Annotated in this window: 95 protein-coding genes, 5 tRNA genes and 5 pseudogenes (1 of these 105 cut by a window edge); 77 read left to right on the top strand and 28 right to left on the bottom strand. The window is 69.8% G+C overall.

Going from position 1 to position 115,343, the window contains the following annotated elements; all coding sequences use genetic code 11:
* The 9 genes and pseudogenes from AB0I23_RS01850 to AB0I23_RS01890 form a co-directional block, all read left to right on the top strand.
* Nucleotides 1-681 carry the 3' portion of an ABC transporter permease gene (locus tag AB0I23_RS01850; protein ID WP_359105930.1) on the top strand. Its footprint begins 312 nt before the window's first position, so only the last 681 of its 993 coding nucleotides appear in the window; its start codon lies beyond the left edge, outside the window; the stop codon is at nt 679-681.
* Nucleotides 682-786: 105 nt separating this feature from the next.
* A complete protein-coding gene (locus AB0I23_RS01855; protein ID WP_359105932.1) occupies nt 787-2,550 on the top strand; it encodes an ABC transporter substrate-binding protein in 1,764 nt (587 codons plus the stop codon).
* A gap of 127 nt (nt 2,551-2,677) precedes the next feature.
* Nucleotides 2,678-3,679 carry an ABC transporter permease gene (locus tag AB0I23_RS01860; protein WP_359105934.1) on the top strand — a complete coding sequence of 334 codons (1,002 nt, stop codon included), beginning with the start codon at nt 2,678-2,680 and terminating at the stop codon, nt 3,677-3,679.
* The gene (locus AB0I23_RS01865; protein ID WP_359105936.1) at nt 3,676-4,785 is read left to right on the top strand and encodes an ABC transporter ATP-binding protein; all 1,110 of its coding nucleotides are present in this window, start codon (nt 3,676-3,678) and stop codon (nt 4,783-4,785) included. Before AB0I23_RS01860 ends, AB0I23_RS01865 begins: the two co-directional genes overlap by 4 nt.
* 44 nt (nt 4,786-4,829) lie before the next feature.
* Complete coding sequence (locus AB0I23_RS01870) at nt 4,830-6,029, top strand: ABC transporter ATP-binding protein (protein WP_359106239.1); 1,200 nt, start codon at nt 4,830-4,832, stop codon at nt 6,027-6,029.
* Nucleotides 6,030-6,047: 18 nt separating this feature from the next.
* Nucleotides 6,048-6,719: a trimeric intracellular cation channel family protein gene (locus tag AB0I23_RS01875; protein WP_359105938.1), complete on the top strand. Its 672-nt coding sequence runs from the start codon at nt 6,048-6,050 to the stop codon at nt 6,717-6,719.
* A gap of 87 nt (nt 6,720-6,806) precedes the next feature.
* The gene (locus tag AB0I23_RS01880) at nt 6,807-7,652 is read left to right on the top strand and encodes a thioesterase family protein (protein WP_359105940.1); all 846 of its coding nucleotides are present in this window, start codon (nt 6,807-6,809) and stop codon (nt 7,650-7,652) included.
* A 71-nt stretch (nt 7,653-7,723) separates the two neighbouring features.
* Nucleotides 7,724-8,678, top strand: a pseudogene (locus tag AB0I23_RS01885) (helix-turn-helix transcriptional regulator).
* Nucleotides 8,618-9,787, top strand: coding sequence for a cysteine desulfurase family protein (locus AB0I23_RS01890; RefSeq protein WP_359105942.1), 1,170 nt, complete (start codon nt 8,618-8,620; stop codon nt 9,785-9,787). Before AB0I23_RS01885 ends, AB0I23_RS01890 begins: the two are co-directional and overlap by 61 nt.
* A 69-nt stretch (nt 9,788-9,856) precedes the next feature.
* On the opposite strand, the gene AB0I23_RS01895 is transcribed toward AB0I23_RS01890, so the two are convergent.
* Nucleotides 9,857-10,570, bottom strand: a complete 714-nt coding sequence (locus AB0I23_RS01895; protein WP_359105944.1) for an N-acetylmuramoyl-L-alanine amidase — start codon at nt 10,568-10,570, stop codon at nt 9,857-9,859.
* A gap of 61 nt (nt 10,571-10,631) precedes the next feature.
* Here AB0I23_RS01895 and mnmA point away from each other — a divergent pair, with 61 nt between their 5' ends.
* From mnmA to AB0I23_RS01915, 4 genes are all read left to right on the top strand, one after another.
* Nucleotides 10,632-11,762 (top strand): tRNA 2-thiouridine(34) synthase MnmA, encoded by a 1,131-nt coding sequence (gene mnmA / locus AB0I23_RS01900; RefSeq protein ID WP_359105946.1) that lies wholly within the window; start codon nt 10,632-10,634, stop codon nt 11,760-11,762.
* A 139-nt stretch (nt 11,763-11,901) separates the two neighbouring features.
* A complete protein-coding gene (locus AB0I23_RS01905; RefSeq protein ID WP_359105947.1) occupies nt 11,902-12,525 on the top strand; it encodes an AAA family ATPase in 624 nt (207 codons plus the stop codon).
* Nucleotides 12,522-12,770: a hypothetical protein gene (locus tag AB0I23_RS01910; protein WP_359105949.1), complete on the top strand. Its 249-nt coding sequence runs from the start codon at nt 12,522-12,524 to the stop codon at nt 12,768-12,770. The genes AB0I23_RS01905 and AB0I23_RS01910 overlap by 4 nt, the downstream gene beginning before the upstream one ends.
* Before the next feature lie 217 nt (nt 12,771-12,987).
* Complete coding sequence (locus AB0I23_RS01915) at nt 12,988-13,317, top strand: hypothetical protein (protein WP_359105951.1); 330 nt, start codon at nt 12,988-12,990, stop codon at nt 13,315-13,317.
* Nucleotides 13,318-13,422: 105 nt separating this feature from the next.
* Here AB0I23_RS01915 and AB0I23_RS01920 read toward each other — a convergent pair whose 3' ends face one another.
* The 3 genes and pseudogenes from AB0I23_RS01920 to AB0I23_RS01935 all read right to left on the bottom strand — a co-directional run bounded on the left by AB0I23_RS01920 (nt 13,423) and on the right by AB0I23_RS01935 (nt 16,446).
* On the bottom strand, nt 13,423-15,225 hold the full coding sequence (locus AB0I23_RS01920) for a DUF2207 domain-containing protein (RefSeq protein WP_359105953.1): 1,803 nt from the start codon (nt 15,223-15,225) through the stop codon (nt 13,423-13,425).
* Between the two features lie 525 nt (nt 15,226-15,750).
* Nucleotides 15,751-16,020 (bottom strand): annotated as a pseudogene (locus AB0I23_RS01930) (alpha/beta fold hydrolase); the annotation flags it as partial.
* Nucleotides 16,021-16,110: 90 nt separating this feature from the next.
* Nucleotides 16,111-16,446: a DUF427 domain-containing protein gene (locus tag AB0I23_RS01935; RefSeq protein WP_359105954.1), complete on the bottom strand. Its 336-nt coding sequence runs from the start codon at nt 16,444-16,446 to the stop codon at nt 16,111-16,113.
* Nucleotides 16,447-16,523: 77 nt separating this feature from the next.
* Here AB0I23_RS01935 and AB0I23_RS01940 point away from each other — a divergent pair, with 77 nt between their 5' ends.
* The 18 genes from AB0I23_RS01940 to AB0I23_RS02025 all read left to right on the top strand — a co-directional run bounded on the left by AB0I23_RS01940 (nt 16,524) and on the right by AB0I23_RS02025 (nt 42,217).
* Nucleotides 16,524-17,063: a TIGR00730 family Rossman fold protein gene (locus AB0I23_RS01940; protein WP_359105956.1), complete on the top strand. Its 540-nt coding sequence runs from the start codon at nt 16,524-16,526 to the stop codon at nt 17,061-17,063.
* A gap of 28 nt (nt 17,064-17,091) precedes the next feature.
* Nucleotides 17,092-17,781, top strand: a complete 690-nt coding sequence (locus AB0I23_RS01945; protein WP_359105958.1) for an SDR family oxidoreductase — start codon at nt 17,092-17,094, stop codon at nt 17,779-17,781.
* A gap of 241 nt (nt 17,782-18,022) precedes the next feature.
* A complete protein-coding gene (locus AB0I23_RS01950; protein WP_359105960.1) occupies nt 18,023-20,110 on the top strand; it encodes a zinc ribbon domain-containing protein in 2,088 nt (695 codons plus the stop codon).
* Between the two features lie 22 nt (nt 20,111-20,132).
* A complete protein-coding gene (locus tag AB0I23_RS01955) occupies nt 20,133-21,158 on the top strand; it encodes a methionine synthase (protein ID WP_359105962.1) in 1,026 nt (341 codons plus the stop codon).
* 29 nt (nt 21,159-21,187) lie between these two features.
* Nucleotides 21,188-23,383 carry an NAD-dependent DNA ligase LigA gene (ligA, locus tag AB0I23_RS01960; RefSeq protein ID WP_359105964.1) on the top strand — a complete coding sequence of 732 codons (2,196 nt, stop codon included), beginning with the start codon at nt 21,188-21,190 and terminating at the stop codon, nt 23,381-23,383.
* Nucleotides 23,384-23,684: 301 nt separating this feature from the next.
* Nucleotides 23,685-25,847, top strand: a complete 2,163-nt coding sequence (locus AB0I23_RS01965; RefSeq protein ID WP_359105966.1) for a putative bifunctional diguanylate cyclase/phosphodiesterase — start codon at nt 23,685-23,687, stop codon at nt 25,845-25,847.
* Nucleotides 25,848-26,083: 236 nt separating this feature from the next.
* Nucleotides 26,084-26,380, top strand: coding sequence for an Asp-tRNA(Asn)/Glu-tRNA(Gln) amidotransferase subunit GatC (gene gatC / locus AB0I23_RS01970; protein ID WP_358862620.1), 297 nt, complete (start codon nt 26,084-26,086; stop codon nt 26,378-26,380).
* Between the two features lie 5 nt (nt 26,381-26,385).
* On the top strand, nt 26,386-27,888 hold the full coding sequence (gene gatA / locus AB0I23_RS01975) for an Asp-tRNA(Asn)/Glu-tRNA(Gln) amidotransferase subunit GatA (protein ID WP_359105968.1): 1,503 nt from the start codon (nt 26,386-26,388) through the stop codon (nt 27,886-27,888).
* Nucleotides 27,885-28,124, top strand: coding sequence for a hypothetical protein (locus AB0I23_RS01980; protein ID WP_037690052.1), 240 nt, complete (start codon nt 27,885-27,887; stop codon nt 28,122-28,124). The genes gatA and AB0I23_RS01980 overlap by 4 nt, the downstream gene beginning before the upstream one ends.
* A 16-nt stretch (nt 28,125-28,140) precedes the next feature.
* On the top strand, nt 28,141-29,649 hold the full coding sequence (gene gatB, locus AB0I23_RS01985) for an Asp-tRNA(Asn)/Glu-tRNA(Gln) amidotransferase subunit GatB (protein WP_359105970.1): 1,509 nt from the start codon (nt 28,141-28,143) through the stop codon (nt 29,647-29,649).
* 106 nt (nt 29,650-29,755) lie between these two features.
* Nucleotides 29,756-31,015, top strand: coding sequence for an SLC13 family permease (locus AB0I23_RS01990; RefSeq protein ID WP_359106241.1), 1,260 nt, complete (start codon nt 29,756-29,758; stop codon nt 31,013-31,015).
* Between the two features lie 141 nt (nt 31,016-31,156).
* Complete coding sequence (locus AB0I23_RS01995; protein WP_359105972.1) at nt 31,157-33,268, top strand: phosphocholine-specific phospholipase C; 2,112 nt, start codon at nt 31,157-31,159, stop codon at nt 33,266-33,268.
* Nucleotides 33,269-33,319: 51 nt separating this feature from the next.
* On the top strand, nt 33,320-34,846 hold the full coding sequence (locus AB0I23_RS02000) for a hypothetical protein (RefSeq protein ID WP_359105974.1): 1,527 nt from the start codon (nt 33,320-33,322) through the stop codon (nt 34,844-34,846).
* A gap of 165 nt (nt 34,847-35,011) precedes the next feature.
* Complete coding sequence (locus tag AB0I23_RS02005) at nt 35,012-37,231, top strand: MMPL family transporter (protein ID WP_359105976.1); 2,220 nt, start codon at nt 35,012-35,014, stop codon at nt 37,229-37,231.
* Between the two features lie 21 nt (nt 37,232-37,252).
* Nucleotides 37,253-37,807: a GNAT family N-acetyltransferase gene (locus AB0I23_RS02010; RefSeq protein ID WP_359105978.1), complete on the top strand. Its 555-nt coding sequence runs from the start codon at nt 37,253-37,255 to the stop codon at nt 37,805-37,807.
* An 86-nt stretch (nt 37,808-37,893) separates the two neighbouring features.
* Complete coding sequence (locus tag AB0I23_RS02015; RefSeq protein WP_359105980.1) at nt 37,894-38,574, top strand: hypothetical protein; 681 nt, start codon at nt 37,894-37,896, stop codon at nt 38,572-38,574.
* 282 nt (nt 38,575-38,856) lie between these two features.
* The gene (locus AB0I23_RS02020; RefSeq protein ID WP_359105981.1) at nt 38,857-39,030 is read left to right on the top strand and encodes a hypothetical protein; all 174 of its coding nucleotides are present in this window, start codon (nt 38,857-38,859) and stop codon (nt 39,028-39,030) included.
* 58 nt (nt 39,031-39,088) lie between these two features.
* Nucleotides 39,089-42,217, top strand: coding sequence for a helix-turn-helix transcriptional regulator (locus AB0I23_RS02025; RefSeq protein WP_359106243.1), 3,129 nt, complete (start codon nt 39,089-39,091; stop codon nt 42,215-42,217).
* A 60-nt stretch (nt 42,218-42,277) separates the two neighbouring features.
* On the opposite strand, the gene AB0I23_RS02030 is transcribed toward AB0I23_RS02025, so the two are convergent.
* The 3 genes from AB0I23_RS02030 to AB0I23_RS02040 form a co-directional block, all read right to left on the bottom strand.
* Nucleotides 42,278-42,529 carry a DUF6191 domain-containing protein gene (locus tag AB0I23_RS02030; protein WP_359105983.1) on the bottom strand — a complete coding sequence of 84 codons (252 nt, stop codon included), beginning with the start codon at nt 42,527-42,529 and terminating at the stop codon, nt 42,278-42,280.
* A gap of 30 nt (nt 42,530-42,559) precedes the next feature.
* Nucleotides 42,560-43,720 (bottom strand): PQQ-dependent sugar dehydrogenase, encoded by a 1,161-nt coding sequence (locus AB0I23_RS02035; RefSeq protein ID WP_359105985.1) that lies wholly within the window; start codon nt 43,718-43,720, stop codon nt 42,560-42,562.
* Nucleotides 43,721-43,911: 191 nt separating this feature from the next.
* Nucleotides 43,912-44,868: an aldo/keto reductase gene (locus tag AB0I23_RS02040; protein ID WP_359106245.1), complete on the bottom strand. Its 957-nt coding sequence runs from the start codon at nt 44,866-44,868 to the stop codon at nt 43,912-43,914.
* Nucleotides 44,869-45,022: 154 nt separating this feature from the next.
* Here AB0I23_RS02040 and AB0I23_RS02045 point away from each other — a divergent pair, with 154 nt between their 5' ends.
* The 6 genes from AB0I23_RS02045 (at nt 45,023) to serA (ending at nt 54,678) form a co-directional block, all read left to right on the top strand.
* Nucleotides 45,023-45,973: a 2-hydroxyacid dehydrogenase gene (locus tag AB0I23_RS02045; protein WP_359105987.1), complete on the top strand. Its 951-nt coding sequence runs from the start codon at nt 45,023-45,025 to the stop codon at nt 45,971-45,973.
* A gap of 186 nt (nt 45,974-46,159) precedes the next feature.
* A complete protein-coding gene (locus AB0I23_RS02050; protein WP_436846859.1) occupies nt 46,160-49,096 on the top strand; it encodes a putative bifunctional diguanylate cyclase/phosphodiesterase in 2,937 nt (978 codons plus the stop codon).
* 206 nt (nt 49,097-49,302) lie between these two features.
* Nucleotides 49,303-51,159, top strand: coding sequence for an acetolactate synthase large subunit (locus AB0I23_RS02055; protein ID WP_359105988.1), 1,857 nt, complete (start codon nt 49,303-49,305; stop codon nt 51,157-51,159).
* Between the two features lie 22 nt (nt 51,160-51,181).
* Nucleotides 51,182-51,709: an acetolactate synthase small subunit gene (gene ilvN / locus AB0I23_RS02060; RefSeq protein WP_266981212.1), complete on the top strand. Its 528-nt coding sequence runs from the start codon at nt 51,182-51,184 to the stop codon at nt 51,707-51,709.
* A 101-nt stretch (nt 51,710-51,810) separates the two neighbouring features.
* A complete protein-coding gene (gene ilvC / locus AB0I23_RS02065) occupies nt 51,811-52,812 on the top strand; it encodes a ketol-acid reductoisomerase (protein WP_359105990.1) in 1,002 nt (333 codons plus the stop codon).
* Nucleotides 52,813-53,085: 273 nt separating this feature from the next.
* Nucleotides 53,086-54,678: a phosphoglycerate dehydrogenase gene (gene serA, locus AB0I23_RS02070; protein WP_359105992.1), complete on the top strand. Its 1,593-nt coding sequence runs from the start codon at nt 53,086-53,088 to the stop codon at nt 54,676-54,678.
* A gap of 249 nt (nt 54,679-54,927) precedes the next feature.
* On the opposite strand, the gene AB0I23_RS02075 is transcribed toward serA, so the two are convergent.
* Together AB0I23_RS02075 and AB0I23_RS02080 are read right to left on the bottom strand one after the other, a co-directional pair.
* Entirely contained in the window at nt 54,928-55,875 is a 948-nt protein-coding gene (locus tag AB0I23_RS02075; RefSeq protein WP_359105994.1) for a helix-turn-helix domain-containing protein, read from the bottom strand.
* A 598-nt stretch (nt 55,876-56,473) separates the two neighbouring features.
* Nucleotides 56,474-57,898 (bottom strand): PLP-dependent aminotransferase family protein, encoded by a 1,425-nt coding sequence (locus AB0I23_RS02080; RefSeq protein WP_359105996.1) that lies wholly within the window; start codon nt 57,896-57,898, stop codon nt 56,474-56,476.
* A 47-nt stretch (nt 57,899-57,945) separates the two neighbouring features.
* Here AB0I23_RS02080 and AB0I23_RS02085 point away from each other — a divergent pair, with 47 nt between their 5' ends.
* Complete coding sequence (locus AB0I23_RS02085; RefSeq protein ID WP_359105998.1) at nt 57,946-58,428, top strand: carboxymuconolactone decarboxylase family protein; 483 nt, start codon at nt 57,946-57,948, stop codon at nt 58,426-58,428.
* Between the two features lie 13 nt (nt 58,429-58,441).
* On the opposite strand, the gene AB0I23_RS02090 is transcribed toward AB0I23_RS02085, so the two are convergent.
* Entirely contained in the window at nt 58,442-59,590 is a 1,149-nt protein-coding gene (locus AB0I23_RS02090) for a PucR family transcriptional regulator (protein ID WP_359106000.1), read from the bottom strand.
* Between the two features lie 182 nt (nt 59,591-59,772).
* Here AB0I23_RS02090 and AB0I23_RS02095 point away from each other — a divergent pair, with 182 nt between their 5' ends.
* The 14 genes and pseudogenes from AB0I23_RS02095 to cimA all read left to right on the top strand — a co-directional run bounded on the left by AB0I23_RS02095 (nt 59,773) and on the right by cimA (nt 75,017).
* The gene (locus AB0I23_RS02095; RefSeq protein WP_359106002.1) at nt 59,773-60,699 is read left to right on the top strand and encodes a proline dehydrogenase family protein; all 927 of its coding nucleotides are present in this window, start codon (nt 59,773-59,775) and stop codon (nt 60,697-60,699) included.
* A 51-nt stretch (nt 60,700-60,750) separates the two neighbouring features.
* Nucleotides 60,751-62,382, top strand: coding sequence for an L-glutamate gamma-semialdehyde dehydrogenase (pruA, locus tag AB0I23_RS02100; RefSeq protein ID WP_359106004.1), 1,632 nt, complete (start codon nt 60,751-60,753; stop codon nt 62,380-62,382).
* A 323-nt stretch (nt 62,383-62,705) separates the two neighbouring features.
* The gene (locus AB0I23_RS02105; protein WP_359106006.1) at nt 62,706-63,251 is read left to right on the top strand and encodes a GNAT family N-acetyltransferase; all 546 of its coding nucleotides are present in this window, start codon (nt 62,706-62,708) and stop codon (nt 63,249-63,251) included.
* A gap of 75 nt (nt 63,252-63,326) precedes the next feature.
* A pseudogene (locus AB0I23_RS02110) lies at nt 63,327-63,641 on the top strand (LysR substrate-binding domain-containing protein); the annotation flags it as partial.
* Nucleotides 63,642-63,826: 185 nt separating this feature from the next.
* Entirely contained in the window at nt 63,827-63,955 is a 129-nt protein-coding gene (locus AB0I23_RS02115) for a hypothetical protein (protein ID WP_359106007.1), read from the top strand.
* A gap of 327 nt (nt 63,956-64,282) precedes the next feature.
* A complete protein-coding gene (locus tag AB0I23_RS02120) occupies nt 64,283-65,323 on the top strand; it encodes a 3-isopropylmalate dehydrogenase (protein WP_359106009.1) in 1,041 nt (346 codons plus the stop codon).
* A 241-nt stretch (nt 65,324-65,564) separates the two neighbouring features.
* Nucleotides 65,565-66,653, top strand: coding sequence for a branched-chain amino acid aminotransferase (locus tag AB0I23_RS02125; RefSeq protein ID WP_359106011.1), 1,089 nt, complete (start codon nt 65,565-65,567; stop codon nt 66,651-66,653).
* A gap of 197 nt (nt 66,654-66,850) precedes the next feature.
* A complete protein-coding gene (ureA, locus tag AB0I23_RS02130; RefSeq protein ID WP_359106013.1) occupies nt 66,851-67,534 on the top strand; it encodes an urease subunit gamma in 684 nt (227 codons plus the stop codon).
* Nucleotides 67,534-69,216 (top strand): urease subunit alpha, encoded by a 1,683-nt coding sequence (locus tag AB0I23_RS02135; protein WP_359106015.1) that lies wholly within the window; start codon nt 67,534-67,536, stop codon nt 69,214-69,216. The genes ureA and AB0I23_RS02135 overlap by 1 nt, the downstream gene beginning before the upstream one ends.
* Nucleotides 69,217-69,419: 203 nt before the next feature.
* Nucleotides 69,420-70,439, top strand: a complete 1,020-nt coding sequence (locus AB0I23_RS02140; RefSeq protein ID WP_359106017.1) for an agmatine deiminase family protein — start codon at nt 69,420-69,422, stop codon at nt 70,437-70,439.
* Nucleotides 70,440-70,442: 3 nt separating this feature from the next.
* Nucleotides 70,443-70,994, top strand: coding sequence for a hypothetical protein (locus AB0I23_RS02145; protein WP_359106019.1), 552 nt, complete (start codon nt 70,443-70,445; stop codon nt 70,992-70,994).
* A complete protein-coding gene (locus tag AB0I23_RS02150) occupies nt 70,991-71,590 on the top strand; it encodes a TetR/AcrR family transcriptional regulator (RefSeq protein WP_359106021.1) in 600 nt (199 codons plus the stop codon). The genes AB0I23_RS02145 and AB0I23_RS02150 overlap by 4 nt, the downstream gene beginning before the upstream one ends.
* Before the next feature lie 205 nt (nt 71,591-71,795).
* Entirely contained in the window at nt 71,796-73,130 is a 1,335-nt protein-coding gene (locus AB0I23_RS02155) for an MFS transporter (protein ID WP_359106023.1), read from the top strand.
* Nucleotides 73,131-73,409: 279 nt separating this feature from the next.
* Nucleotides 73,410-75,017, top strand: a complete 1,608-nt coding sequence (cimA, locus tag AB0I23_RS02160; RefSeq protein WP_359106025.1) for a citramalate synthase — start codon at nt 73,410-73,412, stop codon at nt 75,015-75,017.
* Nucleotides 75,018-75,274: 257 nt separating this feature from the next.
* Here cimA and AB0I23_RS02165 read toward each other — a convergent pair whose 3' ends face one another.
* Together AB0I23_RS02165 and AB0I23_RS02170 are read right to left on the bottom strand one after the other, a co-directional pair.
* Complete coding sequence (locus AB0I23_RS02165) at nt 75,275-75,448, bottom strand: hypothetical protein (RefSeq protein ID WP_359106027.1); 174 nt, start codon at nt 75,446-75,448, stop codon at nt 75,275-75,277.
* A 504-nt stretch (nt 75,449-75,952) separates the two neighbouring features.
* Nucleotides 75,953-76,570: a YceI family protein gene (locus tag AB0I23_RS02170; protein WP_359106029.1), complete on the bottom strand. Its 618-nt coding sequence runs from the start codon at nt 76,568-76,570 to the stop codon at nt 75,953-75,955.
* A gap of 225 nt (nt 76,571-76,795) precedes the next feature.
* Here AB0I23_RS02170 and AB0I23_RS02175 point away from each other — a divergent pair, with 225 nt between their 5' ends.
* The 6 genes from AB0I23_RS02175 (at nt 76,796) to AB0I23_RS02200 (ending at nt 87,044) form a co-directional block, all read left to right on the top strand.
* Nucleotides 76,796-77,320, top strand: coding sequence for a hypothetical protein (locus tag AB0I23_RS02175; RefSeq protein ID WP_359106030.1), 525 nt, complete (start codon nt 76,796-76,798; stop codon nt 77,318-77,320).
* A gap of 384 nt (nt 77,321-77,704) precedes the next feature.
* Nucleotides 77,705-78,406: a hypothetical protein gene (locus tag AB0I23_RS02180; RefSeq protein WP_359106032.1), complete on the top strand. Its 702-nt coding sequence runs from the start codon at nt 77,705-77,707 to the stop codon at nt 78,404-78,406.
* Nucleotides 78,407-78,567: 161 nt separating this feature from the next.
* Nucleotides 78,568-82,440 carry an endo-alpha-N-acetylgalactosaminidase family protein gene (locus AB0I23_RS02185; protein ID WP_359106033.1) on the top strand — a complete coding sequence of 1,291 codons (3,873 nt, stop codon included), beginning with the start codon at nt 78,568-78,570 and terminating at the stop codon, nt 82,438-82,440.
* Between the two features lie 149 nt (nt 82,441-82,589).
* On the top strand, nt 82,590-84,923 hold the full coding sequence (locus AB0I23_RS02190) for a polysaccharide lyase 8 family protein (protein ID WP_436846863.1): 2,334 nt from the start codon (nt 82,590-82,592) through the stop codon (nt 84,921-84,923).
* Nucleotides 84,924-85,193: 270 nt separating this feature from the next.
* Nucleotides 85,194-86,777 carry an acyl-CoA carboxylase subunit beta gene (locus AB0I23_RS02195; protein WP_359106034.1) on the top strand — a complete coding sequence of 528 codons (1,584 nt, stop codon included), beginning with the start codon at nt 85,194-85,196 and terminating at the stop codon, nt 86,775-86,777.
* A 63-nt stretch (nt 86,778-86,840) separates the two neighbouring features.
* Nucleotides 86,841-87,044: an acyl-CoA carboxylase subunit epsilon gene (locus tag AB0I23_RS02200; protein WP_359106035.1), complete on the top strand. Its 204-nt coding sequence runs from the start codon at nt 86,841-86,843 to the stop codon at nt 87,042-87,044.
* A 163-nt stretch (nt 87,045-87,207) separates the two neighbouring features.
* Here AB0I23_RS02200 and AB0I23_RS02205 read toward each other — a convergent pair whose 3' ends face one another.
* The 8 genes from AB0I23_RS02205 to AB0I23_RS02240 form a co-directional block, all read right to left on the bottom strand.
* Nucleotides 87,208-87,789: a GTP-binding protein gene (locus tag AB0I23_RS02205; protein WP_014048542.1), complete on the bottom strand. Its 582-nt coding sequence runs from the start codon at nt 87,787-87,789 to the stop codon at nt 87,208-87,210.
* Nucleotides 87,770-88,405: a DUF742 domain-containing protein gene (locus AB0I23_RS02210; protein ID WP_359106036.1), complete on the bottom strand. Its 636-nt coding sequence runs from the start codon at nt 88,403-88,405 to the stop codon at nt 87,770-87,772. Before AB0I23_RS02210 ends, AB0I23_RS02205 begins: the two co-directional genes overlap by 20 nt.
* 89 nt (nt 88,406-88,494) lie before the next feature.
* A complete protein-coding gene (locus AB0I23_RS02215; RefSeq protein WP_006127847.1) occupies nt 88,495-88,908 on the bottom strand; it encodes a roadblock/LC7 domain-containing protein in 414 nt (137 codons plus the stop codon).
* Between the two features lie 10 nt (nt 88,909-88,918).
* Nucleotides 88,919-92,110 (bottom strand): sensor histidine kinase, encoded by a 3,192-nt coding sequence (locus tag AB0I23_RS02220; RefSeq protein WP_359106037.1) that lies wholly within the window; start codon nt 92,108-92,110, stop codon nt 88,919-88,921.
* A gap of 358 nt (nt 92,111-92,468) precedes the next feature.
* Nucleotides 92,469-93,050 carry a GTP-binding protein gene (locus tag AB0I23_RS02225; protein ID WP_359106038.1) on the bottom strand — a complete coding sequence of 194 codons (582 nt, stop codon included), beginning with the start codon at nt 93,048-93,050 and terminating at the stop codon, nt 92,469-92,471.
* Nucleotides 93,031-93,438, bottom strand: a complete 408-nt coding sequence (locus tag AB0I23_RS02230) for a DUF742 domain-containing protein (RefSeq protein WP_266981123.1) — start codon at nt 93,436-93,438, stop codon at nt 93,031-93,033. Before AB0I23_RS02230 ends, AB0I23_RS02225 begins: the two co-directional genes overlap by 20 nt.
* 133 nt (nt 93,439-93,571) lie before the next feature.
* A complete protein-coding gene (locus AB0I23_RS02235) occupies nt 93,572-93,985 on the bottom strand; it encodes a roadblock/LC7 domain-containing protein (RefSeq protein WP_037689952.1) in 414 nt (137 codons plus the stop codon).
* A gap of 9 nt (nt 93,986-93,994) precedes the next feature.
* A complete protein-coding gene (locus AB0I23_RS02240; protein WP_359106040.1) occupies nt 93,995-97,774 on the bottom strand; it encodes a sensor histidine kinase in 3,780 nt (1,259 codons plus the stop codon).
* 579 nt (nt 97,775-98,353) lie between these two features.
* Between AB0I23_RS02240 and AB0I23_RS02245 the strand changes: the two genes are divergently transcribed.
* From AB0I23_RS02245 to gltX, 3 genes are all read left to right on the top strand, one after another.
* The gene (locus AB0I23_RS02245; RefSeq protein WP_359106041.1) at nt 98,354-98,548 is read left to right on the top strand and encodes a hypothetical protein; all 195 of its coding nucleotides are present in this window, start codon (nt 98,354-98,356) and stop codon (nt 98,546-98,548) included.
* A gap of 82 nt (nt 98,549-98,630) precedes the next feature.
* Nucleotides 98,631-99,416 (top strand): fumarylacetoacetate hydrolase family protein, encoded by a 786-nt coding sequence (locus tag AB0I23_RS02250; protein ID WP_266981119.1) that lies wholly within the window; start codon nt 98,631-98,633, stop codon nt 99,414-99,416.
* The gene (gene gltX, locus AB0I23_RS02255; RefSeq protein ID WP_359106043.1) at nt 99,409-100,917 is read left to right on the top strand and encodes a glutamate--tRNA ligase; all 1,509 of its coding nucleotides are present in this window, start codon (nt 99,409-99,411) and stop codon (nt 100,915-100,917) included. Before AB0I23_RS02250 ends, gltX begins: the two co-directional genes overlap by 8 nt.
* Before the next feature lie 76 nt (nt 100,918-100,993).
* Here the strand turns inward: gltX and AB0I23_RS02260 are convergent, their stop codons facing one another.
* A complete protein-coding gene (locus AB0I23_RS02260; protein ID WP_359106045.1) occupies nt 100,994-101,494 on the bottom strand; it encodes a tetratricopeptide repeat protein in 501 nt (166 codons plus the stop codon).
* Nucleotides 101,495-101,579: 85 nt separating this feature from the next.
* On the opposite strand from AB0I23_RS02260, the gene AB0I23_RS02265 reads away from it, so the two are divergent.
* From AB0I23_RS02265 to AB0I23_RS02290, 6 genes are all read left to right on the top strand, one after another.
* A complete protein-coding gene (locus tag AB0I23_RS02265; RefSeq protein WP_359106047.1) occupies nt 101,580-102,299 on the top strand; it encodes an HAD family hydrolase in 720 nt (239 codons plus the stop codon).
* A gap of 86 nt (nt 102,300-102,385) precedes the next feature.
* A tRNA-Gln gene (locus tag AB0I23_RS02270) sits at nt 102,386-102,457 on the top strand.
* 24 nt (nt 102,458-102,481) lie between these two features.
* Nucleotides 102,482-102,554: transfer RNA gene (locus AB0I23_RS02275), tRNA-Glu, on the top strand.
* A 60-nt stretch (nt 102,555-102,614) separates the two neighbouring features.
* Nucleotides 102,615-102,687 (top strand) — tRNA-Glu (locus tag AB0I23_RS02280).
* A 12-nt stretch (nt 102,688-102,699) separates the two neighbouring features.
* A tRNA-Gln gene (locus tag AB0I23_RS02285) sits at nt 102,700-102,771 on the top strand.
* A 20-nt stretch (nt 102,772-102,791) separates the two neighbouring features.
* Nucleotides 102,792-102,864: transfer RNA gene (locus AB0I23_RS02290), tRNA-Glu, on the top strand.
* An 88-nt stretch (nt 102,865-102,952) separates the two neighbouring features.
* Here AB0I23_RS02290 and AB0I23_RS02295 read toward each other — a convergent pair.
* Nucleotides 102,953-103,132, bottom strand: a pseudogene (locus tag AB0I23_RS02295) (MerR family transcriptional regulator); the annotation flags it as partial.
* A gap of 43 nt (nt 103,133-103,175) precedes the next feature.
* Here AB0I23_RS02295 and AB0I23_RS02300 point away from each other — a divergent pair.
* Nucleotides 103,176-103,595, top strand: a pseudogene (locus AB0I23_RS02300) (DUF4188 domain-containing protein); the annotation flags it as partial.
* 126 nt (nt 103,596-103,721) lie between these two features.
* Here AB0I23_RS02300 and ndgR read toward each other — a convergent pair.
* The gene (gene ndgR / locus AB0I23_RS02305) at nt 103,722-104,438 is read right to left on the bottom strand and encodes an IclR family transcriptional regulator NdgR (protein WP_014048551.1); all 717 of its coding nucleotides are present in this window, start codon (nt 104,436-104,438) and stop codon (nt 103,722-103,724) included.
* Nucleotides 104,439-104,613: 175 nt separating this feature from the next.
* Here ndgR and leuC point away from each other — a divergent pair, with 175 nt between their 5' ends.
* The 4 genes from leuC to AB0I23_RS02325 all read left to right on the top strand — a co-directional run bounded on the left by leuC (nt 104,614) and on the right by AB0I23_RS02325 (nt 107,755).
* Nucleotides 104,614-106,038: a 3-isopropylmalate dehydratase large subunit gene (gene leuC / locus AB0I23_RS02310; RefSeq protein WP_359106049.1), complete on the top strand. Its 1,425-nt coding sequence runs from the start codon at nt 104,614-104,616 to the stop codon at nt 106,036-106,038.
* Nucleotides 106,039-106,043: 5 nt separating this feature from the next.
* The gene (gene leuD / locus AB0I23_RS02315; protein ID WP_359106051.1) at nt 106,044-106,637 is read left to right on the top strand and encodes a 3-isopropylmalate dehydratase small subunit; all 594 of its coding nucleotides are present in this window, start codon (nt 106,044-106,046) and stop codon (nt 106,635-106,637) included.
* Between the two features lie 104 nt (nt 106,638-106,741).
* A complete protein-coding gene (locus tag AB0I23_RS02320) occupies nt 106,742-106,969 on the top strand; it encodes a hypothetical protein (protein ID WP_037689934.1) in 228 nt (75 codons plus the stop codon).
* A 144-nt stretch (nt 106,970-107,113) separates the two neighbouring features.
* Entirely contained in the window at nt 107,114-107,755 is a 642-nt protein-coding gene (locus tag AB0I23_RS02325; protein ID WP_359106053.1) for an HU family DNA-binding protein, read from the top strand.
* Between the two features lie 111 nt (nt 107,756-107,866).
* Here the strand turns inward: AB0I23_RS02325 and AB0I23_RS02330 are convergent, their stop codons facing one another.
* The gene (locus tag AB0I23_RS02330; RefSeq protein WP_359106055.1) at nt 107,867-108,070 is read right to left on the bottom strand and encodes a hypothetical protein; all 204 of its coding nucleotides are present in this window, start codon (nt 108,068-108,070) and stop codon (nt 107,867-107,869) included.
* 10 nt (nt 108,071-108,080) lie between these two features.
* On the bottom strand, nt 108,081-108,746 hold the full coding sequence (gene cofC / locus AB0I23_RS02335; RefSeq protein ID WP_359106057.1) for a 2-phospho-L-lactate guanylyltransferase: 666 nt from the start codon (nt 108,744-108,746) through the stop codon (nt 108,081-108,083).
* A gap of 181 nt (nt 108,747-108,927) precedes the next feature.
* Between cofC and AB0I23_RS02340 the strand changes: the two genes are divergently transcribed.
* Genes AB0I23_RS02340 through AB0I23_RS02350 form a run of 3 tightly spaced genes read left to right on the top strand, consistent with a single transcriptional unit; the run spans nt 108,928 to nt 111,905 of the window.
* Nucleotides 108,928-109,680, top strand: a complete 753-nt coding sequence (locus AB0I23_RS02340; protein ID WP_359106058.1) for a lysophospholipid acyltransferase family protein — start codon at nt 108,928-108,930, stop codon at nt 109,678-109,680.
* Nucleotides 109,677-110,687, top strand: a complete 1,011-nt coding sequence (locus AB0I23_RS02345; protein WP_359106060.1) for an NAD(P)H-dependent glycerol-3-phosphate dehydrogenase — start codon at nt 109,677-109,679, stop codon at nt 110,685-110,687. Before AB0I23_RS02340 ends, AB0I23_RS02345 begins: the two co-directional genes overlap by 4 nt.
* Nucleotides 110,688-110,747: 60 nt before the next feature.
* Complete coding sequence (locus tag AB0I23_RS02350) at nt 110,748-111,905, top strand: D-alanine--D-alanine ligase family protein (protein ID WP_359106062.1); 1,158 nt, start codon at nt 110,748-110,750, stop codon at nt 111,903-111,905.
* A gap of 7 nt (nt 111,906-111,912) precedes the next feature.
* Here the strand turns inward: AB0I23_RS02350 and AB0I23_RS02355 are convergent, their stop codons facing one another.
* Entirely contained in the window at nt 111,913-112,389 is a 477-nt protein-coding gene (locus AB0I23_RS02355; protein ID WP_436846860.1) for a DUF3515 domain-containing protein, read from the bottom strand.
* Between the two features lie 20 nt (nt 112,390-112,409).
* Nucleotides 112,410-112,643, bottom strand: coding sequence for an Lrp/AsnC family transcriptional regulator (locus AB0I23_RS02360; protein ID WP_037689914.1), 234 nt, complete (start codon nt 112,641-112,643; stop codon nt 112,410-112,412).
* A gap of 320 nt (nt 112,644-112,963) precedes the next feature.
* Between AB0I23_RS02360 and AB0I23_RS02365 the strand changes: the two genes are divergently transcribed.
* Nucleotides 112,964-113,935 carry a thiamine-phosphate kinase gene (locus AB0I23_RS02365; protein ID WP_037689912.1) on the top strand — a complete coding sequence of 324 codons (972 nt, stop codon included), beginning with the start codon at nt 112,964-112,966 and terminating at the stop codon, nt 113,933-113,935.
* A 10-nt stretch (nt 113,936-113,945) separates the two neighbouring features.
* On the top strand, nt 113,946-114,770 hold the full coding sequence (gene thiD, locus AB0I23_RS02370) for a bifunctional hydroxymethylpyrimidine kinase/phosphomethylpyrimidine kinase (RefSeq protein ID WP_359106064.1): 825 nt from the start codon (nt 113,946-113,948) through the stop codon (nt 114,768-114,770).
* A gap of 136 nt (nt 114,771-114,906) precedes the next feature.
* Here the strand turns inward: thiD and rpmB are convergent, their stop codons facing one another.
* Nucleotides 114,907-115,092: a 50S ribosomal protein L28 gene (rpmB, locus tag AB0I23_RS02375; RefSeq protein WP_030928661.1), complete on the bottom strand. Its 186-nt coding sequence runs from the start codon at nt 115,090-115,092 to the stop codon at nt 114,907-114,909.
* Nucleotides 115,093-115,343 lie beyond the last annotated feature (251 nt).

A 115,343-nucleotide genomic window follows, 5' to 3' on the forward strand; every position in this document is an offset into this window, starting at 1 on the left:
CCCACCAACGGCCGCGATGTGTTCAGCCGTATCGTCTACGGCGCGCGCATCTCGCTCCTGGTGGCCTTCCTCGCCGCGGTGGTCTCCGTGGTCATCGGCAGCGTCCTCGGCTCGGTGGCCGGCTTCTTCGGCGGCTGGGTCGACGCACTCATCAGCCGGCTGATGGACCTGCTGCTCGCCTTCCCGCAGCTGCTGTTCACCATCGCCCTCGTCTCCGTCGTGCCCGACTCCCTCTGGGGGCTCACCGGTACGGGCGTCAGGATGGGCGTGCTGATCGTGGTGATCGGCTTCTTCGGCTGGCCCTATATCGGCCGTATCGTCCGGGGGCAGACGATGTCCCTGCGCGAGCGGGAGTACGTCGAGGCGGCACGCAGCCTGGGCGCCGGCCGTGGCTACATCCTCTTCAAGGAGCTGCTGCCCAACCTGGTGGCGCCGATCCTCGTCTACTCGACGCTGATCATTCCGACCAACATCCTCAGCGAGGCCGCGCTCAGCTTCCTGGGTGCGGGTGTGAAGCCGCCGACCGCCTCGTGGGGCAAGATGCTCTCCGACGCGATCAACACCTACCAGGCGGACCCGACATACATGGTGGTCCCCGGACTCGCGATCTTCATCACCGTTCTGGCATTCAACCTCTTCGGCGACGGGCTGCGTGACGCCCTCGACCCGAAGGGCAGCTGAGCCGACCCCACAAGGTCTCCGGCGCGAGCCGGTTGGCACTCGATCGACCGTCGGGCGCGGACTGCGTACCCACGGGCCACACCACATCACGGAGGTTGCACGACAGTGAATCGCTCACGGAAGGCAGTTGCGCTCACGGCCCTCGCGGCCGCGGTGGCGCTGACCGCAACCGCTTGTGGCGGAGGGGGCGGCGAAAACAAGTCCTCCTCGACCAAGAGTGCCGGTTACGACGCGGCCACCAAGGGCAAGGTCATCAACGCGTCCGACAAGAAGGGCGGCACGCTGAAGCTGATGTCCCCTCAGGACGTCGACTTCCTCGACCCGGCCCGTGCCTACTACGGCTTCGTCTGGAACATGCAGCGGCTGTACATCCGCCAGCTGCTCGCGTACGACTCGAAGCCCGGTGAGGCCGGCACCAAGCTGGTCCCCGACCTCGCCGAGTCGCTGCCTACGCTGAGCAACGGCGGCAAGACGTACACCTTCAAGCTGAAGGCCGGTGTCAAGTTCGAGGACGGCACGCCGATCACCTCGAAGGACATCAAGTACGGCATCGAGCGCGTCTTCGCGCAGGACGTCCTCTCCGGCGGTCCGACCTACCTGATCGACCTCCTCGACCAGGGCCAGAAGTACCCCGGCCCCTACAAGGACAAGGACCCCAACAAGCTGGGTCTGAAGTCGGTCCAGACGCCGGACGACCAGACGATCGTCTTCAACCTGGCGAAGCCGAACTCGGACTTCTCGTACCTGATGGCCATGGCCGACTCCTCGCCGGTTCCGGCGGCCAAGGACGACGGCGCGAAGTACACGAACCACCCGGTCGCGACCGGCCCGTACAAGGTCCAGTCCTTCAAGCCGGGCAAGGAGACGGTCTTCGTCCGGAACACCAACTGGGACTCGAAGACCGACCCGATCCGCAAGGGTCTGCCGGACAAGGTCACCTTCACCGTGACCTCGAACCCGGACGACATGGACGCGCGTCTGCTCTCGGGCGACGTCGACTACGCGGTCGACGGCACCGGTGTCCAGCAGGCCGCCAAGATCAAGATCCTGCAGTCGCCGAAGTACAAGGCCAACGCCGACGACCCGTTCACCGGCTACATCCGGTACTTCGCGTTCCCGCAGACGGTCGCGCCGTTCGACAACATCGAGTGCCGCAAGGCGGTCATCTACGCCGCCGACCCGAAGTCGCTGCAGACCGCCCGTGGCGGCCCGACCAGCGGTGACCTCGGCGCCAACATGCTGCCCCCGGGCATCCCGGGCTCGGACAAGTCCTACGACCCGTGGGGCCTGACCCAGGGCAAGCCGCAGGTCGACAAGGCCAAGGCGGCCCTGAAGGCCTGTGGCAAGCCGAACGGCTTCAAGACCACCATCGCGGTCCGCAACAACCGCAAGCCCGAGATCGCCACCGCCGAGTCGCTGCAGGCTTCGCTGAAGGCCGTCGGCATCGACGCCTCCATCGACCAGTACGACGGCAAGAACTCTGCTTCCGTGATCGGTGCTCCCGACAACGTGAAGAAGAAGGGCTACGGCATCGTCGTGATGGGCTGGGGCGCCGACTACAACTCGGGTGCGGGCTTCCTGCAGCCGCTGGTTGACGGCTCCTTCATCCTGAAGAACGGCAACAACAACTACACGATGCTGAACGACAAGACGGTCAACGGTCTCTTCGACCAGGCCGCCTCCGCAGCGTCGCCCGATGCCGCCGCGCCGTTCTACACCCAGATCAACAAGGCGATCATGGAGAAGGCTCTCTATCTCCCGATCAACTTCGACAAGGCGCTCGTCTACCGCAACCCGCGGCTGACCAACGTCTTCTACCAGGAGTCCATGGGCCGTCTCGACCTCGCGGTCATGGGCGTCGTCAAGTAGCAGTGGCAGTCGGACATGCGGGTCCTTCACCTCGCATGCGCTAGTTCGAAGGGCAGGTGAAGGCCGCGGGCGGGCGGTTGTCGTCCCCACAAGGGACGGCAGTCGCCCGCTGATCCGGCCGACTGCAGTGCTCGTCTACCTCCTCCGACGACTCGTCAATGTCGTCGTCATGCTGGTGATCGTCTCCATGGTCACCTTCGGCATCTTCTTCATGGTGCCGAAGATCACCGGAAGCGATCCCGCACTCCTCTATGCCGGCCGCGAGACCAACAAGACGGCCATCGAGGGCATCCGTAAGAAGATGGGCCTCGACAAGCCCGTCACCACGCAGTACGGCCTCTTCCTCAAGGGCATCGTGGCCGGCCGGGACTACGACCAGGGCTCCCAGATCACCCACTGCCCGGCGCCTTGCTTCGGCTACTCGTTCAAGAACGAGCAGCCCGTGTGGCCGGACCTGAAGCAGCGCATCCCGGTCACCCTGTCGCTGGCCGCGGGAGCTTCGGTGCTCTGGCTGATCGGTGGTGTCGCCACCGGCGTGATCTCCGCACTGCGCAGACGCACTGTGCTCGACCGGGTCACGATGATCACTGCGCTGGCGGGGGTGTCACTGCCGATCTACTTCACCGGACTGGTCTGTTCGGCCGTCTTCATCTACAGCCTGGAATGGATGGAGACGATCAACTACGCGCCGCTCGCGGATGATCCAGGGGCCTGGCTGAACAGCATGATCCTTCCCTGGATCACCCTGGCCTTCCTCTTCGCGGCCACCTACGCCCGGCTCACCCGCGCCACCATGCTGGAGATCCTGGGCGAGGACTACATCCGTACGGCCCGTGCCAAGGGCCTCAAGGAGCAGGTGGTCATCCGCAAGCACGCTCTGCGGTCCACCCTCACCCCCATCATCACGGTCTTCGGTCTGGACCTGGGCGCCCTGCTCGGCGGCGCGGTGCTGACCGAGTCGACCTTCAGTCTGCCCGGCATGGGCAAGGCCGCGGTCGACGCGATCAACTCCGGTGACCTGCCGGTCATCATGGGCGTCACGATCATCGCGGCGTTCTTCGTAGTCATGGCCAACTTGATTGTCGACCTGCTGTACGCGGTCGTCGACCCGCGTGTGAGGCTGACGTGACCGACAACACCCCCACCCAGGACGCGCAGTCGACCGGTCCGGCCGGTGTTCCCGAGCAGGGCGGCGCACGGCCCGAGGCCTTCCTCTCCGTACGCGACCTGAAGGTGCACTTCCCGACCGACGACGGCATCGTCAAGTCCGTCGACGGGCTCTCCTTCCAGCTGGAGAAGGGCAAGACCCTCGGCATCGTGGGCGAGTCCGGCTCCGGCAAGTCGGTCACCTCGCTGGCCGTCATGGGCCTGCACCGGTCCGGTCAGGCGCGCAGCCGCCCCGATATCAGCGGTGAGATCTGGCTGGACGGCGAGGAGCTGATCGGCGCCGGCGACGAGCACGTGCGCAAGCTCCGTGGCCGTCAGATGTCGATGATCTTCCAGGACCCGCTGTCGGCGATGCACCCGTACTACACGGTGGGTGCGCAGATCGTCGAGGCGTACCGCAACCACCACGACGTCACCAAGAAGGTGGCCCGTGCGCGCGCGATAGAGATGCTCGACCGGGTGGGCATCCCCGAGCCCGCCAAGCGCGTCGACGCCTATCCGCACGAGTTCTCCGGCGGTATGCGCCAGCGCGCGATGATCGCGATGTCGCTGGTCAACAACCCCGAACTGCTCATCGCCGACGAGCCGACGACCGCCCTGGACGTGACCGTCCAGGCACAGATCCTCGACCTGATCCGCGATCTGCAGAAGGAGTTCGGCTCCGCGGTCATCATGATCACCCACGACCTGGGCGTCGTCGCCGAGATGGCCGACGACATCCTGGTGATGTACGGCGGCCGCTGCGTCGAGCGCGGCACCGCCGAGCAGGTCTTCCACGCGCCCCGGCACCCGTACACCTGGGGTCTGCTCACGTCGATGCCGCGCATCGACAAGGAGGAGTCCGACCGGCTGGTCCCGGTCAAGGGTTCCCCACCGAGCCTCATCAACATCCCGTCCGGTTGCGCCTTCAACCCGCGCTGCCCGTACGCGGATGTGCCCAAGGGCGGCATCACCCGGACCACGCGCCCGGAGCTGCAGCAGGTCGACGGCGGCCACTTCGCGGCCTGCCACATGTCGCCGGAGGATCGGACCCGGATCTGGACCGAAGAGATTGCGCCGAAGCTGTGAGCGACAAGAGCGAGAAGACCGAGAAGAGCGCCGCCTCGACGGCGATCCCGACGCAGGCGACGAGCTCGCCCGAGCCGCTGCTCAAGGTCGACAACCTGGTCAAGCACTTCCCCATCAAGAAGGGGCTGCTGCAGCGTCAGGTCGCTGCGGTGAAGGCCGTCGACGGCATCTCCTTCGACGTGCGTGCGGGGGAGACCCTGGGTGTCGTCGGTGAGTCCGGCTGCGGCAAGTCGACGATGGGCCGGCTGATCACCCGGCTGCTCGAACCGACCGGTGGCAAGGTCGAGTTCGAGGGCAAGGACATCACGCACCTGGGCGTCTCGGCCATGCGGCCGATGCGCCGCGACGTGCAGATGATCTTCCAGGACCCGTACTCCTCGCTGAACCCGCGGCACACGGTCGGCACGATCGTCAGCGCGCCCTTCAAGCTCCAGGGCGTCACGCCCGAGGGCGGGGTCAAGAAGGCGGTCCAGGACCTGCTCTCGCTGGTGGGCCTCAACCCCGAGCACTACAACCGCTATCCGCACGAGTTCTCGGGCGGGCAGCGCCAGCGCATCGGCATCGCCCGCGCGCTCGCGCTCAAGCCGAAGCTGGTGGTGGCGGACGAGCCGGTCTCGGCGCTGGACGTGTCGATCCAGGCGCAGGTCGTCAACCTGCTCGACGACCTCCAGGACGAGCTGGGCCTGACGTACGTGATCATCGCCCATGACCTCTCGGTCGTCCGGCACGTCTCGGACCGGATCGCGGTCATGTACCTCGGCAGGATCGTGGAGCTGGCCGACCGTGAGTCGCTCTTCAAGGCGCCGATGCACCCCTACACCAAGGCGCTGCTGTCGGCTGTGCCGGTCCCGGACCCGAGGCGTCGGTCGGCCAAGAGCGAGCGCATTCTGCTCAACGGCGACGTGCCGTCGCCGATCTCGCCGCCGAGCGGTTGCCACTTCCACACCCGCTGCTGGAAGGCGTCGGCTGCCTGCGCGACGCTGGAGCCGCCGCTGGTCATGCTGAAGACTGGGCACCAGGTGGCCTGCCACCACCCGGAGAACGCGCCGGACCAGAGGCCGGGCGACATCGCGCTGGAATCGGCGCGGGACGCGGTGGAGATCGTGGCGCTGAAGAAGGAGCCGGAGCCTGCTGCACCGGAGACCCCGGCCAAGATCACCAAGGCCTCCCAGGAACCCGAAGCCGCGGCGGATTCGGAGGACGCGGCGGACTCCGGGGACGCGGGGGACACCCCGAAGGAGTAGCACCGGCACAATTGCCCGGTGCTCAACGAACTGTTCACGCCCTCCGTCCAGCATGCGCTCGACATCGTCGGAATCTTCGTCTTCGCGATCTCCGGCGCACTGCTCGCCGTACGCAAGAACTTCGATGTCTTCGGCATCGCGGTACTCGCCGAGGTGACAGCGCTGGGCGGGGGGCTGTTCCGAGACGTGATCATCGGAGCGGTTCCGCCCGCCGCCTTCACCGATCTCGGCTACTTCCTCACCCCACTGCTCGCCGCCGGCCTGGTCTTCTTCCTGCATCCGCACGTCGAGCGCATCCAGGTCGCCGTCAACGTCTTCGACGCGGCGGGCCTCGGGCTGTTCTGTGTCGCCGGCACCGTCAAGGCGTACGACTACGGCCTCGGTCTCACCGCATCGGCTGCCCTGGGTCTGGCCACCGCGGTCGGCGGCGGTGTGCTGCGTGATGTACTCGCCAACGAGACGCCGTCACTGCTGCGCTGGGACCGCGATCTGTACGCCGTGCCCGCGATGGTCGGCGCCGCCATGATCGTGCTGTGCATCCGTTTCGACACGCTGAACGCCTTCACCAGTGGCGCCGCCGTGATCACCGCTTTTGTTCTGCGGCTGCTGGCGATGCGCTTCCACTGGCGGGCGCCGCGCGCGTACAACCGTTCCTCGGGCACGGCGGAGGAGGGTTCCGCGGCCACCTGACGCGGACACCCCTGGTCGCGAGGGGCCGTCACATCGGCGACTCAAAAAGCTACCGCTCAGTAATGCAATCGGTGTACGGTGCGTCCCATGGCACAGGCAGCTCAGGCACTCATCGGTGACAGCGAGTTCGACAGAGACACCGCCGTCACCCTTCGCGAAGAAGGCGTCTATGACGCCGAGCTCTCCGCCGGATGGACGATCATCCACGCCGTCAACGGCGGCTATCTGCTGGCCATGCTCGGCCGCGCACTCGGCGAGGCTCTGCCGCACCCGGACCCCTTCTCGGTCTCGGCGCACTACCTCACCGCATCCGTCCCGGGCCCCGCGGTGATCCGCACCCAGACGGTCCGCACCGGCCGCACCCTCTCCACCGGCCAGGCCTCCCTCTTCCAGTACACGGAGGACGGCGCCGAGGTCGAGCGCATCCGGATCCTCGGCACCTACGGTGACCTGGACTCCCTCTCCGACGACATCCGTACGTCGGCGAAGCCGCCGGCCATGGCGCCGATCGAGCAGTGCTTCGGCCCGGACGACGGCCCGGCGCCCATTCCCGGAAGCTCCGCGATCACCGAGCGGCTCAGTATCAAACTCGACCCGTCGACCGTCGGATGGGCCATAGGCGCCCCGTCCGGCAAGGGCGAGATGCGCGGTTGGTTCGGCCTTGCGGACGGCCGTGACGCCGACCCGTACTCCTTGCTGCTCACCGTCGACGCGCTGCCGCCGACCTCGTTCGAGCTGGGGCTCAAGGGCTGGACACCGACCATCGAGCTCACCACCCACATCCGCTGCCGCCCGGCCCCCGGCCCGCTGCGTGTCTCCCTCACCACCCGCAACCTCGCGGGCGGCTTTCTGGAGGAGGACGCGGACGTCTGGGACAGCGCCGACCGGCTGGTCGCTCAGTCCCGCCAGCTGGCCCGCGCCCCGCGCAACTGACCCATGATTCGCTGGGCGGCGTCAAATCCGACCGGCTGCTCTTGATCCTGTCATTGTTTTAGACCCGTGGTTTGGTCCCCGCCACCGAGGTCGCCGAGCGCCTCGATGTCTCCGTACGCACCATCTACCGCGACATCGAGGCGCTTTCCGCCTCGGGCGTCCCCGTCTACGCGGAACGCGGCCGGCAGGGCGGGATCTCCCTGCTGCCCGGATTCCGGACGGATGTCACCGGCCCGACCGTCGACGAGGCGCGCGCCCTGTTCGTTCTCGCCGCACAGGGCGCCCATGCCGCACTCGGTCTGGACGCGGCGCTCGGCTCCGCGCTGCGCAAGGTGATGGCGGCCCTGCCCGCGCCGCACCGGCCCGCGGCCGAACCGACCAGCCGGCGGATCCTCGTCGACCTGGATGAGCGGACCGCCGGTCACCGTCGATGTCGCCGTGTTCGCCGACCGCCGAGTGCGGACGCGCCGCCGTCACAGCGGCACGGACACCGCCCGCGCCTGTGTCGGCACCCCGTACGGCCTCGTCGTGAAGGCGGGTGTGTGGTACCTGGTCGCGGACCGCGGCGGGGTGCCGCAGCTCTCACGCGCCGACCGGATCCGTCAGGTCATGACGAGCGGCGACCCGGTCGTGCGCCGGCCCGGGGTGGAGCCGGCCGAGGCCTGGGAGGAGCTGCGCCAACAGGTCGAGGAGCGGCCCGGACACCGGGAGGAAAGTGTCCGGCGGGGCGGCACCCCACGCACCCGACCCACCGCACCCAGCGGCGACGACGGCAGCAGGAACCGACCACCATCGGCACCCCCACCCGGCACCAGCCGGACGGGGCACGACTCGGGGCAGGCTTCCACCGCCATGCCCACACCATCCCCACCCGGGGACAACCGAGTCATCTCCCAGGTGATCCAGCACTACCAGGATCACAAGGAACCAAGCCAATCTGAGACGCTCGTAGAATCGAGCTCACCATGGCATACCTCGACCACGCTGCGACCACGCCGATGCTTCCGGAAGCGATCGCGGCGATGACCGCCCAGCTCGCCGTCACCGGCAACGCGTCCTCACTGCACGCCGCCGGGCGCCGGGCCCGCCGTACCGTCGAGGAGTCGAGAGAGACCCTCGCCGACGCCCTCGGCGCACGCCCCAGCGAGGTGGTCTTCACCTCCGGAGGCACCGAGGCCGACAACCTCGCCGTGAAGGGCCTCTACTGGGCCCGCCGCGACGCCGACCCCCGGCGCACCCGCGTCCTCGCCGGTCCCGTCGAGCACCACGCGGTGCTGGACGCAGTCGACTGGCTCGCCGAACACGAGGGCGCGACCGTCGAATACCTCCCCGTCGACACGTACGGGCGCGTCCACCCGGACGCGCTGCGCGAGGCGATCCTGCGCAACCCCGACGACGTCGCGCTGATCACCGTGATGTGGGCCAACAACGAGATCGGCACCATCATGCCGGTACGTGAACTTGCCGCTGTGGCCGATGAGTTCGACGTACCGATGCATGCCGACGCGGTCCAGGCCTTCGGTCAGCTGGACGTCGATTTCGCCGGCTCGGGGCTGGCCGCGATGACCGTCAGCGCGCACAAGATCGGCGGCCCGTTCGGTATCGGCGCGCTGCTGCTCGGCCGCGAATACACCCCCGTACCCGTGCTGCACGGCGGCGGCCAGGAGAGGCACGTGCGCTCCGGGACCCTCGACGTGCCCGCTGTCGCCGCCTTCGCGGTGGCCGGACGGCTCGCCGCCGACCGGCGCGAGGAGTTCGCCCGCGAGATCGGCGGACTCCGCGACGAGCTGGTCGCGGCCGTGCTGGCCGCGGTCCCCGACGCCATCCTCGGCGGCGACCCCGCCCCCGGCGGACGGCTCCCGGCCAACGCCCACTTCACCTTCCCCGGCTGCGAGGGCGACTCTCTCCTGCTGCTGCTGGACGCCCAGGGCATCGAATGCTCCACCGGCTCCGCCTGCACGGCGGGCATCGCCCAGCCCAGCCATGTGCTGCTGGCCACCGGCACCGATCCGGACCTGGCCCGCGGCACGCTGCGGTTCTCGCTCGGCCACACGTCGACCAAGCACGACGTCGAGGACGTGGCACGGGCGATCGGGCCGGCGGTCGAGCGCGCCAGGACGGCGGGGCTCAGCTGACGCCGGGAGCCCGCTCTCCATCGTGCACCAGGCCGTAAGGGCTGTCCCGCCAGGATGACGGGACAGCCCTCAGGCAGCTGTTCGACCCCCGGGGCCCTTCGTCGGGCCGGCGGCCGCGGCCCGTACCAGCGTGAGATACCGGTCCCAGTCCCAGTGCGGACCGGGATCGGTGTGGTCCGTGCCCGGCACCTCCACGTGCCCGATGATGTGCCTGCGGTCCACCGGAATCCCGTACCGTCCGCATATCGCGGCCGTCAGCCGCGCCGACGACGCGTACATCGCCGCCGTGAAGTCCTGCGGCCGGTCCACGAACCCCTCGTGCTCGATGCCGACACTGCGCTCGTTGTACGACCTGTTCCCCGCGTGGAACGCCACGTCCAGCTCGCGGATCATCTGCGCCACATGGCCGTCCTGACGCACCACGTAGTGCGCCGCGGCCCCGTGGTCCGGGTTCTGGAAGACCTTGACGGCGCCGCGGTAACTGCCCTGAATGACATGGACGACGACCCGGTCGATGCCGTAGTCGGCGGGCCGGTCCGCCCGCCGCCAGTTCGCCGGGGACGCCGCTATCCACTCCGCGAGGGCGTAATCCAGTTCACCCGGCTTCCGGGGCTTGTTCACCCCCGGCAGCCGCCACCAGGCATGCTCCAGCTTGTTCCGTGCCAGCGCCGCCGTGCCCACGGCCGTGACGGCAGCGCCGATCAGCATCCCGCGCCGGCTGATGCCGTGCTCCGGCTTCGCCCCTGCGGAGCCCTTGGCGCCCGCCGTCCCCTTGGTCCCCATGCGATCGACAACGCATATCCGCGAGCATTCGGTTCCCGGCGCCCCGTACTCTGGTGGAGCTATGAATCAGACTTCCCCGCGCCCCCTCCGGGTGCTCGCCGCCATGTCGGGCGGTGTCGACTCCGCCGTCGCCGCGGCCCGCGCCGCCGAGGCGGGCCACGACGTGACCGGTGTGCACCTCGCCCTCTCCGCGAACCCGCAGTCGTTCCGTACCGGTGCGCGCGGGTGTTGCACCATCGAGGACTCCCGCGACGCCCGCCGCGCCGCGGACGTCATCGGCATCCCGTTCTACGTCTGGGACCTGGCGGAACGCTTCCGCGAGGACGTGGTCGAGGACTTCATCGCCGAGTACGAGGCGGGCCGCACCCCCAACCCGTGCCTGCGCTGCAACGAGAAGATCAAGTTCGCGGCGCTGCTCGACAAGGCGCTCGCCCTCGGCTTCGACGCCGTCTGCACCGGCCACTACGCCACGGTCGTGCTGAACGAGGACGGCAGCCGTGAGCTCCACCGCGCCTCGGACATGGCCAAGGACCAGTCGTACGTCCTCGGCGTCCTGGACGAGAAGCAGCTCGCCCACGCCATGTTCCCGCTCGGCGACACCCTCACCACCAAGGAGGAGATCCGCGCCGAGGCGGAGGCCCGCGGCCTGGCCGTCGCGAAGAAGCCCGACAGCCACGACATCTGCTTCATCGCCGACGGCGACACCCAGGCCTTCCTGGCCGACCGCCTCGGCGGCAAGGCCGAGGGTGACATCCTCGACGAGTCCGGCAACAGGCTCGGTACCCACGAGGGCGCCTTCGGCTTCACCATCGGCCAGCGCAAGGGCCTGCGCATCGGCCACCCGGCCCCCGACGGCAAGCCGCGCTACGTCCTGGACATCTCCCCGGTGAACAACACGGTGACGGTCGGCCCGGTCGAGGCCCTCGACGTCACCGCGCTCACCGCCATCAGGCCCCGCTGGTGCGGCACCGCCCCGGTCGGCCCCGGCACCTACACCGCCCAGCTCCGCGCCCACGGAGGCGAGACCGAGGTGACCGCCGAGCTCGTGGACGACACGCTGAACGTCACCTTCACCGAGGCGGTACGGGGCGTCGCCCCGGGCCAGGCTGTCGTGCTGTATGACGGGACGCGGGTGGTCGGTTCGGCGACGATCGCGACGACGGTGCGGCGGGAGACGGCGGCGGCCGGCTGATCGCCCCCGGCCGACCGACCTTGGCTGTCTGCCGGAGCTGGCACTGCCAGGGCGGTCGTCATAGGCTGCTGCTGCGGATCGTCCGCATGCGATGTATGTACGACGGCGTCTGCCTCCCCGTCCCGCCGGGAGGCCGAGGGTGCTGCTGCGTTTCCGGGTGGTCAATCACCGCTCGATCCGTGATGAGTGCGAGCTGTCGCTCATCGGCTCGGAACCCGACGGCAACGCCCGTGCGACCGGGCTGAGCCACGACGGCCGGGACGTGACGGCTCTGCCGGTCATGGGCGTGTTCGGAGCCAACGCATCGGGCAAGAGCAACATGATCAGTGCGCTGCGTGACATGCAGGAAGCGGTGCGCACCTCGTTCGCCGACTGGACGAAGTCGCACGGTGTGCCGCGCAAGTCCTTCAAGCTGGACGCCTCAGGTGCGGAGGAGACCAGTCTCTACGAGGTAGACCTCACCCTCGGGCGCAGCCGCACCCGGTTCACGTACGGCTTCGAGCTGTCCGACGACCGCGTGGAAGCCGAGTGGCTGCACGCCTACCCGCGTGGTGAGCGCGAGACGTGGTTCGACCGTGAGGCGGGGCGCCCGGAGTCGGAGGGCGGAGAGTTCATCTTCGAGGGCGACGGCTTCACGGGCCGACGCGACGACCTGGTGGCCCTCACGCGCCCGACGCGTTGTTCGTATCCACCGGAGCCACGCTCAACGATCCCCAACTGTCCGCGCTGCACCGCTGGTTCCTGGACAAACTGTGGCTGGTGACGCCCGGTGAGGATGTGGTGCACCGGGCCAAGTGGACTCAGGACCTCATCGAGCTGAAGCCGGAGGAGGGCTACCGTGAGCGCGTCATGCACTTGTTGGCTGCCGCCGATCTCGGTGTCACCGGTATGGACATCGACCGCGAGACGGGCGCCGTCAGGCTGCGCCACCGCACCGCGGAAGGCCAGGACGTCCCGCTGGACTTCCTCACCGAGAAGATCTGCCGGCTGGTAACGCCGTGCTCTTAAACGGGGTGACGCGAGGCTCAGGCCTGGGGTGTCAGACGTCACCGATCTTCACTCCGAGCACAAGTGCCCGCAGTGCAGTTTGGCTCGTCGTCAGGATGACATCCGGGCGTTCGCTCTCCCGGATTGCGATGCCTTTCGCCCACGGCCCCGACCACGGCCACAGCCTCGCCCTGCGCCTGGCCCGCGCCCTGGGCACCTTGGTGGAGGTCACCCCGCCATGACCACCCCCATCCCCGCCACCGGGCCGGGCCCCGGGGTCCGACTGCTGGCCGAACACCTCCATCTCACCGACCCCGTGATCCAACTCACCGCCCGGCATCCGCCGGGCGAGCGGGAGCACCGTCTGGCCCGCGCACTGATTCAGACGGCCGCTGAGCTGGATACCGTGTACGAACAGGCCCAACAAGCTGGCCGTGAACTACGCATTCTGCGCGGCGAGTTGACCGCAGTGCGCTCTCCAAGTGCTGGCGGGGGTCGCGATGCCACTTCATGGGCCGGGAGCTGGAGATCTCTTTGGAGCGATGTGACCTGCTGGACACCGCCCTGATCAGGCTGCTCGGTGCCTACCAAGACCTACATCAATCCCTCCGCCTGGCAGACCCGCTGGTCCCCCTGTACACCGCGCACCATGGATCCGTAGCTGACTGGCACATCACCAGGAGCCGCCGCCGCCCCCGCCGCCTCCGTCACCGACCGAGTAGCCGCCGCTGGAGCCGGAACTCGAATCGGAACCGGAGGAACTGCTGGAGGCCGGAGGCCTGGTGGTCGAGGAGACCGCCGCGAGCACTGCAACGGCCATCAGCGAACGCTGCAGCGGAATGTGGGCGGACCGGTTGGCGGACGGGAGGGTCTGCGGCACCGTCGTCTCCGACACTGCCTGGGACCAGTGGTCGGCCACGCCGAGGGCCGTCGCCCAGATGCTGTACTGGTCCACCCTGCCCGCGTCCGCCGCTTCCTGTACGTGCTGGGCGCCGGCTCCGGCCAGGTAGCGCCGGAAGGACTCCACTTGCAGCCACAGCGCGGTGCCCTTGGCGGTGCGGATCAGTAGTTCGTCGGCCGCGGCGACCAGCGCGACGCCCGCACCCGCCACGCCCGCGCCGACCGGCAGCAGCACCGACCAGTACCCGTGCGGACTGCCCGCGGCGACACCGGCGACGATCACAGCGATCAGGCCGAACAGGGCACCGGTCAGGCCGATGACCCGGACGCCGTTGGGGTATCCGGCCCGGTCGGAATCCCACAGGTCGGCGCTGTCGCGCCACTCCCGCAGCTGATCGGCGATCTTGTGCCACGCCATGAAGAAGAGCCGGTCGTAGGAGCCGCCGAGCAGCAGCGAGTCGCGGCCGGCGAACGCCTGGTCCAACACCTTCCGGACGGCGCGGTCGGTGCGCGGGACTTGCTCCCGGGAAGGGCGGGTGAGGGTGGGGTGCGACTGGTTGTCGTCCAGGACGAGGTAGCCGTCGTCCGCGGCGCTCAGCAGCCAGGCCACCTGGTGGCGGGGCGTGATGTCCTCGGCGAGCACGACGCCGCCCTGTGCCGGGGTCAGCCCCTCGGGCGGGAACGAGGTCTCGGTCGCCAGGCCCTCGAGCCGCGTGATGTCGACGCGGCGCTCCGCACCGGCCGAGTCCGGAGCTGAACCCGGCCACGTGTCGGCTGCGATCCGTTCGCGGCCGGCCCGTCGCGTCAGCCACCCGGCCAGCAGCCCTGCGGCCAGGGCGATCCCGGCGGTGGACAGACCGACCCGCAGTGGTCCGGGCCGGTCGATGGCAAGAACCGGGCCGGATGGCTCGGCCGGCGACGCGGGTGCGGCGGCCTGCCTGCCGGCGGAGGTGGCGTGCAGCGTGGCGCCTTGGTGTGCCTTGAGGTTGTCGAAGCTGAGCGTGAGGTGTCCCGGCCGGGGCTGGCCGGCCTGGCAGGGGTGCCCGGAGCCTTGAAGGCCGCTGACGCAGTGGATGTCGCCGAAGGTGAAGGGCGCGGACACATGGATCTCGATGCGGCTGAGCGGGACTCCCCATCCGGTGCCGACCGCGTTCCAGGCAAGTGTTCCGGCGGGGGCCATGTCGGCCAGTTCGTACTGAATGCGGTAGCGGTGCCGACCGGTGATGGTGTGTTGGGCGTCGCCGATTCGGACACGCATCTCCTCGTGGGCGCCCATGTACGGCTCCATCTCGTGCGGGACCGGCTTTCCGTCCATGGTGGTACTCACTTTGGCCCCATAGGGCAGGCCGGGGACATCGCGGAAGATGCCGTGCCGGCTGTTGTGCCCGAAGTCGTAGTCGATCACCTCGGTGATACGGGCACGGCCGTCGGCGGACAGCTCTGCCCCCGTCCACAGGCGGGCGACGCGCTCGGTGCTCGACCACAGCGTGCTCAGAGCAGCGATCCCGCCCAGGACCACCGCCGCGACCAGCATGGCCACCAGGTTCCAGCGCCGCCGCCGACGTATTCTGCCCACCGTCGTGACGTCTCTGCGGCCTTTCACGGCGCTTCCCTCTTTCCCCCCACGGGGCCAAGGCCCCCATCGCGCACAGGAAGGCCGCAGCGTAGCGCGGCCGTCCCGGCGTGCGGAACGGTCAGGTAGCGCCTGATCGGGCCGCAACGTGGCGTGGCGAAGCGGGTGGACGGTGACGCGCAGGAGGAGGTCTCCCGCCGCAAGGGTCGGTGAGGTTGGCGAAGATGATGGCCGCCTCATCGGAGTGCCGGGTGCCGGCCGACGCGGAGCCTTCGTGGCGGGTTGAGGACCTCTCGTGGGCGATGCTGTCGATGATCTCCTTGATGCGGAGGTCGATCGAAGGGTTGGGCTCGTCGGGGGAAGGGCCGCTGTGCAGCTGCTCCGGGTGGGGTCAGTCCCACCAGACTCCCAGCAGTTCAAGTTGGTAATGCGCTCGGTGTAGGCGGCCAGGGTGGGATGGGGTCCTTGCCAGATGTTGTCGGGGCAGAAGGCGAAGTGCTCGGCGGCAACAACCAGGGCGTCTTCCAGCTAGGACGCTTGGCGCGCGTTCACGTCCCTGGCGAAGAAATCCGGCAGGACCGGGGCGATCACCTGGGGCGCCGGCTCACGGGTCCGGCCCCTCAGCGTGCGGTGCCGGGCGCGCGGGACCGCCTCCGCGAGGGCGCGGGTCGCCGGCCGGGCCGGGGTGGTGCTGAAGCCGCCGCAGACCACCATCGTGCGTGCTGTCACGGACGCGAACCGCTCCGTGGGCACCGAGCCGTCGCCGAGCAGCGCATCGTCGTACGCGAGCGTGTGTGAGGGTGGACTGCGGCGCGTAATGAACTCATCGCTCCGGCCGAGAACTTATTGAGAATGTTCAATTCGGCACATGAGGGCGGGGAGTGACGTTCAGTCGGCGACAATCTCGGTGTCGTAGAAACAGAAGTGGTCCTTGATCGCGGCGACTTCGGGCTTCGGGTCCGGATAGGCCCAGACGAGATCGGCCGCGTCCGGCAGCGACCAGTAGGACGCATCTCCCTTGAACGGGCAGTGGGTGTGGGTGTCCGACGCCGTCAGCAGTTCTGTACGGACGTCCGCCGGCGGCAGGTAGTAGCGCACCGGACAGCCCGTCTCGCGCAGTACGAGCGGACGGCGGCTCTCGGCGAGCAGTGTTCCGTCGCGCACCACGCGCACGTGCTCAGTGCCTGGTTCGACGGTGATGCGGTGTCCTGGAGTGGAAGTCATGTCAGGTGCAGCCGCTCCGTACATCGTTTTCTTCCCCGGCTCCGTGGAGTGTCAGTGGCGTCGCATACGGTGCATCCATGAACATCTGCGTCTTCCTCTCCGCCGCCGATCTCGACGACCGCTACACCCAGCCCGCCCGCGAATTCGCCGAACTGCTCGGCAAGGGCGGGCACACCCTGGTCTGGGGAGGGTCGGAGAGCGGGCTGATGAAGGTCGTCGCCGACGGGGTGCAGGAATCGGGCGGCAGGCTCGTCGGCGTGTCGGTGGACTTCCTCGCCGCGAAGGCCCGGGTCGACGCCGACGAGATGGTGATCGCGCGCGATCTCGCCGAGCGCAAGGCGCTGCTACTGGAGAAGGCGGACGCCGTCGTGATCATGGTCGGCGGTACGGGGACGCTCGACGAGGCGACCGAGATCCTGGAGCTGAAGAAGCACAGCAAACACAGGAAGCCGGTCGTCCTTCTGAACACCGCGGGCTTCTACGACGGGCTGCGCCAGCAGTTCCAGCGCATGGAGGACGACGGCTTCCTGCCGATTCCGCTCGCCGACCTGGTGTTCTTCGCGAAGGACGGGGTCGGCGCCCTCGCCTACCTGGAGGAGTGGTCCGGGCTGCGGTAGGCAGGTGGACGGATGCGACCATGGGACCATGTCCACTCATCTCATCACCGGTGCCGGCTCCGGCATCGGCGCAGCTGTCGCACGCCGTCTTCTGGAGCGGGACGACGAGCTCGTGCTGCTGGCCCGTGACGCGGGCCGCGCCAAGGAGCTTGCCGCGCTGTACCCCGGCGCCCGCACACTCGTCGGCGACCTCGGCAACCCGGACCGGCTCTCCTGGGCGTTCGCCCAGCAGTCGTTGCCGGAGCGGCTCGACTCACTGCTGCACATCGCGGGCGTCGTGGAGCTCGGCCGGGTCGGCGACCTCACGCCCAAGGCGTGGCACTTCCAGCTCAACGCCAACCTGGTCGCCCCTGCCGAGCTGACCCGGCTCTTCCTGCCGCAGCTGCGGGTCGCCCAGGGGCATGTCGTCTTCGTGAACTCGGGCGCCGGGCTCAGCGCGCACGCGGAGTGGAGCGCGTACGCCGCGAGCAAGCACGGCCTGAAGGCGCTCGCCGACTCGCTGCGCCACGAGGAGCACGACAACGGGGTGCGGGTGACCTCCGTCTACCCCGGGCGCACCGCCAGCCCCATGCAGGCCAAGGTCCACCGGCAGGAGGGCAAGGAGTACGACGCCTCCCGGTTCATCGACCCGGAGTCCGTGGCCACCACGCTGCTGATGGCGATCGATCTGCCGCGGGACGCCGAGGTCAACGACCTGACGGTCCGCCCCGGGCGCTGACCATGACCGTGAACGACTTGACCGGTCCGCCCCGTCCTGGCCCCGGGGCAGGGCCCGCGCCCCGGACCGTAGGGTCACCAGCAGTGGATTGATCGGCCTGGTTTTCCTGGGTTTGCTCTGATCTTTCCGGCTCGCTTCGGGGGTGTTCCGTTTGCGGGGTGACCTTTCTGGGCGGGGCGCGTTACGTATGCGAGTCCGATGATCGGACAACAGTCGTAGCCGGTGGGGCGGGGGTGACGTGGTGCGGCGGAAGATCCAGTTGGGTGAGGGGGAGACGGAGCGGGTGGCGTGTGCGTCGGCGTCCGCGTTCCGTGGTCTGGACACCGTCACCGGCGAAGTCCTGAGCAGTGATGTGCTAGGCGAGCGGGTGGGCTGGCTGACCGATCTGGTAGAGACCATGTGTACGGAGGTCAGCCGCGCCCACTGGAACCGCCCCGATGTGGCTCAGCTTGCTTCCGGGCGGGACCCGGAGGGGGTGCGGCTGCCGTCGAACGCGTGGATGGCATTGCGCACGCTGGGCTGGCCCGCGACCGTTCCCGGAGGTCTGTACGTTCCGGACCGGGTGCGGCGTATTGCCGAGGAGCAGGCCGGGCGGGCGCTGCGTTCGGCGTGGTGGCGCGCCCAGATCACCGACGCGGTACTGACCACCTGGCCCGTCGGCAATCCTGATCCGATGAAGCGCACCGCGAGCGAGTGGGATGCGCTGCGGGCGGCGTGTCCGGACGGGCAGGGTGTTGCAGCGTCGGTCCTGCGGGCCCGGACTCGGCAGATCACCGCCTTCCGCACCCAGCATGGGCGTCTGCCCGCCGATATCTGTGACCTGGAGCAGGCTCCGGGGGGCGGGCGGCAGGTGGTGCTGTCCGCTGCGGACAAGCAACTGGCCACCTTGTCCCGCTGCAACGAGGACCCGGCCCATTACGCGGTCCTGACGGTACGTCTGCAGGTGAGGCCCGATCCGCGTACCCGTGCTGACTGGCACCCGGTTCTGATCCGGTTCCGGCTGCCACCCACCGTCGGTGTCACGGCCGCACTCCACGTGCCGACCGTGCGCCAACGCAACGGACGCCTGCGCCTGGACGTTGCCCACACATCGGCCGCCCCCAAGACCCGGCGCGACGGGCACACCCGGGCCGTCGCCTTCGACTACGGGCTGAACACCCTCCTCACCGGCGGGGTGTTGACCCTGTCCGGCGGTGCCCAGCGAGGCGTGCTCACCGATGGCCGCCCCGTGTTCTTCCGCGTGGACGGGGTGCTGGCCAAGGCCAACCGGCTGCGCGTGCTGGCCGAACACCTCTGGACCAAGGCCGCACACATCCAGAGCCTGGTCGACGGGCAGGCCGAGCACGGCTGGCGCCCAGATCCGCTCACGGTGGTGAAGCTGGCGGTGCTGCGGACCGAGCATGCCCGGGTCAGCAGGCGCCGTACCCGGCTGAACGAGCAGCTCGCCAAGGCAGCGGCCCGCTTCATGGTGGATCACGCCCGGGCCGCTCGGGCCACGGTGATCTACCTAGAGGATTTGCGGGACATGGAGGCCCGCGGCAAGGGCCGCACCCTCAACACCCGCCTCTCCCCCAGTGTGCGCGGGCAGATCGTGACCCACACCCGCCACCAGGCCGCGAAGTACGGCATCGCGGTGGTCATCGTCCCGGCCCGCGGCACCTCCAAGTACTGCCCGAAGTGCCTGACGGCCTTCCGGCACCACTCTGCCCCCGACCGCACCACACCCGGCTGGAAGTGGGCGCTCTGCCCCAACAATGCCTGCGGCTACAGCGCGGATCGCGATGTTGCCGCCTGGCAGCGTATCGGCGCCCGCGGCCTGCAACACCAGTACACAACCGTCCTGGACCGCAGCAGCGGCACGTACGTGATCCGCCGCACGGTCCCGGAGCTGGACCAGCCGGTCCAGCACACCACCCACCCCCGGCCCGCCGCCCCGACCGGCCCGCTGCAGATGACTGCTGTGGACCGGACGAAGGCGGGACCGACGAGAAACCGCCCTGTGCCCAGGCAGCGACGCAGGGTCCCCGCCCCACCCGGAAGCCCTGCAGCGCGTAACCCTGCTGCGGGCCCGGGCGGGAAGCGTCCGGCGGGGCGGATGCCCCAGTCACCGACCCACCGCACCCAGCGGCGCGGAAGGCGACAGGCACCGCACACGATGAGCAACCCCAAACGGCACCAGTCGCAAGGGGCCGGATTCGGCGCAGGTTTCCACCTGCACACCCATGCCACCCCCGTCGCACGACGGATACAGCCAAGGGCACAGCCGAGATCACTTTTCCACCGGGACCGGGGCTGGGTCGAAAATCCAGCCCCACCCAGGAAAACCTAAGCTCATCTGAGACGCTTCCTGCGTGAGCGAGAAAAGCAAGTTCAGCGGGTGCCGCGCCACCGGGATCGGGTCGATGCCCGGGGGAGACGCGCGGGAGGCGGCGAAGACCGTCACCGGGTCCTTCGGGGACGGCGAGGGGCTGCCGTATCTGCCGGAACTGCCCGCACGCGGGCCCGGCGCGGACATGATCGGGCGGACCATCGGGCTGCTCGTCGACATGTACGGCCATGTCGAGCCGAGCGGCTGGCGGATCAGTGACCGCCCGGGCCACGACACCCGCCGGGCCCGCTCCTGGCTCGGCGAGGACCTCGACGCGCTGGAGGAGTTCACCCAGGGGTACGAGGGACCGCTCAAGGTCCAGGCCGTCGGCCCCTGGACGCTGGCAGCCGCACTGGAGCGCCGGGGCGGAGAGGCAGCGCTCGGCGACCCGGGCGCCTGCCGCGATCTGGCGGCCTCCCTGACGGAGGGGCTGCGGAACCACCTCGCCGACGTACGACGCAGGGTGCCAGGCGCCCAGGTGATCCTGCAGCTCGACGAGCCGTCCCTGACCGGTGTGCTCCGCGGACAGATCCGGACGGCGAGTGGATACCGCACCTACCGGGCCGTGGACCGGCAGGTGGTGGAGGGCACGCTCCGCGATGTGCTGGCGGCGAACGGCGACGACGCCACGGTCGTCCACACCTGCGCGCCCGACGTGCCGTTCGCGCTGCTCCGTCGCGCCGGCGTCGACGGTATGTCGTTCGACTTCTCCTTGCTCACCGAGCGTGAGGAGGAAGCGATCGGGGAAGCGGTCGAGGGCGGGACCCAGCTCTTCCTCGGAGTGGTGCCCGGAACCGACCCGGCTTCGGACGCATTGTCGGACCCGGGCGGTAGCGTCATGGGTGTCAGGACGCTGTGGCGCAGGCTGGGGTTGAATCCGGGGACTCTCGCCGAGTCGTTGGTGATCACCCCGTCGTGCGGGCTCGCGGGAGCGTCGCCGGCGTACGCGCGCGCCGCGCTCGCCCATTGCGCCCGGGCCGCGAGATCGCTCGCAGACAACCCTGAGTAACGGGTATCGGGTAACGGGAGGACGAGACGATGGCCGGCGGACAGCAGTCGGAAGTGCCCGCGGAGGTACAGGGGCGGCACGCGCTCCTCGCCGAACAGATCGAGGAGCACCGCTTCCGCTACTACGTGAACGACCAGCCGGTCGTCAGTGACGCCGAGTTCGACCGGCTGATGCGTTCGCTGCAGGACCTGGAGGACGAGTATCCGCAGCTGCGTACGCCGGAGTCGCCGACCCAGAAGGTCGCGGGGCCGTACCGGACCGAGTTCACCTCGGTCGAGCACCGCGAGCGGATGCTCTCGCTGGACAACGCCTTCGACGACGAGGGGCTGGCGGTCTGGGCCGAGCGCGTCGCCAAGGACATCGGCGCCGCGGACCACCACTTCCTGTGCGAGCTCAAGGTGGACGGCCTGGCGGTCAGTCTCACGTATGAGAGGGGGCTGCTGACCCGTGCGGCGACCCGCGGGGACGGCCGTACCGGAGAGGACATCACCCCCAATGTCCGTACGATCGCCGAGATCCCGCACCGGCTGAAGGGCGACCGGATCCCGGAGCTGGTCGAGATCCGCGGCGAGGTCTTCTTCCCGATGGAGGCCTTCGAGGCGCTGAACGCCCGGCTGGTGGCGGCCGACGACAAGCCGTTCGCCAACCCGCGCAACGCGGCGGCGGGTTCGCTGCGCCAGAAGGACCCGAAGGTCACCGCGGGCCGCCCGCTGCACATGGTGGTGCACGGCATCGGCGCCCGTGAGGGCTTCGGCGTCGACCGTCTCTCGCACGCCTACGAGCTGCTGCACGAGTGGGGCCTGCCCACCGCGAGACACAACAAGGTCGTCGACTCCCTCGACGGCGTAAGGGAGTTCATCGCGTACTTCGGCGAGAACCGGCACTCCGTGGAGCACGAGATCGACGGCGTCGTCGTCAAGGTCGACGAGATCGCGCTGCAGGGCCGGCTGGGCTCCACCTCGCGCGCCCCGCGCTGGGCGATCGCCTGGAAGTACCCGCCGGAGGAGGTGAACACCAGGCTGGTGAACATCCGGGTCGGCGTCGGACGCACCGGCCGGGTCACTCCGTACGCGCAGGTCGAGCCGGTCGAGGTGGCGGGCTCCGAGGTCGAGTTCGCCACGCTGCACAACCAGAACGTGGTGAAGGAGAAGGGCGTCCTCATCGGCGACACGGTGGTGATCCGCAAGGCGGGCGATGTGATCCCGGAGATCCTCGGCCCGGTCGTCGATCTGCGGGACGGCACCGAGCGGGCGTTCGTGATGCCGACCCACTGCCCCGAGTGCGGGACGGAGCTGCGGCCCATGAAGGAGGCCGACATCGACGTCCGCTGTCCCAATGCGCGCTCGTGCCCGGCACAGTTGCGGGAGCGCGTCGCCTACCTCGCGGGCCGCAAGTGCCTGGACATCGACCACTTCGGCTACGTTGCCGCAGCCGCGCTGACCAGGCCGCTGGACCCTGTCGAACCGCCGATGCGCGACGAGGGCGATCTCTTCGGACTGACCATCGAGCAGCTGCTGCCGATCCGGGCCTATGTCCTCGACATGGACAGCGGGCTGCCCAAGCGCGACCCGAGGACCGGCGAGGAGAAGACCGCCCTGGTCTTCGCCAATCAGCACGGCGAGCCGAAGAAGAACGCCGTGGCGATGCTGGAATCCGTCGCTGCCGCCAAGGAGGCCCCGCTCGCCCGGATTCTCACCGGACTGTCGATCCGTCATGTGGGTCCGGTCGCGGCGGCGGAGCTGGCCCGTCAGTTCCGTTCGATGGAGCGCATCGAGGCGGCCACCGAGCAGGAGTTGGCCGACGCCGACGGGGTCGGACCCATCATTGCCGCCTCGGTCACCCAGTGGTTCGCGGAGGACTGGCACCGGGAGATCCTGCGCAAGTGGCGGGAGGCCGGGGTCCGGATGGCGGACGAGGGCGCGGGCGAGGACGAGGGACCACGGCCGCTCGAAGGCCTCACCGTCGTCGTCACCGGCACGCTGGCCGACCACACCAGGGATGGCGCGAAGGAGGCCCTGCAGAGCCGGGGAGCAAAGGTCACCGGCTCCGTTTCGAAAAAGACCTCCTTCGTCGTGGTCGGCGACAACCCGGGCTCGAAGTACGACAAGGCGATGCAGCTGAGGGTTCCGGTTCTGGACGGGGCGGGCTTCGCGGTACTGCTCGAAGAGGGGTCCGAAGCGGCGCGCGCGGTGGCTGTACCTGTCGCCGAACCGGTGGAGGAGTAGCGGATCGCGGTGGCGCCGGACCGGATTCAGGGCGGGTCCGGACGCGATACGGAACGGGCCTGCCCGGGCAAGGGGCCCGGTCGGGACGTCCTGGTTCACCCGTTCGGCGCATACCAGGCGCTGACGGATAGTCGGATTGCATTCGGGCAAGAGCTGTAGAGCGCTGCCCGTAGGCGGTTTCGCGGCCTACTGTTGAGACGTGCGCCTGCCGAGCCCCAACTGCGTGCCCGCTGTGGGGCCGTGGTGGCATGGGAGCGGGACAACAGGTGACATCGGCATCGCCGGCTGTGAGAGGGACGGAATGAAACCGACCGAGAGCGCCGCACCTGTGTCGTGGCTGCAAGGTTTCCTCGGCCTCACCCCCAGAGTGGGTGCCGTCGTGGTGGCGATCGCCACGGTCCAGCTCGCGACCGGTTTCTACCGGACCGTGAGCGGCGGGCACGCGCTCTTCCCGGACGGCGCGGCCGGCTGGTCGCTCGCCGTCCTCACCGGAATCGTCGTCGGCCATCTGGTCGCCCTCGGGCGCGACCGCTGGTGGGGCGGGACCGGATCCGGCGCCGCCCTCACCCTGGCCGTCCTGCTGCTCTACGGCTGGGTGTCCGCCGGACTCGTCAGCCTGGTCGTCGTCGTCCTCGTCGGCGTGGCACGACGACACCGCTGGCGGCAGGGGCTGCTGCACGGGGCGGTGGACATCCTGGGGATAGGCGCGGCGGCGCTGGTCCTCGCCGTGTTCGGTGACGTGCCGACCGTCGAATCGCCGTGGCGGCCACCCGACTGGGGCATCGACGCGGTCCCGGAAGTCCTCCTTGCCGCCGCCACCTATCTCCTCGTCACCCGGGTCCTCCTGCGGTATGCGCGGGCACCCCAGGGCGGCGGGCTGCCGACCACCGCGCGCACGGCCCTGCTGCGGCAGGGGCTCGTCGCGGTCGCCCTGCTCGGCATCGCCCCGCTGATCTGCGTCGTCGCGACGACCACCCCCGTACTGCTGCCGCTCTTCGCGGTCCCGCTGATCGCCCTGGACTCCACCCTCTGGATCGCCCGGGCCAGAGCCGAGGAGCAACTGCGGGACCCGCTGACCGGACTGCCCAACCGACAGTGGATGCTGGAGCGCACCTGGACGGCCCTGGAGGACGCCGAGACCATCGGCGCCAGATCCGCCCTCGTCCTGATCGACCTCGACCGGTTCCGGGCCGTCAACGACACCCTCGGTCATCTGGCGGGGGACCGGCTGCTGCTGCAGATAGCGGAACGGCTCCGGCTGGCCCTGCCGCGCGGAGCGGAGGCCGCGCGGCTCGGCGGCGACGAGTTCGCCGTACTGCTCCCGACCGCGGACTCCACCACCAGTGCCCAGCGCGTCGCCCGTCATCTGGTCGCCGAGCTCTCCTCACCGCTGGACCTCGACGGACTCACACTGGTGCTGGAGGCCAGTGCCGGTGTCGCGGTCTACCCCGAGCACGCACTGGACGCCGAAGGGCTGCTCAGGCGCGCCGACGTGGCGATGTACCAGGCCAAGCGGGACCGTACGGGCGTCGAGGTGTACGAGTCGAAGCGGGACAGCAACACCCCGGACCGGCTCGGGCTCCTCGGTGACCTGCGGCGCGCCCTGGACGCCGGTGAGGTGGAGCTCCACTACCAGCCGAAGGTCCGCTTCGACGGTCAGGTGGCCGGGCTCGAGGCGCTGATGCGCTGGGTGCATCCGGAGCGCGGGCGGGTCCCTCCGGACGAGTTCATCGCCATCGCCGAGTCGTCGGGGCTGATGCCGCACCTCACCGAGTACGTGCTGGAGACGGCGCTGGCGCAGGTCGCCCGGTGGCGGGCACAGGGACTGTTCGTCCCCGTCGCGGTCAACGTCTCCCCGCGCGACGTCCACACCCCCGGCTTCGCGGGCGGCGTCGCGGCCCGGCTCGCCCGGCACGGCGTCCCTCCCGGCTCCCTGCAGCTGGAAATCACGGAACACGTGCTGCTCGAGGACCCGCAGCGCGCCGCGGACACGCTGGCCGGGCTGACCGCGCACGGCGTGAAGATGTCCCTCGACGACTTCGGTACGGGTTACTCCTCGCTGGTCCACCTGCGCCGGCTGCCGGTCAGCGAGCTGAAGATCGACCGGTCGTTCGTGGCCCGGCTGGCCATCGACCAGGAGGACGCGGAGATCGTCCGCTGCACGATCGACCTGGCCCACTCGCTGGGCCTGCTGGTCGTCGCCGAGGGCGTCGAGGACGACGAGACGTGGGAGCGGCTGCGGGACCTGCGCTGCGACGCGGTGCAGGGGTGGCTGGTGGCTGCCGCGATGCCGCCGCAGGAGACGACGGCCTGGCTGAGGGCGCGCGGCGAGCACGGCTGGCGTCGGCCGGCCGAGCTGGAAGCCGCGGCCGCGGCCGCAGTCGCAGCCGCGGCGACGGGGGTGGCCCAGCTTGAGCCGCGGTCCCCCGGGCGAGGGGTCCCCTCGCGTCCGGCGACGACGTGAGCGGGCCGGCCGGCCGGTAGGAGAAGAGAGCCCGGAACGCGCGGGCGGCGTCCTGTCCTCGTTCTCCCCCACGGCATCGAAGACGCCGCACACGCACGGGGGACCTTCTCGACGGGCCCGACCGGCCCCGATACGCGCAGAACAGAGCGGAGTGTTCCATGGGTGGCGGCCCCTCCCATGCCGGACCCCATAGGATTGGGGCCAAAACCACAACACTCACCCCTGAGGATCGCTGCATGCCTGGCATCACGCGCGAGGAGGTCGTCCACCTCGCACGGCTGGCGCGTCTGGAGCTGAAGGGCGAAGAGCTCGATCACTTCGCCGGTCAGCTCGACGACATCATCGGCGCGGTCGCCCGCGTCTCCGAGGTCGCCGACCAAGACGTACCGCCGACCTCCCACCCGCTGCCGCTGACCAATGTCATGCGCGCGGACGAGGTCCGTCCGTCGCTCACCCCCGAGCAGGCGCTTTCCGGCGCCCCGGCCCAGGAGCAGCAGCGTTTCAAGGTGCCGCAGATCCTGGGGGAGGACTAGAAGTCATGACGGACAACAGCTCCATCATCAAGCTCACCGCCGCCGAGATCGCCGCGAAGATCGCCTCCGGTGAGCTCACGGCCGTCGAGGTCACCGAGGCGCACCTGGCCCGGATCGACGCGGTCGACGAGAAGGTCCACGCCTTCCTGCACATCGACCGTGAGGGTGCGCTCGCGCAGGCCCGCGCCGTCGACGCGAAGAAGGCGGCGGGCGAGAAGCTCGGCCCGCTGGCCGGCGTCCCGCTGGCGCTCAAGGACATCTTCACCACGAAGGACATGCCGACCACCGTCGGCTCGAAGATCCTCGAGGGCTGGGTCCCGCCGTACGACGCGACCCTGACCAAGAAGCTGAAGGCGGCCGATGTCGTCATCCTCGGCAAGACCAACATGGACGAGTTCGCCATGGGGTCCTCCACCGAGAACAGCGCCTTCGGCCCGACCGGCAACCCGTGGGACCTCACCCGCATCCCGGGCGGCTCCGGCGGTGGCTCCTCGGCCGCCCTCGCGTCGTACGAGGCCCCCCTCGCCATCGGCACGGACACCGGCGGTTCCATCCGCCAGCCCGCCGCCGTCACCGGCACCGTCGGCGTCAAGCCCACCTACGGCGGCGTCTCCCGGTACGGCATGGTCGCCTTCTCGTCCTCCCTCGACCAGGGCGGCCCCTGCGCCCGCACAGTCCTGGACGCGGCCCTCCTCCACGAGGTGATCGGCGGACACGACCCGCTGGACTCGACGTCCATCGACGCCCCGGTCCCGCCCGTCGTCGAGGCCGCCCTGAGCGGCAGCGTCGACGGCATGCGCATCGGTGTCGTCAAGCAGTTCTCCGGCGAGGGCTACCAGGCCGGTGTCGTTCAGCGGTTCAACGAATCGGTCGAGCTGCTGAAGTCGCTCGGCGCCACGATCGTCGAGCTGGACTGCCCGTCCTTCGACCTGGGTCTGTCGGCGTACTACCTGATCGCGCCGTCCGAGTGCTCGTCCAACCTGGCCCGCTTCGACGCCATGCGCTACGGCCTGCGGATCGGTGACGACGGCACGAAGTCCGCCGAGGAGGTCACCGCGCTCACCCGCGAGGCCGGCTTCGGCGACGAGGTCAAGCGCCGCGTCATCCTCGGGACGTACGCACTCAGCTCCGGCTACTACGACGCGTACTACGGCTCGGCGCAGAAGGTCCGCACGCTCATCACGCGGGACTTCGAGAAGGCCTTCGGGCAGGTGGATGTCATCGTCTCCCCGACGACCCCGACCACCGCCTTCCCGATCGGCGAGCGTGCCGACGACCCGATGGCGATGTACCTGGCCGACCTGTGCACCATCCCGACCAACCTGGCCGGCAACTCCGCCATGTCGCTGCCCTGCGGTCTGGCACCGGAGGACGGCCTGCCGGTCGGTCTGCAGATCATCGCCCCCGCCATGAAGGACGACCGCCTGTACAAGGTCGGGGCCGCCGTCGAGGCCGCCTTCGTGGAAAAGTGGGGGCACCCGCTGCTGGAGGAGGCTCCGTCGCTGTGAGCGCACTGACCAAGGCCAAGGGCTTCAAGAAGTCCAAGACCGGTACGTACCTGTCCATCGGCACCACCGCCTTCGGCGCGATCGGCGTACTCAAGCAGGCCAAGAAGGCACGCTCCGAGCACGACACGCTCCGGCTGGTCGACGCCGTCGTCTCCGCTGCCGCCATCGCCACCGGCATCGCTCTGCTCTGCCGAGAGCTGAAGCGCCTGGGCGACGACGACGTACTGCTGGGTTGAGAGGGAAAGTTTCACCGTGACTGTCACTGACCTGGTGCCGTACGAGGACGCCCTCGCGACGTACGACCCCGTCATGGGCCTCGAGGTCCATGTCGAGCTCGGCACCAAGACCAAGATGTTCTGCGCCTGCTCCACCGAACTGGGCGCCGAGCCGAACTCGCAGACGTGCCCGACCTGCCTGGGGATGCCCGGCTCCCTCCCGGTCGTCAACGCGATCGGCGTCGAGTCCGCCATCAAGATCGGTCTCGCGCTCAACTGCGAGATTGCCGAGTGGTGCCGATTCGCCCGGAAGAACTACTTCTATCCGGACATGCCGAAGAACTTCCAGACCTCGCAGTACGACGAGCCGATCGCCTTCAACGGCTATCTGGACGTCCAGCTGGAGGACGGGGAGACCTTCCGGGTGCAGATCGAGCGCGCCCACATGGAGGAGGACACCGGCAAGTCGCTGCACGTCGGCGGCGCCACCGGTCGTATCCACGGCGCGTCCCACTCGCTGCTCGACTACAACCGCGCGGGCATCCCGCTCATCGAGATCGTCACCAAGCCGATCGAGGGAGCCGGTGCGCGCGCCCCCGAGGTCGCGAAGGCGTACGTCGCCGAGCTGCGTGAGCTCATCAAGGCGCTCGGCGTGTCCGAGGCCCGCATGGAGCAGGGCCAGATGCGCTGCGACGTGAACCTGTCGCTGCGCCCAAACGGCACCGAGACGTTCGGTACGCGCTCCGAGACGAAGAACGTGAACTCGCTGCGTTCCGTCGAGCGTGCCGCCCGCTACGAGATCCAGCGCCACGCCGCGGTGCTGAACTCCGGCGCCGAGGTCGTGCAGGAGACCCGGCACTTCCACGAGGACGACGGCTCCACCACGGCCGGCCGCATCAAGGACAACGCTGAGGACTACCGCTACTTCCCGGAGCCGGACCTGGTTCCCGTCGCTCCGGCCCGCGACTGGGTCGAGGAGCTGCGCAAGGGACTTCCCGAGCTGCCGCGCGTACGCCGCAACCGGCTGCGCGAGGAGTGGGGCGTCTCCGAGTTCGACATGCAGTCGATCCTCAACGCGGGCGCCGTCGACCTCATCGTCGCCACGACCGAGGCGGGCGCCCAGTCGGACCAGGCCCGCAAGTGGTGGATGGGCGAGCTGGCCCGTCACTCCAACGAGACCGGCACCGCCCTGGACGAGCTGGCGATCACCCCGGCGCAGGTCGCCCGGGTGACCGAGCTCGTCGCCTCCGGCGACCTCAACGACAAGCTGGCGCGCCAGGTCATCGAGGGTGTCCTCGCGGGCGAGGGCGACCCGGACACCGTCGTCGAGAAGCGTGGCCTGAAGGTCGTCTCGGACGAGGGTGCGCTGGGCACGGCCGTCGACGAGGCCATCGCCGCCAACGCGGCCGTCGCGGACAAGATCCGCGGCGGCAAGGTCGCTGCGGCGGGCGCGCTCGTCGGCGCGGTCATGAAGGCCACCCGCGGCCAGGCGGACGCGGCCCGCGTCCGCGAGCTGATCCTGGAGAGGCTCGGCGTCGAAGGCTGAGTCCTTCCTGCCGCTGCACGCAGATGAAGGGGGGTGCACCCGTTGACCGGGTGCACCCCCCTTCCGTTTCTTCTTCCTGTTTCTTCCCGCGTCCGGAGAGAGTCCGCTGAACACCGTCACCGCCGAAATCGTCTCCGTCGCGCTCCTCCTCGCGGTGCTGGCGTTCGCCGTCGTACGCCCCAGAGGGCTGCCGGAGGCGACCATTGCCGTACCCGCGGCCCTGCTGCTCGTCGTCATCGGCGCCGTGCCGTTCGCCGACGCCCGGGCCCAGATCGGCAGTCTGCTGCCGGTGGTCGGCTTCCTCGCCGCCATTCTCGTGCTGGCCCAGCTCTGCGCCGACGAAGGGCTTTTCGTGGCCGCCGGCGATCTGGTCGCCCGGCTCTGCCGGGGGCGGACCGGGCCGCTGCTCGGCGGAGTCTTCGTCGTCGCCGCGCTGATCACGGCGGTGCTCAGCCTGGACGCGACGGTGGTTCTGCTGACACCCGTCGTCCTCGCCACGGCCGCCCGCGTCGGCGCCCGTCCCCGCCCGTACGTCTACGCCTGCGCGCATCTCGCCAACTCGGCATCCCTGCTGCTTCCCGTCTCCAACCTCACCAACCTTCTGGCGTTCACCGCGAGCGGCCTCTCCTTCACCCGCTTCGCCGCGCTGATGACCCTGCCGTGGCTGGCGGCCATCGCCGTCGAGTACGTCGCCTTCCGCCGCTTCTTCGCCGCCGACCTGGCAGCGGGCGCGCATCCGCCGGAACCGGACGAGGACGGGCCCGGCGTCCCGGTGTTCACCCTTGTCGTCCTCGCTGCGACGCTGGCGGGCTTCGTCGTCACGTCGTTCGCGGGTGCGGAACCGCTGTGGGCGGCGCTGGCCGGGGCGGCGGTCCTCGCGGTCCGTGCGCTGGGGCAGCGGAAGACCACGGTCAACGGGCTGGTGCACGCCGCCAATCCGCTGTTCTGTCTGTTCGTCCTCGCCCTGGGCGTCGTCGTCAAGGCGGTCGTGGACCACGGCCTCGGCACCGGGATCGGCACGCTCCTGCCCGACGGTTCGTCACTGCCCGCGCTGCTGGCGGTGGCCACGGTGGCGGCGGTGCTCGCCAACCTGATCAACAACCTGCCGGCGATCCTGGCCCTGCTCCCGGTTGTCGCGGCGGCCGGACCGGGACCGCTGCTCGCCGCGCTGATCGGGGTGAACCTCGGCCCGAACCTCACCTACGTCGGCTCGCTCGCGACCCTGCTCTGGCGCCGCATCCTGCACACCCATGGCGCAGCACCCGAGCTCGGTCACTTCACCCGGCTCGGGCTGCTGACCGTACCGGCGACGCTGGCCGCGTCGACGCTCGCACTGTGGGGAGCCCTGCACACGATCGGGGTGTGACCGGCATTTCCACCGGGTAAGCGGGTTGGACTTTCCCGGGCGACCTCTTGGACGTTCACCGCCGGGCCGTGCTGCGGCCTTTCCGCAGCCACCTGCCTTCATTAGCTTCCCCGCTGTAGGACCGGACTCGGGAGGCTCAACTTGACCACGGACATTTCACGGCGACGGCTTTTCGCACTGGGTGGTGGCGCGCTCGGCGTCGCGGCGGCCGGTTCGCTGCTGCCGCCGTCGCTGCAGGCCGCGATGGCCGCCCAGCCTTCGCCTGCGGCGGGGTCCGGCGGTGGGCTCGGGGACATCAGGCACGTGGTGATCCTGATGCAGGAGAACCGTTCCTTCGACCACTACTTCGGGACCCTGCGCGGCGTACGCGGGTTCGGCGACCGCAACGCGATCGAGCTGCCCTCAGGGAAGCCGGTCTTCGAGCAGCCGGGCGCGGCCGGCACCTCCGTGCTGCCCTTCCCGATCCGGGACGCCGCCGCGACGCAGAAGAAGGACCTTCAGTACATCGGCGCCCTCGACCACTCATGGAGCGGCGGCGGCAAGGCATGGGCCGGCGGCTGGATGAACGGCTGGGTGACCGCGAAGACGGCCGCCACCATGGCGTACTACGATCGCCGCGACATCCCGCTGCACTACGAACTGGCCGACACCTTCACCGTCTGCGACGCCTACCACTCATCCATCCACACCTCCACCAGCCCCAACCGCAACCACCTGTGGAGCGGGAAGACGGGCTTCGAGGCGAACGGCAAGCGGGCGGTCGGCAACGACGCGTACAACGAGGGCACCCATCAGGGGTACGACTGGTCCACGTACGCGGAACGGCTCGAGGAGGCCGGGCACAGCTGGAAGACGTACACCGAGTGGGAGAACTTCACCGACAACCAGATCGAGTTCTTCGCCACCTTCAAGGCGATCGCCCGCAAGGCGCTGGCGAAGACCGGTGGCCACACCTACATGGAGTCCTTCTACGCGGCCGTCCGTGACACGGACGACGCGGCGGAGCGGGCCAGGCTGCTCGGTCTGCTGGAGGACGGTGTCGCCACGCTGACGGACTCGGAACGCAGCCTGTTCGAGAGGGCGTTGCGCCGGGTCGAGACCGGCACGCTGGCCGACGCGTTCGCTGCGGACGTGGCGGCGGGCACGCTGCCCGAGGTCTCCTACCTGGTGCCGTCGGCGGTCGACTCGGAGCACCCGAGCGTCTCCTCCCCGATCCACAGCGCGACGATCGTCTACAAGGTCCTGGACGCGCTGGGCAAGCACCCCGATGTCTGGCGGCACACCGCCGTCGTCATCAACTACGACGAGAACGACGGCTTCTTCGACCACGTCCCGCCGCCCGTCGCGCCGCCCGAGGTGACCGATGAGCAGTGGGACTCCAAGCCCACCGGCCTCGGCGTACGGGTGCCGCTGCTCGTCGTGTCGCCGTGGACCGTGGGCGGCTACGTCTGCTCCGAGGTCTTCGACCACACCTCGGTGATCCGCTTCCTGGAGCGGTGGACGGGTGTGAAGGAGCCGAACATCAGTGACTGGCGGCGCACCGTCACCGGCGATCTGACCTCCGCGTTCGACTTCACGCGCGGGCAGCGCAGGCCCGAGGTCGAGCAGCCGGGCACCATTCCGCCGTTCAGCGGACGGTGGCAGCCGAAGCCGCCGGCCGTCCAGCAGATGCCCGTGCAGGAGCCCGGCGTCCGGCCCGCCCGTCCGCTGCCGTACCAGCCGGACGCCCAGTCGACCGTGGCGAACGGGGCAGTGCGGGTGGCCCTCAGCAACACGGGCCGTTCGTCGGCACACTTCGCGCTCTACCCGTACGCGGGCGAGTTTCCCGTACCGCAGCACCGGGATGTACGGGGCACGGCGCAATGGACGGTGCCGCTCACCGGTGACGCGTACCGGTTCACGGTGACCGGGCCGAACGGCTTCCGCCGCGAGTTCGCAGGACCTGCCGTCGGCGGACCCGAGGTCGCCACCTGGATCGATGCCCATGAGCGCGATCTTCACGTCACCCTGCGCAACACGGGGCAGCGGACGCTCACCTTCACCGTCCGGCCGCTGGGGTACGTCGACGAGGCGGACCTGCGCGACTGGACCCGGACCATCAAGGTCAAGCCCGGTCGGAGCCGTACGGTTGTCCACTCGGCCGCCGACGCGCACGGCTGGTACGACCTGTCCGTCACCGTCGACGGGGACGACGTGTTCCGCCGCCGGCTGATGGGGCACATCGAGAACGGCCGGGCGAGCGTCTCCGGCTGACCGCCGCAGATACCCGGAACCGCGCCCCGTGCGACGGGCATATTCACGATCATGACTGAACCGATCGAGAACTGGTCCGCCGTCACGACGGGGTCCGCCCAGGACCAGGCGGACCCCGTCGTCCTGGAGTGCGCCCGCCTGCTCGCCGCCGAACCGGGCGGCGAGCAGGCCCTCCCGCTGACCTTCGCACTGGTGGGCATGGCGCCGTACATCGTCCGGCGCCAGGGCGCCCCGGTCGGGCGGGCCGCCGTCGACGCGCTCGGCACCGCGGCGCAGGCCCTGGAGGCGCGGCCGTGCGGGCACGAGACGCATCCGTACCTCACGGCCCTGGAGGAGTGGGACACCGACGCGGACGGACTGCTCGGTGCACCGGACGTCCAGGTGCCGCTCGACAGCCGGGAGGCGGCGGAGGCCTGCCCCCGCAACGCCGCCGGATGGGCCACGATCGCCGCCGACGTGATCCTGCCGGGCAGCACCGCGGAGATCCCGCAGATCGTCCCGGAGAACCATCAGCAGGCCATCGGCAGCCTGAACGGTGTGCTCAACGACCATCCGTACGGTGATCCGTTCTGGGACCTGGAGCCCCACGCCGCCCCGCCGCGCGTCCTCACCCGCGCGAGCCTCGCCGGATACGTCGTCGTCGCCCACGCGAGCTGCTGGTACGTGGGTTCGGGCCGGATCAGGCGGCGGTCGCTGCTCGACGACATGATCGAGGGACTGGACTCCGTACTGCCGCTGCTGCCGGACGAGGAGTGCGCCCACCAGGACGGTGAGCACCCGGGGCTGGACGGGGGCACCGACAGCCAGGCCCGGGACGGCATCCAGCTGCAGAGCCCCGGCGGCAGGGCCGGCCTGCGCGAGGACCACGAGGACGGGTACGGGGCGTCGCTGGAGGCATGGACCTGCACCACGTTCCTGCGCAGGCTGGCGGTCGAGGCCCGCGACCATCTGAGTGATGCGGTCGACGAGCTCTTCGGCACCCGTGACACGGAGCATCTCGACGCGGTGTATCCGCTCCCCGACGGGCGCCTCGACATCAAGCCGCTGAGCGAGCGGTATGCGCCGTACCGGGACGAGACGGCGTCGGCCGGTGCGGCCTTGTGGGCGGCCCGGCGGTACGACGAGATCGGCCCCGACGGGAACCCGCTCGACCGGACCGTGCTGCTGCTCCTCACCTCGGCGGCAGCCGACACCCTGGAGCTGCCGTACGGCGTCGCGCGGGAGATCCTGGGGATCCTCCGTGACGCTGCCGCCGCTCTCCCCGCCGGCGCAGCAGGCGCCGAGTGCGCGCACCCGGGCGGCCATGTGCCCGGCAGCGAGCGCAGCGCCGACCGCGCCGCTCACATAGCCCACCTCTATGTCCCCGACAACTGCCCCGCACCCGGGACCGACAGCGGCTTCGGCGGCGAGCCGCGCACCTGTCCCGTCCATCTCGCGGAGGCCGTGGCGAAGGGCATCGCCGAGATCGAGGAGCGGTACGAGGACGAGCTGCAGGCGGAGGAGGAAACGGAGGAGGAGCCGCAGCAGGAATCCATGGAGGCGGGGTCGAGTCGTCGGAGGGCAGCGCGCGGTCAGTAACCGGCAGTGCGTGTAGGGGAGATATCAGTCCCTGTGAGCATCGCCACGAAACGGGCAAAGGATCACTGACGGCTGCCAGAGTGACGATTCTCAGGCCATGTGTTCTTTGCGGCCTGTTCACCAGATCTCGCGCAAAGTTCCATAAATCACCAGGGAGCATGTCCGTTGGCTGCCATCGCCCGCTGGTGCATCAGGCACCGTCTCCTCGCCGTTCTCATCTGGCTGCTCGCCCTCGGCGGCGCGGCCACCGCGGCGGGGTTCGCGGGGTCCGCCTACTCCAACAACTACGACGTGCCCGGCACCGAGTCCGAGCGGGCGACCGACCTGCTCACGAGCGGATTCACGGACCTCGGCGGCGACACCGACACTCTCGTCTGGCACACCAGCGACTCCACCGTCCGCGCCGCCGACGTCCGGCAGACGATGACCCGGACCCTCCACGCGATCGAGCAACTGCCCGGCGTCGGCGGCGTCACCGGGCCCTACGGAGCCTCCGGCGCGGGGCAGATCAGCGCGGACGGACACACTGCCTACGCCACGATCACCTTCGACCATCAGGCCGACGACATCCCGGTACAGCAGGCCCGGTCCGTCGTCGCCACCGCGAAGGCGGCTGCCGGCGACGGACTCCAGGTGGAGCTGGGCGGCTCCGCCGTCGCCCTGACCGAGGCACCGTCCGCCCACCTCAGTGAGGCCGTCGGGGTGCTCGTCGCCGCGGTCGTCCTCTTCCTCGCCTTCGGTTCGCTCGCCGCCAGCCTGCTGCCCATCGCCACCGCCCTCGTCTCGGTCGGAACGGCGTACGCGGGCATCGTGCTGCTCGGGCACCTGATGACGGTCGCCGACTTCGCCCCCATGCTCGGCATGCTGATAGGGCTCGGCGTCGGCATCGACTACGCGCTGTTCATCGTCACCCGGCACCGCAGAGGACTGCGGCGCGGCATGACGGTCGCCGAGGCGGCGCAGAACGCCGTCGCGACGACCGGGCGCGCCGTCGTCTTCGCCGGAGCCACCGTCTGCGTCGCACTGCTCGGCATGCTCATCCTGCGGCTCGGGTTCCTCAACGGAGTCGCGATCGCCGCCTCGCTCACCGTGGTGCTCACCGTGGCCGCCTCGGTGACCCTGCTGCCCGCGCTGCTCTCCTTCATCGGGATGCGGGCGCTGAACCGGCGCGAGCGCAAGCAGCTCGCCCAGCACGGACCGCAGCCCGAGCTGCCCACCGGTTTCGCCGCGCGCTGGTCGGATTTCGTCGAACGCCACCCCAAACTGCTCGGCACGGTCGCCGCCGCGGTCATGCTCGTCCTCGCACTGCCCACGTTCGCGCTCCATCTCGGCAGTTCCGACCAGGGCAACAACCCCGCGTCGTCCACCACCCGGCAGGCGTACGACCTGCTGGCCGACGGATTCGGGCCCGGCGTCAACGGCCCGCTGACCATCGCCGCGCAGCTCGACGGCGCCGACGACCGGCTCGCGATGGACGCTCTGCCTGCCACGCTCCGGGCCACCGACGGTGTGGCGTCGGTCGGCCCGGTCACGTACAACAACAGCGGCGACACCGCGTTCGTCACCGTCGTCCCGACCTCGTCGCCGCAGTCGCAGGAGACCAGCGCACTCGTCGACCGGCTGCGCACGGACGTCCTGCCGCACGCCGAGGCGAACACCTCACTGCACACCCACGTGGGCGGCGTGACCGCCGGCTACGACGACTTCGCCCGGATCATCATCGGTAAACTCCCGCTCTTCGTCGGCGCCGTCATAGGGCTCGGCTGCCTGCTCCTGCTGCTGGCGTTCCGGTCGATCGGCATCCCGCTGAAGGCGGCCGCGATGAATGTGGCCGCCGTCGCCTCCTCGTTCGGCGTCGTCGTCGCGATCTTCCAGTGGGGATGGGGGAGTGAACTGCTGGGGCTGGGCAGCGCCGGGCCCATCGAACCCTTCCTCCCGGTCATCATGGTCTCCGTGCTCTTCGGCCTCTCCATGGACTACCAGGTGTTCCTGGTCGGCCGGATGTACGAGGAGTGGCTGGAGACGGGCGACAACCGGCGGGCGGTCCGGGTCGGCCTCGCCGAGACCGGCCGGGTGATCAACTCCGCCGCGGTGATCATGATCTCCGTCTTCCTCGCCTTCGTCCTCAGTGGAGACCGGGTCATCGCGATGTTCGGCATCGCGCTCGCCGCCGCGGTCGCCCTGGACGCCTTCGTCCTGCGCACCCTGCTGGTCCCCGCCCTGATGCACCTGCTGGGCGGCGCCAACTGGTGGCTGCCGCGCCGTCTGGACCGATGGCTGCCGCGCATCAGCATCGAGCCCCCCGACTGCCGGACCCCGCGTGCGAAGATTCTTTCGGCGCGCAGGACGGAGGACGACGAACCGGCCGCGCAGCGCGTCCACTGAGAAGACAGCTGAAGGAGCACGATGTTCGCGGTATCCCTGGGTGACGACGGTGCGGAACTGCGCCCTCTGGAGGTCTGGCAGGCGGAGGAGTTCCTCGCCCACATCGACCGGGCCCGCGAGCTCGTCGACCCGTGGATCCCGTTCGCTGCCTTCGCCACCGATCTCGCGTCGGCGCGCGCCCTGCTGCAGCGGTACGCCGACAAGCAGGCGGCCGACACGGGCCGGCTGTACGGCATCTGGCTGGACGGCACGCTCGTCGGCGGCGTCCTCTTCCGGATCTTCGACACCGAGTCGGGGAACTGCGAGGTCGGCTGCTGGCTGGAGTCCGCGGGAGAGGGGCGCGGTCTGGTGACCAGGTCGGTGCGGAAGCTGATCGACTGGGCGGTCGAGGAGCGCGGGATGCACCGCGTGGAGTGGGTGGCGTCCTCCGCCAACACCCGCAGTGTCGCCGTCGCGAAGCGGCTCGGTATGACGCGCGACGGGGTGCTCCGCGAGAGCTACCCGTACCGGGGGACGCGGCACGACTCGGAGATCTGGTCCGTGCTGGCACCTGAGTGGCGCGCTCAGCGGGGCTGAGACGGGACTGCTGCCCGGGACGGGTCCGCTCCTGACCGCCGTGGACGTTAAGAGGGTTCTCATCCGGGCCGCCTAGCGTGCGGCGCATGAACCCCACGACGTCCAAGACCACCGAAGCTCCTACCGCCGAGGCGCCCGAAGCCACCGATGCGACACCCACGACCCTTGTGAAGGACGCGTCGGGTGCGTCGGATGTGTCCGACGAGGTGGAGGGCGAAGCCGAGGGCGGGCGGGCGCCGGGCGACGCCGACGGTCTCGACGGGAACAGTGCCGATGCCGATGCCGATGCCGATGCCGATGCCGACGCCGACGCGAACCTCGACTTCGATACGAAGGATGACGACATCGACCGTGCGCCGTCCGGGCTCGCCGCGGCCGCCGCGGCCGTCGTCGCCGCCGGCCTCGGCGTCGTCGGCCTCACCGGGGCATGGTCCGGCCGGGTCGCCGCCGAGCGGGAGACCCTGCTGGGCCAGATGAAGACCGCCTCCGGTGGCTCCGTGGCCCAGCAGATCTCCGAGATCTACGGCGACGCCTGGCACGCCACCGCCCTCGTCAACGGCCTCTTCGCGCTCCTCGCCCTGCTGGTCGGCGTCTTCGCCCTGGTCCGCCCGGCCTTCGGCGCACCCGCCCGGGACCCGCAGCCGGGCTGGGTCCGCGCCGTGGCGACCGCCGGAATCGCACTCGGTGCCCTCGGCGTACTGATCTCCGTCGGCATGTACTTCGACCTCATCGTCGCCCTGCCGACCGCGAGCGCCGCCGCCGGCTAGAGACAGTCGATCGGGCCGCCGCCAGGGATGGTCGATCGGCAGTACGCACCGATCAGCGGTGCCCTAAGGCATCCGCACGGGGGGCCTTGGTCCGGATGCGGCACCTGCCGCGCGCGGCTAAGGCCCCCGCCCCACGGAGATGCGGAACTCGCCCGATGCGGCGGCACCCCCTGGAAGACGAAAGTAGAGGCACGGCAGAGAACGAGCCCGGCGGAACCGGGCCCGTCGCACCAACTGCCCCTCCACCAGGCCGCACAGGCCGTCGATATCCAGGAGAACCACATGTACGCGTACGACCTCCACAAGATCAGGGAAGCCGAACTCCTGCACCGGGCCGAGCGCGAGCGTGTCCTCCAGCAGGTCCGCCGGGACCGCCGCGCCGCTCGCCGGTCCGGACGCAAGGAGGACGAGGGGGCGGTGAGTTCGCTCCGGAACCGGTTCGTCCACGCCGCGTAACAGGCGTGCGATGAGCGCCGAGTACCTTCCCGCCGTCACGGTGTCGCACCCATGTGCGATGCTCGGCGACGTGGAGACCAGGTCTGTCAGTCCCGTGTTCGTCGGTCGCGCAGGCGAACTCACCTCGCTCACCGATGCGCTCGCCCGCGCCACCGCCGGACACCCCGACAGCGTCGGGGCGCCCGGCGGAGAGCCACAGGCGCTGCTCATCGGTGGCGAGGCCGGCGTCGGCAAGACGCGGCTGGTCGAGGAATTCCTGATCGCGGCCGGCCGCCGCGAGGCAGTCGTCGCCGTCGGCGGCTGTGTGGAGATCGGCGCCGACGGGCTGCCGTACGCCCCGTTCTCCACGGCCCTGCGCGCCCTGCGCCGCACCCTGCCCGACGAGATGACCGCAGCCTGCGCCGGGCAGGAAGGTGAACTGGCCCGGCTCCTGCCCGAACTCGGCGAGGCCGACCGGGACGCCACCGACGAGCACGGCACAGCACGCCTCTTCGAGCTCACCGCCCGGCTGCTGGAACGCATCTCCGCGGACCGGCCCGTCGTTCTCGTCCTGGAGGACCTGCACTGGGCCGACGCCTCCACCCGGCACCTCCTCGCCTACCTCTTCCGCACGCTGCGCAGCGGCCGTCTTGTCGTCATCGGCACCTACCGGGCCGACGACATCCACCGCCGCCACCCCCTGCGCCCCCTCCTTGCCGAACTGGACCGCCTCCGCACCGTCCGCCGGATCGAACTCGCCCGGTTCAACCACGCCGAGGTCCGCCGTCAGCTGACCGGCATCCTCGCGGCCACCCCCGAACCCGCCCTCGTGGACGAGATCTTCGAACGCTCCGACGGCAACGCCTTCTTCGTCGAAGAGCTCGCCTGCAGCCTGGAGTGCGGCGACAGCGCAGGACTCTCCGACTCGCTCCGCGACCTCCTGCTCGTCCGCGTCGAAGCGCTCTCCGAGGACGCCCAGAAGATCGCCCGGATCATCGCCGAGGGCGGCTCCACCGTCGAGTACGAACTGCTGGCCGCCGTCTGCGGGCTTGCCGAGGACGAACTCATCGAGGCGCTGCGAGAAGCCGTCGGCGCCAACCTGCTGCTCACCACTCCGGAGGGCAACGGCTACCGCTTCCGGCACTCGCTGGTCCGCGAAGCCGTCAGCGACGACCTGCTGCCCGGCGAACGCTCGCGCCTCAACCGCCGCTACGCCGAAGCCCTGGAAGCCGACCCCACGCTCGTCCGCACGGGCGAACGCGCCACGCGCCTGGCGAGCTACTGGTACGGCGCCCACGATCCGGCCAAGGCCCTCCCCGCCGTACTGAAGGCCTCCGTCGAGGCCCGCCGCCGCTACGCCTTCACCGAGCAACTCCGGCTGTTGGAACGCGCGATGGAACTGTGGGACGACGTCCCCGACGAGATACGCCGCACCCTGCGCCCCATCGACTACGCAGAGGTCTACCCGGCCTGTGGCTGCGACCCCGAGACCACCCCGCTCCGTTATCTCGACCTGATGGCCGAAGCCACGGTTGCCGCCCGCTTCGGCGGCGAACGCGAACGCGCCCTCGCCATCTCCAAGAAGGCCATGCGGGTCCTGGACGACGACCCCGATCCGCTCCGGGCCGCCTGGTTCTGGGTGCAGCGCTCCCGGCTGATGCAGGACCTCACCCGGGGCGACGGCTGGCAGGAACTGGCCATCGCCCAGGACCTGGTCCGTGGCCTGCCCCCGTCCGCCGTCCACGCCGATGTCCTCATGAGCGTGGCCGGATGGGGTGCCATGCACCGCCCCGGCGCGGAGACGCTCGCCGCAGTCGACCGGGCCGTGGAGTACGCGCAGCTCGTCGGCGACGAGTACATCGAGCTTCACGCCCGGCTCACCCGCGGCTGGCTGACCGCCGATGCGGGCGGTGTCGACGAGGGCATCGCCGAGATGTACGCCGTCCGCGACCGGGCCGATGAACTACACCTCGTGGGCATCATGGGCCGCGCCAGCATCAACCTCCCCTCGACGCTCGAAGCCATGGGCCGCTCCCTGGAAGCGGTCGCCGCCGCGGACCACGGCATCGAGGTCTGCCACAGCCACGGTGTCGCCGACATCGAGGCGTGGGTCCGCACCAACCAGGCGACGTCGTACTTCTCCCTCGGCCACTGGGACGAGAGCCGGGCGATCACGGATGCGGCGGCCCGCACCGCCCAGTCCCGCAAGGCGCAGGGCCTCGTGGCCGCGCGCCGCACCGAGCTGGCCCTCGCCCGCGGCGACTTCGCCGAGGCCGAGATCCAGCTCGCTCTGACTCAGCGGCACTTCGGTTCACGCGACCCGCAGCCCCAGCACCTCATCAATCCCGTTCGTCATGTCATGACCCTGGCCGTGCAGCAGGGGCGCCTGCTGGAGGCGCGGGCCGCCTTCGAGGCACAGGCGGAGCTGGGTTTCCCGCCCGGTACCCAGCGGTACGCACTGCCGCTCCTCCATACCGCCGCCGCGGCGGAGGCGGACGCCCGCGGGCTGCCCGCCACGGAGCCCGGCCGGCCTGCGGTCCTCGCCCTCATCCGCAAGCACCTGGGACAGCTGCCCATGTTCGTCCCGGTCTGGGCCGCGTACGGTCTGCTGATCAACGCCGAGCTGGCCCGGGCCGAAGGCGCCGACACCCCCGACCACTGGTCCCGCGCGGCCGCCGCCTTCGCCCCCCTCTCCCGCCCGTACGAACAGGCCCAGGTCCACCACCGCTGGGCGGAGGCCATCCTCGTCGCGTCCGGTGACCGTGCCACGGCGGCCGGTCTCCTGCGCGACGCCCACAGCATCGCCGAACGGCTCGGTGCGCGCCCGCTGACCGAGACCATCGAGCTGCTGGCCGGACGCGCGCGCATCACGCTCGCCCCCTCCGCCGACGAGATCCCGATCGCCGTCACCGTCCCGGCCGAGGCGGGTTCCATGGACGGGGCCGCGGAGCGGGAGCACTCCGAGGACCTGCTCCAGGACGCGGCCGCCGCGGCAGTGGAGTCGTTCGGGCTGACGAGGCGCGAGCAGGACGTGCACCGGCTTGTCGCTGCGGGGTATACGAACCGGCGGATTGCCGAGGAGCTGTACATCTCGCCCAAGACCGCCAGCGTGCACGTCTCGAACATCCTTGCAAAGCTCGGCGTCTCCAGCCGTGGAGAGGCTGCGGCCCTGGCGCACCGTCTCCGCCTGTACCGGGGCAATCCTTAGCGAGGGGGCGGGGCCGGCGCGGTGAGTGGGCACCGGGGCCGCACAGTGACCGTCCCGTCCTCAATCGCCGGACGGGCTCGAAGGGTTGGAGAGGGCCTCGGTGTCCGCTGGGCTCTGCCGCGGGGTTGGTGGGGCTGATGGGGTGTCCTCCCGACCGGGGACGCGCACCGTCACCTTTCCCGAAGCCAGGTCAATCGGGCCGCGGGCGGGGTCGCCCGTGTTCAGGTCCACCCGGGTCAGTTCCAGTCGCTTCTGTTCCTCCGCGGCGTGCTTGCGGCCTGGGGCGAAGAGTTCCTCGAAGAAGTTGAACACCGGATCGCACCCTTTCGCCTGCTGTCGCCGCTACCGCACCTGGAGCACCAGGACTCTGTCGTCTCCCGGTTTCGGGGTGCCGCGGGTGTCCGTGTTGCTCGTGGCCAGCCAGAGTCTGTCGCCGCCGCCCGCTGCGAGCACCGTGCGCAGACGGCCGTACTTCCCTTGCAGAAACGACTGGGGGGCCGCCAGGGGTTCCTTGCCCGGGTTGCCGGACAGCGGAATCCTCCAGAGCCGCTCACCACGCAGGGTCGCCATCCAGATCGAGCCCTGGGCGAAGGCGATCCCGCTGGGCGATGCCTCGGACGGTCTCCACTGTGCCACGGGGTCGACAAAACCCTTCTTGCCCACCTTGCCCTCGTAAGTCGGCCAGCCGTAATTCCCGCCGGGCACGATCTGATTCAGCTCGTCCCAGGTGTCCTGCCCGAATTCGGACGCCCACAGCCGTTTCTGCCCGTCCCAGGCCAGGCCCTGCACATTGCGGTGCCCGTACGAATACATCAGCGAGCCGGGCACGGGGTTGCCCGGTGCCGGTCTGCCGTCCGGGGTCATCCGCAGGATCTTGCCCGCCAGGGACTTCTTGTCCTGTGAGAGCTCCCTTTTCTGCCCTGTCTCGCCCGTGCCCGCGTACAGCATGCCGTCCGGGCCGAAGGCGATACGGCCGCCGTTGTGGATGTAGCCCTTGGGGATGCCCAGCAGGATCGTGTGCGGTGCACCCAACTGCCGGCCGGGAGCCTTGCCGGTCCCGTCGTACCGCATGCGGGCGATGCGGTTGTCGGACGCGGTCGTGAAGTACGCGTACAGCAGATGGTCCGTGCCGAACGCCGGGGAGACCGCGATCCCCAGCAGCCCGCCCTCCCCGGCGGGCGACACGCCGGGCACGGTGCCCAGCAGCGTCTGCTTCCCGGTACTGCCGTCGATCCGGGTGATCGTTCTCTCGTCGCGCGAGGACACCAGCAGATCGCCGCCCGGCAGCTCCGCCAGCCCCCAGGGAGAAGCGAGCCCTTCCGTCAGCGTCGACACCACCTTCACCGAGCCCTTCGCCGTCGGTGGCGAGGAGGATGGTGAGGAGGACGGCGAGGAGGGCGCCGTGACGGGTGCGCTCGAGGTGCGGGCCTGTGTGTTTCCCGAGTCGCCGTTCGACGAGCACCCCGCGGACAGCAGCAGCGAGCCCGCGGCCAACGCGGCCACTGCCGCGAAACGTGCGCCCCGGCGGATGAGCGGGTGTCCCGCAGGGGTTCTCGGCGATCCGAATACAGCAATGCGCACAGCACCGGTCCCTTCGACGGCTGCCTGACTACTGTTCCTACACCGCAGCCCGGTCCCGGGTTCCGCAAGCCCACGAACTTTCTCGGCGGGTGCGAGGCCCGCACCCCCCGCCCTCAGTCCCACGACCCCCGCGCCCGCGGCAACCGCGCGATCTCGGCCAGATCCTGGGCCGTCAGCTCCAGCCCGGCCGCCCCCGCGTTCTCCACCGCCCACTGCTCCCGCTTCGTGCCCGGCACCGGCACCACATGCGGGCCCTGTCGCAGCACCCAGGCCAGCGCCACCTGGGCCGGAGTCGCTCCGTGCCGCCCGGCGATCCGGCGCAGCCCCACCACCAGCGGCTGGTTGGCCGCCATCATCTCGGCCGTGAACCGCGGATGCCTGGCCCGCAGATCGTCCGGCTCGAAACCCTGGCCCGGCGTCAGCGTGCCCGTCAGGTAGCCGTTCCCCAGCGGCATCGCGGCCAAGAGGCCCACACCCCGCGCCTCGCACCACGGCAGCAGCGTGTCCAGCGCCTCCGGCGACCATACCGAGAGTTCCGCCTGGACCGCGCTCACCGGAAAGACCTGCTGCACCCGCTCCAGCTGCCGGATCGTTCCGTCGTGCATCCGCGCCCCCGGCCGGCGCGAGGCCCGCGCCCCGACCGCACTCAGCCCGAGCGCCCGCACCTTCCCCGCGGTGACCAGCTCCGCCATCGCCCCCCAGGTCTCCTCCACCGGCACCTCGGGGTCGGCCCGGTGCAGGTGGTACAGATCGATCACATCGGTCTGCAGCCGGCGCAGCGACGCGTCACAGGCCCGGCGCACATAGCCGGGACGGCCATTGGCCACGATGTGCTGATCGCCCACCAGCAGCCCGCACTTGGTGGAGACGAACGCCTCGTCCCGGCGCCCCTTCAGCGCCCTGCCGATCAGGAGCTCATTCGTGAAGGGGCCGTACATGTCGGCCGTGTCGAGCAGGTCGACACCCGCGTCGAGCGCGGCGTGCACCGTCCGCAACGCACGGTCACCACGCTGCTGCGACGCGCTGTACGCCCAGCTCATCGGCATGCAGCCGAGCCCGACCGCGCCCACGGCGAGCGCCGCCGCCCCGAGACTCCTGCGCTCCAACTCCCCGAACCCTCCTTGGTACCCCGCCCGGCGGGGCACTCGGCCCCGCCGTCAGGGGACCGCACCGCACCCAAAAGTAACCTCTGCCGCCCGCCGGGCTTCGCATAGCCTCCTGACCATGACTTCTACGAAGACTCCCGACGTATGGCTGCCGATTCCGGCCGACGAGATCGAAGGGCTCCCCCAGGGTCTCAACTACCGGTTCTGGGACGGCGCGCAGGACTTCCCCGCCGATCCCGCTGACTGCGCCTTCTACGTTGTTCCCTACATGAAGGGCCTGGAGATCGCGGTCCGCCCGCTCGCCGGGATGAGGGCCGTGCAGGTCGTGCAGACGCTCTCCGCGGGCATCGACCACGTCCAGCCGGGGCTCGGCCAGTTGCCCGCCGGGGTGCGGCTGTGCAACGCCAAGGGGGTCCACGAGGCCTCGACGGCGGAGCTCACCCTCGCCCTGATCCTTGCCTCGCTGCGCGGCTTCCCCGGATTCGTCCACGGACAGGACAAGGAGGAGTGGCGTTCCGGTTTCTACCCGGCGCTTGCGGACAAGTCCGTACTGATCGTGGGGTACGGATCGATCGGCGCCGCCATCGAGGACCGGCTCGCACCCTTCGAGTGTGCGCGGGTGGCGCGCGTCGCGCGCTCCGCACGGACAACTGCGCGCGGTCCCGTGCACACGCTCGACGACCTGCCCGCACTGCTGCCCGAGGCCGACATCGTCGTCCTGTCCACTCCGCTGAACGCCTCCACGCAAGGGCTGGTGGGCGCCGACTTCCTGGCCGCGATGGCGGACGGCGCGCTGCTCGTGAACGTCGCGCGCGGCGGCGTCGTGGACACCAAGGCCCTGCTGTCCGAACTCGAGTCCGGCCGGCTCCGCGCCGCCCTCGATGTCACCGACCCCGAACCGCTGCCCGCCGGCCATCCCCTCTGGCATGCTCCGAACGTCCTGATCACGCCGCATGTGGGAGGCAGCACTTCGGCATTCCTGCCGCGTGCCGGGCGCCTGCTGGCCGGCCAGCTCACCCGGTTCGCAGCGGGGGAGCCGGTGCAGAACGTCGTACTCACCACCGGCTGACCACGGTGTGGATCCGTTCCACAGCACACCGCGTCGACAACTCCCCAGATCGTCACGGAGAGTAGAGGGACTATGTCGCTGTGTGACGGGTCTGGTGTATCGTCCCGGGTGGGGGGCTGCGTTGTGGAAGGGGCGGCACCGGGGTGGCAGCGGAACGCGAGGGGGGCGACGGACGATGTACGGCCGATGGACGAACGATCCGACGCGACAGGGCGGTCGCCGTCGACCGCCGGGCCGGCCGCCCCGCCGGGCCCGCGCCCATCCGATGACATCGGGGGCACCCCGGTGAACGACCCGGCGAGCGCGCTCGGGGCGCTCCTCTCCCGGCAGCCGACCGCCGGCGGGGCCTCCGGCCTGGTCTCGCAGCTCCTCCTCGGCCTCGTCTGCGGTGGTTACGCCGTGGGGGCGGCCCTGGGCTGGGGCTCGCCCGAACTGGCACTCGTCATGGGCGACTTCGGCCTCAGCGGTGCCGCCCTGATCGCTGCTGTCTCCTGCTTCCTCTACGCGCGCGCCGCGGAGAACCGCTTCCGGCCCGCCTGGCTGCTGTTCTCGCTCTCCTCGCTGATGGCCGCCGGGGGAAACGCCGTCTGGGGGTGGTACGAGGTCGTGCTCGGGCTCCCGGTGCCCACCCCGTCCCTCGCCGACGTCTTCTACCTCTGCTTCGCCCCGCCCGCGATCGTCGGACTGCTCGTCCTCGCCAAACGCCCCGTCACCCGGGCCGGCTGGGTCTGTCTCGTACTGGACTCCTGGCTGATCGGCGGATCGCTCCTGACCCTGTCCTGGAGCCTCGCCCTCGCCCACACCGCGCACCTCGCGGACACCGGGGGGACGAGCGTGGCCCGTGTGGCGCTCTCGTTGGCCTATCCGCTGCTCGACATCGTGCTGGTCTCCATGGTCCTCGCCCTGCACTTCCGGCGGTCCGCCGTCAACCGCTCCGCGGTGAACACGGCCATTGCCGCCCTCGCCCTGACCGTCCTGTCGGACGCGCTCTTCACCTCGCCGCTGCTCCGCCAGACCTACCACTCCGGCCAGTTGCTGGACGCCGGCTGGTTCGCCGGGTCGCTGCTCCTCGCGTACGCCCCCTGGGGTGCGAACCGGGCGTCGGACAACGCTGTCCACCAGCGCACCGCCGCGCGTTCCACCAGCCGCCCCATCGCCGGATCGCTGGCCGCCCTGACGCCGTATCTCGCCGCCGCCGTCTGCACCCTCGGTATCCTCTACAACGTCATCGAGGGCCGCAGGGTGGACCGCGTGGTGGTGTTCACCGGCTGCACGGTGGTACTCGCCCTGGTCGTCCGGCAGGGCATCATGCTCGTCGACAACATCGCTCTCACCCAGGAGCTGGCACAGAAGGAGAACCACTTCCGCTCCCTGGTCCAGGGCTCCAGCGATGTCATCATGATCGCCGCACCCACCGGCATACTCCGGTACGTCAGCCCCGCCGCCTCCGGGGTGTACGGGCGCGAGGCCGACGACCTGATCGGCGCCGAACTCGCCTCGATCATCCACCCCGAGGACCTGGGGCGCGTGGTCCACGAGGTGCGGCGGTTTCTGGCCGCCCCGCCCAGCGAGGAGCCCACCACCCGGATCGAGTGCCGGTTCAGGTCCGGCACCGGTGACTGGCTCAATGTCGAGTCCACCGTCAACCGCCACCAGGGCGGGCTGATCCTCAACAGCCGGGACGTGACCGAACGCGTCCGGCTCCAGGCCCAGCTGCAGCACAACGCCGAGCACGACCCGCTCACCGACCTGCCCAACCGCGCCCTGTTCACCGATCGGGTCCGGCAGGCCATCGGTGGCCGCCGTTCCGGCGACCCCGGCACCGCAGTGCTCTTCATCGACCTCGACGGCTTCAAGGCGGTCAACGACCGGCTGGGCCATCAGGCGGGCGACGAGCTGCTCATCCAGGCCGCCCGCCGCCTCCAGGAGTCCGTACGGGCGGGGGACACCGCCGCCCGCCTCGGCGGCGACGAGTTCGCGGCGCTGATCCTCGGCGACGGCACCCGCGACCAGTCGGCGCGTGAGTGCCAGGTCCACGAGATCGCCGACCGGCTGCGCCTCACGCTCTCCCAGCCCTACCGGATCGGCGGCGGCGAGGTCCGCGTCGCCGCCTCCATCGGCGTCGCCTTCGCCGAGCCCGCCATCACCCCCACCGACCTCATGCGCAATGCCGACCTCGCCATGTACCGGGCCAAGGCGGGCGGCAAGGACCGCGTCGAGCTGTACGCCCCGCAGATGCAGGCCGAAGTGGTACACCGCTCCGAGCTCGCGGCCCGGCTGCGCACCGCCCTGCGGGACGGCGAGTTCGCCCTGCTCCACCAGCCCGTGATCCATCTCGCCACCGGCAATGTCGCCGCCGTCGCCGCGCAGGCCCGCTGGCGCTCCGCCCAGGGCATCCTGTTCACCCCCGCCGAGTTCCTCCGCGTCGCCGAGGACAGCGACCGCACCGCCGAGCTCGGCAGGTGGCTCCTCGAGGAGGCCGTCGAGCAGGCCGCGGACCGGGCCGGGGCCGGACACCACGTCTCCGTGGCCGTCCGGCTCTCCGCCCGCAGACTGCTGGACAAGGCGATGCCGTTCGGCTCCGTCGAGGCCCTTCTCACCCGCTACAGCCTGCCGTCAGGGGCGCTGATGATCGAGGTCTCCGACAGTGATCCGCGGATCCCCTTCGACGAGCTCGAACAGCGCCTCGTCGCGCTGCGGCGGCTCGGCGTGCGGATCGCGCTCGACGGCTTCGGCAGCGGTTACGCCGCGATCAACGCGCTGCGCCGGCTCCCCATCGACGTCCTGAAACTGGACCGCGGTCTCGTCGAGGGCGTGGTGGAATCGGCCCGGCTGCACAAGATCACCAGCGGGCTGCTGAGGATCGCCTGCGACCTCGGTCTGCAGTCCGTGGCCGACGGGCTCGACGTGCCGGAGCAGGTCCTCGCGCTGCGGGCCATGGGCTGTACACACGGGCAGGGAATGGCCTTCTCCGGGCCTCTGGACGAGTACCGGCTGCGCCGCGCACTGGCCCGTGGTGAGTTCCCGGTGCCCGGTGGTCCGGTCGCACAGCCCGTCCTGGCAGGCGGCTCGATCCCACTCCTCAGCGGCTCACATGGTGAGACGCCCGTCCCACCCACTTGACACGTCGGGCGCGTCGGAGGGAAGGTCAATGCCATGCGCACCCGAATTCTCGTACTTGGAAAGCGCGTCGGCTGAAGCAGAGTCCCTCATTGACACTCTGCGGACCACACCGGCGCGCTCCCCTCGCTTGCCTCATGGCACGAGGGGTTTTTTGTTGTACTGGCACACCTCAAAACCCCGCAAAAACCCTCAGCTTCGAGAAGAGAATGCCGATGACCGAGCAGGCCACCGGGGCCCACCATCCCCAGCCGCGGGCCCGTAGCGGCGGATCGTCCCCCGCCACCGTTGAGCACGTCACGGGTGCGCAGTCCCTCATCCGGTCTCTTGAGGAGGTGGGGGCCGACACGGTATTCGGCATTCCCGGCGGCGCCATCCTTCCGGCGTACGACCCGATGATGGACTCCACCCGGGTCCGTCATGTGCTGGTCCGCCACGAGCAGGGCGCGGGCCACGCCGCCACCGGCTACGCGCAGGCCACCGGCAAGGTCGGTGTCTGCATGGCCACCTCGGGCCCCGGCGCCACCAACCTGGTCACCCCGATCGCCGACGCGCACATGGACTCCGTCCCGCTGGTCGCGATCACCGGTCAGGTCGCCTCGAAGGCGATCGGTACGGACGCCTTCCAGGAAGCCGACATCTGCGGCATCACGATGCCGGTCACCAAGCACAACTTCCTGGTCACCCGCGCCGAGGACATCCCGCACACGATCGCCGAGGCCTTCCACATCGCCTCCACCGGCCGTCCGGGCCCCGTCCTCGTCGACATCGCCAAGGACGCCCTGCAGGCGCGGACCACGTTCAGCTGGCCGCCGACCCAGGACCTGCCCGGCTACCGCCCGGTCACCAAGCCGCACGCCAAGCAGATCCGCGAGGCCGCCAAGCTCATCACCCAGGCCAAACGCCCGGTGCTGTACGTCGGCGGTGGCGTCATGAAGGCCGGGGCCACCGCCGAGCTGAAGGTGCTCGCCGAGCTCACCGGAGCGCCCGTCACCACCACCCTGATGGCGCTCGGTTCGTTCCCCGACAGCCACCCGCTGCACGTGGGAATGCCGGGCATGCACGGTGCGGTCACCGCCGTCACCGCGCTGCAGAAGGCCGACCTGATCGTCGCCCTCGGAGCCCGTTTCGACGACCGCGTCACCGGCAAGCTGGACAGCTTCGCTCCGTACGCAAAGATCGTCCACGCCGACATCGACCCGGCGGAGATCGGCAAGAACCGCGTCGCCGACGTGCCGATCGTCGGTGACGCCCGCGAGGTCATCGCCGACCTCGTCCAGGCGGTCCAGGCGGAGCACGCCGACGGTCACGTCGGCGACTACTCCGCCTGGTGGAAGGACCTCAACCGCTGGCGCGAGACCTACCCGGTCGGCTACGACCTGCCGGAGGACGGCAGCCTCTCGCCGCAGCAGGTCATCCAGCGCATCGGCGAGCTCGCCCCCGAGGACACGATCTTCGCGGCGGGCGTCGGCCAGCACCAGATGTGGGCCTCGCACTTCATCCAGTACGAGAAGCCCGCCACCTGGCTGAACTCCGGCGGCGCCGGAACGATGGGCTACGCGGTCCCGGCCGCGATGGGCGCGAAGGCCGGCATGCCGGACCGTACGGTCTGGGCGATCGACGGCGACGGCTGCTTCCAGATGACCAATCAGGAACTGACCACCTGCGCGCTCAACAACATCCCGATCAAGGTCGCGATCATCAACAACGGCGCGCTCGGGATGGTCCGCCAGTGGCAGACCCTGTTCTACAACCAGCGGTACTCCAACACCGTGCTGCACTCCGGCGCCGACACCGAGGGCACCCCGGCGAAGGGCACCCGGGTCCCGGACTTCGTCAAGCTGTCCGAGGCCATGGGCTGCCACGCGATCCGCTGCGAGGACCCGGCCGACCTGGACAAGGTCATCGCCGAGGCCAACTCCATCAACGACCGCCCCGTCGTGATCGACTTCATCGTCCACGAGGACGCCATGGTCTGGCCGATGGTCGCCGCCGGCACCTCCAACGACGAGGTCATGGCCGCCCGCGGCGTCCGCCCCGACTTCGGCGACAACGAAGACGACTGAGAGACAGAGAGAGACCGACTCCATGTCCAGCAAGCACACGCTCTCCGTCCTGGTCGAGAACAAGCCCGGTGTCCTCGCCCGGATCACGGCCCTGTTCTCCCGCCGCGGCTTCAATATCGACTCCCTCGCGGTCGGTACCACCGAGCATCCCGACATCTCCCGCATCACCATCGTCGTGAATGTCGAGGACCTGCCGCTCGAGCAGGTGACCAAGCAGCTCAACAAGCTGGTCAACGTACTGAAGATCGTCGAACTCGAGCCCTCCGCTGCGATCCAGCGTGAGCTCGTCCTGGTGAAGGTCCGCGCCGACAACGAGACCCGCTCCCAGATCGTCGAGATCGTTCAGCTGTTCCGCGCCAAGACCGTGGACGTCTCTCCGGAGGCCGTCACGATCGAGGCGACCGGCGGCGCCGACAAGCTGGAGGCCATGCTCAAGATGCTGGAGCAGTACGGCATCAAGGAGCTCGTCCAGTCCGGCACCATCGCCATAGGGCGCGGTGCGCGCTCGATCACCGACCGTTCCCTGCGCGCACTCGACCGTACGGCCTAGCCGCCACCCCCTCGCCGCTCGCATGGCGAGACCCGAGAACGTTTATGACGCACCCCGCCGTACGGTGGGACGCAACACCTGCACACCAAGGAGAAGACCCAGTGGCCGAGCTGTTCTACGACGACGATGCCGACCTGTCCATCATCCAGGGCCGCAAGGTCGCGGTCATCGGCTACGGCAGCCAGGGCCACGCCCACGCGCTGTCGCTGCGTGACTCGGGTGTCGACGTCCGGGTGGGTCTGCACGAGGGCTCCAAGTCCAAGGCCAAGGCCGAGGAGCAGGGCCTGCGCGTGGTGACCCCGTCGGAGGCCGCCGCGGAGGCCGACGTCATCATGATCCTCGTCCCGGACCCGATCCAGGCCCAGGTCTACGAGGAGTCCATCAAGGACAACCTCAAGGACGGCGACGCGCTGTTCTTCGGCCACGGTCTGAACATCCGGTTCGACTTCATCAAGCCGCCGGCCAACGTCGACGTCTGCATGGTCGCCCCGAAGGGGCCGGGCCACCTCGTCCGCCGTCAGTACGAGGAGGGCCGCGGCGTCCCGTGCATCGTGGCCGTCGAGCAGGACGCCTCGGGCAACGGCCTGGCGCTCGCCCTCTCGTACGCGAAGGGCATCGGCGGTACCCGCGCCGGCGTCATCAAGACGACCTTCACCGAGGAGACCGAGACCGACCTGTTCGGTGAGCAGGCCGTCCTCTGCGGTGGCACCGCCGCTCTGGTCAAGGCCGGTTTCGAGACCCTGACCGAGGCCGGGTACCAGCCGGAGATCGCGTACTTCGAGTGCCTCCACGAGCTGAAGCTCATCGTCGACCTCATGTACGAGGGCGGCCTGGAGAAGATGCGCTGGTCCATCTCGGAGACCGCCGAGTGGGGCGACTACGTCACCGGCCCGCGGATCATCACGGACGCCACCAAGGCCGAGATGAAGAAGGTCCTCGCCGAGATCCAGGACGGCACCTTCGCGAAGAACTGGATGGCCGAGTACCACAACGGTCTGCCCAGGTACAACGAGTACAAGAAGGCCGACAGCGACCACCTGCTGGAGACCACCGGCCGTGAGCTGCGCAAGCTCATGAGCTGGGTCAACGACGAGGACGCGTAAGTCCTTCGCCGCGGGGCGGGTCTTCGGACCCGCCCCGCGGCGTATCCGTCGCAACACCGCTGGAAGAAGCGGCGTCGTACGTGTGTACAAGTAGTCGTCCAGCCCCGTGTGGGTGATCCTTCCAACGGGGCGCAGAATGCGCCCTCGCGCATGACTACACTTCTCCACATACACGCGTCAGGCCCACAGTGTCGTGCGTCTTCCACGCGGCAAGCACCTCCACCGCCTGCGGCCGTCGGGACGGCCGTCCGCACTGGACCTGTGAGGACTCACGTGAGCTCGAAACCTGTCGTACTCATTGCTGAAGAGCTGTCGCCTGCCACGGTTGACGCCCTGGGCCCGGACTTCGACATCCGGCACTGCAACGGCGCGGACCGCGCCGAGCTCCTCCCCGCGATCGCCGATGTCGACGCCATCCTGGTGCGTTCCGCCACCAAGGTCGACGCCGAGGCCATCGCCACCGCGAAGAAGCTGAGGGTCGTCGCCCGCGCGGGCGTCGGTCTGGACAATGTCGACGTGTCCGCGGCCACCAAGGCCGGTGTGATGGTCGTCAACGCCCCGACCTCCAACATCGTCACCGCCGCCGAGCTGGCCTGCGGACTGCTCGTCGCCACCGCGCGCAACATCCCCCAGGCCAACACCGCCCTCAAGAACGGCGAGTGGAAGCGCTCCAAGTACACCGGCGTCGAGCTGAGCGAGAAGACCCTCGGTGTCGTCGGCCTCGGCCGCATCGGTGTCCTGGTCGCGCAGCGCATGTCGGCCTTCGGCATGAAGATCGTCGCGTACGACCCCTACGTGCAGCCGGCCCGCGCCGCGCAGATGGGCGTCAAGCTCCTCGCGCTGGACGAGCTGCTCGAAGTCTCCGACTTCATCACCGTGCACCTGCCCAAGACCCCCGAGACGCTCGGTCTGATCGGCAACGAGGCGCTGCACAAGGTGAAGCCCTCGGTGCGGATCGTCAACGCCGCGCGCGGTGGCATCGTCGACGAGGAGGCGCTCGCCTCCGCCCTCAAGGAGGGCCGCGTCGCCGGCGCCGGTCTGGACGTGTACACGAAGGAGCCCTGCACGGACTCCCCGCTGTTCCAGTTCGACCAGGTCGTCTGCACTCCGCATCTCGGCGCCTCCACCGACGAGGCCCAGGAGAAGGCGGGCATCGCGGTCGCCAAGTCGGTGCGCCTCGCGCTGGCCGGTGAGCTCGTGCCGGACGCGGTCAACGTCCAGGGCGGCGTCATCGCCGAGGACGTACGTCCCGGGCTGCCCCTCGCCGAGAAGCTCGGCCGTATCTTCACCGCGCTCGCGGGCGAGGTCGCGGCCCGCCTCGATGTCGAGGTGTACGGCGAGATCACCCAGCACGACGTCAAGGTGCTCGAGCTCTCCGCGCTCAAGGGTGTCTTCGAGGACGTCGTCGACGAGACCGTGTCGTATGTCAACGCCCCGCTCTTCGCGCAGGAGCGCGGTGTCGAGGTCCGCCTCACCACCAGCTCCGAGTCGCCGGACCACCGCAATGTGGTGACCGTCCGCGGCACGCTCGCCGACGGCGAGGAGGTCGCGGTCTCCGGTACGCTGGCCGGGCCCAAGCACCTTCAGAAGATCGTCGCGATCGGTGAGCACGATGTGGACCTGGCGCTCGCCGACCACATGGTCGTCCTTCGCTACGAGGACCGTCCCGGCGTCGTCGGCACGGTCGGCAAGATCCTCGGCGAGGCCGGGCTGAACATCGCTGGCATGCAGGTCTCGCGCGCGGCCGCGGGCGGCGAGGCGTTGGTCGTGCTCACCGTCGACGACAACGTCCCGCAGACGGTCCTCAGCGAGATCGCCGAGGAGATCGGCGCGACCTCGGCCCGTTCGGTCAACCTCACCGACTGATTCCGCCGCTTTCTCAGCCGCACCCGGAATACGGGCGTCCTGCGCGGACGTCTGCATGCCGGGTGCGCTGCTGTCGTGGGACGCCCTCAGGATCTGCCCGAAGGCGCCGAGCGACGGCTGCTGGAGAAGGGGTCCGGGCGGACGACGGCCCCATGCCCTCAGGAGACCGCGCCGTCCGCGCGGGATCCGACGGACGGCCTCAGGGCGATCCTCGGAGGCGGCCCGTCCTGCCCGGGAGGCGATGACCTCCTACGCGTGGTCCGGTTCGGTGATCCAGCCCATGTCCCGCGCGTACCAGCCCAGCTGGAAACGGGTCGTCGCCCCGGCCCGCACCATCAGCCGCTTGATCCGGCGCTGAACCGTGCGTGCAGACGCGCCCAGCCGCTGCGCTATCGCCTCGTCGGTCAGCCCGCCGAGCATCAGCGCCAGCACCGCCGTGTCGTCGCCGCCGCGCGCCTCGGCGAGCATCGGCCGCGAACGTGCCCAGGTCTGCTCGAAGAGTCCCACCAGGGCGTTGACGATCCCGGAGGCGTGGACGATCACCGCCCGGTCGTGCAGTCGCTCCGGGTCGTCGTGCAGCGGCAGCAGGGCGCGCTCGCGGTCGATGATCAGCAGTTTGGTCGGCACCTCCTTGCTGATCCTGACGTCCACACCCTGCTCGATGCCGTCGTACACCTCGTCCGGATCCCAGTGCGCGGCCACCTCGTCGGCCACCAGCCGGGCCCGCACACCGCGCGCCAGAGCCATCGCGTCCGCGTCGTTCTCCCGGGACGACACCGCCACCGGCCGGCCCTTCATCAGACAGAGCAACTCGTCGCGGGCGCCCTGCTGAAGCTGGAGGAAGCGGTGTGCGATCGTGTCGCGGCCGTGCAGCACCTCCACCGCGCCGCCGTCGTTGCGCCGCCCGGTCGCCTCCCGGTACGCACCGTCCAGCTCGGTGATCTCGCCCGCGAGATTGCGCAGTTCGTCCTGACGTATCGCCAGCAAGGCGCCCAGCGCCACGGACGGCGGCGCGGGCTCCCACACGTCGTCGCTCCCCGGGGCGCGTCGCACGGTGACCAGCCCCGAGCGGCGTAATGCCCTCAACGCCATTACGACCTCCGGCAGTTCGGCGCCGCAGCCCTCCGCCACACCCTTCGCGGTGAGCGGTCCGGCCGCCACCAGCGCACGGTAGACCCTCTCCCCGCCCTGTGACATCCCCAGCGTCCCCAGCACAGCTCCCCGCCCCTCCGTTACGCCCCGGCATCGTTCCGATGTGTCCGATTCCGTGCCCCCCGAGGCCGCCTTCCCGACCGGACTGTCGAGTTCCTGCCCATGACAGGGTTACGCCGTCCCGCGCCATTGTCGCAGCCCGTAGCCAACCGTAAGCATCGGCGTCACCGAGATTCATCCGCTCACCGAGAGGGCTTGTCATGGGGAGACGTCGTATCCGTCGGGTGGCTGCAACAGCGACCTCCGCCCTGATCACGGGAGTGCTGCCGCACTTCCTGCCACAGCCGTCACCGCGGACGACCCCGAGGTGTTGGCCGGTTCGGGCACCGCAGCACCCGCTTACGTCCGAGGTCTTGACGACTCGAGCGCGGCCAACGTGCGCTCGGCGACGAACCCCGCGGACACCGCCCGCACGCACTCGGCCCGTCATGACGACGCCTACCACGTCGCCGGTCTCGACGTGACCGTGGACACCACGGATGTCGTGACCTGTGCCACGCCGGCGGGCATGTGTGAGTTGGCACCACTGAAGGCCGGGCCGGGTCCGTCCCCGCGGGCCCGGCCCGGTCACGCGCGGCCCCGGTCAGACGGAGGGCGGCGGAAGGGCACGGCACAGTGCCGCCAGGGCCGCGCCGTACGCATGGTCCGGCGGCGTCGCATAGCCCACGACCAGGCCGTCCTCGGCGGGCATCGTGGCGGCTGGATGCCGGAAGTCGGCGAGCGGGTCCAGAGCGAGCCCCTGCCAGGCGGCAGCCTTGACGGTGGAGCGTTCGGTGCCGGGTGGCAGCCGCAGAACGGCGTGCAGACCTGCCGCGATGCCGGTGGGCGCGATGTGCGGGGCGTGTTCGGAGAGGACGGCGACCAGCTGGTCGCGGCGGCGCCGGTAGCGCTGCCGCATCCGGCGGATGTGCCGGTCGTAGTGGCCGGACTCGATGAACTCGGCAAGGGCGAGCTGGTCCAGGACGCTCGCCCAGCCCTCACGTTCGCCCTTGGCAGCCAGTACGGCGTCGACGAGATGTCCGGGAAGCACCATCCAGCCCAGCCGGACCGCGGGGGAGAGGCACTTGCCGACGGAGCCGAGGTGGACGACCCGGTCCGGGTCGAGCCCCTGGAGGGCGCCGACCGGTTCGCGGTCGTAGCGGAACTCCCCGTCGTAGTCGTCCTCCAGGACCAGCCCGCCGCGGGTGCGCGCCCAGTCGACGGTGGCCGTCCGCCGCTGCGGGTGCAGCGGACCACCCGTCGGGAACTGATGGGCCGGGGTGAGCAGCACACTCCGCACGCCCGCCAGGCCGGTCAACTCGCCCGTGCGTGCCCCGTGTTCGTCGAGCGTCAGCGGGACCGTACGCACCGAGGCGGCAGCCAGCAGGGAGCGGTGGAAACCGAGTCCGTACGACTCCACCGCCAGCGGTCCGCGCAGCACCCCGCCACCGAACAGCAGCCGCAGCGCATGCGCGAAGCCGGAGCAGATAACGATCCGTTCGGGCCCACAGCGCACCCCTCGGGCGCGCGCAAGATAGCCGGCCAGTGCCCGGCGCAGCTCGATCCGGCCCTGCGGATCACCGGGCCCGAAGGCGTTGTCGGGTGCCGCGTTCACGGCGCGGCGGGAGGCGGCCAGCCAGGGTGTACGGGGGAAGGAGCCGGCGTCCGGCTGGCCCTGCCGGAGGTTGTGCACGGGCGGGGCCGGGCGGGTCGGCGCCCTCTTCGGGACGCGGGCCGGGGCGACCGGGGCGGCGCGGTGCGCGACACGGGTGCCGGAGCCCTGCCGGGCGGTCAGCCAGCCCTCGGCGACCAGCTCGGCATAGGCGTCGGCGACGGTGTTGCGGGCCAGACCGAGGTCGGCGGCGAGCGAGCGGTAGGGCGGCAGCCGGGTGCCCGGGACCAGCCGGCCCTCCCGTACGGCGTCCCGCAGCGCACGGATGAGAACGGTCCGGCGGCTGCCGGGACCGGCCAGCTCCAACAGCAGGTCGCTGCCGATCCGCTCCGCCGAATTGACCCATGATTCCGCCATGAAAATGCACCCTATGCGAGGTCGCCCGGTTCCGTAGCGTAATGGTCATGACGAACGACAACGCGGTCACCCGTACCCCCCGGATCAACTTCGCCAAGGCCGCGCCGAAGGCGTTCAAGGCGCTCATCGGCTTCGACGCCGCCGCCCGCCAGGACCTGGACCCCGCCCTCGTCGAGCTGGTCCAGATCAGGTCCTCCCAGCTCAACGGCTGCGCGTACTGCCTCCATATGCACACCACGGACGCCCGCAAGGCCGGTGAGAGCGAGGAGCGGCTGCACATGGTCGCCGTCTGGCCGGAGGCCGCGCACTTCTTCACCGAGAAGGAGCAGGCGGCGCTCGCCCTCACCGAGGCCGTCACCCTGGTCTCCAGGGGCGGCGTCCCGGACGAGGTCTACGCCCGCGCGGCCGCCCACTTCGAGGAGGCCGAACTGGCCGGGCTGCTCGCCCTGATCTTCACGATCAACACCTGGAACCGCATCGCGCTGAGCACCGCCAAGGTGGCCGGCACGGACGAGCGGGTGGCGCACTGAGCGCGCTCGGGGTTCAGAGCCGGGCACCCTTCAGCGCCATGTGCAGCAGCAGCCGGTCCTCGCCGTCGTTGAGGTCCAGGCCGGTGAGCTGCTCGACCCGGGACAACCGGTAGTACAGCGTCTGGCGGTGGATGCCCAGCCCGGCCGCCGTCCGGCTCGCCTGGCCGGCGCAGTCGAGGAACACCTCGGCGGTGCGGGCCAGTTCGGCGTGGGGCGGGGTGAGCAGCGTCCGGACGGTGAGATCCGGGGCAGTGTCCGCGGTCGGCGGGAGGGCGGTCAGCAGACGGTACGGGCCGATGGCCGACCATTCGGCGACCGGGCCGAGGCGGGACTCCGCGGCCGCCGCGCGGGCTGCGGCCGCGGCCTCGTGCCAGGCCGCGGCCAGTTCCGGCAGGCCGCGGCGGGGGAGTCCGATTCCGGCGGTCGCCGTGCGGTCCGCGGCGGTCCGCAGCCGGTCCGCGGCCGAGACAGCCGGGTCGAGCACATCGGAGGAGCGCAGCCGGACCAGCGCTGCCAGCGACAGGGTGCCCGCCCGCGCCGGTGACGGGACGGTGGACAGCGCCGCGGCCGACGGCACCGTGCGGGCCGATGGCATCTCGTCCGGCCACGGCGTCACACAGACCACCGCGTGCAGGCCGTCCGCATCCGGGCCCAGCGCCTCCCGGAGCGCGGCGACCGCCATGTCGCGCTGCCAGCCCCGCCCGGCGGTGAGCACCGCACCGAACTCCCGTGACAGATCCGTGCCGGCCCGTGCCTCCTCGGAGAGCAGCGCCCCGATCCGGGCCGCCACGTCCATCGCCGCGGTCAGCTGCTCGTCGGTCGGGCCGGGGTCCGCGTCGAGCAGCCATACGTAACCGAGCACGACACCCCGATGGCGTACCGGCAGACAGATCCGGCCCCGGAACACACCCGCCTCCGGGGCGGCCGGGATCCGGACGGGGCCGGTGGCACGGGCGATGCCGAAGCCCTCGAACCAGGCACGGATCGCCGGGGTGGAGCGCCGGGTCAGGATCGACCGGGTGCGGACCGGGTCCATCGCCGTGTCGTCGTCACTGTCGTGCGCCCCGAAGGCGACCAGGCCGAAGTCCCGGTTCTCCAGTGTGGCGGGGACGCCGAGCAGCGCGGAGATCTCGTCGACCAGCTCCTGGTAATCGCCCTTCACCCGGCCATTCTCGCACTCCCTTCAGACATGTGTCTGAGATCCAGTGCACGGATGCGTGACAGCTGTCGATGGCACAGGATCGGGGAGATCCTTAGATTTCACGGTGGTTCTCCGTGCTGTACCGGTCTGATTCAGTTCCTGCCGATACGGCCCTCGTTCATACCTTCCGTTGGAGGTGCCCCGTGCTGGCTCCCGTGATTCTCGCTGCGTCGCGCAGTGACAAGATGCGCCGATTCATTTCGGCCGCCCCGGGGACCAAGCAGGTCGTCGCCCGGTTCATCGCCGGTGAGACGGTCGAGCAGGTTGTCCCGATCATCAAGGACGCCACCGGGAAGGGCCTGGAGGTCACCCTCGATGTCGTGGGCGAGGACATCACCACGCCGGAGCAGGCCACCGCCGCGCGCGACGCCTACCTGGAGCTGATCGACCGCCTCAAGGACCTCGGCCTGGGCACCAGGGCCGAGATGTCCGTCAAACTGTCGATGTTCGGCCAAGCGCTGGAGGGCGGCCACGAGATGGCGCTCGCCAATGTCCGCCCGGTCGTCGAGGCCGCCGCGGCGATCGGCACCACGGTCACCCTGGACGCCGAGGACCACACCACCCTCGACTCGATGTTCGCCATCCACGAGGAGCTGCGGAAGGGCTACCCGCAGACCGGCTGTGTCATCCAGGCGTACCTGTTCCGCACCGAGGACGACGCCCGACGCCTCGCCGCCGCGGGCAGCCGCGTCCGCATCGTGAAGGGCGCCTACAAGGAGCCCGCCTCCGTCGCGTACCAGGACAAGGCCGAGATCGACAAGGCGTACGTCCGCATCCTGAGGATCCTGATGGACGGCGAGGGCTACCCGATGATCGGATCCCACGACCCGAGGCTGATTGCCATCAGCCAGGAGCTGGCACGCAAGGCCGGGCGCAAACTGGATGAGTACGAGTTCCAGATGCTGTACGGGATCCGCAGCGACGAGCACGTCCGGCTCGCGGCGGAGGGGCACCGGATGCGTGTCTACACCGCGTACGGCACCGACTGGTACGGCTACTTCATGCGCCGCCTCGCGGAGAAGCCGGCCAACCTGCTGTTCTTCGCCCGCTCCATCCTCACCAAGGGCTGACCCGCCCGCCCCGCTGCCCCCACCCCGCTGAAGCAAGGAGACAAGGCACTCATGGACGCTGTGACCCAGGTCCCCGCGCCGGTCAACGAGCCGGTCCACTCCTACGCCCCGGGCTCCCCGGAGCGTGCCCGCCTGGAGGTGAAGCTCAAGGAGCTCGCCGAGAACCCGATCGACCTGCCGATGACCATCGGCGGCGAGAAGCGGATGGGCGGCGGCGAGCGCTTCGACGTCGTGCAGCCGCACAACCACAAGGCCGTCATCGGTACCTTCGCCGGCGCCACCGAGCAGGACGCCCAGGGCGCGATCGACGCCGCACTCGCCGCCGCCCCGGCGTGGCGTGCGATGTCCTTCGACGACCGCGCCGCGATCATCCTGCGCGCCGCCGAGCTGCTGTCCGGTCCCTGGCGCGAGACGCTGGCCGCGTCCACGATGCTCGGCCAGTCGAAGACCGCCCAGCAGGCCGAGATCGACACCCCCTGTGAGCTCGTCGACTTCTGGCGCTTCAACGTGCACTACGCGCGCCAGATCCTCGCCGAGCAGCCCCCGGCCAACTCGCCGGGCGTGTGGAACCGCATGGACCACCGTCCGCTGGAGGGCTTCGTCTACGCGATCACGCCGTTCAACTTCACGGCCATCGCGGGCAACCTGCCCACCGCCCCCGCCCTCATGGGCAACGTCGTCGTGTGGAAGCCGTCCCCGACGCAGACCCACTCCGCCGTGCTGCTGATGCAGCTGCTGGAGGAGGCCGGTCTGCCCAAGGGCGTCATCAACCTGGTGACCGGCGACGGCATCGCCGTCTCCGAGGTCGCCCTGAACCACCGCGACCTGGCCGGTATCCACTTCACCGGCTCGACCCCGACCTTCCAGCACCTCTGGAAGACGGTCGGTAACAACATCGCCAACTACCGCACCTATCCGCGTCTGGTCGGCGAGACCGGCGGCAAGGACTTCGTCGTCGCCCACCCGTCGGCCGACCACGCCGTCCTGAAGACCGCGCTGACCCGTGGCTCCTTCGAGTTCCAGGGCCAGAAGTGCTCGGCCTCCTCCCGCGCGTACGTCCCGGCCTCCATCTGGAACTCCGGTTTCAAGGAGAAGTTCGCGGCCGAGGTCGACTCCATCACCATGGGTGACGTCACCGACCTGTCGAACTTCATCGGTGCCGTCATCGACGAGCGCTCGTTCGCCAAGAACAAGGCCGCGATCGACCGCGCCACGTCGGACCCGTCCTGCACGATCATCGCGGGCGGCACGTACGACGACTCGGTGGGCTACTTCGTCCGCCCGACCGTCATCGAGTGCAGCGACCCTTCGAACGAGGTCTTCACGACCGAGTACTTCGGCCCGATCCTCGCCGTGCACGTCTACGAGGACGACACGTACGACGAGATGCTGGAGCAGATGGAGTCGGTCTCCGACTACGCGCTGACCGGTTCCGTCATCGCGAACGACCGCGCCGCTGCCGCGCACACGATGGAGAAGCTGCGGTACGCCGCGGGCAACTTCTACATCAACGACAAGTCGACCGGCGCCGTCGTCGGCCAGCAGCCCTTCGGAGGCGGCCGTGCCTCGGGTACGAACGACAAGGCGGGCGCCCCGCAGAACCTGCAGCGCTGGACGCTGACCCGCGCCATCAAGGAGACGCTGGTCCCGCCGACCGACTACACCTACCCCCACCAGGGCTGACGCCCTCGGGGTGCGGCACTCCCGCACCCCGCCACAAGTCCCGCCCCCGTCCGGCTCCCCCCAGCCGGACGGGGGCGGATTCCATGACCGGCGCGTACGCGTCAGTACAGGAACCGATTCACCACGGCCCGGTCGGCGTCGCCGGCTCTGCCGTAGAACTCCAGCACCCCGTGGTGGTAGCCGGCGAACTGCTCGCGGACCTGAGAGCGTGGAGCCCGTTCATGGGGCCAACTCTCTTCCGGCGCAGCACTCTTCGACAGGTGGCAGCTACTCGGATGCGTGCTGAGTACCTGGTGGCGCAGGTGCCTGAGAGGCTGGGGGACATGACTGAGCCGTTGTGGCACATCGCGCACACCTACGAGCTGACCCCGACCGCCCGCGACGGGATCCGCGCCTTCCTCGACACCGCTTTCGAGGGCGGCTTCAGCGACGACGACTGGGATCACACCCTGGGCGGCATCCACGCATACGCACGTGACAGCACCGGTCTCCTCGCCCACGGCAGCGTCGTCCAGCGGCGGGTGATCCACGCCCACCGCTCGTACCGCGTGGGCTATGTCGAGGGCGTGGCCGTCCGCGCCGACCGGCGCCGCGAGGGGCTCGGCGGCCGGGTGATGGCCGCGCTGGAACGCGTCGTCGACGGGGCGTACGCGTTCGGCGCGCTGTCCGCCTCCGACACCGGGGCCGCCCTGTACACGGCGCGTGGCTGGCAGGTGTGGCAGGGGCGGATCGGCGTGCAGGGGCTGAGCGGGGTGGAGCCGCTGCCGGACGAGGAGGGCAGTACGTACGTCAGGGCGGCGGCCGGCCGACCGCTGCCCTCCCCGTCCCGGAAGCTGATCTTCGACTGGCGCGACGGCGACGTGCTCTGATCCCTCCAGGGCTCCAGCGTCCCACGCCGTCCACACCGACGGATACAGCGGTCGGCCGACGCCTTCCCGGGACTGGCGCAGGAGTGGATCCCGCGGGCAACGATGGAGGCCGAGGACGACGGAGCGGTGCTTTCGATGGTGTCCCGTGGTCCCGGAATGGCGATCAAGCCGCAACTCTCCCTCGAAGGAGTAACCGACAATGTCGGGATCACCGATCCCGGACCGGAGCGGCCGACCCGCTCCGTCGGCCATGCCACCACCCCTGAGCAGGCACAGTCCCTTGCCGTCCGGGCTCTGATCCGGGAACTGCGGGCGGCGGACCGTAAACCCTCGTCTCAGATAGTAGGAAGTCCGAGTAATTGTGGAGACAGACCGGCCGAGCTGTCCTAGCTTTGTAGAAGCCGAACGATTCGCTAGATCCAGCGACTGGCGGTCGTGAGCGAGTGCCCCCCATGCAGGCAACCCCTGCGGCATTCGCTCCCCGCCCCTTCCGGCGCCTCGAAATCCCGATCTCGAAATCACGTTCACGTTTTTTCGATCTCGAAGTCCTCGCGATCTCAAGGAGTCGATCCACCATGGCCGAGACGACTGTCCGCCGCGTCCGACACACCCACCGCCCGACCCGGTCGGAGCGCCAGAATGCCGCCGCCGCCCTGCAGCGAGCCCTCGACCGAAGGGACAACGGCGGCTCCACCGGCCATTGAGCCCGGTCCGTCCGGCAGTGCTCGGCCGCGGCTGATCTTGAAGTGGTCACCGCGCGCGCCCGACTCGGCGAGCGCGGTGACCTTCAACCGGGCATGCCGTCCGGGTTGGACCCGGAAGACCGGCGAGCCGTCCACCTGGGTGGAGGGCGTGCGCGAGGTGAGCGCGGTGGGTGCGGGCCCGGTGCCCGGACCCGCGACGGCCGCGGTCGCCACGCGCGTGCGCCGACGTCATCCCATCGGTTGGGTGAACGGCACACGTACAGCTTCCGTATGTCCGTATGGTGGACGTGAAATGTCAGAAGGTGGGACGGAAGCTAGGGTGCCCACATGACGCGCAGCATCAATCTCGCAGTGGTCCCCGGTGACGGTATCGGCCAGGAGGTCGTGGCTCAGGGACTCAAGGTCCTCAACGCCGTTCTCCCGCAGGATGTGAAGCTGGAGACCAAGGAATTCGACTTCGGCGCCAAGCGCTACCACGCGACCGGTGAGACCCTCACCGACGCCGATGTCCAGGCGCTCAAGCAGCACGACGCGATCCTGCTCGGCGCGATCGGTGACCCCTCGGTCCCGTCCGGCGTCCTGGAGCGCGGCTTCCTGCTGAAGCTCCGTTTCCTCTTCGACCACCATGTGAACCTGCGGCCGTCGAAGCTCCTCCCGGGTGTCGCGACCCCGCTCAAGGGTCAGCCGGAGATCGACTTCGTCGTGGTCCGCGAGGGCACCGAGGGTCCGTACACCGGCAACGGCGGCTCGATCCGCACCGGTACCCCGCACGAGGTCGCCACCGAGGTCTCGGTCAACACCGCCTTCGGTGTCGAGCGTGTGGTCCGTGACGCCTTCGCCCGCGCCCAGGCCCGCCCGCGCAAGAAGCTGACGCTGGTCCACAAGAACAACGTGCTGATCCATGCCGGGCACCTGTGGACCAACATCTTCAACAAGGTCGCGGCCGAGTTCCCGGACGTCACCACCGACTACCTGCACGTGGACGCGGCGACGATCTTCCTCGTCACGCAGCCCGAGCGCTTCGACGTGATCGTCACCGACAACCTCTTCGGCGACATCATCACCGACCTCGCCGCGGCCGTCTCCGGCGGCATCGGCGTCGCGGCCTCGGGGAACATCAACCCGAGCGGCGAGTTCCCCTCGATGTTCGAGCCGGTCCACGGCTCCGCCCCGGACATCGCGGGACAGGGCAAGGCCGACCCCACGGCCGCGGTGCTCTCCGTCGCCCTCCTGCTGCGCCACCTCGGTTACGAGGCCGAGGCCGTGCGCATCGAGGAGGCCGTTTCCGCCGACCTCGCCGAACGCGGCGACACGCTCCGTACGACCTCGGACATCGGTGACGCGCTCGCGGTACGCGTAGCGAGCTGACCCGACGACTCCACTTCGAAGCCGCCGGGTCGCCACCGCACCCGGCGGCTTCTCCTGTGTGGTCCCGGGTGCCACCATCGAACCCTGGACCGCAATCGCGTCATTTCGTGCACGGGTCCCCGCGAGAGATAATCGAACGGGCCGTGGCTTGCGGTAAAGCTCGGACGCCCCAGCACCTGTCTGACAGGAGCCGGCGTGAGCGCGGTCCATCACACACAAAACCGGTGAAGGACACGCACTCATGACGACCCCCACGATCGAGCTCAAGCCCTCTTCGACCCCGCTGTCCGACGCGGAGCGCGAGGCGATCCTGGCCAACCCCGGATTCGGCCGCTACTTCACCGATCACATGGTGATCATCAAGTGGACCGAAGGCCGCGGCTGGCACGATGGTCAGCTCGTTCCCTACGGCCCGCTGTCGATCGACCCCGCCACCAACGTCCTCCACTACGCGCAGGAGATCTTCGAGGGGCTCAAGGCCTACCGTCAGCCCGACGGCTCGGTGGCTACCTTCCGCCCCGAGGCGAACGCCAAGCGCTTCCAGCGTTCCGCGCACCGGCTCGCCATGCCGGAGCTCCCGGTCGAGACGTTCATCGAGGCGTGCGACGCTCTGGTCCAGCAGGACAAGGCATGGGTTCCGGCCCACGGCGGCGAGGAGTCGCTCTACCTGCGCCCGTTCATGATCGCGTCCGAGGTCGGCCTCGGTGTGAGGCCCGCCAACGAGTACCTCTTCATCGTCATCGCCTCGCCCGCCGGCGCGTACTTCCCCGGTGGCGTCAAGCCGGTCTCGATCTGGCTCTCCGAGGACCGCGTCCGCGCCGTCCCCGGCGGCGTGGGCGACGCCAAGACCGGCGGCAACTACGCGGCGTCCCTCCTCGCCCAGGCCGAGGCGTCCGCGAAGGGCTGCGACCAGGTCGCCTATCTCGACGCAGTGGAGCACAAGTGGGTCGAGGAACTCGGCGGCATGAACCTGTACTTCGTGTACGGGAACAAGATCATCACCCCGGCCCTGACCGGCTCCCTGCTCGCCGGCGTCACCCGTGACTCGCTGCTCCAGGTCGCCCGCGACCTCGGCTACGAGTCCGAGGAGGGCCGCGTCTCCATCGACCAGTGGCGCGCCGACACCGAGAACGGCACCCTCACCGAGGTCTTCGCCTGCGGCACCGCCGCCGTCATCACCCCGGTCGGCATCGTCAAGTCCGCGGGCGGCGAGTGGACCCAGAGCGAGGGCGAGCCCGGCAAGGTCACGCTGAAGCTGCGCGAGCGCCTGCTGGACATCCAGCGCGGCGTCGCGCAGGACACGCACGGCTGGATGCACCCGCTCGGCTGAGCCACGGTCCCGTACAGCGACGTCCCGTACCGCGACGCCCGCCCCGGCAGCAGCCGGGGCGGGCGTCGTCGTCGGAAGCCCCTGACGTTCGACAGTTTGAGTGCCGCTCTATGTGAGCCTGAGTAAGGGCCTCCGTCAATGGTTCCCAGATGGGAACATCTTGATTAGAGTGATGTTCAAATTGGAGGTGTACTGACGTGCGACTTACCCCTACCGAGCGAGATCGGCTCCTGCTCTTCGGTGCCGCCGAACTGGCACGGGCGCGCCGGGCGCGTGGACTGAGGCTCAATGTCCCCGAGGCGACCGCGCTCATAGCGGACACCGTCTGCGAGGCGGCCCGGGACGGAAAGCGGCTTGCCGAAGCGATCGAGGCGGCGCGCGGCGTGCTGGGGCCCGACGACGTCCTGCCCGGTGTGGCGGATGTGGTCACCGAGGTGCATGTGGAGGCCGTCTTCGACGACGGATCCCGGCTCGCGGTCGTCTCGAAGCCCATCGGGGGAGGGCTCGGCGACGCCGCACCCGGCGCCGTACTGCCCGCACCGCCGCACGCCGAGCCCGAGCCGGCGCTGCGGCTGACCGTGCACAACACCGCGACCGTCCCGGTCAGCGTCACCTCGCACTTCCACTTCTTCGAGGCCAACCCGCGCCTTGACTTCGACCGGGCCGCGGCGTACGGAATGCGGCTGTGCGTCCCCGCCGGATCCTCGGTCCGCTTCGACCCGGGCGGCGAGACCGAGGTCGGCCTGCTGCCGATCGGCGGCGCCCGGATCGCGATCGGCTTCGCCGGCCTGGTCGACGGACCGCTGGACGCGCCCGGCGCGAAGGAAGAGGCCCTGCGGCGCGCGACGGCCTGCGGCTATCTGGGAGCGGAGGACGCCTGATGGACCCCATCGACTACGCATCGGTCCACGGACCGCGCGCCGGAGACCGGGTCGTTCTCGGCGACTCCGGCCTGGTGGTGCGCGTCGAGTCCGATGCGCAGGCGCACGGCGACGAGTTTCTGGCCGGCTTCGGCAAGACCGCGCGCGACGGGCTGCACCTCAAGGCCGCGGCCGTACGCGACACCTGCGACGTCGTCATCAGCAACGTGCTGGTCATCGACGCTGTTCAAGGCATCCGCAAGGTCTCCATCGGCATCCGCGAAGGCCGGATCCACTCCATCGGGCGGGCCGGCAACCCGGACACGCTCGACGGCGTGGACGTCGTCGTCGGCACGGGCACCACGATCGTGTCCGGCGAGGGCTTGATCGCGACGGCCGGTGCCGTGGACACCCACGTCCATCTGCTCTCGCCGCGCATCATGGAGGCCTCGCTCGCCTCCGGCGTCACCACCGTCATCGGCCAGGAGTTCGGCCCGGTGTGGGGCGTCGGCGTCAACTCGCCGTGGGCGTTGCGCCACGCCTTCAACGCCTTCGACGCCTGGCCGGTCAACATCGGCTTCCTGGCCCGCGGCTCGTCCTCCGACGACGCGCCCCTGGTGGAGGCGCTCGCCGAGGGCGGTGCATCCGGCTTCAAGGTGCACGAGGACATGGGCGCGCACACCCGTGCGCTCGACACCGCCCTGCGCGTCGCCGAGGAACACGACGTGCAGGTCGCCCTGCACAGTGACGGGCTGAACGAGTGTCTGTCCGTCGAGGACACCCTGCGTGTCCTGGACGGCCGGACGATCCACGCCTTCCACATCGAGGGCTGCGGCGGTGGACACGTACCGAACGTTCTGAAGATGGCGGGTGTGCCGAACGTCATCGGCTCGTCCACCAATCCGACCCTGCCGTTCGGCCGGGACGCGGTGGCCGAGCACTACGGGATGATCGTCTCGGTACACGACCTCAAGACCGACCTGCCCGGGGACGCCGCCATGGCGCGGGACCGGATCAGGGCCGGGACGATGGGCGCCGAGGACGTGCTGCACGACCTCGGCGCGATCGGCATCACCTCGTCGGACGCGCAGGGGATGGGGCGCGCGGGTGAGACCGTGCGCCGCACCTTCGCCATGGCCGGGAAGATGAAGGCCGAGCTGGGCCCGATGGAGGGCGACGGCGCGCACGACGACAACGCCCGGGTGCTGCGCTACATGGCGAAGCTGACGATCAACCCGGCCATCGCGCACGGTCTCGCGCACGAGATCGGTTCGATCGAGGTGGGCAAGCTCGCCGACATCGTGCTGTGGAAGCCGCAGTACTTCGGGGCGAAGCCGCAGATGGTACTGAAGGCGGGCTTCCCGGCGTGGGGCGTGACGGGCGACCCCAACGCGGCCACCGACACCTGTGAACCGCTGGTCCTGGGACCGCTGTTCGGAGGGCACGGCGCGACCCCCGCCGATATCTCGGTGGCCTTCGTGGCGAAGGCCGCGGCCGAGCTGGGCTCCGACCTGATGCCGACGCGACGGCGCAGGGTGGCCGTGCGCGGCACCCGCGGGATCGGCCCGGCGGATCTCCGGCTCAACTCCCGCATCGGGGATGTGGCGGTGGACGGGCGCAGTGGGCTGGTCACGCTGGACGGTGCCCCGATGCGTTCGGAACCCGCCGAATCGGTGTCCCTCAACCGCCTCTATTTCCTGTAAGACCGACCGGCAAATGGAGGGCGGCGTCGCGGGGTCCGGCACGCACATCTGCGGCGTTGTCGTCAGTCAACAACGCTCCGCGTTGCCTCCCTCCTCCGCCTTGCAGCTGCACGCACCAGACCCCGCTCCTTCTCCCACCCTCCATTTGCCGGTCGGTCTAAGAACACAGCCTTCCAGCACACAGCCTTGAGGAGTCCAACGACATGACCTTCCGTATGCCGCCCGAGTGGGCCCCGCACGAGCGCACCTGGATGGCGTGGCCGGGCCCCAACGTCACGTTCACCGGTGACGACCTTGCCGAGTCCCGCGAGGCGTGGGCCTCGGTGGCCCGGGCCGTACGCCGTTTCGAGCCGGTGACCATGGTCGTCGGGCCGGGCCAGTCGGAGAGCGCCCGTGCCCTCCTCGGCCCGGACATCGACCTGGTCGAGCGCGAGCTGGACGACGCCTGGATGCGCGACATCGGTCCGACCTTCGTCACGGACGGCACCCAATTGGCTGCCGTGGACTGGGTGTTCAACGGCTGGGGCGCACAGGACTGGGCGACCTGGGAACACGACGCGAAGATCGCCCGCCATGTCGCGGATCTCGCGGGGGTCCCCGTGCACAGCTCGTCTCTCGTCAACGAGGGCGGCGGCATCCACGTGGACGGCGAAGGCACCGTCCTCCTCACCGAGACCGTCCAGCTCGGTTCCGAGCGCAACCCGGGCTGGACCAAGGAGGAGGTCGAGGCCGAGATCCACGCCAAGATCGGCACCACGAAGGCGATCTGGCTGAAGCGCGGCCTGACCGGTGACTACCCGCCCCACGGCTTCGGCACGCTCGGCCATGTCGACATCGTCGCCGCGTTCGCCGGCCCCGGAGTCGTCGTCGTCCACACCCAGCCGGACCCGTCCCACCCCGACCACGAGCTCTGCAAGGAGAACGTGGCCATGCTCAGGGCCCAGACCGACGCTCAGGGGCGTCCCCTGGAGGTCATCGAGGTCCCTGCCCCGACCGTGGTGCAGGGCGAGGACGGTCACTGGGTCGACTACTCGTACATCAACCACTATGTCTGCAACGGTGGCGTGGTGCTGTGTGGCTTCGACGACCCCCGTGACGAGATCGCGGCAGGCATTTTCCGCCGCCTCCACCCCGAACGGACCGTGACCCTGGTCGACGCCCGTACGATCTTTGCCGGTGGTGGAGGCATCCACTGCATCACACAGCAGCAACCTGAGGTCTGATCCATGCCGAGCACCTTCCAGCACGCCGGACAGGTTTATGCGATCGAGCGCTTCTACTCGGTGCCGGACGACGCGTGGTACCTGGAGCTCGCCGGGACGGACCCTCCCGGCCGCACCTTCCTCACCGCGATCGTCCCGGACGAGGACCCGGACCGCACACCCACGGTCTGCTTCGACGAGCAGACCGGGCACCGGGACATTCCGTACGCTGTCATGACCTGGTTCATGGAAGAGACGGCCGAAGAGGTGCGCAGCAGCCGGGGCTGGATGGAGATCGCGCCCGAACTTCTGGGCATGACCAGGCAGTTGCGTCTGCTCCTGCCTGGTCTGACGGCCGAGGACGAGCAGTATCTCCCGCTGCTGGCGATCCTCGCGGAGGTGCTTACCGACGACGATCTCGGCACGGTGCTGTCCGCGGCCTACGACATGGACCCGCGGACGGTCCGGAGCGACGCGGCCGCTGTCGGCACGGACCGCACACCGCCGCCGGGTGCCGTCGCCGAGCTGCGGGCGCTGCTCGCGGCGGACGATTGGACCGGGGGAGCCGCCCGATGACCCCCGCCCCGCGCCGCCGCAGCACCGCCCCGCCCCGCGAGGAGGTGCTGGCCGCCGCCATGGCCACCATCGCCGAGCGTGGGCTCGACGGGCTCACCATGGCCGGGCTCGGCCGTGACGTCTCCATGAGCAGCGGTCATCTCCTCTACTACTTCCGCACCAAGGACGAGCTGCTCCTGCAGACCCTGGAGTGGAGCGAGGGCCGGCTCGGCGCCGAGCGGCGGGAGTTGCTGGCCCGGCAGACACCCGTCCGCGAGCGGCTCGACGCGTACGTCGATCTGTACATCCCCGACGGCCACCGCGACCCGCACTGGACGCTCTGGCTGGAGGTCTGGAACCGCTCGCAGAACGCTGACGCCGACGCGCGCGCCCGGCAGGTCGCGATCGAGGGGGCCTGGCACCGGGACCTCGTGGCGCTGCTGGCGGAGGGCGTATCGCGCGGGGAGTTCCGGGCCGTGGACGCGGATCGGTTCGCGACCCGGCTGCGCGCCCTGCTCGACGGGTTCAGCATCCATGTGGCGATCGGCCTGCCGGGCACCGACCGCGGCGGGATCCTCACTCACGTACGGGAGTTCCTGGACGAGGGGCTCGGCTGAGACCACCGATCGCCACCCCGGCGACAGCCGGTTCCGCATCGGCGCGAGCCCGGCCGGCCGCACGCCGCCGCCGATCGGGCGCGGCGGACTGCCCGTGCCGAAGCCTCCGTTCCCCCGGCCGTGGACGAAACGCACGTAAGTACGCGCGATCGTCGCCCTGTGCACTGTTGTTACGTTCCCGGCCGGTGCGGCACGGTGACGGACCATGGGACGAGAGCAATGGAAGAAAATCTGGGTCGGCTCCGCCGGCAACATGGTCGAGTGGTTCGACTGGTTCGTGTACGCGACCTTCGCGGTCTACTTCGCGGACTCGTTCTTCCCCGAAGGCAATGAGACCGCCAATCTCATGAACACCATGGGCATCTTCGCCGTCGGCTTCTTCATGCGGCCGGTCGGCGGCTGGCTGCTCGGCCGGATCGGCGACCGCGCAGGACGCAAGGCCGCGCTGACGCTCACCGTCACCCTGATGTCGGCCTCGGCGATCCTCATCGCCGTCGCGCCGACGTACGCCGTGGCGGGCTACGGCGGCGTCGCCGTCCTGCTCGTGGCCCGGCTGCTCCAGGGCCTCTCCGTCGGCGGCGAGTACGCCGCCAGCGCCACCTATCTCACCGAGGCGTCCGCACCCCACCGGCGTGGCTTCGCCTCCAGCTTCCAGTACGTGTCCATGACCGCCGGGCAGCTCGTCGGCCTCGGTCTCCAGATCGTCCTGCAGCGCACCATGTCCGACGCGGCCCTGCACAGTTGGGGCTGGCGCATCCCGTTCATCGTCGGGGCGCTCGGCGCGGCCGTCGTTTTCTATCTGCGCCGCTCCATGCTGGAGACCGAGGTGTACGCGGAGTCGGGCGCCGCCGACCAGGAGGACCGCGGCACGCTCAAGGCGCTGTGGCAGCACAAGCGCGAGGCGTTCCTGGTGATGGCGCTGACCATGGGCGGGACCGTCGCGTACTACACGTACACGACCTACCTCACCAAGTTCCTCTCGAAGAGCGCGGGCATGGAGAAGTCCACGGCCTCGCTCGTCAGCTTCTGCGCCCTGTTCGTCTTCATGTGCGTCCAGCCGCTCGCGGGCATGCTGTCCGACCGGATCGGCCGCCGCCCGCTGCTGATCACGTTCGCGGTCGGCTCGACCTTCCTGACCGTGCCGATCATGACCATGCTGAAGCACGCGGGCACCTTCTGGCCCGCGTTCGGGCTGGCGCTGCTCGCCCTGGTCGTGGTCACGGGCTACACCTCGATCAACGCGTGCGTGAAGGCCGAGCTCTTCCCGACCGGCATCCGCGCGCTGGGCGTCGCCGTCCCGTACGCCCTCGCCAACGCCCTCTTCGGCGGCACCGCCGAATACGTGGCGCTCTGGTTCAAGAAGGCCGGCATGGAGTCCGGGTTCTACTGGTACGTGGCGGGCTGCGCCGCGGTCTCCCTGGTCGTCTACCTGACGATGCGCGAGACCCGCGACATCGACCTGGGCCGGGTCGGCACGGTGGCTCCCCAGGACGGGCGGACGGAGCCGGCCGGAGCGACGAGCGTCACGCCCGCATCCTGAGACGGCCGACGGCACGGGGGCGCGTTGTGCGAGACTGCCTCCGTGTCCTCGTTCGTCATGATTATTGGCAGCAGGCGCGCCGGTCCGCAGTGACCGCCCCGTACCACTACCCACGGAGCGGCCACCGTGCCCCAGACCCGCGCGCAGACCTCTCGCACCCGCGAGGGGTTTTTTCGTTTTCCGGCCCTCACCTCGGCCGGGGCGATGCGCGCGCGGGATGATGGGGGCAAGTGGAGCCCAATCGTCCGGATCCACTCATCCGACAGGAGTCAGACCAGCATGACCACCAAGGCCGAGCCCACCGACGACAGCTTCCATGTCTTCGACACCACACTGCGCGACGGTGCACAGCGTGAAGGCATCAACCTGACGGTCGCGGACAAGCTGACCATTGCCCGGCACCTGGACGACTTCGGCGTGGGCTTCATCGAGGGCGGCTGGCCCGGCGCCAACCCCCGCGACACGGAGTTCTTCGCCCGGGCCCAGCAGGAGATCGAGTTCAAGAACGCCGAGCTGGTCGCCTTCGGCGCGACCCGCAGGGCCGGAGCCAAGGCGTCGGAGGACCCCCAGGTCAAGGCGCTGCTGGAGTCCGGGGCCCCGGTGATCACACTGGTCGCCAAGTCGCACGACCGGCATGTGGAACTCGCCCTGCGCACCACCCTCGAAGAGAACCTGGAGATGGTCCGCGACACCGTCTCCCACCTGCGCGAACAGGGCCGCCGGGTCTTCGTCGACTGCGAGCACTTCTTCGACGGCTACCGCGCCAACCCGGAGTACGCCAAGGAGGTCGTCCGGGCCGCCCACGGGGCCGGCGCCGACGTCGTCATCCTCTGCGACACCAACGGCGGGATGCTCCCCGCCCAGGTCCAGGCCGTCGTCTCCACCGTCCTCGTGGACACCGGCGCCCGGCTCGGCATCCACGCCCAGGACGACACCGGCTGCGCCGTCGCCAACACCCTGGCCGCCGTCGACGCCGGCGCCACACACGTCCAGTGCACCGCCAACGGGTACGGCGAGCGGGTCGGCAACGCCAACCTCTTCCCCGTCGTCGCCGCCCTGGAACTCAAGTACGGCAAGAGCGTTCTCCCCGAGGGCGCACTCGCCGAGATGACCCGTATCTCGCACGCCATCGCCGAGGTCGTCAACCTCACACCCTCCACCCACCAGCCCTATGTGGGTGTTTCCGCCTTCGCCCACAAGGCCGGACTGCACGCCTCCGCCATCAAGGTCGACCCGGACCTCTACCAGCACATCGATCCGGCGCTCGTCGGCAACACCATGCGGATGCTCGTCTCCGACATGGCGGGCCGCGCCTCCATCGAGCTCAAGGGCAAGGAGCTCGGCATCGACCTCGGGGGCAACCGCGAGCTCGTCGGCCGGGTCGTGGAGCGGGTCAAGGAGCGCGAGCTCAAGGGCTACACCTACGAAGCCGCGGACGCCTCCTTCGAGCTGCTGCTGCGGGCCGAGGCCGAGGGCCGGGTACGCCGCTACTTCCGTACGGAGTCCTGGCGAGCGATCGTCGAGGACCGGCCCGACGGCACGCACGCCAACGAGGCGACCGTGAAGCTCTGGGCGAAGGGCGAGCGGATCGTCGCCACCGCCGAGGGCAACGGCCCGGTCAACGCCCTCGACCGGGCGCTGCGCGTCGGCCTGGAGCGGATCTACCCGCAGCTCGCCAAGCTGGAACTGGTCGACTACAAGGTCCGCATCCTGGAGGGCCGCACGGGCACCGAGTCCACCACCCGCGTGCTGATCACCACGGGCGACGGCACCGGCGACTGGGCGACCGTCGGCGTCGCGGAGAACGTCATCGCCGCGTCCTGGCAGGCGCTGGAGGACGCGTACACCTACGGTCTGCTGCGGGCCGGGGTCGAGCCCACGGAGTAGCCCCGGGCCCGGGGCGGGGCCCACTGCTGGGGAGGGTTCGGTGGAGGTGGCGATTTCGGCGGTGGCGGCGACTTCGGTGGCGGCGGCTTCTGAGAGTCGTTGCTGTCGGCCGTCTCCGTCGGCCACTTCCCAGCTGAGAGGGCGCCCGCACAGCCGCTTTGCCGCGGTTGCGGGCGCCCTCGAATTGCCTGGATCAGCGGCCTGCCCAAGCCCGGCGTACGGGGGTCAGGGGCAGCGCATCCGCGGGGGAGCTGTTGCTACAGGCTCTGGTCGATCTGCATCTCGCGGACCTTGTCGTCACGGTGCGTCTTGTCGTTCTTGATGGTGTACGTCGTCGCCGGACCGGTGCCGGTGACCTTGGTGATCTCGCCCTGGCACTTCTTGTTCTCTTCGTTCCGGTACTCCACGCGCTGACCCTCGTTGTGCTGCATCGACTTCTCCACTTCTCGGTGTTGACCGGCAGGGGCCGCCCCGGCTGTTCAGCGCGGGCTGCCCCCGTCCGACGCCCGCTTCTCGTCGCGGTGCGCTATGCCAGACCACACCGTGGCCGTGCAGTCGGCGACTCCAGAGAGCCCAATGGGGTCAACTTCCGGGCGAATCCCGTGTCGTCGCCCGTGTCCCCTTGCGAGAGAGGCGGCGGAGGGACGGGCGGGAGGTGGCGGCTTCGGCGGCGGCTTCGAGGTGAACTCGGCGGCATCGCCTGCGGGTCGATCGCGTAGCGCGTGACCCGTACGAGCTCGGCACAGTCGACAGCGACGGTGTCGTACGACGCCCGGGTTTCGCGCAGACGGGTCGGCTCGGTCACGTCGCAGACCCGTAGTACTTCCCGCACCGGACGGCGTCGGGACCGCGGCGAAGGAAATGCCGAGCGCCCGCCTTCCTCTCCGGCGGGGGAATGGAAGGCGGGCGCTCTCGGGGCGGAGAGCTTCCGGGGATCAGGCCTGCGGGGCGGCCTTGATCGCGGAGATGTCGAAGTTCAGCTTCACCTTGTCGCTGACCATCACGCCGCCGGTCTCCAGCGCCGCGTTCCAGGTCAGGCCCCAGTCGGAGCGGAGGATGTCGGCGCTGCCCTCGAAGCCGACGCGTTCGTTGCCGTAGACGTCGGTGGCGGAGCCGTTGAACTCCAGGTCGATGGCGAGCGGACGCGTGACGTCCTTGATGGTGAGGTCGCCGGTGATCCGGTACTTGTCGCCGCCGAGCTGCTCGGCCTGCGTGGAGCGGAACGTCATGACGGGGAACTTCTCGGCGTCGAAGAAGTCGCCGCTGACCAGGTGGCCGTCACGGTCGGCAATGCCGGTGTCGACACTGGCGATCTTGACGTCGATGGAGGCGGCCGAGTTCTTCGGGTCCGCGCCGTCCAGCGTCAGGCTGCCCTCGTGCTCACCGAAGGAGCCGCGGACGTTGGTCACCATGGCGTGACGCACGGTGAAGCCGATGCTGCTGTGGGCCGGGTCGATCGCGTACTCGCCGGTGAGAGCGGCCAGGGCCGGGTCCACGGCGACGGTGGCGGGGGCGGACGGGGTGGCGGTGGACTTGCGGTTGAACAGAGCCATGGCTCCTCCTCGGGGGACGTGATCGAGCGGCAGTCGAAGTGGATGTTTAACCTTCAATGAGATTTGACTGTAGACGCATCTTGTTCAAAGTTCAACATCAAGGAACCGATCTTTTTCCGGAAGGGCGACGTTCACCTCGCGGTCACGCGAGGCCCTCTGGCGGACGCGCGTAGAACTCGGGCATTATCTGCTGACCTAGTTGTCATGAGCAGGAGGAGTCCCCCCATGGTGTCCCGTATGACCCTGCGTCCCGTCCTGACCGCCCTCGCCCTCGTCCTCGGCGCCCTCTTCGCCCCCGGAGTCGGCGCCCTCGGCAGCGGCGCCACCGAGGCGCACGCCGTCACCAAGCTCACGCACGCGCAGGCGACGTCGATGTTCCGCGCGTCCGGCATCACCTGGTCGTCCTCGGGTGGCTGCTCCGACCGGAACAACCCCACGTGCACCTCGTTCGAGCAGTTGAACCAGGCCACCGCCCAGGGCGCCCAGACTCTCAAGAGCGCCACGGGCTGCGCACTGAACATCACCGGCGGCACCGAGACGGGCCACGCCAGCGGTACGTACTCACACTGGAACGGCTACAAGCTCGACTTCGGCAAGTCCACCTGCCTCACCAACTACGTCCACAACGCCTTCACCTACATAGGGCTCCGGGGCGACGGTGCTCCCCAGTACAAGTCGGGTTCCGGCAACATCTACGCGGACGAGGGCAACCACTGGGACGTGACGTACTACAACTGCGGCGGCTGCTGACTTCCGCGCCGCGGGCGTCAGTTCGTGCGGGTGCCCCGTTCGCCGGACGGGGCACCCGCACGGGTGCGCGATCGCGTCGGCAACGAGCCGACGGTGAACACTGCTTGGTCCGGGTAATGAGCCGGGTGCCGCTCCCTGGGAAGATGCCTCGCCGCCGGAGACCGCGCGGCTGCCGGTGCGCGAAGTAGCGGTCGCTCCTCGACCCGAGGCAGGTGCCGACATGAGACTCACCCGTGCGGCGCTGGCCGTGGCCGCAGGCGCCCAGGCCCCGGCCCTGTTGCTCTCCACCCCGTCCATCGCCGCCGCAGCGGCCTCCCCGCCCTCCACCTGGAGCCGGCCGACGGCGTCCTGCGCGTCGAGGTCCACGACAGCGGCGACGGGGAGGTGCGCCTCGCCGATGCGGGCACGACGCCCGACGCGGAGGTGGGCGCGGGCTGCTGCCGGTGGCGGCGCTCGCCGACAGATGGACCGGCCGGCGACATCACGCATCCGCTCACGGTGCTCCAGGACTGCGGTCTCGTACGCCGTGAAGTGGACGCCTTCCGTAAGAACCGCAGCGTGTACCGCATCGGTGAACCGTTGATCGCGTTCGACCACGTCGTCTCCCGGACCAAGCTCGCCCTGTTCGACCGGGGACTTGCGGAGCAGGTATGGGAAGGCTCCCGCGCCCGGTTCCTGTCGGCGGTGGTCGGTCCGCATTTCGAACAGATCTGCCGGGAGTGGGTGGCGCACTTCGCGGCCCCGGAGACGTCCGGCGGCATGCCGATCGACGTCTCGTACGGGACGGTCGCTGACCCCCCGGCCCGCACCGGCCACGAAGTCGATGTGGTCGTGCGCGGGGCCGTCGGACAGGACAACGGGGTGCTGCTCTCCCTGGGGGAGGCCAAGTGGGACCAGATCATGGGAGAGAGACATCTGGAGCGACTGCGGCACATCAAGGAACTGCTCACCGGCCGCGGAATCGACACCTCTGCCGTACGGCTCTCCTGTTACAGCGGGGCGGGCTTCACCGACGACCTGTGGAATGCGCAGGCCAGAGGCGAGGTCGTCCTCGTGGATCTGCGGCGGCTGTATGCGGCGGAATGACTGCGCGGAGCGCACCCGAAGGCCGGGCGGCGCATGAAGTGGCGTCAACCGGCATACACACACCGTGCACTTGGACTTACGCATCGGGGTTGTTGGACTGGAGCGCCCCGAGGGGCCGCACGTCGTTGACGCTGTCCGGTCACGGGGACTACTCAGAGCACATGTCACGAAGATTCACTTCGGCGGGCGCTGTCGCCGCCGCCTCAGCCGCCGTCCTGGCGCTGGTGGGGACCGCGCTCCCCGCCACCGCCGCCGCTCCCTCTCCCGCCGCAGTCGAGTCGGCCGTGCCCGCGGACGCCACCGTCATCCGGTCGGCGCAGCTCTCGGTCGCCGTCGCCGACGACTTCCCACGCGTCCTGGCGTACTCCGACCGGGCCAGTGGCGAGCAGCTGCTCGGCAGCACGCAGCCCGTCACCGCCGTGACCCTCAACGGCACCGCGCACCCCGTGAAGCTCAAGGGCGCCCCCGAAGTCACCGGTTCGACCGCCCGCTACACGCTGACCTTCTCCGACCTGCCCGGCATCGAGATCGACGCCTCGCTCTCCGTCTCCGGACGCGCCACCACCTTCAAGGTGACGGCCGTCCGCGACACCGAGGCGTTCCGCGTCGGCACCATCGACATACCCGGCCACGACCTGGTGTCCGTGGGCTCCACGGACACCGGCGGTGCCACCGCCTTCACCCGGCTGGACAACGACTCGACGAAGACCGCCGACGTCTTCGCCCCGGTCACCACGGACACCGCCGCCGACAAGGCACCGGTCGGCGCCTCGTACGCCGTCGTCAACACCGGCTCCCTCGCTGCGGCCGTCGAGTCCAACTCCTCGTACGACAAGCCCTCAGGCGCCACCGGCGGCGACGACGCCCGCTTCTGGCACCAGGCCCGCAAGGCCGACGACGGCAGCGTCCGGGTCGGCGTCTGGTCCGGGCAGTGGACCTACCGGGGCGAGGGCGCACCGCAGCCGGAGAGCGGGGACGACCTCCCCTGGGCGAAGGTCGTCGTCACCCCCGACGCCAACGGTGACAAGAAGGTCGACTGGCAGGACGGCGCCATCGCGTTCCGGACCATCGGCATCAAGGCCCCCGGCAGCGAGGACACCCCCGACCGGGTCATCACCCACATTCCGTTCAACTTCGCCAGCCAGGCCACCCACCCCTTCCTGCGCACCCTCGACGACGTCAAGCGGATCTCGCTGTCGACCGACGGGCTCGGCCAGCGCGCCCTGCTCAAGGGGTACGCCTCCGAGGGGCACGACTCCGCCCACCCCGACTACGGCGGCAACTACAACAAGCGCGCCGGCGGGCTGAAGGACCTCAACGAGCTCCTCAAGGACGGCAAGAAGTGGGGCGCCACCTTTGGCGTCCACGTCAACGCCACCGAGGCGTACCCGGATGCCAAGGCATTCGACGAACAGCTCGTCGACAAGACCAGGCCGGGCTGGAACTGGCTCGGCCAGAGCTACTACATCGACCAGCGCCGCGACATCAACAGCGGCGACCTGGCCAAGCGTTTCCAGCAACTGCGCGACGAGACCGACCGCAACCTGAGCTTCCTCTACATCGACGTCTACTACACCCACGGCTGGATCGCCGACAAGACCCTCCAGACCTTGCAGAAGCAGGGCTGGAACGTCGGCAGCGAATGGTCCGACAAGTTCGAGCGCGGCACGCTCTGGTCGCACTGGGCCAACGACCTCGACTACGGCGGCGCCACCAACAAGGGCCTCAACTCGAAGATCATCCGCTTCATCCGCAACGGCGAACGGGACACCTGGAACAACGATCCGGTCCTCGGCCAGACTGCCATCGACGAGTTCGAGGGCTGGACCAACGAGAACGACTGGAGCGCCTTCTACGACAACATCTGGCAGCGCGACCTGCCCGCGAAGTACCTCCAGCAGCAGCAGATCACCCGCTGGGACGGCAACGACATCACCTTCACCGGCGGCGTCCGCGGCACGGTCGAGGACAACAAGCGGACCTTCTACGACCACGGCCGCAAGGTGCTGAGCGGCACCGACTACCTGCTGCCGTGGGACGGCGGGAAGAAGCTCTACCACTACAGCAAGTCCGGTGGTACGACCAGCTGGGCCGTGCCGTCCAGCGGGACGTACACCGTCTACAAGCTCACCGACAACGGCCGGGTCAGGACCGGCACGGTCAAGCCCGTCGACGGGAGGATCACGCTGACGGCCGAGGCCGGTCAGCCGTACGTCCTCTACCCGGACCACGCGCCGACGGCCGCCGACCCCGAGTGGGGCGAGGGCACCCCGGTCGACGACCCGGGCTTCAACGACAACGGGCTGACCGCCTGGACGAAGACCGGAACCGCCGCCCGTGACACCGACGGCCGGGGCCGCAACAGCGCCGAGCTCTCCGGCGCCGGCACGGCGGCACTCTCGCAGCGCATCGACGGCCTCACGCCCGGCAAGCGCTACACCGCGTCCGCGCTCATCGAGGTCCAGCCCGGAAAGACCCGGCACACGACGCTCTCGATCGGTGGCAGGTCCGTCGCGGTGGACCGCTCCACCGCCGAGGACTACGTCGCCGCGTCGGACTGGCACGGCACGTACTTCCAGCGTGCCAAGGTGAACTTCACCGCCCCCTCGAACGGCCGCGCCACGTTCCGTATCGAAGCGGCCGAGGGCAGCACGGCGAGCGTCCGCGCCGATGACGTACGCATCGTCGCCAACGCCCCGGCCACCGCTGAGAACACCGTCGTGTACGAGGACTTCGAGGACGTCGACCAGGGCTGGGGCCCCTTCCTCAAGGGCGACGCCGGCGGCTCCACCGATCCTCGGACCGTCATCTCGCAGCTGCACACCCCGTACACCCAGGCCGGCTGGAACGGGAAGCTCGTCGACGACGTGATCGGCGGCAGCGAGTCCCTCAAGGCGCACGAGGAGAACGGCGGGCTCGTCTACCGGACCGCGCCCTGGACCGTACCGATGGCCGACGGCCACCGCTACAAGGTGGAGTACGACTACCAGTCCAGCCACGCCGGTGCCTACGAGTGGGTCGACGGCTACGACCGGATCACGGCCGACGGCACCCCCGACTCGGTCGAGACCCGAACCACCGCGATCGGTCAGCAGCGCACCACGGGACACTTCTCCGAGACCGTCACGGCGGGCTGCGGTGACACCTGGACCGGGCTGCGCAAGCGCGACGACGCACCCGACGGCGCCGACTTCGTCCTCGACTCGTTCAGCGTCACCGACCTCGGCCCCGCCCCGGCCGGCGAGCAGGCCGCCTGCGGCACGCTCAGCGTCGACGCGGCCGCGGAGACCCTGGAGCCGGGCACGGCCAACACCGTCAAGGTCGGCTTCACCAACTACGAGGCCACCGCGGTGACCGGTGTCACGCTGAGCCTGACCGTCCCCGAGGGCTGGAAGGCGGAGCCCGCCGGCGCCATCACCTTCGACTCGGTCGCGGCGGGCGCCAAGGCCACCGCCGACTGGCGGGTCACTCCGCCGGTGGACGCCAAGTACCAGACGTACAACCTGAGTTCCGAGGTGTCCTACACGGTCGGCGGCGCGAAGCGAACCCTTGGCGCGCAGACGTCCGTACGGACGCTGCCGCCGCCGCCCACCACGGACAGCTGGGCCAGCGACCTGGACTGGACCACCGCCAGCAACGGCTGGGGACCGGTCGAGCGTGATCTCTCCAACGGTGAGCAGGGCAGCGGCGACGGCACCCCGCTGAAGATCGGCGGCACTGCCTACGCCAAGGGTCTCGGCAGCCACGCCCCGGCGAGGATCCGCTACTACCTGGGCGGCAGGTGCACCTCCTTCACCGCCGAGGTGGGCGTGGACGACGTGCAGACCTCACGCGGCAGTGTGCAGTTCGGTGTCACGGCCGACGGCACGGAGAAGGTGAAGTCACCGGTGCTGAAGGCGGCCGACACCGCCTGGTCGCTCACGGCGGACGTCACCGGTGCGAAGTACGTCGAGCTGGTCGTCGGGGACGGCGGCGACGGCAACGGCAACGACCACGCGGACTGGGGCAACGCACGGTTCCACTGCGGGAGCTGACCGGGCGACCGGTGAGCACTGAGCAAGAGGCGGTGAGGGGGCGGGGCCGGTCTCGGTCCCGCCTCCCTTCCCGTTCCCACGGGTGCCTGCTAAACCGGTGGGCGCTCGGTCCACACCACTGAGGTTCCGGAGGTCTTGTTGTGTCACTCCTGCCCGCCTGGTCACGCCGTGCCTTTCTGGCCACCAGTACTGCCACCGCATTCGGCCTGGCCCTCCCCGGACAGGCCCACGCCGCCGACGCAGCCGCCGACGAGTTCGACACCCTCCGGCTGCGCTGGGTCGATCTCGCGCTCGGCACCGGATACGACGCCGCCGCCGAGCCCTATGCCTCGCGGCTCGCCGAGACCGGTGGACTCGCCGCGGGGTTCCGCGCCACCATGGCCCCCGCCGGGGCCTCCCTCTGGGCCGACCGGCCCTTCGACCCGCCGTCCGGCATCACCGCGAGCTACAGCCACCTGTGGACGATGACCCAGGCGTACGCCCAGCAGGGCACCGGCCATACCGGTGACACCGCGCTCCTCGCCGACATCGTCCGAGGGCTCGACCACCTTGCAGCGACGATCTACAACCCCGCCACCACCCGGTACGGCAACTGGTGGGAATGGCAGATCGGCAGCCCACGCCTCCTCATGGACATCGTCGCCGTCCTCCACGACCACCTCACCGAGGAGCAGCGGCAGGCCGCCTGCGCAGCCGTGGACCACTTCATCCCCGACGCCATGCTCGGCGACTACAGTGGCACGTCCACCGGCGCCAACCGCGTCGACCTCTGCCGTTCCGTCACCCTGCGCGGCATCCTCGGGCGCGCCCCCGCGAAGACCGCCCTGGCCCGCGACGCCCTCTCGCCCGTCTTCCCGTACGTGACGAAGGGGGACGGCCTCTACGCCGACGGGTCGTTCGTCCAGCACACCTGGGTCGCCTACTCGGGAACGTACGGGCAGGTCATGCTCGACGGCCTCGGCCGGCTCTTCGCACTGCTCGCCGGGTCCAGCTGGGCCGTCACCGACCCCAACCGGCAGATCATCCTCGACAGTGTCGAGCACGCCTACGCGCCGCTCATCCACGACGGCCTGATGATGGACAGCGTCAACGGCCGTGCCATCAGCCGAGGGCTGCTCAGGAGCGACGAGCGCAAGGTCATGCGGAGCGACCATTTTCACGGGCAGGGTCTGATCGCCGCCATCGCGCTCCTCGCCGGTGGAGCCTCCTCCGGCGAGCGCGACCGGTGGAACGCCCTGGTGAAGGGGTGGATCGAACGGGACACCGTCACCCCGATCCTCACCGCTCCGCAGTTCGGCGTCGCCGATCTGTCCCGCCTGGCGGCCGTCGCCGCCGACGCCGTCCCCGCCGCCCCCGAACCCGTCGGCCACACGCTCTTCACCGCCATGGACCGGGCCGTGCACCGCCGCCCGGGCTGGGTCGCCAACCTCTCCATGGCATCGGAGCGGATCAGCTCGTACGAGTGCGGGAACGGGGAGAACCCGCGCGGCTGGCACACCGGGGCCGGGATGCTCTACTGGTGGCAGGGGCGTTCGGGAGGCGACCAGTACACCGACTGGTTCTGGCCGACCGTCGACTGGTACCGCCTGCCCGGCACCACCGTTTCGACCAAGCGACTCGCCGACCGCGCGGGCGGCGAATGGGGCGAACCCCGGCCCGCCGTGCAGTGGGTCGGCGGCACGCACGACGGCGAGTTCGCCGCCGTCGGACAGCACGTCAAGGGCCTGGGATCCACTCTGCAGGCCCGCAAGTCCTGGTTCTGCGCCGCCGATGCGGTCATCTGCCTCGGCGCGGGCATCAGCGCCGCCGACGGGGTCCCGGTCGAGACGATCGTCGACAACCGGAACCTCGGCCCGGACCCCTCAGCAGCGTTCACCATCGACGGCGGCGACCGTCCGCGCTGGGCACACCTCGACGGACACGGCGGCTGGGTGCTGCCCGGCGGCGCCGCCCTGCGGACGCTGCGGGAGGCCAGGACCGGAGCCTGGTCCGACATCAACACCACCAGCTCCACCGAGCGGCGGACCCGCCACTGGCAGACCCTCTGGCTCGACCACGGCACCGACCCCACCGACGCCACGTACCTCTATCTGCTGATGCCGGGCGCCTCCCGCCGCACGCTCGCCGCCCGCGCGGCGGACCGGCAGTGGCTGACCGTCCTGGCCAACACCGCGGACCAGCAGGGCGTCGCCGTCCGTTCGCTGGGGCTGACCGCCGTCAACTTCTGGCAGCCGGGCACGGCGGGCCCGCTCTCCGTCACGGCCCCGGCGAGCGTGCTCGTACGGGAGGGGCGTCACTCGACGACGGTGTGTCTGAGCGGGCCCGACCGGACCGGGACGCCCGTGGACGTGGTGTGGGAGCGTCCGGTGCGCGAGGTCGTCTCAGCCGACCCGGGGATCGAGGTGCGAGCCACCGGCCGCCGCCTGGTCCTGCGGTTCGCACCGGGTACGGCAGGCGCTAGCCTGCGCTGTGAGGCACGGTAGGGGTCTTTCTTTCGGATCAGCCCCTGGGCAGCGGCTCCGGAGCGCCGCTCCTGCGTGCGGTACGCACAAACGGCCTACATGCCCGGAGTGACGGACTTGTGCGGTACACCACGGTCCCGCTTTGTGGAACTCTCACAAAGCGGGACCGCGTTCCGCTGGTGGTTCGCCTGCATGAGGTAACGGTTCTGTCGGGCTCCACCAGGAAACGGGTCAGGAGACTGTACGGAGTCGACGGCAGGATTTTCTTGACCGGGTTCGTAGGGTCGATACATGACCGTTGTGGACGAAACCCCGGGCGAGCCGAGTGACACCCGTGGCCGGGTGGCCGAACTGCTGGCGCTGCGCGTGCAGGCCCGGCGCGGACCGAGCGACCGGGCGACCGAGGCCCAGCACGCCAAGGGCAAGCTGACGGCGCGTGAGCGCATCGAGCTGCTTCTGGACGCGGATTCGTTCAAGGAGGTCGAGCAGCTGCGCCGGCACCGGGCGACCGGGTTCGGCCTGGAGGAGAAGAAGCCGTACACCGACGGTGTCATCACCGGCTGGGGCACGGTCGAGGGCCGCACGGTCTTCGTCTACGCACACGACTTCCGGATCTTCGGGGGCGCGCTGGGCGAGGCCCACGCCACCAAGATCCACAAGATCATGGACATGGCGATCTCGGCGGGCGCCCCACTGGTCTCGCTGAACGACGGCGCCGGTGCCCGTATCCAGGAGGGCGTCAGCGCGCTCGCCGGATACGGCGGCATCTTCCAGCGCAACACCCGCGCCTCCGGTGTCATCCCGCAGATCTCCGTGATGCTCGGTCCGTGCGCCGGCGGCGCGGCGTACAGCCCCGCCCTCACCGACTTCGTCTTCATGGTCCGCGAGACCTCCCAGATGTTCATCACCGGACCCGACGTCGTGAAGGCGGTCACCGGTGAGGAGATCTCGCAGAACGGCCTCGGCGGCGCCGATGTGCACGCCGAGACCTCCGGCGTCGCACACTTCGCGTACGACGACGAGGAAACCTGCATCGCCGAGGTGCGGTACCTGCTGTCGATGCTCCCGTCCAACAACCGGGAGAACCCGCCCACCGTGGCGAGCGACGACCCGGCCGACCGGCGCGGCGACGTCCTGCTCGACCTGGTGCCGGCCGACGGCAACCGCCCGTACGACATGCACAAGGTCATCGAGGAGCTCGTCGACGACGGCGACTACCTGGAGGTCCACGAGCGCTGGGCCCGCAACATCATCTGCGCCCTGGCCCGGCTCGACGGCCAGGTCGTCGGCATCGTGGCCAACCAGCCGCAGTCCCTCGCCGGTGTCCTGGACATCGAGGCGTCGGAGAAGGCGGCCCGCTTCGTTCAGATGTGTGATGCATTCAACATTCCCATCATCACTCTTTTGGACGTACCCGGCTTCCTGCCCGGCGTCGATCAGGAGCACGGTGGAATCATTCGGCACGGGGCGAAGCTGCTCTACGCGTACTGCAACGCCACGGTGCCGAGGATTTCGTTGATCCTGCGCAAGGCCTACGGTGGTGCGTACATCGTGATGGACAGCCAGTCCATCGGAGCGGACCTGACCTACGCCTGGCCCACCAACGAGATCGCCGTGATGGGCGCCGAAGGTGCCGCCAACGTCATCTTCCGTCGGCAGATCGCCGACGCCGAGGACCCGGAGGCCATGCGGATCCGCATGGTCAAGGAGTACAAGGCCGAACTGATGCATCCGTACTACGCCGCCGAGCGCGGCCTGGTCGACGACGTCATCGACCCTGCCGAGACCCGCGAGGTGCTGATCGCCTCGCTCGCGATGCTCCGGTCCAAGCACGCCGATCTGCCGTCCCGCAAGCACGGGAACCCCCCGCAGTAACCGCGGCTGCCGCACCACCCCGCACAGCCCGCCGCATACTGCCGAGAAGACGGAGACACATCCATGAGCGCTGTTCCTGCCGAGTCCGTGCTGCGCGTCGAGAAGGGTCTTGCCGACCCCGAGGAGCTGGCCGCCATAACAGCGGTCCTGCTCGCCCGCGCCGCGGCCAAGCCCGCCGCCCCGGTCCACCGGGGCCGTACCTCCGCGGGCTGGCGCCGCCTGGAGCGCACCCCGGGCTTCCGTGCCCCGCACTCCTGGCAGGGCTGAGACCCCCTGTCCTCGATCGCCGGACCGGCTTGATCCCAAGCCCGTCCGGCGTTTCGGTTCAGCCCGTCCGGCGATCGAGGACACCGCGCGGCAGAAGGCCGCGCAACCCGGAAGGCCCCGCACTCCCGAAGGAGTGCGGGGCCTTCCGCATGGCTGCCGGAGACTACCGCAGGCGGGCCATCAGCGCGTGCTCGACCAGCGTGATGAGCGCGCTCTTGGCATCCGCCCGGTGGCGGGCGTCCGTGGTCAGGATCGGGGTGTCGGGGCCGATCTGCAGGGCCTCGCGCACCTCGTCCGGTGTGTACGGCTGGTGTCCGTCGAAGCCGTTGAGGGCGATGACGAACGGCAGGCCGCTGTTCTCGAAGTAGTCGACGGCCGGGAAGCAGTCGGCGAGACGCCGGGTGTCCACCAGGACGACGGCGCCGATCGCGCCGCGGACCAGGTCGTCCCACATGAACCAGAACCGGTCCTGACCGGGTGTACCGAAGAGGTACAGGATCAGGTCCTGGTCCAGGGTGATACGGCCGAAGTCCATGGCCACCGTCGTGGTGGTCTTGTCCCCGGTGTGCGTCAGATCGTCGATGCCCGCGGACGCGGACGTCATCACGGCTTCGGTGCGCAGCGGGTTGATCTCCGAAACGGCACCGACGAACGTGGTCTTACCCACGCCGAAGCCCCCTGCCACCACGATCTTCGCGGAGGTAGTGGAGCGGGCTGCTCCGCCGCTAGAGCTTGCGAAGTCCACTGAGCACCCTTTCGAGCAGTGTCACATCTGGCTGGCCGCCGGCGGACTCGTCGCCGCCGGGCTGATGGATGGCGACGAGTCCGGCCTCGGCCAGGTCGGCTACGAGGATCCGGGCAACGCCGAGGGGGATCGAGAGAAGCGCCGAGATCTCGGCAACCGATTTGATCTCGAAGCAGAGCCGGCAGATCCGCTGGTGCTCGGGCAACTGCCCTTGCAGCTGGGACGGATCGGCCGTGGTACTGACCAACGCCTCAATGGCGAGCTGGTATCGCGGACGGGTCCGGCCGCCGGTCATGGCGTACGGACGCACCAGCGGGTTGTGCTCCGCCGGTGCGGCGGGCTCGGCGGCCCGCCGTGGCTGCACCGGCTGAATCCGTGGCTGCTGGGGCCCATCCAACCGGTGCGGCCGCTGAGGCTGCTGCGGTTGCTGGGGCCACTCACCGTCCTGGGTCCGGGGCCACCCGCCGCCCTGTGCCTGTCGGGGCGGATACGGCTGATAGGGCTGCTGCGAGCCCTGTCTGGTGGGCGTGGAGGGGAAGTTGAAACGGTTGTCCCCGTGCGCACCCGGTACCTGCTGACCACCGTCGTACTGGTGTCCGCCTGTGGGTGTTGCCACGATTCCTCCTCCGACTCCCGGTCCCGGTCCCAGTGGGGCCGCGCCAACGCACCTTATGGTGCGGTGGCGCGAAACGCACCGCCTGTCTATTAGTTAAGAAGACTTCCCTGCAGTTCGGCACGGAGATCGGGTGTGAGGACACTGCCCGCACGGTCGACCAGAAGTGCCATTTCGTACCCGACCAGACCGATATCGGCGTCCGGGTGTGCAAGAACTGCCAGCGAAGATCCGTCAGAGATGGACATGATGAAGAGGAATCCGCGCTCCATCTCCACAACGGTCTGGTTCACGGCGCCGCCCTCGAAGATCCGCGAAGCGCCGGCGGTCAGAGAGGTCAGACCGGAAGCAACGGCCGCCAGTTGGTCGGCACGGTCGCGCGGGAATCCTTCGGACATGGCCAGCAGGAGTCCGTCGGCGGAGACCACCACCGTGTGCGACACCCCGGGGGTGTTGTCCACGAAGTTGGTGATCAACCAGTTGAGATTCTGCGCCGCCTGGCTCATCGGGCTCACACTAACGCTCCTGGTTGTAGGTAGTACTTACGTCCGAACCAGCGTTACGTCCCCGCTGAATGCCCCGGCGCAGGTTGCTCAACCTGCCCCGGACGTCCTCAGGGGCGCGGGAGACCTGTGGGCCGCCCTGCTGGGTCTGCTCCGCCGTGCCCTCGACCAGATTGGCCTTGGGTACCCGCCGGGGAAGTCCGGACGGGGTGACCCCGCCCGCCTTCGGCTCCCGGAGCTTCTCGGCCCGCTCCCAGCGCTCGTCGTTGGTCGAGCGCCAGTCGTCGGAGCCGTTCCCGTCCTGCTGCGCGGGCGACGGCCGCTGCGGCAACTCCTGCTGCTGCGGCTGCTGCTGCTCGGCTGAGACGGGCTGGTCGTTTCCGCGGCCGGTGGGCTGCCAGTGCTGCTGACCGCCCCGGCGCGGCAGACCGGCATCGGTCAGCTCGTGGCCGACGTTCGGGGTGGGGCCCGGACGGTCGAAGCCTACGCGCTCCCGCGACTCCGCGGGAGCGCCGGGGAAAGATTCCGGTTCGGCCTGCGGTATGGGCTCGTGCGCACCCTGGTACGTGCCCTGATCTGCCCACTCTTCCTGGTGGGGCTGGGCCGGGAACTGCTCCTCGTAACCCTGCTGAGCGCTCTCCGGGGTGGCATACGGCGCCTCCGGATAGCCGCCCTGGGATGCGTAGTCGGAGTGCTCCGGATAGCTGGTGTCGCCGCGGTACGGGTCGTAGGAACTGTCGTACGCGGCCTGTACGTACTGCTCCTGCTCCTGCTGCGGCTCCTGCGCGTACGGCTCCTGCGCGTACGCGTCCACCGTGTAGGGGGTGTCCGAGAAGGAGGCGTCCGCGAACTGCGGGTGCTCTCCGCCCGTCTGGGCCTCCAGCGCCGCCCGGCGCTCCTCGCGCATCAGCGAGCGGCCCACCGGGTTCAGCTGCGCGGCGTCGGCCGGCTGCTCGTACCGGGAGTCGTCGAAGCCGAGTTCGGCCGCCGTACGCAGCCGGGGCTGCTGCGGCTCCGGCTCGATCGAGGACTGCTCCGGGATGATCGAGGAGACGGTGAAGTCGTCCTGAGGGCCCGCGGAGCCGAGGTTCTCGCCGCCGCCGCCGTGGGTGATCGCGTCCGGCAGCATGACCAGCGAGGTGGTTCCGGCCTGCTCGCCCGAGGGGCGCAGCTGGACCCGGATGCCGTGCCGGTCGGCGAGCCGGCCGACCACGAAGAGACCCATCCGCTGGGAGACCGCGGCGTCCACGGTCGGCTGGTTGGCCAGCTTGTGGTTGATGTCCGCGAAGTCCTCGGCGGTGAGGCCGATGCCCTTGTCGTGGATCTCGACCATCACGCGGCTGTCCGGCAGCCGGGTCGCGGTGACGCGGACCTTGGTCTGCGGCGAGGAGAACGTGGTGGCGTTCTCCAGCAGTTCGGCGAGCAGGTGCACGAGGTCGGTGACGGCCTGACCGTGGATCTCGGTCTCCGGGACACCGGAGAGCTCGATGCGCTCGTACGACTCCACCTCGGACGAGGCGGCCCGCAGGACGTCGACCAGCGGAACCGGCTGGTTCCAGCGGCGGCCCGGCTCCTCGCCGGCGAGGACGAGGAGGTTCTCGCCGTTGCGGCGCATACGGGTGGCCAGGTGGTCGAGCCGGAAGAGGCTCTCCAGCTGGTCAGGGTCGGCCTCGTTGTTCTCCAGGTCGGTGATGAGGGTCAGCTGGCCCTCGATCAGCGACTGGTTGCGGCGTGACAGGTTGGTGAAGATCGCGTTGACGTTGCCCCGCAGCATGGCCTGTTCGGCCGCCAGCCGGACCGCCTCGCGGTGCACCTGGTCGAAGGCGCGGGCGACTTCACCGATCTCGTCCTGGCTGGTGATCGGGATCGGCTGGACCCGGGTGTCGACCCGGCCCGGCTCGGTCCGCGACAGCTGGTCGACCAGCATCGGCAGCCGCTGCTCGGCGATCCCGAAGGCGGCGGTACGCAGCTGGCGCATCGAGCGGCTCATCTGGCGGGCCATCAGCCCGGCCAGGACGAACGCGGCGAGCAGGGCGACCAGCACGATCGCGGCGTTGACGACGGCGTCGGTCTTGGCGCTGGACGAGATGTCCGCCGCCTCGGTCACCGCCTTGTCGACGAGCTCCTCCTCGACCGTGGTGTAGCCGTCGAACTTGGCGGTCGCGGCGGCCATCCAGGTCTCGGGCGTGATGCCCTTGGCGGCCAGCTTCTCGGGCGACTTGCCCTGGCCGATCTGCTGGGCCATCCCGTCGAAGACCGAGCCGTCGATGCTGGGCGGCGCGACGAACGGCACACCGGCCGCGTCGGCCTGCTCCTTGGCGGTCTTCAGCTTCTTCGCACCCTCGGCCGCCTTGGCGGCCATGACCTGCTTCAGCCGGGCCGAGTCCGCCTCCGTGCCACCGGAGACGAACTCGCGGAGGGCGATCTGCTCCAGGTAGTTGTACGAGCCGAACGCCTTGACCTGGGCGTCGAACTTGGGGCCCTCCTGGCTCGGGCGCACCAGCAGGTGCATACCGATGGAGCGCTGAAGCGATTCTGCTGCCTTGGCCAGCTCGATCGCGTAGACCGTACGGCCGTAGCTGGTGATGTTGCCGGTGCCGAGGCCGAGCTCGTTGCAGAACTCCATCAGGGAGTGCTGCACCTTGACGTAGCCCTCTTCCGTCTTCACCGGGTCCAGGGCCTCGGCGTAGGCGGCCTGGCGCAGCTCGGGAAGCTTGGGCTCCTCCTGCTTGAACAGCTGGAGACGGCGCTCCAGCCCCTGCTTCTTCGGCATGTCCTGCACGGCGTCGTCGAACTTGGCGGCGGCGGCGTCGGTGGTGGCCCGCACCTGGGAGACGATCGCGGCGTCACGCTTGTTCGACAGCAGGGACTGCGCGGAGAGGTCACGCTCGTCGAGCAGTGCCTGCCCGTACTCCGAAGCCGCGCGGACGATCAGCGCGGTCTTCTCGGCGTCCTGGGCCTCTTTCCACGTGTCGATCGACCCCTTCACCTGGAAGCCGCCCATGACGAGGCCGACCAGTACAGGGATCAGAAGGATCGCGTTCAGCCGGGTGGGCACCCGCCAGTTGCGAGGGGCCAGTCGGCTGGTGCTGCCCCCGGTCGGCCCCTGTTCGGACACATCGGCGGATGACGCCGCGCTGCGCGGCGGCGGGGTGAAATTGCCCCGCTCCGGCTGAAGCGCGGAGCCCTCGTTGCTACGCCTCACTCGACCAACAACCTCTCGGCGTCGGCACCTACGCTGTGCCGTTTTCGTTCAGGGCCGTACTACTCGGGAGTTTCGTCGAATTGCAGCACGGCGACCGGCCCGCTTCCAAACACTTGGAATGAGCCATTCCGAGTGGTCCAAGCCTCAGATAAAACGGGCATAAAGAGCGAGCCCCGTCAAAAGGCGGGGCTCATGTGAGCACAGTGATACCGGCCGAACGCATCCGGTGTCGAAGCCGGGGTAATTCTCTGTCGAAACGTTATGAACACGGGGGCGGATCGTGTCAAAGGACACAGTCCACCCCCGTGTGAGTACAGCAACTGCCGTATGCCCCTACCGACTTGCGGCGAGCTTTCGGCTACTTCAGCCGGGCCATCAGCGCGTGCTCCACGAGCGTGATCAGACCGCTCTTCGCATCGCCGCGGTGGCGGGCGTCCGTCGTGATGATCGGGGTGTCGGGGCCGATCTGCAGGGCCTCGCGCACCTCGTCCGGTGTGTACGGCTGGTGTCCGTCGAAGCCGTTGAGGGCGATGACGAACGGCAGGCCGCTGTTCTCGAAGTAGTCGACGGCCGGGAAGCAGTCGGCGAGACGCCGGGTGTCCACCAGGACGACGGCGCCGATCGCGCCGCGGACCAGGTCGTCCCACATGAACCAGAACCGGTCCTGACCGGGTGTACCGAAGAGGTACAGGATCAGGTCCTGGTCCAGGGTGATACGGCCGAAGTCCATGGCCACCGTCGTGGTGGTCTTGCCGCCGGTGTGCGTCAGATCGTCGATGCCCGCGGACGCGGACGTCATCACGGCTTCCGTGCGCAGCGGGTTGATCTCCGAAACGGCACCGACGAACGTGGTCTTACCCACGCCGAAACCGCCCGCCACCACGATCTTTGCCGAGGTGGTGGCCCGGGCCGCACCGCCGCTAGAGCTTCCGAAGTCCACTGAGCACCCTTTCGAGCAGTGTCACATCCGGCGCGCCGCCGGCCTCTCCGTTGCCCGGCTGGTGGATGGCCACCATGCCGGCTTCCGCCAGGTCCGCGACGAGAATCCGGGCCACACCGAGCGGCATCGACAGCAGGGCCGATACCTCGGCCACCGACTTGACCTCACGGCAGAGGTGGCAGATCCGCTGGTGCTCCGGGAGCAGCGTCGCCAGATGCGCCGGGTCGGCCGTGGTGGAGACCAGGGCCTCTATGGCGAGCTGGTAGCGCGGCCGGGTCCGGCCGCCGGTCATGGCATACGGACGGACCAGCGGCTGGTCGCCTTCACCCTCGTACGACGCGTGGTGCAGTGCGCCGTACGGATCGGGTGAGGCGGGTGGCGGGGTCATGAATCCTCCGGGCGTGACGGCAAGGGGTCGGCTTGCCGTCTGAAGGGGCCGGTGGGGGGCTGAAACGGCCGGACGGGCGAGGGTTGGAGTGCGGTACCTGGGGCAAGCGTGTCGGTCACCGGTTCGTCGCCGCCTAGTGGAGCAGGCTGCCCTGGAGTTCGGCACGGAGGTCCGGGGTGAGGACGGTTCCCGTGCGGTCGACCAGGAGGGCCATCTCGTACCCGACCAGACCGATGTCGGCGTCCGGGTGGGCGAGCACGGCCAGCGAGGAGCCGTCCGAGATGGACATCAAGAAGAGGAACCCGCGTTCCATCTCCACCACGGTCTGGCTGACAGCGCCGCCCTCGAAGATCCGGGAGGCGCCCGCGGTCAGCGAGGTGAGCCCGGAGGCGACCGCCGCCAACTGGTCGGCGCGGTCGCGCGGGAATCCTTCGGACATGGCCAGCAGCAGGCCGTCTGCGGAGACCACCACCGTGTGGGACACCCCGGGGGTGTTGTCCACGAAGTTGGTGATCAACCAGTTCAGATTCTGCGCGGCCTGACTCATCGGGCTCAACTAACGCTCCTGCTGGTGAGTGGGGCCGAGTGGGAAACTGCCGGTCGACGGGCCGTTGTTGGCCTGCCGCCCCTGCTGGATACCCCGGCGGAGATTGGTCAGGCGCCCGCGCACATCATCGGGCGCACGCGAAACCTGAGGACCGGACTGGTGGTTCTGCTGCTGGGCTGTGCCCGGCACCAGATTGGCACGCGGCACCCGGCGAGGCAGTCCGGAAGTGGTGATTCCGCCTGCTGCGGGCTTCTTCGCCCGCTCTGCCTGCCGTACGAGTTCGTCGTTCGGCGAGGCACGCCAGGAGCTGGTGGTGCCGGTGTCGCCCCCACCGCGCTGCGGCATGGGGGGAGTGGGGCGCCCAGGGGCGGACTGCTGCGGGACGGCCGGCGCCTGCGGCTCGGCGGACGGCTGCTGGCCACCCTGCTGCGGGCCGTGGAACCAGTTCGTCTCCAGCGTGTCGTACAGCGGCGTACGACCGTCGCCGGCACCTGCCGGAGGCAGCGCATCGGGCTGGGGCCGGGGCGGCAGCACCGGACGGTACTGCGCCTCGGGGGCGGGAGCGGCGGCCGGACGCGGGGCGCCGAAGTCCTCGGCATCCCAGCCGCCCTGACGCGGCCCGGCCATCCCCTGGTCCTGCGGGGCCTGCGGAAGACCGAAATCCGGGCGGGCGAACTGCGCGGTGCTCGCCGGGTCCTGGTGCTGCGGGGCCGGGGCCGAGAAGTCCGGGTGGACGAACTGCGCGGTACTCGCCGGGTCCTGGTGCTGCGGGGCCGGGGCCGAGAAGTCCGGGCGGACGAACTCGGCGGTGGAGCCGGGTCCCTGCCGGTCGTCCATCGGCGGGCGCCCGTCCATGGACGGATTCATCGGCTGCTGGAACTGGCCGGTGGACTCGGGCTCCTCGTGACCGCGCGGGGCGTCGAGCGGAGAACGCCGCGGCATCGACGGGTCCTCGGAGCCCCAGCTGGTGGTCTGCGGGCGCTGCGGCTGGGGGTTACCACCGGGCAGCTCGGCACGCGGACCGCCGACGGGCGGCAGCTGATGGCCGGGGTCGCCCGGACCGCCGGTCCGCTGGAAGTCACCCTGGCCGTCAGGAGCGTTGTACCGGGGCTGCTGCGCGGCCTGCCGGGCACCCGGACCGTTCTGCTGAACGGGCTGTCCCGGTCGGTTCTGACCGAACAGGTTGGCCTGACCCGACTCCGTACGACCGGAATCGCCCTGGTTACCGTGGGCGCCGAGCCGGGCACCGCCGCCGAAGGCGCCAGCCAGTCCGCCGCCCTGACGCGGCGGATCCTGCCGAGAAGCGTCCTGCGGGCCGGTGTTCGACAGCCCGGCGTTCTGGAAACCGGCGTTCTGGAAACCGGCGTTCTGCTGGCCCTGCTGGCCCTGCTGCGGCTGCTGGTTCGGCTGCTGGCGGGGGCCGTTGTCGCGCGCCGGCAGCGCTGCCCGCGGACCGGAGCCCGGACCGACCTGCCCGCGCTGTCCACCGGGAGCCGCGCCGAGACCGCGCGCCGGGGCGCCGCCGGGACCCGGACGGTTGCCGTTGCCCGCGCCCGCACCGTTGCCGCCGGCGAGCAGACCGCCCTGGGCGGACGGCTGCTGACCCGGTACCTGCTTCGGCCCCGGCTGCTTGCCGCCGTGCGCGACGTCGACGGGGAGCATGACCAGTGCGGTCGTGCCACCGGAGTCGGACGGCCGCAGCTGGATCCGGATGCCGTGACGCAGGGACAGCCGGCCGACCACGAACAGACCCATGCGGCGGGAGACGGAGACGTCCACGGTGGGCGGCGACGCGAGCCGCTCGTTGATCGCCGCGAGGTCTTCGGGGGAGAGGCCGATGCCGGTGTCGTGGATCTCCACGAGCACCCGGCCGTCGGGCAGTGCGTGACCGGTGACCCGGACCTTCGTCTGCGGCGAGGAGAACGACGTGGCGTTCTCCAGCAGCTCGGCGAGCAGGTGCACGAGGTCGTTGACCACGCGGCCGGCCACCTCGGTGGCGGGCACCGCGGACAGTTCGATGCGCTCGTACTGCTCCACCTCGGAGGCGGCGGCACGGAGCACGTCGACCAGCGGGACGGGGCGGGTCCACCGACGGCCCGGCTCCTCGCCCGCGAGGACGAGGAGGTTCTCGCCGTTACGGCGCATACGGGTCGCGAGGTGGTCGAGCTTGAAGAGCGAGGACAGCTGGTCGGGGTCGGCCTCGCGCGACTCCAGCTCGGAGATGAGCGAGAGCTGACGCTGGATGAGACCCTGCGAACGCCGCGAGAGGTTGGTGAACATCGCGTTGACGTTGCCCCGCAGGAGGGCCTGCTCGGCGGCGAGGCGGACGGCCTCGCGGTGCACGTCGTCGAAGGCCGAGGCCACCTGGCCGATCTCGTCCCGGGAGTGCACACCGACCGACTCGACCGAAATGTCGACGTCCTGCGGGTCCGACTCGGAGAGCTGCTTGACGAGTTCGGGCAACCGGTCCTGGGCGACCCGGGTCGCGGTGTCCTGCAGCCGCCTTAGCGAGCGGATCATGGACCGGGCGACGACGAAGGCACCGACCAGGGAGACACCGAGCACGAGCAGGATGAGCGCACCGCTGATGATGGCTTCGCGCTTCGACGCGTCGCGGAGCTCGCGGGCCTTGCCCTCCATGTCGCTGAGGAGGGTTGCCTCGATGGTCTTCATCGCCTGGATCTTGGTGGAGCTCTGTTCGTACCAGTTCTGGTACGAACGCCGTGGCGCCCCCGTCATACCGTTGGCGCCGTCGAGCACCTTCGAGGCGTAGGTGTCGGCGGCCTTGATCTCCGGGTTGCCGTGCTGCAGGGGCGCCGTCAGCTGGTCGGCGTTCTCGCCGCTGGCCGCGTAGACCGAAGCGAACGCCTCCATGGCCTTCTTCTCCTTGCGGAGGGCGGCACGGCCGAACTGCTGGTCGTTCTCGTCGAGGTGCGATTCCTTCAGGTTGCCGCCCCCGCCCGGCAGGGCCGCGGCGATGATCGCCCGCTGGACCGACGCGTACTCCTTGGCGGAGGAGAACGCCGCCAGGGCACGGGTCCGCTTGATCATCTCCGGGTTGCTGGTCGCCTGCGCCATGTCCTGCGAGAGGCTCAGCAGCGAGGTGATCAGCTGGCTGTACTGGTCGACGGTCTGGAGGCTCGGGCTGCCGTCCTCATACGCCGTCTTGCGGATGTCGCGGATCTGACCGAGCTGGTTGGCGATCTGGCTGACGCTCGCGTGGATCGACTCCAGGGCGTCGTCGCCCCGGGCGTCGTCGATCCCGGACGTCGCCTGCAGGAAGGCGGTCTTCGCCCGGTCGGTCTTCTTGCGCGGTTCGGTGACCTTGAAGTCGCCGGCCTTCACGCCGTTGGACAGCGGACCTGCCGACTGGTCGCGCTCCTCCTGGAGCGCCTGGGCGAGCGTGGTCGCCTGCTGGGTCATCTGGGTGAGCAGCTGCATGTGATCCAGCTGCTGTATGTCGTTCATGGAGTCGTTGATGCGCAGACCACCCAGGGTGGTCGCGGCGACTACCGGAAGAGCGAGCAGGGAGACCAGACGCGTACTGATGCGCCAGTTGCGAAGAGCTACTCGCGAACCCGTGTTGACGGGGCCCTGGGGCTGGAGTGGAGCGACCGGGTCGGCGCCGCTGTTGGCTGCGGCACCTGAGCGCGGTGCGCGGTCGCCGCTGTCGCCGGCCGCGGCCGGTCCGGGGTTCTGGGCGTGCTGGGGCGAGGAACCGCGGTCGGTCCCGCCGTACGGCTCCTGTTCCGCCGCAGCGCTGCCATCCCTCTTGAAACGTCCCTGCACTAGCGTCGCAACCTCTGGACCAGGCGTCCCTCCGCGTGGACGGGTGGGACGGTGTCGGCGTCGTGGGGCGTTGTACCCGCCCCATGGTGGTCGTGAGTGACCGGCGCTCTTCCCCTTCCCGCCGCCACTCGGCGCTGCGTTGCGCCCCCTGCGCGCCGGCCTGAAACCTGCGGCGGTGCGTGGAATTCCAGCACAGTGCCCGATCTCCAACAAGGCCCGCGTACCGGGCTGTGACCTGGGTGACGTGGCGTGATGACGGAGTCACAAATCGTGGAGAGTGTTCAGGGGTAAAACGGGTGATAGGGGGCGGAACAGGTGGGGCTGGAGAGTGTCTCAGTCGAGATGATCGGGAGCGGAATGATTCATTCAGTGGTGCAATGTCCGTTTCTCCGGTCCGGTTCGACCGCCCGAAATGAGGCAAATGTTGGTGCGGTCGTGAGAAAACTCACATGATGATCGCCGTCTCTTCTCGGGATCCGGAGGGAATTGGATGTTTAGCCTGGCGCTTTACAGGGATGGCACATCCGACAACCGGCGCCCCTCCGGGCGGCGCCCGTACCGACAGGGTCCGAACGGCAGATGAAGACGACGATGATGTTCCGCAACATTGCCAACCCCCGGCGCACCACGCTGGCGCACCTCAAGGACGCCGCAGCGCTGCAGACGCCGGAGCAGCCGGAGCACGTCGTCGACCTGCCGACGCAGACGGCCAACCCGCGTCGCACCGTCCTCATGGTGGCCCCGGCGGCGGCAGCCGCCTCGACCGCCGGGTAATGGGCGCGGTTGTCCTCCTCACCCGCGTTAGCCTGGAGCGTCAGTCTTCAGCCAGCCAGCAAGTGAGGGGCGACAGCATCCCGTGCGCATCGCCAGGTTCTCCATCGACGGCAATGTCGCCTTCGGCGCGGTCGAGGGCGACGGCACCGTCGGCTCAGGTGACCTCGTCCTCGACATCATCAAAGGCATTCCGTACGCCGACTTCGAGCTCTCCGGCACCAAGGTCCCGCTGAGCAAGGTCCGGCTGCTGCCGCCTGTGCTCCCCAACAAGGTCGTGGCCATCGGCCGCAACTACGCGGAGCACGCCGCCGAACTCGGCAACGAGGTCCCGGACGTACCGGTCGCCTTCTTCAAGCCCACCACCTCGGTGATCGGCTCCGGGGACGCCATCGAGTACCCCTCCTTCTCCAACGAAGTGCACTACGAGGCCGAGTTGGCCGTCGTGATCGGCCGCATGTGCCGCGAAGTGCCGCGTGAGCGCGTCAAGGACGTCATCTTCGGCTACACCTGCGCCAACGACGTCACCGCCCGTGATGCCCAGAAGCGTGAGAAGCAGTGGGCCCGGGCCAAGGGCTTCGACACGTCCTGCCCGCTCGGCCCCTGGGTGGAGACCGACCTCGACCCCAGCGACCTCGCCATCCAGACCACGGTCAACGGCGAGCAACGCCAACTGGGCCGTACGAGCGAAATGATCCGCTCCATCGAGGATCTGGTCGTCCACATCACGGAGGCCATGACGCTGCTCCCGGGCGACGTGATCCTCACCGGCACCCCGGCAGGGGTCGGGCCCCTGCACGTCGGCGACGAGGTCGCCGTCACCATCGAAGGCATCGGCACTCTCACCAACAAGGTGATCAAGCGTGGCTAACACGAACTCCCCCAAGCTCTCGGCTTCGCTCGAGCAGGGGGTACCCCCCCGCGTACGTTTCTGTCCCTCCCCGACCGGCAACCCCCACGTGGGCCTGGTCCGCACCGCTCTGTTCAACTGGGCGTTCGCCCGGCACCACGGCGGCACCCTGGTCTTCCGCATCGAGGACACAGACGCGGCGCGCGACTCCGAGGAGTCGTACAACCAGCTGCTCGACTCGATGCGCTGGCTCGGCTTCGACTGGGACGAGGGTCCCGAGGTCGGCGGTCCGCACGCGCCGTACCGGCAGTCGCAGCGCATGGACATCTACAAGGATGTCGCCGAGAAGCTTCTGACCGGCGGGTACGCGTACCACTGCTACTGCACCACCGAGGAGCTCGACGACCGCCGCGAAGCCGCCCGCGCCGCCGGCAAGCCGTCCGGCTACGACGGCCACTGCCGTGACCTGAGCGCCGAGCAGATCGCCGCGTACGAGGCCGAGGGCCGGACGTCCATCGTCCGTTTCCGGATGCCCGACGAGGCGATCACCTTCACGGACCTGGTCCGCGGTGAGATCACCGTCCAGCCGGAGAACGTGCCGGACTACGGCATCGTCCGGGCCAACGGCGCTCCCCTCTACACGCTGGTCAACCCGGTCGACGACGCGCTGATGGAGATCACCCACGTCCTGCGCGGCGAGGACCTGCTCTCCTCCACCCCGCGCCAGCTCGCCCTCTACAAGGCGCTCATCGAGCTGGGCATCGCCACGGGGACCCCCGTCTTCGGGCACCTCCCGTACGTCATGGGCGAGGGCAACAAGAAGCTCTCCAAGCGCGACCCGCAGGCCTCGCTCAACCTCTACCGCGAGCGCGGCTTCCTCCCCGAGGGGCTGCTCAACTACCTCTCCCTGCTGGGCTGGTCGATCGCCGAGGACCGCGACATCTTCTCCATCGAGGAGATGGTGGCGGCGTTCGACATCAAGGACGTCAACGCCAACCCGGCGCGCTTCGACCTGAAGAAGTGCGAGCACATCAACGCCGAGCACATCCGCAGTCTCGACGTGAAGACCTTCACCGAGGCGTGCGGTCCCTGGCTGAAGGCGCCGTTCGCCCCGTGGGCCCCGGAGGCCTTCGACGCCGCGCAGTTCGAGGCCATCGCCCCGTACGCCCAGACCCGCGTCACCGTCCTCTCGGACATCACGGACAACGTCGACTTCCTCTTCCTCGACGAGCCGGCCGAGGACGAGGCGTCCTGGAACAAGGCGATGAAGGAGAGCTCCGACGCCCTGCTCGTCACCGCCCGCGCCAAGCTGATCGGCGCCGAGTGGAACGCCGAGGCTCTGAAGGACGCGATCCTCGCCGCGGGCGAGGAGCACGGCCTGAAGCTCGGCAAGGCCCAGGCCCCGGTCCGCGTCGCCGTCACCGGCCGCACGGTCGGCCTGCCGCTCTTCGAGTCCCTGGAGATCCTGGGCCGCGAGAAGACCGTGGCCCGGATCGACGCGGCGCTGGCGAAGCTGGCGTAAGCGCCTCCCGCACGCCCGAAGGGGGCGGTCGCCGGTCAACTCCGGGGGCCGCCCCCTTCCGCATGACTCGGATGCCTCAGACGGTTGCGTCGAGGTCCTGCGCGTAGTGCTCGATGGCCCGCCGGTACTGCTGGACGTACGCGTCCCGGCTGGTCGTGGCCAGCAGCCTCAGCAGGATCTGCGTGGCCTCGTGATGCTGCTCGGTGTTGAACAGGGCCATCGCGAGGAAGGACTGCAGGGCGCCGTCCTCGGGGAACTCCGCGACGCCAAGTCGCAGCGTCTCGACGGCCTTTGCGTACTGCCCCAGTACCCGATAGGTGCTGCCGAGCCCGAGCAGCGCACCGTGGCGGTCCTCCTCCGACAGCCCGGCACCCCGCAAGCTGCGTTCGTAGAAGGGGACGGCTTCGGCCTCCAGGCCCAGCACGTCGTGGACCCAGGCCGTCTGGTACGCCACTTCCGCGTCGTCGGGATGCCCGGCGGCAAGCATCAGCAGCCGCTCCCTGGCCCCTTCCGCCTGCCCCTGATTGCGCAGCCCGACGGCCTCGGCCAGCAGACTGTCTCTGTCGTGCTCACTCATGCACGCATTGTCACAGGTCAGGTGTGCCGGACGGTGTTCAGGGCATTCCCCGGCCCCATCACCGGGCGGGCGGTAGCGTGACCTTATGCCGATCCGAGCCGTGCTCTGGGACATCGACGACACGATCTTCGACTACACGGGCGCCGACCGCGTCGGCCTGCAGAAACATCTGGAGAGCGAGGAGCTGCCCGGCGGGTACGGCTCCGCCGCGCAGGCCCTCGACGCCTGGCGGGCGATCACCGACGTCCACTGGGCGCGGTTCGCCGCCGGGGAGACCGATTTCCAGGGGCAGCGCAGGGACCGGGTCCGTTCGTTCCTCGGCCGGCCGCTCACGGACGCGGAGGCCGACGACTGGTTTGCTCGGCACCTCGTGCACTACGAGGCGGCCTGGTCGCTCTTCCCGGACGCCCTGCCGGTCCTGGACGTGCTGGCCGGCCGCTACCGGCAGGCCGTCCTGTCGAACTCCAGCATCGTCAATCAGGACCGGAAACTGCGCATCCTCGGCGTGCGGGACCGATTCGAGGCCGTGGTGTGCGCCGTGGAGCTCGGCATCTCCAAGCCCGAGGCCGGCGCGTTCCATGCCGCCTGTGAGGCGCTCGGGCTGGAGCCGCGGGACGTCGTGTACGTCGGAGATCACCCGGACATCGACGCGGCCGGGGCGGTGGCGGCGGGACTGAAGGGGATCTGGCTGGACCGGGGCGGGCGCGGCGGACGGCCCGAACTGGAGCGCATCACCGGTCTCGATCAGCTGCCCGGACTGCTGGCGGGCGATACCCGTTTTGGAGCGCCGGACACCTTCGGGTAATGTTCTTTCTGCGCCGCCCGAGCGGGCCGGAAGATCCGGTCGGGAAGTGCAAGCCGAACAAAATCCCTCTGGGGGTTGAGTTTTGGTGGGCTATGGTGTAATTGGCAACACTACGGTTTCTGGTACCGTCATTCTAGGTTCGAGTCCTGGTAGCCCAGCGCAGAGCTTCATCTGTACAATACGCCCCCGTTGTGTAGCGGCCTAGCACGCTGCCCTCTCACGGCAGTAGCGCCGGTTCGAATCCGGTCGGGGGTACAGATCCTTCCCGCGAGATCATCTGGGTCGCACCCACGATTTCGATGCAGGATCGCTAGGGCCCCCGTTGTGTAGCGGCCTAGCACGCTGCCCTCTCACGGCAGTAGCGCCGGTTCGAATCCGGTCGGGGGTACGGGTTTCACCATGGGCTATGGTGTAATTGGCAACACTACGGTTTCTGGTACCGTCATTCTAGGTTCGAGTCCTGGTAGCCCAGCGCAAGATGCAGTACAATACGCCCCCGTTGTGTAGCGGCCTAGCACGCTGCCCTCTCACGGCAGTAGCGCCGGTTCGAATCCGGTCGGGGGTACAACAGAGTAAGTAATCAAGGGTCCTTCACTCCGGTGAGGGACCCTTGGTCATGTGTCCGGGGGCCGTTGCGCACGGGCCCGTCGCACTCAGAGTCCGTACCGCCGGTTCGACTCCTCCTCCTGGGCCAGCCGACGCAGCGACAGCAACAGCTGTTCGTACAGCACGACCGAGGCCACCGCCATCTCCACCTGCTCCGCGCCTGCCGGATAGGTCTCCATCATGTCCAGGTCGCGGACCGCGACTTGCTCCATGAGGCGGGCCTGCTCGGTCACGTACTCGATGTCGCAGGGGTAGTGAGCTGCTGTCGGTTTCTGGGGCGTTCACCACTGGCTGCCGGCCCTCGTGGCAATGCCGCCCATGCTGCGGGAGTTGGGCCGGGACAGGAGCCGCGGGCTGCTCGGCCACACCCTGCTGTCCGGATCGCCGAGGACGTACTACGTCGTCCAGTACTGGGAGTCGAAGGAGAAGCTCTACGCGTACGCCGCCGCGCCCGACATGTTCCACCACAAGGCCTGGGCGACGTTGAACCGCAAGGAGAAGAAGTCCCGGCAGCACGTGGGACCGTGGCACGAGACACACATCGCGCCCGAGGGGTCGTACGAATCGATCTACGCCGACATGCCGCCGTACGGACCGGCTGCGGCGACGGGCGTGCTGCCGATCGAGGAGCGGGGACGCCGGGCGGCGGACCGTCTCGCGCGCCGCTCGTCCACGGAGCGGAAGGGCTGAGAGGGGGCCGTCACGTCGCTGGGACGGCCGGGGAACGATTTCCTGCTGTGCCGGGTCCGTGTGCCGGGCTTGTGCGGCAGGACGTTCCGGCGGGTCCGAGTGCCGTGCCTGCGGGTGATCCGTACGTCAGCCGGTGCGGCGCAGGGCCTCGCTCAGCCGGGCCGCCGAGTCGATGACCGCCTGGGCGTGCATCCGGCCCGGGTGGCGGGTCAGCCGCTCGATCGGTCCGGAGACCGAGACCGCGGCGACCACCCGGTTCGACGGCCCGCGTACCGGCGCCGAGACCGAGGCGACGCCCGGCTCCCGCTCGCCGATCGACTGGGCCCAGCCCCGGCGGCGCACGCCCGAGAGCGCCGTCGCCGTGAAGCGGGCGCCCTGGAGGCCGCGGTGCAGGCGCTCCGGCTCCTCCCAGGCCATCAGGATCTGGGCCGAGGATCCCGCCTTCATGGTCAGGGTGGAGCCCACCGGCACGGTGTCCCGCAGTCCGGACAGCCGCTCCGCCGCAGCCACGCAGATCCGCATGTCGCCCTGGCGGCGGTAGAGCTGCGCGCTTTCGCCGGTGATGTCCCGCAGATGCGTGAGCACCGGGCCGGCCGTCGCCAGCAGGCGGTCCTCGCCTGCCGCGGCCGCGAGCTCCGCCAGTCGGGGGCCGAGGATGAATCGGCCCTGCATGTCCCTCGCCACCATCCGGTGGTGTTCCAGTGCCACAGCCAGTCGATGAGCCGTGGGTCGTGCAAGCCCGGTCGCCGCGACCAGCCCGGCGAGGGTGGCCGGGCCGGACTCCAGGGCGCTCAATACCAGAGCCGCCTTGTCGAGAACGCCGACGCCGCTAGAGTTGTCCATACGACGATACTTGCGTCTCACTCTGTGAAACGCAAGTTCAATTTCCGGCGGAAGTTGCGAACCTGTAGGGGCGGCCGCACAACGGCCCGTAGCCACCGCCCCGCACGGGGGTCCGGACGGCAGCGCACCGAAATCTCTAGTTGGGCCGGCGAAGACGCCGGCCGGAGGGAAAGCGATGGGTAGGACACTCGCGGAGAAGGTCTGGGACGACCACGTCGTCCGGCGCGCGGACGGCGAGCCCGATCTTCTCTTCATCGATCTGCACCTGCTGCACGAGGTGACCAGCCCCCAGGCCTTCGACGGCCTCCGGCAGGCCGGACGCCGGGTGCGGCGCCTCGACCTCACCATCGCCACCGAGGATCACAACACCCCGACCCTCGACATCGACAAGCCGATCGCCGACCCGGTCTCCCGCGCCCAGTTGGAGACCCTGCGCAAGAACTGCGCGGAGTTCGGTGTGAGGCTGCACCCGCTGGGCGACGTCGAGCAGGGCGTCGTGCACGTGGTGGGCCCGCAGCTGGGGCTGACCCAGCCCGGCACCACGGTCGTCTGCGGCGACTCCCACACCTCCACGCACGGCGCGTTCGGCGCGCTGGCGTTCGGCATCGGCACCAGCCAGGTCGAGCACGTGCTGGCCACCCAGACGCTGCCACTGGCCCGTCCGAAGACGATGGCGATCACCATCGACGGCGAACTGCCCGACGACGTGACGGCCAAGGACCTGATCCTTGCGATCATCGCCCGGATCGGCACCGGCGGCGGCCAGGGCTACATCCTCGAATACCGCGGCTCCGCCATCGAGAAGCTCTCGATGGAAGCCCGGATGACCATCTGCAACATGTCGATCGAGGCGGGCGCCCGGGCCGGCATGATCGCCCCGGACGAGACCACGTTCGACTACCTGAAGGGCCGCGACCACGCCCCGCACGGCGAGGACTGGGACGCCGCGGTCGCGTACTGGAAGACGCTGCGCACGGACGAGGACGCGGTCTTCGACGCCGAGGTCGTCATCGACGCCGCCGAACTGGCGCCGTTCGTCACCTGGGGCACCAACCCCGGCCAGGGCGCGCCCCTGTCGGGACACGTCCCCGACCCGGCTTCGTACGAGGACGCCTCGGAGCGGAACGCCGCCGAAAAGGCCCTGGAATACATGGGGTTGACCGCCGGACAGCCGCTTCGTGAGATCAACGTCGACACCGTCTTCGTGGGCTCCTGCACCAACGGCCGGATCGAGGACCTGCGCAACGCGGCCGCGATCCTGGACGGCCGCAAAGTCGCCGACGGCGTACGGATGCTGGTCGTGCCCGGCTCGGTCCGGGTCGCCCTGCAGGCGGTCGAGGAGGGCCTGGACAAGGTCTTCACCGCGGCCGGCGCCGAGTGGCGGCACGCGGGCTGCTCGATGTGTCTCGGCATGAACCCCGACCAGCTGGCCCCCGGCGAGCGCTCCGCGTCCACCTCGAACCGTAACTTCGAGGGCCGGCAGGGCAAGGGCGGCCGTACCCACCTGGTCTCCCCGCAGGTCGCCGCCGCCACCGCCGTGCTGGGCCACCTGGCCTCGCCGGCCGACCTGTCCGACGCCCTTACGTCCGCCGGAGTCTGAGAACCATGGAAGCTTTCACCGCACACACCGGCCGGGCCGTCCCGCTGCGCCGCAGCAACGTCGACACCGACCAGATCATCCCCGCCCACTGGCTGAAGAAGGTCACCCGCGACGGCTTCGAGGACGGGCTCTTCGAGGCATGGCGCAAGGACCCCGAGTTCGTCCTCAACCGGCCCGAGCGGGACGGCGCAACGGTCCTGGTGGCCGGTCCCGAATTCGGCACCGGGTCCTCCCGTGAACATGCCGTCTGGGCCCTGCAGAACTACGGCTTCAAGACCGTCATCTCCTCCCGGTTCGCCGACATCTTCCGCGGCAACTCGCTGAAGAACGGACTGCTGACCGTCGTCCTCGACCAGAAGGTCGTCGACGCGCTGTGGGAGCTGACCGAGGCCGACCCGGCCGCCGAGGTCACCGTCGACCTGGAGGCGCGCCAGGTCCGAGCCGAGGGCATTACCGCCGACTTCGAGCTCGACGAGAACGCCCGCTGGCGACTGCTGAACGGCCTGGACGACATCAGCCTCACCCTTCAGAACGAAGCGGACATTGCGACTTATGAGGTGGCAAGGCCGACCTTCAAGCCGCGTACAATTAACGCCTGAGCAGCGCGTTTCCAGTACTGCGCCCCCTGCCTTCTGGTAGGGGGCGCAGTCGCTTGTTGAGACCCCACAGGGCGACAACTTGCCCCAGATGGCACAATCGGTGCATGGAACGCGACAGCCAACTCAAGCTTTACGGCCAAGTCGCCGACCAATTGAAGGACGCGCACACAAGAGTGCGCGCACTGCAAGTCCCGGAGGGCGTACGGATGGCGCTGTCCCGGAAGCTGTTGGTCATCACGGCCGCGGCGAAGCACGATCTCCCGGATGCGGCAAGGCGTCTGGACCGGTTGATGAAGGACCTCGATGAGGGCCGATTCCCCGAAGGTGACTGACCTCTGCGGAACTGCGCAGCGGTCGACTTCGTTGCGGCACTAGGGTGATTAGCCCGTTTCATGTTTGATTTGCGGTATATATCTGCCTAACGTGCGAAAACGCTTGAACACTTACGTTCTGGCAATGTCTCCGAAGGGGAAGACGTGAACAAGGCACAGCTCGTAGAAGCGATTGCCGACAAGGTCGGCGGCCGTCAGCAGGCCGCGGACGCTGTCGACGCGGTACTCGACGCGATCGTCCGTGCGGTTGTCGCCGGCGACCGGGTCTCGGTCACCGGTTTCGGCTCGTTCGAGAAGGTCGACCGCCCGGCCCGCTACGCCCGCAACCCGCAGACGGGTGAGCGCGTGCGGGTCAAGAAGACCTCGGTGCCCCGTTTCCGTGCCGGGCAGGGCTTCAAGGACCTGGTCAGCGGCTCGAAGAAGCTCCCCAAGCACGATGTGGCCGTGAAGAAGGCGCCCAAGGGCAGCCTCTCGGGCGGTGTTTCCGCCCGTGCGACCACCAAGGCCGCGGCCAAGAAGGCCGCTGCCAAGAAGGCCGCGGTGAAGAAGGTCACCGCCAAGAAGACCGTGACGGCGGCGAAGACCGCCGCGGCCAAGAAGACCGCCGTGAAGAAGACCACGGCGGCCGCGAAGACCACCGCAGCGGCGAAGAAGGCGACGGCCGCCAAGAAGGCCGTCGCCGCCAAGACCGCGCCCGCCAAGAAGGCCACGGCGAAGAAGGCGCCCGCGAAGAAGGTCACGGCGCGCAAGATCACGGCCAAGAAGGCCGTCGCACGGAAGAAGTGAGACCGAGCAGCGCAAGGCTACTCACACGCGCCGGGCCGGGCTCCCCTCGGGGAGCCCGGCCCGCGGGCTGTCCGGGGTGCGTTCAGCGGCCCCGCGGGCCGGACGCGCCCTTCAGAACGTCTGCAGCGTCACCAGGGTGATCCGCAGGGTCGATCCCTCGCCCTCCACCTCGATCCGCACCCGCTGCCCCGGGCGCAGCAGCCGCAGGCCGCCCGCGTCGAAGGCGGGGGCGTCGAATTCCACCGGGGTGCCGTCGTCGAGCAGCACACTGCCGGTGCGGGTCTCGGGGTCGTACGTGTACGAGGTCGCCTGCATGAACGGCAGCCTATCGGTCCCTCGCGGGCATTTCCGCGGCCAAGCTGCCCGCCGTGTGCGGACCCACCCCGAGGGCCAGTGCGGCCCGCAGATCGGCGCCGGTGTCCACGTCCTGGCGGACCGAGTCGATACCGGCCGGAACTATTTCCACCGCGCCGGAGACAAGATGCCGGGCCCGGGACGGGCCACCGAAAGCCGGACGCAATTCCACCCCAGCCGAAGCCGACAGGAAAGTCGTGCCGATTCCCGCCGCATCCGTAACAAATGCACGCGGGAATTCAGTGGCGAATTCGAGTACCCGGGCCAATTCTGCGGGACGCAGTGAGGGCAGATCCGCGTTGAGTGCGGCGAGTGCCGCGGCGGGCCGCCGGTCGCGTATCGCCCGCTCGCCGTGGGCGAGCGCGGCGTTGAGTCCGGCGGCCGGTCCGTCGGGAACGATGCGCGCGCCGAGCGCCGAGAGCGCGGCCCCGGCCACCGGGTCGTCCGTGACGACCACCACATCCCGTACGGCCCGGCAGGCCAGGGCCGCGGCCACCGTGTCCTGGGCGAAGGCCAGAGCGAGCCGGGGGCGCAGCAGCGGGCCCGTCGCCTGCGTCAGCCTGCTCTTGGCCCGTGCCAGCGGCTTCAACGGGACGACCAGGGACCACAGCCCGGTCCGGTCGGTGTTCGTGGCCATCTCCCCCTCGGTGCGCGTCGCCGCCTATTCTCGCCTGCCGGTACGACAACCCGGTGCGACAATCCGGAGGGGTGGCCGCGGGGGTGGGGCGTACGGTGTTCTCGACAGAGCAGGGGCCTGGGGCGAGACTTGACCGCCACAGACAGGCACACACGTCAGGTCCGTAGAGGAAGGTGTCCGAGTGTCCGGCCGCAGAATCGGCTTCTGGTACCGCCTCGCGGCGGTCATCGCAAAACCGCCGCTGGTGGTTCTGTTCAAGCGTGACTGGCGGGGAGTGGAGCACATTCCGGCCGAAGGCGGTTTCATCACTGCGGTCAATCACAACTCGTATCTGGACCCGCTCTCCTACGGTCATTTCCAGTACAACACCGGTCGGGTGCCGCGGCTCCTCGCCAAGGCGGGGCTCTTCAAGACCCCCTTTGTCGGCATGATGCTGCGGGGCACCGGACAGATCCCCGTGTACCGCGAGACGACCAATGCGCTGGACGCCTTCCGGGCCGCCGTCGACGCCATCGAGCGCGGTGAATGCGTCGCCTTCTATCCGGAGGGCACCCTCACCCGCGACCCCGGCATGTGGCCGATGGCCGGCAAGACCGGCGCCGCCCGCGTCGCGTTGATGACGAAGGCCCCGGTCATCCCTGTTGCGCAGTGGGGCGCGAACCTGGCGATGCCGCCGTACGCCAAGGAGAAGAAGCTCCAACTCTTCCCGCGCAAGACCCTCCAGGTGCAGGCCGGACCGCCCGTCGACCTCTCCAGGTTCTACGACATGGAGCCGACGCCCGACGTCCTGCGCGAGGCGACCGAGGTCATCATGGCCGCGGTGACCGCACAGCTGGAGGACATCCGCGGCGAGAAGGCGCCCGCCGATCTCTACGACCACCGCAAGGCACGTGCCGAACAGCGGCGCAAGGCCGAAGGAGAGGGACTCAAGTGACGCACCCCGTAAAGGCAGCCGTCTTCGGAACCGGCTCATGGGGTACGGCCTTCGGCATGATCCTCGCCGACGCCGGCTGCGAGGTCACCCTCTGGGGCCGCCGCGCCGAGGTCGCCGAGGCCATCAACACGACCCGTACCAACCCCGAATACCTGCCGGGAATTGAGCTCCCCGAGTCCATCCGGGCCACCACCGACGCCGCCCGGGCGCTGCGCGGCGCCGACTTCGCCGTCCTCGTCGTGCCCTCGCAGACGCTGCGCGCCAACCTCGCCGACTGGGCCCCGCACCTCGACCCCGACACCGTCCTCGTCTCGCTGATGAAGGGCGTCGAACTCGGCACCGCCAAGCGGATGAGCGAGGTCATCGAGGACGTCACCAAGGTCTCCGCGGACCGGATCGCCGTCGTCACCGGCCCCAACCTGGCCAAGGAGATCGCCGAACGCCGTCCCGCCGCGGCCGTCGTCGCCTGCCAGGACGAGTCGGTGGCCCAGCGCCTCCAGGCCGCCTGCCACACCCCGTACTTCCGCCCGTACACCAACACCGATGTGGTCGGCTGCGAGCTCGGCGGCGCGGTGAAGAACGTCATCGGTCTCGCCGTCGGCATCGCCGACGGGATGGGACTGGGCGACAACGCCAAGGGCTCGCTCATCACCCGCGGCCTCGCCGAGACCACCCGGCTCGGTCTCGCCATGGGCGCCGACCCGCTGACGTTCTCCGGACTCGCGGGTCTCGGCGACCTCGTGGCGACGTGCTCCTCGCCGCTGTCGCGCAACCACACCTTCGGCACCAACCTCGGCCGCGGCATGACACTGGAAGAGACCATCGCCGTCACCAAGCAGACCGCCGAGGGCGTCAAGTCCTGTGAATCGGTGCTCGATCTGGCGCACCGGCACGGCGTCGACATGCCCATCACGGAGACGGTCGTCTCCATCGTCCACGAGGGCAAGCCGCCGATGGTCGCTCTGGGCGAGCTGATGTCGCGCAGCGCGAAGGCCGAGCGGCACTGACGCCCGACCGGCCCCGGTGACGCAGACGCGACCCGTACCAGCAGGTACGCTCGTCGCGATATGAGCAGCGAGAACCTCCCCCAGAGCCCGGAGCAGCAGCTCCGCAAGCCGCGTGTGGCCGTCGTGTTCGGCGGCCGCAGCTCCGAACACGGCATTTCGGTCGTCACGGCAGGTGCCGTCCTGAACGCCATCGACCGGACGAAGTACGACGTCCTGCCGATCGGCATCACGCGGGACGGCCGCTGGGCGCTCACCGCCGACGAGCCCGAACGCATGGCCATCACGGACCGGAAGATGCCGGACGTGGCCCAGCTGGCCGAGTCCTCCGAGGGTGGCGTGGTGCTCTCCGTCGACCCCGGCAGCCGCGAAGTGGTCTACAGCGAGCCCGGCTCGGTGCCCAAGGCGCTCGGCGAGGTCGACGTCGTCTTCCCCGTCCTGCACGGCCCGTACGGCGAGGACGGCACGCTTCAGGGGTTGCTGGAGCTGTCCGGAGTGCCGTACGTGGGTGCGGGTGTGCTCGCCTCGGCGGTCGGCCAGGACAAGGAATACATGAAGCGGGTGTTCACGTCGTTCGGGCTGCCCGTCGGCCCGTACGTCGTCGTCCGCCCCCGCGAATGGGACAACGACCGCCTCGCCGCCCGCAAGCGCATCGTGGACTTCGCCGGTGAACACGGCTGGCCGCTCTTCGTCAAGCCCGCGCGGGCCGGCTCGTCCATGGGCATCACCAAGGTCGACGACCTCTCCGGACTCGACGAGGCGATCGAGGAAGCCCGCCGCCACGACCCCAAGTTCCTCGTCGAGTCGCTCCTGCGCGGCCGCGAGATCGAGTGCGGGGTGCTGGAGTTCGAGGACGGACCGCGTGCCAGCGTGCCCGCCGAGATCCCGCCGGTCACCTCGCACGACTTCTACGACTTCGAGGCCAAGTACATCGACTCGGCGTCCGGGATCGTGCCCGCCCCGCTCACCGAGGAGCAGACCGCCGAGGTCAAGCGGCTCGCGGTCGAAGCGTTCGAGGCTGCTTCCTGTGAGGGCCTGGTGCGCGCCGACTTCTTCCTCACCGAGGACGGCACCTTCGTCATCAACGAGATCAATACGCTGCCGGGCTTCACCCCGATCTCCATGTACCCGCGGATGTGGCAGGAGAGCGGTGTGAGCTACCAGGAGCTGGTCGACCGGCTGATCCAGGCGGCGTTGACCCGGCCCACCGGCCTGCGCTGACCCCGCGCTACAGGCTGCTGGGGACCGTCTTCATGACGGCCGGGGCGAACGCCGCCAGCGGGCCGGCGTCATGGGCGTATGCCGTCGAGAGCGTCACCTCGACATACGCCTTGCGATACGTCGTGGTGAACCGCGGACCGGCGTCCTCCGGCTGCTCCAGCAGCCAGTTGACGCCGTCCGCGTCCGTCCCCTTGGCCATGGGGTCGTCCATCTTCGCGGGTCGGTCGACGCCGCAGCGCAGTACGATCGCCCCGTCCCCCCATGAGGCGGTCAGCTCGGACTTCGGCCCGGAGTCGTCACGGTTCTGTCCGGCAACGGTCGCCGGCAGCTCCTTGTGCAGGGCATCGCAGTAGGCTGCGACTTCCGGCGTCGGGGTGGGGACCGTGATCGACGCCGCGGCGTCCGTTGTCGAGCAGCCCGCCGCGGCCAGCACCAGAACGGCGGCGGACGGACCGAGAAGCACGGGGCGGCGGAAGGAAGTCACCGGCCCAGCGTAGACGGGGGCTACAGGTGGACGACCGGGCAGGTCAGGGTTCTGGTGATGCCGTCCACCTGCTGGACCTTGGCGACCACCATGCGGCCGAGTTCATCGACCGTGCCGGACTGCGCGCGCACGATCACGTCGTAGGGGCCAGTGACGTCCTCTGCCTGGATCACTCCCGGGATTTTCGCGATGGTCTCGGCGACGGTCGACGCCTTGCCCACCTCGGTCTGAATAAGGATGTACGCCTGTACCACGGAACCTCCAGGGCGGCCACGAGGATCATGTGGGGGAAAGAGACGCCACGGTATCGCGTTGCCGAGGGCCGCGGGGAGACCTGTGGAACGGATGACGTCCACAGCGTGGCGCACGCATGCCATGAGTTGACGTATGCCTTGACAGTACCGACAGCAGTGAAGGCCCGCGACCGCAAGCGCGGCGGTGCGGACGGGGGACGGGCATGCCGGTGACAACAGGGGCAGACTGCTCCCTGCGGCGGCCGGGCCACGGCCCGGACCACCGGCCGCCCGCCCAGGCCGGACGTCCGTCCGGCGTGACAGATGAGAGGTGAGACTCGGTGAAGGGAACCGTGGGCGAGTTGGGGGAGTTCGGGCTCATCAAGGAGCTCACTTCCCGGCTCACCACCACTCCGGCGGTACGGCTCGGACCCGGCGACGACGCCGCGGTCGTGGCCGCTCCCGACCGTAGGGTCGTGGCCAGTACGGACATCCTGTTGGAGGGACGGCACTTCCGCCGCGACTGGTCGACGGCGTACGACGTCGGACGCAAGGCCGCCGCACAGAACCTCGCCGACATCGCCGCCATGGGCGCGGTCCCCACCGCGCTGCTGCTCGGCCTGGTCGTCCCCGCCGAACTCCCGGTCACCTGGGCGGGAGAGCTGATGGACGGCATCCGCGACGAGTGCCAGGTCGCGGGGGCGGCCGTGGTCGGCGGTGACGTCGTCGGCGGGGAGACCATCACCGTCGCGATCACCGCACTCGGCGATCTGCGCAACCACGAACCCGTCACCCGGGCCGGCGCCCGACCCGGCGATGTCGTCGCCGTCACCGGCTGGCTCGGCTGGTCCGCCGCCGGGTACGCGGTCCTCTCCCGCGGCTTCCGCTCGCCGCGCGCCTTCGTCGAGGCCCACCGGCGCCCCGAACCGCCGTACCACGCGGGCCCGGCGGCCGCCGGACTCGGCGCCACCGCCATGACGGACGTCAGTGACGGACTCGTCGCCGACCTCGGACACATCGCCGAGGCCAGCAAGGTCCGGATCGATCTGCGGTCCGGGCTGATCGACATCCCCTCGCAGATGTCGGACATCGGGCAGGCGGTCGGTGTGGACCCGCTCCAGTGGGTGCTCACCGGGGGAGAGGACCACGCGATCGTCGCGACCTTCCCCCAGGACGTGAAGCTGCCCGCCCGCTGGAAGGTGATCGGCGAGGTCCTCAACCCGTCGGCGCTGCCCCAGGTGACGGTCGACGGAGCCCCGTGGACCAGCAAGGGTGGCTGGGACCACTTCGGCGCCATCGAGGACGCCCGGTAGGTTGCGGCGTATGCCCATATCTTCTGCCGCACCGCAGGTACCGCTCGCTCCGTTCGTGCCACCCCGTGTGCTCACCGTCGCCGGATCCGATTCCGGCGGCGGTGCGGGCATTCAGGCCGACCTGAAGACGATGCTGGCGCTCGGCGTGCACGGCATGAGCGTGATCACCGCGGTGACCGCGCAGAATTCACTGGGCGTCCAGGGCGCGTGGGAGCTGCCCGTGGAGGCGGTACGTGCCCAGTACCGCAGCGTCGTCGACGACATCGGCGTCCAGGCGGTGAAGACCGGCATGCTCGCGTCGGCCGCGCTTGTCGAGACCGTCGCCGCACTCCTCGCGGGAACGGACGCCCCGGTGGTCGTCGACCCGGTGGGGACCTCCAAGCACGGTGATCCGCTGCTGGCCGCCGAAGCCCTCGATTCCGTACGGACGAAACTGCTGCCGGTCGCCACGGTGGCGACCCCCAACCTGGACGAGGTGGCCCAGCTCACCGGCGTGACGGTCACGGACGAGACCGGAATGCGGCAGGCCGCGGCGGAGATCCTGGGATACGGGCCGCGCTGGGTCGTCATCAAGGGCGGGCACCTGCCCGGCGAACCGGTCGACCTCCTCGCGGACGGCACCGAGGAGCACTGGCTGCGCGCCCCTCGCCACGGCAACCGGCACACGCACGGCACGGGCTGCACCCTCGCCGCCGCGATCGCCTGCGGGCTGGCCCGGGGCAACGACGTACCGACGGCCGTACGGGCCGCGAAGACGTACGTCACCGGGGCGATCGCGGCGGGCTTCCCGCTGGGCACCGGGATCGGCCCGGTCAGGCACGGCTGGCAGCTGTAACGGCCTCCCCCACTCCCCGTCGTGGGGGAGGCCGTAAGCGTCGGCAGCCGCACGGGCCCGGTGCACAGCAAAAAGCCGGTCCACCTCGGTGGACCGGCTTTTTGGGCAACCGGAAGGCTGCGCTACGACGGGAACGTCAGCGCGCGACCTTGCCGGCCTTGATGCACGAGGTGCAGACGTTGAGCCGCTTCGGCGTCCGACCGACCACGGCACGCACGCGCTGGATGTTGGGATTCCAGCGACGGGACGTACGGCGGTGCGAGTGCGAAATGTTGTTGCCGAAGCCCGGCCCCTTGCCGCAGACGTCGCAGTTGGCAGCCACGGGTCACTCCAAAGACTTCAGGTGCACTTACAGTGAATTCCGGCGCGCCGGAATCATTTGACTGAAGTGGCGGTACCGGAGGAATTCCCGACTCTCATCGGGCAACCGAAGCAGCATACAACGGCCGCGTCGGTGGAACGAAACTACCATGGGTTTCCCCGCCGCCTGCCCCACCCCTGTCGCTGCCGGACGCACCCGGGCGGGACTAGTCTGCCGTTCAGCCAGCCCGCACGGCCGCTCTCCAGGAGGAA

The sequence above is a fragment of the Streptomyces atratus genome (assembly GCF_040655115.1).
GTDB classification, from domain to species: domain Bacteria; phylum Actinomycetota; class Actinomycetes; order Streptomycetales; family Streptomycetaceae; genus Streptomyces; species Streptomyces atratus_D.

Coding starts and splice junctions, on each gene's coding strand:
- AB0I23_RS01880 (WP_359105940.1), top strand. CDS start 6,807: ATGGCACAGGCAGCTCAGGCACTCATCGGTGACAGCGAGTTCGACAGA.
- AB0I23_RS01890 (WP_359105942.1), top strand. CDS start 8,618: ATGGCATACCTCGACCACGCTGCGACCACGCCGATGCTTCCGGAAGCG.
- AB0I23_RS01895 (WP_359105944.1), bottom strand. CDS start 10,570: ATGGGGACCAAGGGGACGGCGGGCGCCAAGGGCTCCGCAGGGGCGAAG.
- mnmA (WP_359105946.1), top strand. CDS start 10,632: ATGAATCAGACTTCCCCGCGCCCCCTCCGGGTGCTCGCCGCCATGTCG.
- AB0I23_RS01915 (WP_359105951.1), top strand. CDS start 12,988: ATGACCACCCCCATCCCCGCCACCGGGCCGGGCCCCGGGGTCCGACTG.
- AB0I23_RS01935 (WP_359105954.1), bottom strand. CDS start 16,446: ATGACTTCCACTCCAGGACACCGCATCACCGTCGAACCAGGCACTGAG.
- AB0I23_RS01940 (WP_359105956.1), top strand. CDS start 16,524: ATGAACATCTGCGTCTTCCTCTCCGCCGCCGATCTCGACGACCGCTAC.
- AB0I23_RS01945 (WP_359105958.1), top strand. CDS start 17,092: ATGTCCACTCATCTCATCACCGGTGCCGGCTCCGGCATCGGCGCAGCT.
- ligA (WP_359105964.1), top strand. CDS start 21,188: ATGGCCGGCGGACAGCAGTCGGAAGTGCCCGCGGAGGTACAGGGGCGG.
- AB0I23_RS01965 (WP_359105966.1), top strand. CDS start 23,685: ATGAAACCGACCGAGAGCGCCGCACCTGTGTCGTGGCTGCAAGGTTTC.
- gatC (WP_358862620.1), top strand. CDS start 26,084: ATGCCTGGCATCACGCGCGAGGAGGTCGTCCACCTCGCACGGCTGGCG.
- gatA (WP_359105968.1), top strand. CDS start 26,386: ATGACGGACAACAGCTCCATCATCAAGCTCACCGCCGCCGAGATCGCC.
- AB0I23_RS02000 (WP_359105974.1), top strand. CDS start 33,320: ATGACTGAACCGATCGAGAACTGGTCCGCCGTCACGACGGGGTCCGCC.
- AB0I23_RS02010 (WP_359105978.1), top strand. CDS start 37,253: ATGTTCGCGGTATCCCTGGGTGACGACGGTGCGGAACTGCGCCCTCTG.
- AB0I23_RS02015 (WP_359105980.1), top strand. CDS start 37,894: ATGAACCCCACGACGTCCAAGACCACCGAAGCTCCTACCGCCGAGGCG.
- AB0I23_RS02020 (WP_359105981.1), top strand. CDS start 38,857: ATGTACGCGTACGACCTCCACAAGATCAGGGAAGCCGAACTCCTGCAC.
- AB0I23_RS02025 (WP_359106243.1), top strand. CDS start 39,089: ATGCTCGGCGACGTGGAGACCAGGTCTGTCAGTCCCGTGTTCGTCGGT.
- AB0I23_RS02045 (WP_359105987.1), top strand. CDS start 45,023: ATGACTTCTACGAAGACTCCCGACGTATGGCTGCCGATTCCGGCCGAC.
- AB0I23_RS02050 (WP_436846859.1), top strand. CDS start 46,160: ATGGACGAACGATCCGACGCGACAGGGCGGTCGCCGTCGACCGCCGGG.
- AB0I23_RS02055 (WP_359105988.1), top strand. CDS start 49,303: ATGCCGATGACCGAGCAGGCCACCGGGGCCCACCATCCCCAGCCGCGG.
- ilvN (WP_266981212.1), top strand. CDS start 51,182: ATGTCCAGCAAGCACACGCTCTCCGTCCTGGTCGAGAACAAGCCCGGT.
- AB0I23_RS02075 (WP_359105994.1), bottom strand. CDS start 55,875: ATGTCACAGGGCGGGGAGAGGGTCTACCGTGCGCTGGTGGCGGCCGGA.
- AB0I23_RS02080 (WP_359105996.1), bottom strand. CDS start 57,898: ATGGCGGAATCATGGGTCAATTCGGCGGAGCGGATCGGCAGCGACCTG.
- AB0I23_RS02085 (WP_359105998.1), top strand. CDS start 57,946: ATGACGAACGACAACGCGGTCACCCGTACCCCCCGGATCAACTTCGCC.
- pruA (WP_359106004.1), top strand. CDS start 60,751: ATGGACGCTGTGACCCAGGTCCCCGCGCCGGTCAACGAGCCGGTCCAC.
- AB0I23_RS02105 (WP_359106006.1), top strand. CDS start 62,706: ATGACTGAGCCGTTGTGGCACATCGCGCACACCTACGAGCTGACCCCG.
- AB0I23_RS02115 (WP_359106007.1), top strand. CDS start 63,827: ATGGCCGAGACGACTGTCCGCCGCGTCCGACACACCCACCGCCCGACC.
- AB0I23_RS02120 (WP_359106009.1), top strand. CDS start 64,283: ATGACGCGCAGCATCAATCTCGCAGTGGTCCCCGGTGACGGTATCGGC.
- AB0I23_RS02125 (WP_359106011.1), top strand. CDS start 65,565: ATGACGACCCCCACGATCGAGCTCAAGCCCTCTTCGACCCCGCTGTCC.
- AB0I23_RS02135 (WP_359106015.1), top strand. CDS start 67,534: ATGGACCCCATCGACTACGCATCGGTCCACGGACCGCGCGCCGGAGAC.
- AB0I23_RS02140 (WP_359106017.1), top strand. CDS start 69,420: ATGACCTTCCGTATGCCGCCCGAGTGGGCCCCGCACGAGCGCACCTGG.
- AB0I23_RS02145 (WP_359106019.1), top strand. CDS start 70,443: ATGCCGAGCACCTTCCAGCACGCCGGACAGGTTTATGCGATCGAGCGC.
- AB0I23_RS02150 (WP_359106021.1), top strand. CDS start 70,991: ATGACCCCCGCCCCGCGCCGCCGCAGCACCGCCCCGCCCCGCGAGGAG.
- AB0I23_RS02155 (WP_359106023.1), top strand. CDS start 71,796: ATGGGACGAGAGCAATGGAAGAAAATCTGGGTCGGCTCCGCCGGCAAC.
- cimA (WP_359106025.1), top strand. CDS start 73,410: ATGACCACCAAGGCCGAGCCCACCGACGACAGCTTCCATGTCTTCGAC.
- AB0I23_RS02165 (WP_359106027.1), bottom strand. CDS start 75,448: ATGCAGCACAACGAGGGTCAGCGCGTGGAGTACCGGAACGAAGAGAAC.
- AB0I23_RS02170 (WP_359106029.1), bottom strand. CDS start 76,570: ATGGCTCTGTTCAACCGCAAGTCCACCGCCACCCCGTCCGCCCCCGCC.
- AB0I23_RS02175 (WP_359106030.1), top strand. CDS start 76,796: ATGGTGTCCCGTATGACCCTGCGTCCCGTCCTGACCGCCCTCGCCCTC.
- AB0I23_RS02185 (WP_359106033.1), top strand. CDS start 78,568: ATGTCACGAAGATTCACTTCGGCGGGCGCTGTCGCCGCCGCCTCAGCC.
- AB0I23_RS02195 (WP_359106034.1), top strand. CDS start 85,194: ATGACCGTTGTGGACGAAACCCCGGGCGAGCCGAGTGACACCCGTGGC.
- AB0I23_RS02200 (WP_359106035.1), top strand. CDS start 86,841: ATGAGCGCTGTTCCTGCCGAGTCCGTGCTGCGCGTCGAGAAGGGTCTT.
- AB0I23_RS02215 (WP_006127847.1), bottom strand. CDS start 88,908: ATGAGCCAGGCGGCGCAGAATCTCAACTGGTTGATCACCAACTTCGTG.
- AB0I23_RS02230 (WP_266981123.1), bottom strand. CDS start 93,438: ATGACCCCGCCACCCGCCTCACCCGATCCGTACGGCGCACTGCACCAC.
- AB0I23_RS02235 (WP_037689952.1), bottom strand. CDS start 93,985: ATGAGTCAGGCCGCGCAGAATCTGAACTGGTTGATCACCAACTTCGTG.
- AB0I23_RS02245 (WP_359106041.1), top strand. CDS start 98,354: ATGAAGACGACGATGATGTTCCGCAACATTGCCAACCCCCGGCGCACC.
- AB0I23_RS02260 (WP_359106045.1), bottom strand. CDS start 101,494: ATGAGTGAGCACGACAGAGACAGTCTGCTGGCCGAGGCCGTCGGGCTG.
- AB0I23_RS02265 (WP_359106047.1), top strand. CDS start 101,580: ATGCCGATCCGAGCCGTGCTCTGGGACATCGACGACACGATCTTCGAC.
- ndgR (WP_014048551.1), bottom strand. CDS start 104,438: ATGGACAACTCTAGCGGCGTCGGCGTTCTCGACAAGGCGGCTCTGGTA.
- leuC (WP_359106049.1), top strand. CDS start 104,614: ATGGGTAGGACACTCGCGGAGAAGGTCTGGGACGACCACGTCGTCCGG.
- leuD (WP_359106051.1), top strand. CDS start 106,044: ATGGAAGCTTTCACCGCACACACCGGCCGGGCCGTCCCGCTGCGCCGC.
- AB0I23_RS02320 (WP_037689934.1), top strand. CDS start 106,742: ATGGAACGCGACAGCCAACTCAAGCTTTACGGCCAAGTCGCCGACCAA.
- AB0I23_RS02330 (WP_359106055.1), bottom strand. CDS start 108,070: ATGCAGGCGACCTCGTACACGTACGACCCCGAGACCCGCACCGGCAGT.
- cofC (WP_359106057.1), bottom strand. CDS start 108,746: ATGGCCACGAACACCGACCGGACCGGGCTGTGGTCCCTGGTCGTCCCG.
- AB0I23_RS02350 (WP_359106062.1), top strand. CDS start 110,748: ATGAGCAGCGAGAACCTCCCCCAGAGCCCGGAGCAGCAGCTCCGCAAG.
- thiD (WP_359106064.1), top strand. CDS start 113,946: ATGCCCATATCTTCTGCCGCACCGCAGGTACCGCTCGCTCCGTTCGTG.